Origin of the sequence: Paracoccus yeei ATCC BAA-599, assembly GCF_000622145.1 — a bacterium.
GTDB lineage: Bacteria > Pseudomonadota > Alphaproteobacteria > Rhodobacterales > Rhodobacteraceae > Paracoccus > Paracoccus yeei.
In genome coordinates this window covers 55,178-142,926 of the sequence record NZ_JHWH01000014.1, presented here as the reverse complement: position 1 = coordinate 142,926, position 87,749 = coordinate 55,178, and the positions used below count along the sequence as shown (strand labels likewise).

80 protein-coding genes (1 of these 80 cut by a window edge) are annotated in these 87,749 nt (G+C 69.5%); 41 read left to right on the top strand and 39 right to left on the bottom strand.

Going from position 1 to position 87,749, the window contains the following annotated elements; all coding sequences use genetic code 11:
* Window positions 1–222: 222 nt before the first annotated feature.
* The 8 genes from cas2 to BU28_RS0109420 all read right to left on the bottom strand — a co-directional run bounded on the left by cas2 (window position 223) and on the right by BU28_RS0109420 (window position 8,726).
* The gene (cas2, locus tag BU28_RS0109450) at window positions 223–513 is read right to left on the bottom strand and encodes a CRISPR-associated endonuclease Cas2 (RefSeq protein ID WP_028719262.1); all 291 of its coding nucleotides are present in this window, start codon (window positions 511–513) and stop codon (window positions 223–225) included.
* 1 nt (window position 514) lies between these two features.
* A complete protein-coding gene (gene cas1c, locus BU28_RS0109445) occupies window positions 515–1,549 on the bottom strand; it encodes a type I-C CRISPR-associated endonuclease Cas1c (protein ID WP_028719261.1) in 1,035 nt (344 codons plus the stop codon).
* Window positions 1,546–2,178, bottom strand: a complete 633-nt coding sequence (cas4, locus tag BU28_RS0109440) for a CRISPR-associated protein Cas4 (RefSeq protein ID WP_028719260.1) — start codon at window positions 2,176–2,178, stop codon at window positions 1,546–1,548. The genes cas1c and cas4 overlap by 4 nt, the downstream gene beginning before the upstream one ends.
* Before the next feature lie 240 nt (window positions 2,179–2,418).
* The gene (locus BU28_RS24595; protein ID WP_198944919.1) at window positions 2,419–2,586 is read right to left on the bottom strand and encodes a YegP family protein; all 168 of its coding nucleotides are present in this window, start codon (window positions 2,584–2,586) and stop codon (window positions 2,419–2,421) included.
* Window positions 2,587–2,811: 225 nt separating this feature from the next.
* Window positions 2,812–3,723 (bottom strand): type I-C CRISPR-associated protein Cas7/Csd2, encoded by a 912-nt coding sequence (gene cas7c / locus BU28_RS0109435; RefSeq protein ID WP_028719259.1) that lies wholly within the window; start codon window positions 3,721–3,723, stop codon window positions 2,812–2,814.
* A 6-nt stretch (window positions 3,724–3,729) separates the two neighbouring features.
* Window positions 3,730–5,592 (bottom strand): type I-C CRISPR-associated protein Cas8c/Csd1, encoded by a 1,863-nt coding sequence (gene cas8c / locus BU28_RS0109430; RefSeq protein ID WP_028719258.1) that lies wholly within the window; start codon window positions 5,590–5,592, stop codon window positions 3,730–3,732.
* Window positions 5,589–6,287: a type I-C CRISPR-associated protein Cas5c gene (gene cas5c, locus BU28_RS0109425; RefSeq protein WP_028719257.1), complete on the bottom strand. Its 699-nt coding sequence runs from the start codon at window positions 6,285–6,287 to the stop codon at window positions 5,589–5,591. Before cas5c ends, cas8c begins: the two co-directional genes overlap by 4 nt.
* Window positions 6,288–6,503: 216 nt before the next feature.
* A complete protein-coding gene (locus BU28_RS0109420; protein ID WP_028719256.1) occupies window positions 6,504–8,726 on the bottom strand; it encodes a CRISPR-associated endonuclease Cas3'' in 2,223 nt (740 codons plus the stop codon).
* A 198-nt stretch (window positions 8,727–8,924) separates the two neighbouring features.
* On the opposite strand from BU28_RS0109420, the gene BU28_RS22535 reads away from it, so the two are divergent.
* The 7 genes from BU28_RS22535 to BU28_RS25965 all read left to right on the top strand — a co-directional run bounded on the left by BU28_RS22535 (window position 8,925) and on the right by BU28_RS25965 (window position 18,468).
* Entirely contained in the window at window positions 8,925–10,079 is a 1,155-nt protein-coding gene (locus tag BU28_RS22535; protein WP_081791332.1) for a glycosyltransferase, read from the top strand.
* A complete protein-coding gene (gene glf, locus BU28_RS0109410; protein WP_028719255.1) occupies window positions 10,076–12,403 on the top strand; it encodes a UDP-galactopyranose mutase in 2,328 nt (775 codons plus the stop codon). The genes BU28_RS22535 and glf overlap by 4 nt, the downstream gene beginning before the upstream one ends.
* Window positions 12,404–12,412: 9 nt before the next feature.
* Window positions 12,413–14,500: a glycosyltransferase gene (locus BU28_RS22530; protein WP_198944920.1), complete on the top strand. Its 2,088-nt coding sequence runs from the start codon at window positions 12,413–12,415 to the stop codon at window positions 14,498–14,500.
* On the top strand, window positions 14,490–15,587 hold the full coding sequence (locus BU28_RS26045) for a zinc-dependent alcohol dehydrogenase (protein WP_198944921.1): 1,098 nt from the start codon (window positions 14,490–14,492) through the stop codon (window positions 15,585–15,587). Before BU28_RS22530 ends, BU28_RS26045 begins: the two co-directional genes overlap by 11 nt.
* A 72-nt stretch (window positions 15,588–15,659) precedes the next feature.
* Complete coding sequence (locus tag BU28_RS22525) at window positions 15,660–18,002, top strand: glycosyltransferase (protein ID WP_081791331.1); 2,343 nt, start codon at window positions 15,660–15,662, stop codon at window positions 18,000–18,002.
* The gene (locus tag BU28_RS22520; protein WP_036762500.1) at window positions 17,999–18,274 is read left to right on the top strand and encodes a hypothetical protein; all 276 of its coding nucleotides are present in this window, start codon (window positions 17,999–18,001) and stop codon (window positions 18,272–18,274) included. Before BU28_RS22525 ends, BU28_RS22520 begins: the two co-directional genes overlap by 4 nt.
* Window positions 18,275–18,291: 17 nt before the next feature.
* Window positions 18,292–18,468, top strand: a complete 177-nt coding sequence (locus tag BU28_RS25965; RefSeq protein ID WP_088239147.1) for a hypothetical protein — start codon at window positions 18,292–18,294, stop codon at window positions 18,466–18,468.
* A 69-nt stretch (window positions 18,469–18,537) separates the two neighbouring features.
* On the opposite strand, the gene BU28_RS0109385 is transcribed toward BU28_RS25965, so the two are convergent.
* From BU28_RS0109385 to BU28_RS0109375, 3 genes are all read right to left on the bottom strand, one after another.
* Window positions 18,538–18,834, bottom strand: a complete 297-nt coding sequence (locus BU28_RS0109385) for a PRC-barrel domain-containing protein (RefSeq protein ID WP_028719254.1) — start codon at window positions 18,832–18,834, stop codon at window positions 18,538–18,540.
* Window positions 18,835–18,859: 25 nt separating this feature from the next.
* Complete coding sequence (locus BU28_RS22515; protein ID WP_036762494.1) at window positions 18,860–19,066, bottom strand: hypothetical protein; 207 nt, start codon at window positions 19,064–19,066, stop codon at window positions 18,860–18,862.
* Between the two features lie 152 nt (window positions 19,067–19,218).
* On the bottom strand, window positions 19,219–19,731 hold the full coding sequence (locus tag BU28_RS0109375) for a YciE/YciF ferroxidase family protein (protein ID WP_028719253.1): 513 nt from the start codon (window positions 19,729–19,731) through the stop codon (window positions 19,219–19,221).
* A gap of 350 nt (window positions 19,732–20,081) precedes the next feature.
* Here BU28_RS0109375 and BU28_RS22510 point away from each other — a divergent pair, with 350 nt between their 5' ends.
* The 10 genes from BU28_RS22510 to BU28_RS0109330 all read left to right on the top strand — a co-directional run bounded on the left by BU28_RS22510 (window position 20,082) and on the right by BU28_RS0109330 (window position 30,686).
* Window positions 20,082–21,521 (top strand): sensor histidine kinase, encoded by a 1,440-nt coding sequence (locus tag BU28_RS22510; RefSeq protein ID WP_051578082.1) that lies wholly within the window; start codon window positions 20,082–20,084, stop codon window positions 21,519–21,521.
* 121 nt (window positions 21,522–21,642) lie between these two features.
* Window positions 21,643–22,275 (top strand): TetR/AcrR family transcriptional regulator, encoded by a 633-nt coding sequence (locus tag BU28_RS0109365; RefSeq protein WP_028719252.1) that lies wholly within the window; start codon window positions 21,643–21,645, stop codon window positions 22,273–22,275.
* Between the two features lie 103 nt (window positions 22,276–22,378).
* Complete coding sequence (locus tag BU28_RS0109360) at window positions 22,379–23,377, top strand: ABC transporter substrate-binding protein (protein ID WP_028719251.1); 999 nt, start codon at window positions 22,379–22,381, stop codon at window positions 23,375–23,377.
* 68 nt (window positions 23,378–23,445) lie between these two features.
* Window positions 23,446–24,333, top strand: coding sequence for an ABC transporter permease (locus BU28_RS0109355; RefSeq protein ID WP_028719250.1), 888 nt, complete (start codon window positions 23,446–23,448; stop codon window positions 24,331–24,333).
* Complete coding sequence (locus BU28_RS0109350; RefSeq protein ID WP_028719249.1) at window positions 24,326–25,351, top strand: quaternary amine ABC transporter ATP-binding protein; 1,026 nt, start codon at window positions 24,326–24,328, stop codon at window positions 25,349–25,351. The genes BU28_RS0109355 and BU28_RS0109350 overlap by 8 nt, the downstream gene beginning before the upstream one ends.
* Window positions 25,352–25,366: 15 nt before the next feature.
* On the top strand, window positions 25,367–25,954 hold the full coding sequence (locus BU28_RS22505) for a pyrroline-5-carboxylate reductase family protein (protein WP_233144945.1): 588 nt from the start codon (window positions 25,367–25,369) through the stop codon (window positions 25,952–25,954).
* Window positions 25,955–25,960: 6 nt separating this feature from the next.
* Window positions 25,961–26,149, top strand: coding sequence for a pyrroline-5-carboxylate reductase dimerization domain-containing protein (locus BU28_RS26270; protein ID WP_233144946.1), 189 nt, complete (start codon window positions 25,961–25,963; stop codon window positions 26,147–26,149).
* 50 nt (window positions 26,150–26,199) lie between these two features.
* Window positions 26,200–27,153: an ornithine cyclodeaminase family protein gene (locus BU28_RS0109340; protein ID WP_028719248.1), complete on the top strand. Its 954-nt coding sequence runs from the start codon at window positions 26,200–26,202 to the stop codon at window positions 27,151–27,153.
* Between the two features lie 144 nt (window positions 27,154–27,297).
* Window positions 27,298–28,389, top strand: coding sequence for a catalase family protein (locus BU28_RS0109335; protein ID WP_028719247.1), 1,092 nt, complete (start codon window positions 27,298–27,300; stop codon window positions 28,387–28,389).
* The gene (locus tag BU28_RS0109330; protein WP_028719246.1) at window positions 28,386–30,686 is read left to right on the top strand and encodes an FdhF/YdeP family oxidoreductase; all 2,301 of its coding nucleotides are present in this window, start codon (window positions 28,386–28,388) and stop codon (window positions 30,684–30,686) included. The genes BU28_RS0109335 and BU28_RS0109330 overlap by 4 nt, the downstream gene beginning before the upstream one ends.
* Here BU28_RS0109330 and BU28_RS25375 read toward each other — a convergent pair.
* Window positions 30,676–30,843 carry a hypothetical protein gene (locus tag BU28_RS25375; RefSeq protein ID WP_155992528.1) on the bottom strand — a complete coding sequence of 56 codons (168 nt, stop codon included), beginning with the start codon at window positions 30,841–30,843 and terminating at the stop codon, window positions 30,676–30,678. The two genes, BU28_RS0109330 and BU28_RS25375, sit on opposite strands and share 11 nt — an antisense overlap.
* A 53-nt stretch (window positions 30,844–30,896) precedes the next feature.
* Window positions 30,897–32,078, bottom strand: coding sequence for an acetyl-CoA C-acyltransferase family protein (locus BU28_RS0109320; RefSeq protein WP_028719245.1), 1,182 nt, complete (start codon window positions 32,076–32,078; stop codon window positions 30,897–30,899).
* A gap of 103 nt (window positions 32,079–32,181) precedes the next feature.
* Here BU28_RS0109320 and BU28_RS0109315 point away from each other — a divergent pair, with 103 nt between their 5' ends.
* From BU28_RS0109315 to BU28_RS0109290, 6 genes are all read left to right on the top strand, one after another.
* Window positions 32,182–32,523: a winged helix-turn-helix domain-containing protein gene (locus tag BU28_RS0109315; protein ID WP_028719244.1), complete on the top strand. Its 342-nt coding sequence runs from the start codon at window positions 32,182–32,184 to the stop codon at window positions 32,521–32,523.
* Between the two features lie 57 nt (window positions 32,524–32,580).
* Complete coding sequence (gene modA, locus BU28_RS0109310) at window positions 32,581–33,327, top strand: molybdate ABC transporter substrate-binding protein (RefSeq protein WP_051578081.1); 747 nt, start codon at window positions 32,581–32,583, stop codon at window positions 33,325–33,327.
* 5 nt (window positions 33,328–33,332) lie between these two features.
* Window positions 33,333–34,013 (top strand): molybdate ABC transporter permease subunit, encoded by a 681-nt coding sequence (gene modB / locus BU28_RS0109305; RefSeq protein WP_028719242.1) that lies wholly within the window; start codon window positions 33,333–33,335, stop codon window positions 34,011–34,013.
* Window positions 34,010–35,056: a molybdenum ABC transporter ATP-binding protein gene (gene modC / locus BU28_RS0109300; RefSeq protein ID WP_028719241.1), complete on the top strand. Its 1,047-nt coding sequence runs from the start codon at window positions 34,010–34,012 to the stop codon at window positions 35,054–35,056. The genes modB and modC overlap by 4 nt, the downstream gene beginning before the upstream one ends.
* A gap of 107 nt (window positions 35,057–35,163) precedes the next feature.
* Window positions 35,164–36,039, top strand: coding sequence for a hypothetical protein (locus BU28_RS25370; protein WP_143809685.1), 876 nt, complete (start codon window positions 35,164–35,166; stop codon window positions 36,037–36,039).
* A gap of 127 nt (window positions 36,040–36,166) precedes the next feature.
* Window positions 36,167–36,748, top strand: a complete 582-nt coding sequence (locus BU28_RS0109290) for a transglycosylase SLT domain-containing protein (protein WP_028719239.1) — start codon at window positions 36,167–36,169, stop codon at window positions 36,746–36,748.
* 3 nt (window positions 36,749–36,751) lie between these two features.
* Here BU28_RS0109290 and BU28_RS0109285 read toward each other — a convergent pair whose 3' ends face one another.
* Together BU28_RS0109285 and BU28_RS0109280 are read right to left on the bottom strand one after the other, a co-directional pair.
* Window positions 36,752–37,327, bottom strand: a complete 576-nt coding sequence (locus tag BU28_RS0109285) for a LolA family protein (RefSeq protein WP_028719238.1) — start codon at window positions 37,325–37,327, stop codon at window positions 36,752–36,754.
* Between the two features lie 107 nt (window positions 37,328–37,434).
* Entirely contained in the window at window positions 37,435–38,661 is a 1,227-nt protein-coding gene (locus BU28_RS0109280; protein ID WP_028719237.1) for an FAD-dependent monooxygenase, read from the bottom strand.
* A gap of 116 nt (window positions 38,662–38,777) precedes the next feature.
* Between BU28_RS0109280 and BU28_RS0109275 the strand changes: the two genes are divergently transcribed.
* From BU28_RS0109275 to BU28_RS0109265, 3 genes are all read left to right on the top strand, one after another.
* Entirely contained in the window at window positions 38,778–40,100 is a 1,323-nt protein-coding gene (locus tag BU28_RS0109275; protein ID WP_028719236.1) for an amidase, read from the top strand.
* A gap of 120 nt (window positions 40,101–40,220) precedes the next feature.
* A complete protein-coding gene (locus tag BU28_RS0109270; protein WP_028719235.1) occupies window positions 40,221–41,414 on the top strand; it encodes an aminotransferase class I/II-fold pyridoxal phosphate-dependent enzyme in 1,194 nt (397 codons plus the stop codon).
* 2 nt (window positions 41,415–41,416) lie between these two features.
* Window positions 41,417–44,041 (top strand): DNA translocase FtsK, encoded by a 2,625-nt coding sequence (locus BU28_RS0109265; protein ID WP_028719234.1) that lies wholly within the window; start codon window positions 41,417–41,419, stop codon window positions 44,039–44,041.
* Window positions 44,042–44,312: 271 nt separating this feature from the next.
* Here the strand turns inward: BU28_RS0109265 and BU28_RS0109260 are convergent, their stop codons facing one another.
* The 9 genes from BU28_RS0109260 to BU28_RS0109220 all read right to left on the bottom strand — a co-directional run bounded on the left by BU28_RS0109260 (window position 44,313) and on the right by BU28_RS0109220 (window position 57,135).
* Window positions 44,313–44,495: a CsbD family protein gene (locus tag BU28_RS0109260; RefSeq protein WP_028719233.1), complete on the bottom strand. Its 183-nt coding sequence runs from the start codon at window positions 44,493–44,495 to the stop codon at window positions 44,313–44,315.
* Window positions 44,496–44,639: 144 nt separating this feature from the next.
* Window positions 44,640–44,834: a hypothetical protein gene (locus tag BU28_RS0109255; RefSeq protein ID WP_028719232.1), complete on the bottom strand. Its 195-nt coding sequence runs from the start codon at window positions 44,832–44,834 to the stop codon at window positions 44,640–44,642.
* A 116-nt stretch (window positions 44,835–44,950) separates the two neighbouring features.
* Window positions 44,951–46,174, bottom strand: coding sequence for a chromate efflux transporter (gene chrA / locus BU28_RS0109250; protein WP_028719231.1), 1,224 nt, complete (start codon window positions 46,172–46,174; stop codon window positions 44,951–44,953).
* Between the two features lie 98 nt (window positions 46,175–46,272).
* Window positions 46,273–47,358: an HlyD family secretion protein gene (locus BU28_RS0109245; RefSeq protein WP_028719230.1), complete on the bottom strand. Its 1,086-nt coding sequence runs from the start codon at window positions 47,356–47,358 to the stop codon at window positions 46,273–46,275.
* The gene (locus tag BU28_RS22500) at window positions 47,355–48,938 is read right to left on the bottom strand and encodes an MFS transporter (RefSeq protein WP_233145043.1); all 1,584 of its coding nucleotides are present in this window, start codon (window positions 48,936–48,938) and stop codon (window positions 47,355–47,357) included. The genes BU28_RS0109245 and BU28_RS22500 overlap by 4 nt, the downstream gene beginning before the upstream one ends.
* A gap of 131 nt (window positions 48,939–49,069) precedes the next feature.
* The gene (locus BU28_RS0109235) at window positions 49,070–49,501 is read right to left on the bottom strand and encodes a MarR family winged helix-turn-helix transcriptional regulator (protein ID WP_028719229.1); all 432 of its coding nucleotides are present in this window, start codon (window positions 49,499–49,501) and stop codon (window positions 49,070–49,072) included.
* Window positions 49,502–49,677: 176 nt separating this feature from the next.
* On the bottom strand, window positions 49,678–54,222 hold the full coding sequence (locus tag BU28_RS0109230) for a translocation/assembly module TamB domain-containing protein (RefSeq protein WP_036762487.1): 4,545 nt from the start codon (window positions 54,220–54,222) through the stop codon (window positions 49,678–49,680).
* Entirely contained in the window at window positions 54,222–56,117 is a 1,896-nt protein-coding gene (locus BU28_RS0109225; protein WP_028719227.1) for an autotransporter assembly complex protein TamA, read from the bottom strand. Before BU28_RS0109225 ends, BU28_RS0109230 begins: the two co-directional genes overlap by 1 nt.
* Window positions 56,118–56,208: 91 nt before the next feature.
* Window positions 56,209–57,135: a glucokinase gene (locus BU28_RS0109220; RefSeq protein ID WP_028719226.1), complete on the bottom strand. Its 927-nt coding sequence runs from the start codon at window positions 57,133–57,135 to the stop codon at window positions 56,209–56,211.
* A 153-nt stretch (window positions 57,136–57,288) separates the two neighbouring features.
* On the opposite strand from BU28_RS0109220, the gene BU28_RS0109215 reads away from it, so the two are divergent.
* Together BU28_RS0109215 and ahcY are read left to right on the top strand one after the other, a co-directional pair.
* Window positions 57,289–57,726 (top strand): hypothetical protein, encoded by a 438-nt coding sequence (locus tag BU28_RS0109215; RefSeq protein ID WP_028719225.1) that lies wholly within the window; start codon window positions 57,289–57,291, stop codon window positions 57,724–57,726.
* 67 nt (window positions 57,727–57,793) lie between these two features.
* Window positions 57,794–59,185 (top strand): adenosylhomocysteinase, encoded by a 1,392-nt coding sequence (gene ahcY, locus BU28_RS0109210; RefSeq protein WP_028719224.1) that lies wholly within the window; start codon window positions 57,794–57,796, stop codon window positions 59,183–59,185.
* A 6-nt stretch (window positions 59,186–59,191) separates the two neighbouring features.
* Here the strand turns inward: ahcY and BU28_RS22495 are convergent, their stop codons facing one another.
* Window positions 59,192–59,878 carry an enoyl-CoA hydratase/isomerase family protein gene (locus tag BU28_RS22495; RefSeq protein ID WP_081791328.1) on the bottom strand — a complete coding sequence of 229 codons (687 nt, stop codon included), beginning with the start codon at window positions 59,876–59,878 and terminating at the stop codon, window positions 59,192–59,194.
* Between the two features lie 85 nt (window positions 59,879–59,963).
* On the opposite strand from BU28_RS22495, the gene BU28_RS0109200 reads away from it, so the two are divergent.
* From BU28_RS0109200 to ferA, 4 genes are all read left to right on the top strand, one after another.
* Window positions 59,964–61,577: a DUF2125 domain-containing protein gene (locus BU28_RS0109200; protein WP_028719223.1), complete on the top strand. Its 1,614-nt coding sequence runs from the start codon at window positions 59,964–59,966 to the stop codon at window positions 61,575–61,577.
* Between the two features lie 95 nt (window positions 61,578–61,672).
* Complete coding sequence (locus tag BU28_RS0109195) at window positions 61,673–63,025, top strand: TldD/PmbA family protein (protein WP_028719222.1); 1,353 nt, start codon at window positions 61,673–61,675, stop codon at window positions 63,023–63,025.
* Entirely contained in the window at window positions 63,012–63,797 is a 786-nt protein-coding gene (locus tag BU28_RS0109190; RefSeq protein ID WP_028719221.1) for a 3'(2'),5'-bisphosphate nucleotidase CysQ, read from the top strand. The genes BU28_RS0109195 and BU28_RS0109190 overlap by 14 nt, the downstream gene beginning before the upstream one ends.
* Before the next feature lie 70 nt (window positions 63,798–63,867).
* Window positions 63,868–64,413, top strand: a complete 546-nt coding sequence (gene ferA / locus BU28_RS0109185; protein WP_028719220.1) for a flavin reductase FerA — start codon at window positions 63,868–63,870, stop codon at window positions 64,411–64,413.
* Here the strand turns inward: ferA and BU28_RS22490 are convergent.
* From BU28_RS22490 to BU28_RS0109160, 5 genes are read right to left on the bottom strand one after another with little or no spacing between them, the layout of a single operon-like run.
* A complete protein-coding gene (locus tag BU28_RS22490) occupies window positions 64,410–64,703 on the bottom strand; it encodes a hypothetical protein (RefSeq protein WP_051578078.1) in 294 nt (97 codons plus the stop codon). The two genes, ferA and BU28_RS22490, sit on opposite strands and share 4 nt — an antisense overlap.
* Entirely contained in the window at window positions 64,703–65,356 is a 654-nt protein-coding gene (locus tag BU28_RS0109175) for a PqiC family protein (protein WP_028719219.1), read from the bottom strand. Before BU28_RS0109175 ends, BU28_RS22490 begins: the two co-directional genes overlap by 1 nt.
* Before the next feature lies 1 nt (window position 65,357).
* Window positions 65,358–67,436 carry a PqiB family protein gene (locus BU28_RS0109170; RefSeq protein ID WP_028719218.1) on the bottom strand — a complete coding sequence of 693 codons (2,079 nt, stop codon included), beginning with the start codon at window positions 67,434–67,436 and terminating at the stop codon, window positions 65,358–65,360.
* Between the two features lies 1 nt (window position 67,437).
* Window positions 67,438–68,091, bottom strand: a complete 654-nt coding sequence (locus BU28_RS0109165; protein ID WP_028719217.1) for a paraquat-inducible protein A — start codon at window positions 68,089–68,091, stop codon at window positions 67,438–67,440.
* Window positions 68,088–68,765 (bottom strand): paraquat-inducible protein A, encoded by a 678-nt coding sequence (locus BU28_RS0109160; protein WP_028719216.1) that lies wholly within the window; start codon window positions 68,763–68,765, stop codon window positions 68,088–68,090. Before BU28_RS0109160 ends, BU28_RS0109165 begins: the two co-directional genes overlap by 4 nt.
* 142 nt (window positions 68,766–68,907) lie before the next feature.
* Between BU28_RS0109160 and BU28_RS0109155 the strand changes: the two genes are divergently transcribed.
* The 5 genes from BU28_RS0109155 to BU28_RS0109135 all read left to right on the top strand — a co-directional run bounded on the left by BU28_RS0109155 (window position 68,908) and on the right by BU28_RS0109135 (window position 74,682).
* A complete protein-coding gene (locus BU28_RS0109155; RefSeq protein WP_028719215.1) occupies window positions 68,908–69,699 on the top strand; it encodes an OmpA/MotB family protein in 792 nt (263 codons plus the stop codon).
* A 77-nt stretch (window positions 69,700–69,776) separates the two neighbouring features.
* On the top strand, window positions 69,777–71,108 hold the full coding sequence (locus BU28_RS0109150) for a flagellar hook protein FlgE (protein ID WP_028719214.1): 1,332 nt from the start codon (window positions 69,777–69,779) through the stop codon (window positions 71,106–71,108).
* Window positions 71,109–71,135: 27 nt separating this feature from the next.
* Window positions 71,136–72,578 carry a flagellar hook-associated protein FlgK gene (gene flgK / locus BU28_RS0109145; RefSeq protein ID WP_028719213.1) on the top strand — a complete coding sequence of 481 codons (1,443 nt, stop codon included), beginning with the start codon at window positions 71,136–71,138 and terminating at the stop codon, window positions 72,576–72,578.
* The gene (locus tag BU28_RS0109140; RefSeq protein WP_028719212.1) at window positions 72,575–73,582 is read left to right on the top strand and encodes a flagellin; all 1,008 of its coding nucleotides are present in this window, start codon (window positions 72,575–72,577) and stop codon (window positions 73,580–73,582) included. The genes flgK and BU28_RS0109140 overlap by 4 nt, the downstream gene beginning before the upstream one ends.
* Entirely contained in the window at window positions 73,582–74,682 is a 1,101-nt protein-coding gene (locus tag BU28_RS0109135) for a flagellar basal body P-ring protein FlgI (RefSeq protein WP_028719211.1), read from the top strand. The genes BU28_RS0109140 and BU28_RS0109135 overlap by 1 nt, the downstream gene beginning before the upstream one ends.
* 312 nt (window positions 74,683–74,994) lie before the next feature.
* Here BU28_RS0109135 and BU28_RS0109130 read toward each other — a convergent pair whose 3' ends face one another.
* The 3 genes from BU28_RS0109130 to surE are packed head-to-tail and all read right to left on the bottom strand — an operon-like array spanning window position 74,995 to window position 77,643.
* Window positions 74,995–76,146, bottom strand: a complete 1,152-nt coding sequence (locus BU28_RS0109130) for a LysM peptidoglycan-binding domain-containing protein (RefSeq protein WP_028719210.1) — start codon at window positions 76,144–76,146, stop codon at window positions 74,995–74,997.
* Window positions 76,147–76,179: 33 nt separating this feature from the next.
* On the bottom strand, window positions 76,180–76,851 hold the full coding sequence (locus BU28_RS0109125) for a protein-L-isoaspartate(D-aspartate) O-methyltransferase (RefSeq protein WP_028719209.1): 672 nt from the start codon (window positions 76,849–76,851) through the stop codon (window positions 76,180–76,182).
* Complete coding sequence (gene surE, locus BU28_RS0109120; protein WP_028719208.1) at window positions 76,852–77,643, bottom strand: 5'/3'-nucleotidase SurE; 792 nt, start codon at window positions 77,641–77,643, stop codon at window positions 76,852–76,854.
* Window positions 77,644–77,869: 226 nt separating this feature from the next.
* Here surE and BU28_RS0109115 point away from each other — a divergent pair, with 226 nt between their 5' ends.
* Window positions 77,870–78,793 carry a sulfite exporter TauE/SafE family protein gene (locus BU28_RS0109115; protein WP_028719207.1) on the top strand — a complete coding sequence of 308 codons (924 nt, stop codon included), beginning with the start codon at window positions 77,870–77,872 and terminating at the stop codon, window positions 78,791–78,793.
* A complete protein-coding gene (locus tag BU28_RS0109110; protein WP_028719206.1) occupies window positions 78,790–79,581 on the top strand; it encodes a TIGR02186 family protein in 792 nt (263 codons plus the stop codon). Before BU28_RS0109115 ends, BU28_RS0109110 begins: the two co-directional genes overlap by 4 nt.
* Here the strand turns inward: BU28_RS0109110 and BU28_RS0109105 are convergent.
* The 6 genes from BU28_RS0109105 to BU28_RS0109080 are packed head-to-tail and all read right to left on the bottom strand — an operon-like array spanning window position 79,578 to window position 86,649.
* Complete coding sequence (locus tag BU28_RS0109105; RefSeq protein ID WP_028719205.1) at window positions 79,578–80,717, bottom strand: GNAT family N-acetyltransferase; 1,140 nt, start codon at window positions 80,715–80,717, stop codon at window positions 79,578–79,580. The two genes, BU28_RS0109110 and BU28_RS0109105, sit on opposite strands and share 4 nt — an antisense overlap.
* Before the next feature lie 31 nt (window positions 80,718–80,748).
* Window positions 80,749–81,516: an SDR family oxidoreductase gene (locus BU28_RS0109100; RefSeq protein WP_233145042.1), complete on the bottom strand. Its 768-nt coding sequence runs from the start codon at window positions 81,514–81,516 to the stop codon at window positions 80,749–80,751.
* Window positions 81,513–82,265, bottom strand: a complete 753-nt coding sequence (locus tag BU28_RS0109095) for a glycerophosphodiester phosphodiesterase family protein (RefSeq protein ID WP_028719203.1) — start codon at window positions 82,263–82,265, stop codon at window positions 81,513–81,515. Before BU28_RS0109095 ends, BU28_RS0109100 begins: the two co-directional genes overlap by 4 nt.
* The gene (locus BU28_RS0109090; RefSeq protein ID WP_028719202.1) at window positions 82,262–82,702 is read right to left on the bottom strand and encodes a RidA family protein; all 441 of its coding nucleotides are present in this window, start codon (window positions 82,700–82,702) and stop codon (window positions 82,262–82,264) included. Before BU28_RS0109090 ends, BU28_RS0109095 begins: the two co-directional genes overlap by 4 nt.
* Before the next feature lie 9 nt (window positions 82,703–82,711).
* Entirely contained in the window at window positions 82,712–83,170 is a 459-nt protein-coding gene (locus BU28_RS0109085) for a YbjN domain-containing protein (RefSeq protein ID WP_028719201.1), read from the bottom strand.
* Window positions 83,171–83,214: 44 nt separating this feature from the next.
* Window positions 83,215–86,649, bottom strand: a complete 3,435-nt coding sequence (locus BU28_RS0109080) for a chromosome segregation SMC family protein (protein WP_028719200.1) — start codon at window positions 86,647–86,649, stop codon at window positions 83,215–83,217.
* A 131-nt stretch (window positions 86,650–86,780) separates the two neighbouring features.
* Here BU28_RS0109080 and BU28_RS0109075 point away from each other — a divergent pair, with 131 nt between their 5' ends.
* Window positions 86,781–87,134, top strand: a complete 354-nt coding sequence (locus BU28_RS0109075) for a CidA/LrgA family protein (RefSeq protein WP_028719199.1) — start codon at window positions 86,781–86,783, stop codon at window positions 87,132–87,134.
* Window positions 87,131–87,749, top strand: partial view of an LrgB family protein gene (locus BU28_RS0109070; protein ID WP_028719198.1) — the 5' portion only. The gene runs 98 nt beyond the window's last position; the window shows 619 of its 717 coding nt (coding positions 1–619); it begins with the start codon at window positions 87,131–87,133; its stop codon lies beyond the right edge, outside the window. Before BU28_RS0109075 ends, BU28_RS0109070 begins: the two co-directional genes overlap by 4 nt.

Here is an 87,749-nt window from a genome sequence, read left to right as displayed (position 1 = left end):
GTTGTTTCGATCCGCGCCCCCGTGAGGGGGCGACCCCCCTCAGCTATACAATGCGGTTCTTGCTGCGCAATCTGTCTCGGAAGTGCGAAGGTTGCTCGGTTGCAAGGCAAAGACGGCGGGATGCTTGCACCGCTGGCCGGAAAGATGAACGATTTCAAACAGCAGAACCATGTGCGAACCTGGCGGGCCAAGGTGACACGCTTCGGGTTCGCAGTGCCGGCGCTAGAGGATCAGCGGTCCGTTCAGATCGGTTGCGGGCTTGGCGCCGACATGCTCGACACGGCGAGACCAGTTCGAGCCGAGATAGTAATAACGCAGGCTGTCGACCTCGGGGCGGATGATGCCTTCCAGCCGCGCCTTCAGCCGTGTCCATTGCGCCGGGTCGACCTCGATCTCGAAGACCGAGAACTGCACCCGCTGGCCGTAATCCTCGCAGGCGCGGGCGACCTGGCGCAAGCGTTTCTTGCCGCCCTCCTCCATCGTGTTCACGTCATAGGTCACCAGCACCAGCATCTCAGCTCCAGAACCAGGGCGGATAGGCGTCCAGATCGCCGCGCAGATGGCGCGCCAGCATCTGCGCCTGCAGATAGGGTACCAGGCCGAAAGGCGCCTTTTCCTGGAGGAAGGGATGCAGGCGCTCCTCCTTCTTGCGCTCCTGCCAGGCGGTCAGGACGGTGCGGCGGGCGTCGTCGGTCAGCAGCACCGCACCGCCATCCATGCGGCGGAAGTCGCCGGCGCGCAGCTGGCGACGGTTCACCAGAGACAGGGCCAGGCGGTCGGCCAGCGGGGCACGCAACTCCTCCATGAGGTCCAGCGCTAGGCTGGGCCGGCCGGGCCGGTCCCGATGCAGGAAGCCGACGGCGTGGTCCAGACCCACCGCCTCGCAGGCCGAGCGGCAATCATGCGTCAGCAGGGTGTAAAGAAAGGACAGCAACGCGTTCATCGCATCCAGCGGCGGTCGGCGCGACCGGCTGGTCCAGCGCAGCTCCGCATCAGGCGTGCGGATCAGGTGGTCGAAGATGCCGAAATACAATGTCGCCGCCTCGCCCTCGGAGCCGCGCAGCAGGTCGACGCTGTCGTCCGATAACTGCACCCGGCGCAGGATCATCGCCATTCGGTCCGTCGCGGTCTCCAGCGCGGCGCGGGCGGGCGGCACCATCTCGTCGCCGTAATCGCGCAGGGCGCGGCGAATGACGGCCCGCTGGTTGGCAATCTTGCCCATGACGATGCCGCGAACAACGTCAGTGGCGTCATCGGCAAGCCGGTATTGCGCGCGGCGCAGCAGGACGTTGCCGGAAACCGGCCCCTCGATACGGGCCTGGAAGCGGCCCGCCCGGTCCAGCAGCACGACCGAGATCCCGCGTTCGGCGCAGATGCCGATCAAGGCCGGCGACACCAGGATCGGCCCGAAGGCCACGACCGAGGCCAGCATGTGCAAGGGCACGCGGGCCTTCTGGGCGCCTTCGACCTCGGCCACCAGGTTCTCGCCGTCCTTCTTCAGGGCGGCGCCTTCGGTGGTGACATAGACGGTGTTGAGCAGCTTCTTCATTCCAGCGCCTTTGCCAGCATGCGGTCGCGCCATTGCCGTACGGGGCGAAGAACCGCATCCGGGCGGCAGAGATCCAGAAGCGAGCAGGCCCGGCAGCGGCTGCGATGCGGCGTCGGCGGCGGCGTGCGGCCGCTGGCGAGGATCGCGGCCAGTTCGGCGGCGGTGCTTTCGGTCAGCGCGCGCAGATCGGCATCGAAGGGTACGGTCACGCGGCGCTTGGTCTGGGCATAGAACAGCGCGCCTTGCGGCACCGCACGGCCGGTCATCTCCTCAAGGCAAAGCGCCTGGGCGCAAAGCTGCACCTCGTCGGCCCGGTGCAGCTTGGGCTTGCCGCGCTTGTATTCGATGGGAAAGGCGGTCTCAGCTTCGGGCCCCGGGATGAATTCGACCAGATCGGCAGTGCCGGCCAGGTTCAGACGATGGCAGGCCAGGGGAAGGGCCAGCACCCGCCGCACTCCGCGCCCCTTGCGGCTGCCGCCCTTGTCCGCGACGGCATGCAGCACGTCACCCTCGGCGGTGAAGCGGTTCTCGGCCCAGAGCCGTTCCAGATGGATCAGCGCCGCCTGGCGCAGGCAATAGACTGCATGTTGCAGCGCTGAGAGGGGGATGGGGTTGTCCAAGTCAGACATCATGGGGATGGCCGGGCTGACTTGTGGTCCGCCTAGCGACGGAACCACAAGCTGAGCACACAAAACGTCCTAGACCAAGTTTCGACCCACGCCCCTGCAGTGAAGGGCGACATGGGACACTACTATTTTGGATGTGCGGGACACAACTCTTGTCATCGGAAACAGAAAATACCCGTACGCCAAACGTACGGGTATCAATTATGTATTTGTTTTTAAACGCTTTCCGATTGCAACGGTAAGTCAGGTCAGATCCACGATGGAGGCTGTAGATGCAATCCGCTTGACCACTGCAATCCCGTCTAGAGCGGATTGCTTGGTGGAAAACATCTCGGAATGACAAAGGATTTCTCCATTGTTTCCTTTCAGACGCCACCAGTAACCGGAAGCTGCCTTGCGTACTTCGAACATGTTCATGTCTCCTAAAAGCTGGGAAATTCCCGTTGTGGTCAGAGACTGGTAGGATTACGTTGGACGTGTAGACGCGCGTAAACCAAGCCAGCCTTGGGCGTGTTAAGCCGGACGCATTCCAGTGCGTCCGGCTTTCACTTATGACCACAAAAGAATTAATGTCAACGATAAGTACCACAGATGGCACCTAAAACTCTCCTATACTAAGAATGGCACAATGCCGCTTTATAGTAGGGCTGTCATCTCTACCCCCTCCGGCATCCCCGCCTCGTCCACACGCACGATATAGTCCGAGAACTTGCGTGCCGGCGGCAGGTTGCCCAAGCCCCTGTCGTCCAAGGCTCGGAACGCGCCGTCCACATTGCGGCCGATCTGGACCAGATCGAACAGACGGTGCGCGGGCGCCTTCCCCAGGGCGCTGTCGTGCTTGAACACGATCAGCTTCTGCGCGTTCATCTCCATCCGGGCCGCCGAGCGGTCGTGTTCGAACATGTTCTGCAGCGCCTCGAACAGCAGGTCCAGATCTTCCTGCGAAAAGCCGGTGCCCTTGGTCGCATCCCCCGCCAGGCTGGCCGATACGAAGCCGTGGCAGCGATAAAGGCCGTAGGGCACGATATACTTGCGCCCCATGGTGCGTTCCTTGGCGGCGTCCTTTTCGTTCGTTACCGAGGACCGGGTGATCGTCACCTCCTGGGGCAAAATCGGCTCAAGCGATTCCGAAAAGGAAAGCTGCACCGGACCGCGGACCTGCCCGGCGTTCACCTCGGTGGTCATGACGGCGCCGAAGCTGCGAATGTCGAAGAAATTGTCGCACATCCAGCGGGTGATGCGGCGCCCCTCCTCCTCCTTGGGCAGCTTCTTGGTGTCGGGCTTGATACCCAGCGCAGCATAGGCCTCGCCATGCGTCTGGTTCAGGATCGCCTTTTCGCGCATGTAGATGCGGTAGGGCGGCGCGCCATCGTGCTTCAGTTCGACATAGTTGCGGATCTTGCGCTTGATCGCGACATCGGTGACCAGACCCTTTTGCGTGTCATTGTCGATGCGCGGCATGTTGCCGTTGTCGGGATCGCCGTTCGGATTGCCGTTCTTGATGTCGAAGAGAAAGACGAAGTCATAGCGGTTGGTAATCGGCGTCATCTGGCCTTACTCCTCGGGGTCATTGGCGGCGGGTCCGGGTTCGTCGTCAGCGGTGCTTTCGCCGCGCTTGGCATAGCGTTCCTGGTAATAGCCGACCAGGAACAGGCCCTGCTCCTCGGTCGAATGCTGAAGGGGGGCGCCTTCGGCGAGACTCGCCCAAAGCTGGCCGATGTCGCGGCCCAGCCCAGCAGCGACGCGCCGCGCATGGTCGGCGTCCTTGATCCAGTCGGCATCGGAATGTCCGTTGCGCAACCGCTTCAGATGATGGTTTTCGGCATTCATCAGCAGGTTCGGGAACACCCGCCCCGGCGTAGCGGCCGCGGCGCCCAGGAACTTGTCCTTGACGGTGGCATTGATGCCGTCGCCCAAGGCCGCCAGCTGCGCCCGTTCGATCAGGGCAAACAGGCGGCCGAGGCGGCGGGCGGGGTTCGGATCGTCGGGATCGGCACGCATCAGGTATTCCTTGTTCTCAGAACCATCGGCATTCTTCGGCAGCCTCCCCTCGAGCCGCATGTCGCGCAGGATCAGCCCCTTGATCAGTGCGATGCGGATGCGGTCCAGCACATGGTCGCTGCGCACCCGCAGGACCAGAAGGCCCAGCAATGCGCGTGGAAAGCGGCCGCCCGTGATGATCGCACGCAGAAGCTCGCCCGAAAGCAGCGGCGATATTCGGTCGCCGTCATATCGCAACTGGCCGTTGCGGGTTTCGGCCGGAGCGGTGCGCAGGGTGGCGGCGCGGATCGAAAAGACCGGACGTTGCGGGGCGGGCTCCATTGCCACGTCGCGCAGGAAATCGGCATAGTGGTCGGCCAGGGTGCCGAAGTCGCCCTCCCAGTAGAAGCGTACCGACAGCCGGGCTGCATTGGGCGAGAGGCCCAGGAGGTGGATGCGCACGCCTTCGGCTAGGTCGGGCTGCACCTCGCGCAGCGGCTTGCCGTCGCGCATGGCCAGCAGCTTGCCTTCGATGTCGCGCTCGACGATCATTTCATCCGCCCCGGACTTGCTGCGGTCGCCAAGCGCCTTGGCCGTCCACAACTCGGCCTCGGCCGCCAGGTCCATGTCGCTGCAATCGGCCCAGAACACCGTCGAGGCATCGCCGATCTGGATGCGGTGGCCGCTGTCCCTGTCCAGATAGCGGTTCAGCACCGCGCCATAGGCAAAGGCCACTGCCTCGGACACAGGGGCGTTGTCGCCCTGTTCGTGCCCGTACGAGGTAAAGGCGTCGAGGTTGAACGAAACCAGGCTCGCGCCCGAGGATTGCGCGCCCCACACCCCCTTGATCGAAGGATGCAGCCGCGCGACCGGGCCCGGATCGCCGGTCACAAGGCAGGTTTGCGGGGCCGATGCCGCCCCGGCCCCGATCCGCCGCCAGGCTTCGCGCGCGGCGGGACGCTCATGCAGGAACCCTTCGCGGTATTCGTCGGCCAAGGCAAAGACGATGTTCTGGTCGCGCAGCTCCTCTGGCCAGAACGGCGGGGCAAAGGCGTCGGGCGACCAGTCGCGCAGGAACTTCAACAGCGCCAGCAGGCCACGATCATCCGTCCCGGCCAGCCATTCGGCGTGGCGGGTACGAAAGGCGGCATGTTCCTCGGCCGTGCGCTTGCCGTCGCCCTCGGTCACGCCCAGCACATAGGCAGACTTGTCCCATAGAAAGTTCGGCGCAATCCCCGCCGTCCGCTTGACCGCCTGCGGCACCAGCATCATGCGCGGGCTGCGTTTCTTGTCAGACCCGCGCAGATCCTCGACCCGCGCCGCCGTACCGTCGGCGTTCAGAAGAATGCAAAAGCCGATCTTTTCGGATGAAAAACCGAAAGGCGGCGCGTCGGGCAGCCGGTCATAAGCGCGCAGCAGCGAAGAAAGCAGGCTCATCCCCGGATCTCCGCACTGCCGGGCCGGGGCACCTCCATCACGCCGTCGCGCAGGCTGGCGCGAAACAAAAGCGATGGACGGCCCGGCGCGGCGTGGTCGATGTCCCACAGCATATAGCCCAGATCACGGGGTGCACCAAAACCATGCTCGACGGTTTCGGCGGCCGGGTCGCGGGCAGGCAGGGGCGCGCCCGGCGCAATCAGGTCGAAATGCGCGACGAATTCGCGGGTCCCAAGACAGGGCTGGTGAAAGCACTGCCCCCGCGCCGCGCGGCGGTTGAAGATGTCCAGATGCTTGCCCTCGGTATCGTCGGCTCCGGCCTTGGCGGTGCGTTCGAAATGCGCCTCGATCACATAGCGGGGCGACACCAGCACGGTCGAGGCGCGCTGCTGCCGATCCTCGTCCACCAGAGTTTCCACACCCGCCAGATCTCCCCGGTTCATTGCCTGCCTGATCTTGCCGGCAGGCGCCTTGTGGCCGACCTCATTGCGGCGGATCGACTGAAAGCGGATCGGTTCCAGCACGTGGATCCTGTCGATGACCCAGCGGATCGCCGGCTTCCAGTGAATGGCTTCCAGAATCCCCCGGGCGGCCGAAGGCGTCATCACGTCATAGGACACCCGCTCGACCTTGAGTTCAGGCCTGGTGAACAGACCATGCTGTCCCCAGACGTGCAGGCGGATACCATAAGCCATCAAAACCTCCTCACGACATGGTGAGATTAGCGGCAAAGTAGAAATCGACAAGTGTCACATTGCCGCAGATTGCACAGGTTCCTTTGTTATCCATGGGTTGATGAACCGGCTGCCGGATCAACGCCCCCGCACCTGTTGAGACAGACCCGCAACAGGTGGGTGGAAACAACATGAGCCCGGATCTTGTCGCCATGCCGGACGGCGAAATGGCGCGGTTCATATCAGCCAGGACTCCTCGGCCAGATAGTCGGCCTGTTCCCACCAAAGCCCGCTGTCCTGATGGTAGAGATCTGCGCTTTCCAGCACGCAGAACTGATCGCCGCGCAGGTCGGGATTGTGAAAGCGCGCGTGGCCGTTCCTGATAAGCAAGTCGCGAGCCTTGGCCGGCACCTGAACGGTATAGACCTGCAACGCCCGCGCCAGCGCACCCGACGGGACGTTTTCGTATGCCAAGTCGTCGATCGCCTTCGCAGCCGTCGCGTCGCCGGGGACGATGACCGGAACCATGGTAGTCTCGATCATGCGGAACTCTGCGGCGGTGGTACGAAAAGGGAAATCCGAACCGAGGGGGGAAAACACCATCCGGTCAACCATCGGCTGGCCCAGAGCCTTCGGGCCGGCCTTCCAATAGACATCCTCGAACCAGTCGCGGATCGCGGCGGGCGACAGCAGGTCATCGTGCCGTTGGGCGACATCGCGCATGGCTTTCGCCCCCATTTCCACCTCGGGCGGGACCGGGCGGCCGGGGGCCGAGAACACCGTCAGGGTGCTTTCCTCGACGGGCCATTCCTTGTTTCTATTGATTCTGCCCGCAGCCTGTACACAACTATCCAAGCCCGCCTCGGCCCGCCAACCTTTTGGGAATGAAAGATCAACCCCCGCTTCGATCAGGCTGGTCGCGATCAGGCGGCAGGGGGCACCGGATTTCAGCCGGATGCGGATATCCTCCAGGATGGCACGGCGATGCACGGGGTAATGCCGTGTGGTCAGGTGAACCAACCCCTCCAATCCCTCTGCCTTGGCTGCGTTGAACAGTTCCAGCGCATGGGCGCGGCTGTTGACGATGACCATGCCCTGGGGCGTGTCGCGCAGGGCGGCGATCAGCGCCGCATCGTCCATCTCTGCCACCGGCGGGATATGGACGCGGCGCAGAGCGCGGGCCAGCCCTTCGGGATCGGGCGCCAGTTCGCGGCCTGCCAGTGCCAGACCCTGCTTCAGTTGCCGGCTGTCGAAGGCCGGCTGCGTCGCGGTGCACAGCACCACGGTGCAACCGAAATGCGCGCACAGCGTGTCGATCATGCGCAGGACGGGCATCAGCAGCTTGCGCGGCAGGGCCTGCGCCTCGTCCAGCACGATCACCGAGCCGGCGATGTTGTGCAGCTTGCGACAGCGCGACGGGCGGGACGCAAACAGGCTTTCGAACAGCTGCACATTCGTCGTGACGACCAGCGGTGCTGCCCAATCCTCCATCGCCAGGCGCAGCTTGTCCTTGCCTTTGAGGTTGGTCTTGGTATCGTCAATGGCCGAGTGATGTTCCAACACGCCATCGCCCAGCAAGTCGCGAAAGATGGCGGCCGACTGGTCGATGATGGAAGTATATGGAATTGCAAAGATTATCCGGCGTTTTCCATGCCGCGCCGCATGGTCCAGCGCGAAGCCCAGCGAGGCGAGGGTCTTGCCCCCTCCGGTCGGCACGGTCAGGGTGAACAGGCCCGGCTCCAGTGCGGCACCTTGGCGGACGTGCGTCAGCACCCGGGCGCGCAGCCCGTTGACCTCGCCCTCTGTCGAAAATGTCGCCATATGCGCGTCAAAGGCCGCGCGCCAAGCGGGCAGCAGCTCGGCCAGGGCGGGCCATTCGCGGTCCGGGCGGGCGCCGTCCAGCCGGGCGTAGAACGCCTCGGTGTCACGGAAATCGGCATCGACCAGGCAGGAAAACACCATCCGCGCGGCCACCGAAATGTCAAATCCCGGCGTCTTGCCGTCCCGAAACGCGACCAGCTCGCGCAGGACGGGGCCAAGGTCGGGCAGCGCTGCCGCAGTGATCGCGGGCGGGACGGGGTCGCGGAAACCGTCCAGCCGCCGCGCCATGCTGGCATCGGTGCGGTCCCGGTCGGGCAGGCCGGCATGGTGCCCCAGAATCGCATAGGCGACGATCTCGGCCACGCCGCGCAGTCCGGCGGGCGCACGGGAATACAGCAGCGCCGCCCCGGCGGTCGAATGATCCACCCGTTCGTTCCCACCCGACAGCACGCGGTCGAAGGCGGGGTCGTATTTGCCGAAGTCGTGGAACAGCCCCGCCATATGCGCCGTCGCCTGCAATTTCAGCGGCGCCGCCCGGTGCGCGGCCAGCGTTGCTGTGGCCTGCAGGTGATCGGGCAAAAGCTGCCAGTCGCTGCGGTCCGCGGCGCGCCCCGAATGGGCATAGTGTTTTCCGGACATCCTGCTGAATCGACCTTATCGCCAAGAAAATCGCCTTGCGTCCCTATCCTGATGGATCGGCCGCGACCCTGCCAGAGGGTTCGGCAGGACTGCGGCAGAAGGCCGCCGTGACTGCAGGCACCCCGCGCTTCACAATTATTAATGCAACTTCGCGGTAACGGCGGCGGTTTGGGCTTGGCATTTTCGTCGGGGGCTCGAATGGCAGGTTGGATCGTCGCGGTCTCGGACTATTGCACCCAGGTTCCCCCCGTCCAGCCCGCCTATCCGACAGCCGAAGCCCCGCCCCGCAGCCTGCCGCACAAGCGGCCCGACGCCATCCAGGTGACCGGCGGCTATCTGGAACGCCTGCCCCTGGCCGCCGTGGCCAGCGGCCTTGCCGATCATGCCGAGATCTGGAGCTTCGCCGGCCGCGACGGCGAGGCCGATCGCGAAACGGGCCGTTCCCAGGGCAGCCCCGATCCGCAGCGGCCGGGACTGGTCCGGCGGGTGTTTCGCGCGGACACGGGCCCGCCCTATGCCTCGCGCGATGCCCTGGACTTCATCGCCCAGGTCGGGCCTCCCGACATCCTGTGCATCTGGGGGCTGGGGGTCGATGTGGCGCTTCTGGATGCCTGCGCGGCATCGCTCAAGATCTACAACTCCATCGACGCGCCCGCGCTGCGGCTGGACGATGCGCTGGCCGCCCGCTTCGACCTGTTCCTGACCGGCGCCGAATGGCAATCGCGCGAGATCGAGGCGCGGCTGCCCGGCGCGCGCACGCTGGTCCTGCCGATCGGGCCGGCCTTCGCCTCGGGCGAGACGTTCTTTCCGACCGGCGCAGCCAAGGACCGCGACGTGGTCTATGTCGCCTGCGCCCAGCCCTACAAGCGCCACGACATCCTGTTCGACGCGCTGGAGCGCCGCCCTGGCACGACCGCGCTGCTGATCGTGGGGTACGGCCACCTGACCGAAGCCCTGCGCGACCGTGCCGCCCGCGCGGGCCTCGACGTCGAGATCATCGGCCCGCCCGGCGTCCCCCATGACGAGGTCAACCGCCAGATCAACCGCGCGCGCCTGGGCGTGGTCTGCGGCCAGGACGACGGGGCGCCCGCGATCCTGACGGAATACCAGCTGGCCGGGCTGCCGGTGCTGGCGAATGCGAACCTGTGCTGCGGGCTGCAGTTCATCACCCCCGAGACCGGGCTTGCCGCCCCCGAGGGCGAGGCCTTCGTCCGCGCGCTGGATGATCTTCTGGCACGACACGGCGATTACGACCCGCGTCCGGCGGCACTGGCGCGCTGGGGCTGGCAGGCCAGCATCCGCACGCTTTCGGACGAACTCGACACCATCAGAAAGGCAAGGACGCCGCAATGAACGATGTGAAACCCGTGCCGCTTGCCCTGTCCGCCCAACCGGCGCTGATCTGCTTTTCCCATCTGCGCTGGGATTTCGTGCTGCAGCGTCCCCAGCACCTGATGGCACGCTTTGCCCAGCAGTACCGGCTGTTTTTCTGGGAAGAAGCGATCCCGACGGACCATCACCTGCCCTACCTGGAGTTCCATGCCTTCGAGGGCACCGACATCCAGTCGATCCGTCCCCGCATTCCCGCCCGCTGGTCGCCCCAGGATCAGGCCCGCGCGCTGTCGGAGTTGCTGGACCAGATGATCGGGCTGACCGGGCTGCGCCGGCCGGTCCTGTGGTTCTATACGCCGATGATGTGGTCGATCGCCCGCCATGTCGATGCGGCGGCCGTGGTCTATGACTGCATGGACGAGCTGTCGGCCTTTCGCTTCGCCCCGCCGGAACTGGCCGATGCCGAAGCAGAACTGCTCGCGGCGGCGGACGTGGTCTTTACCGGCGGTCATGCCATCTGGGAGGCCAAGGCCCACCGGCACCGCAACATCCACCCCTTTCCGTCCTCGGTCGACGTGGCGCATTTCAGCACCGCCCGCGCGCCAGAGGTCGGGGCCCCGGCGGATCAGGCCGGCCTGCCCCGCCCCCGGCTGGGCTATTACGGGGTCATCGACGAACGGCTGGACCTGGGGCTGATCGCGGCGCTGGCGGCAGCGCATCCCGACTGGTCCATCGTCATGCTGGGGCCGGTCGCCAAGATCTCGGACCACGATCTGCCGCGCGCGCCGAACATCCACTGGCTGGGGCAGAAATCCTATGCCGAGTTGCCCCGCTATCTGGCGGGCTGGGACGTGGCGCTGATGCCCTTCGCGATGAACGAGGCGACGCGCTTCATCTCTCCCACCAAGACGCCGGAATATCTGGCGGGGGGCGTGCCGGTGGTCTCGACCCCGGTGCGCGACGTGGTCCGCCACTACGGCGAGCTTGCGGCGGTACATATCGCCGAAGGGCCGCAGGACTTCGTGCGGGCCTGCGAAACGGCGCTGGCCCAGGCCGGGGCGCCCGGCGCGTGGCGGGACCGGGCCGACGCGCTGCTGGCAGAACTCAGCTGGGACCGCACCTTCCAGCAGATGGGGGCGCATCTGGACAAGGCCGTCCGCGCCCGGCTGGCCCCCGCCGTGCCGGTGCGGGTGCCGGTGGTGCCGATCCTGCGCGGCGCGCGCCGCCATGACGTGACGATCTGCGGCGCAGGCTTTGCCGGCGCGGTGCTGGCCCGCCAGTTCGCCGAGCAATCGGGCCGCCGCGTCCTGCTGATGGACCGGCGCGACCATGTCGGGGGCAATGCCTATGACTGCCGCGACGCGGCGGGGCTGCTGATCCACCGCTATGGGCCCCACATCTTCCACACCAACAGCGACGAGGTATTCGCCTGGCTGGGCCGGTTCACCGAATGGCGGCCCTATGAACACCGCGTGCTGGCCCGGGTGCGCGACATGACCGTGCCCATGCCCATCAACCGCACCACGCTGAACCGGCTTTACGGTCTCGACATGCGGACGGATGCCGAGGCCGCCGCGCTGCTGGCCCGCCTGGCCGAGCCGGTCGCCGAGATCCGCAATTCGCGCGACGTGGTGGTCAATGCCGTGGGGCGCGAACTGTATGAGCTGTTCTTCCAGGGCTATACCCGCAAGCAATGGGGGCTGGACCCCAGTGAACTGGACAAGTCCGTGACCGCCCGCGTGCCGACGCGGACCAGTGACGACGACCGCTATTTCACCGACAAGCATCAGGCGATGCCCAAGGAAGGCTTCACCCGCATGTTCGAGCGCATGCTGGACCATCCGGGGATCGAACTGGCGCTGGGAACCGATTTCCACGACCTCGGCGCCGGCGAACGGGGCGAGACCGTGGTCTATACCGGCCCGATCGACGCTTATTTCGGGCATCGCTTCGGCGAGTTGCCCTATCGCAGCCTGACGTTCCGACATGAGACGCTGGACCGGCCCCAGTTCCAGCCGGTCGGCGTCGTGAACTACCCGGCCGAGGACGTGCCCCATACCCGGATCACCGAATACAAGCACCTGACCGGGCAAGTCCATGCCAAGACCTCGATCAGCTACGAATATCCCTCGGACCGGGGCGATCCCTATTACCCGATCCCGCGTCCCGAGAACCAGGCCCTGTTCCGCCGCTACGAGGCGCTGGCCGCGGCCGAGCCGGGCGTGATCTTTGCCGGCAGGCTGGGCAGCTATCGCTATTACAACATGGATCAGGTCGTCGGGCAGGCGCTGGCCATCCACCGCAGGCTGACCCAGCGCCGGTCGGTGCCGGCCGTCGGCGGCTGAGCGGGGGTCATGCGCAGCCTGCTGATAACGGACAGCCCCGACCCTTCGGGCGTGGGGGAACACATGCTGGCCCTGGCGGGCGCCCTGCCCCCCGGCATGGCGTCGCTGGCCTTTCCCGACCATCCGGCGGGCCGGGCCCTGGCCGGGCGGGCGCGGGCCATGGGCCTGGCCGCGCTGACCCATGATCCGGACGAGGTGGCCGCGGTCATCGCCGCATCGCCGGCCGAGATCGTCCATGTCCATGCCGGCATCGGATGGGAGGGGCTGGCCCTGGTCCATGCCGCCGCGGATGCCGGTCGCAGGGTTCTGCGCACCGAACACCTGCCCTGGCTGTTGACCGACCCCGGCCAGATCCGTGCCTATCGGCAGATGGCGGCGCGGCTCGACGGGGTGATCGCGGTGTCGCGGGCCGGCGCCGCGGGCTGGCGCCAGGCGCTGGCGCCCCTGGGCGATACCGCACCGCCGCTCCATGCCGTGCCGAACGGCATCGCCCCGCCGCCGGAACGCCATCAGGGCGGCGCGGGGCTGCTGTGCGTCGGCCGCCTGGCCCCGCAAAAGCGGCACCGGACCCTGCTGGCGGCGCTGGCCCGGCTGCGCCGCCAGGGGGTCGACGCACGGCTGCGGATCGTCGGCGACGGCCCGGGCGAGACACATGTGCGGCGCTGGCTGGACCGGCTGGGTCTGGACGGCGCCGTGACCCTGCTGGGCCGGCGCGACGACGTGCCCGCGCTGATGGCGCAAGCGGACCTGCTGGTCCTGCCCTCGGCCTTCGAGGGGCTGCCGCTGGTCCTGCTGGAAGCGATGGCCACCGGCCTGCCCGCCGTCGCGACGGCGATCCCCGGCTCGGCCGAGGCGCTGGGGCCGGACCATCCCTGGCAGGTGCCGCCGGGACGGTCGCGCCCGCTGGCCGGGGCCATTGCGCAGGCCCTGACCGATCCGGCCGGCCGCACCCGCGTCGCCGCCCGGGCACGCGCCCGCTGGCAGCATCACTTCACCGCCGGGGCGATGGCCGGGGCGGTTCTGGACATCTACCGCAGCACCCTGCGGCAGCAACACGAGGATGGCATGACCAAGACCAGACTGGGTTTCATCGGCGCGGGCGGCATTGCCCAGCGCCATTTCGGCGTGCTGCGCACGATGGAGGACGTCCGGATCGCCGCCGTCTGCGACCCCGACCGCGAGCGCGCCGCGCAGGCCGCGCGCGACACCGGCGCGGTGGCCTATGCCGACCACGACGCCATGCTGGCGGCCGAGGATCTGGATGCGGTCTATATCTGCGTGCCGCCCTTTGCCCATGGCGCGCCGGAACGGGCCTGCATCGCGCGCGGGCTGCCGTTTTTTGTCGAAAAGCCGGTCTCGCTTGATCTCGACACGGCCGAGGCCATCGCGGCCGAGGTCGAGGCGGCCGGACTGATCACCGCCGTCGGCTATCACTGGCGATACCTCGACACGATGGACGAGGCGCGGGCACATCTGGCGCAGAACCCGGCGCATCTGATGCAGGGCTTCTGGCTGGACCAGACGCCGCCGCCGCAATGGTGGTGGGACGAGGACCGCTGCGGCGGGCAGGTGATCGAGCAGGCGACCCATGTGATCGACGCCACGCGCTTTCTGGCCGGCGACGTGACCGAGGTGTTCGGCATGGCCGCGCGCCGCGACCGCGACGATTTCCAGGGCCTGACCGTGCCCACCGCAACGGCGGCGACGCTGCGCTTTGCCTCGGGCGCCATCGCCAACCTGGCCGCGACCTGCCTGCTGCGCTGGAACCATCGTGTCGGCCTGCATGTCTTCGCCGATGGCCTGGCGATGGAGATCAGCGACCACGACCTGATGGTGGACGTGGGCCGGGGTCGCCCCGTCCGCCCCGCCGGCGGCGATCCGGTCTGGCGCGAGGACCGCGACTTCATCGAGGCCGTGCAGGGCCACGAGAACCGCATCCGCTGCCCCTATGCCGAGGCGCTGGAGACCCACCGCGTCGCGCTGGCCGTCGCCCGTTCCGCCCGCGAGGGCGCGCTTGTGAAGATGGAGGGGCTGCGGGCTGACCCGCAGCCGATCTTTCGTCCGTCCGCTGCGCCGGGTCCCCACCATGCCGCATGAGCACCGCCATATCCGCTCGCTCGGGATCGAGCGGCAGGGCGAGCCTTATTTCTTCGGCTATGACGAAGGGCCCGCGGGGGACGGCCAGGTGCGGCTGGACCTGCTTTACACCGGCCTTTCCGCCGGGACCGAGCTGACCTTCCTCAAGGGCACCAACCCCTATCTGCACAGCCGCTGGGATGATGGCCAGGGGCTGTTCGTGCCGGGCGAGGCCTCTGCGCATTTTCCGGTCAACTTCCTGGGCTACATGGAGGTCGCCCGCGTCATCGACGCCCGCGCGCCGGGGTTTGCGAATGGCGACGTGGTTGCCACCACCTTCGGCCACAAGACCGGGCACACGGCGAACCCGGCGCATGACCTGCTGCTGAAGCTGCCCGCGGGGATGGACCCGATGCTGGGCATCTTTGTCGCGCAGATGGGGCCGATCGCCGCGAACGGCATCCTGCATGCCGACGCCGACCAGTTCGGCGCAAGCGTTCCGGCCCTTGGCGCCGGGGTAGAGGGGCGGCCGGTTCTGGTCTGGGGCGGCGGCACCGTGGGGCTGTTCTGCGCGCTGTTCGCCAAGGCGGGCGGGGCTTCGGAAATCGTCGTGGTGGATCCCTCGCCCTTCCGTCGGGACATCGCCCGGAAGATGGGCTTTCTGGCGCTGGACGAGGATCAGGCCGTGCGCCACGCCAAGGGCTGGCACCACAGGATCGGCGGGCGCGGCGCGGAATACGTGTTCCAGACCCGCGCCCGGTCCGACAGCCTGCACCGCTGCCTGCAGGCGCTTCGCCCGCAGGGGACAGTGATCGACCTGGCCTTTTACCAGGGCGGCATGGATGGTGCCCGGCTGGGCGAGGAATTCCACCACAACGGCCTGGCGATCCGCTGCGCCCAGATCAACCGGATGCCCCGGCAGGTCGCCCACGCCTGGGACCAGCGGCGGCTGGCGCAGGAAACCATCCGGCTTTTGCAGGCCGAGGGCGAGGCGATCCGCCAGCACATGATCACCCATGTCGTGCCCTATGGCGAGGCGCCGGATTTCCTGCGCCGGCTGGTCGCGGAGCGGCCGGAGTTCCTGCAGGTGGTGTTCGACGCCTCGTGAGTGGCGGGGGCAGCCCGGGGGCGCTTCGCCCCCCGGACCCCCCGAGGGTATTTTGGAAACGGAGAAAGACGGATGGATGGCGACGACCGGACGGTCTGGGGGGCGGTGCCGCCCCAGCATTTCCCGCAGCCGGCCGAGGACCCGGCCCGCATCCGCATCCTGTTCGTCATGGCCTGGCTGGTCGTCGGCGGCGAGGAGACCGAGATCCGGCTGCTGGCCCGGACCCTGCCGCGCGACCGCTATCGGATCGACGTGATCCCCTGTTTCCGCAAGGAAGGGATGCCCGATCAGACCCATGAGCAACTGGCCGAACTGGGCGTGCATGTCGACACCACCGCCTATGGGCTGGGGTTCGAGGAGACGATCGACTATCTGCGCCGCAGGCTGGCGGGGGCGGATGTGGTGGTTTCCTGCCAGAACGTCGCCGACATCTATCCGGCGTTGGAGCGGCTGGCCCTGCGCCCTCCGCTAATCGAGCATGGCGGGCTGGTCAGCGAGGCCCTGGCCGGCCCAAAGCATTTCACCGCGCGCTATGTCGGCGTCTGCGACAGCATCCGGGCGGCGGCGGCCGGCAAGATGCCGGACCGGCCGCAGCATGCGGTAGAGATCCCCTCGATGGTGGATCTGGACGAGTTCCACCCCGAGCGGCGCGCGGCCACGCGCGCGGCCCTGGGGGTCGCTCCGGACGAGGTGCTGGTGGGTTGGGTCGGCCGGCTGGACCGCAAGAAGCGGGTCGAGGATTTCATCGCGGCCGCGCTGCGCGTCGTGCCCGAGACCGCCATGATCCGGTTCCTGATCGTGGGCGGGCCCGACGCCTTCATGCCCGACTATGCCGAAGAGTTGCATCGCATGGCCTCGCCCCTGGGCGCGCGCGTGACCTTCACCGGCGACCGCAAGGACGTGCCCGACCTGCTGGCGGCGATGGACGTGTTCTGCTGGCTGTCGCGGGGTGAGGGGATGCCCCATGTCATCGCCGAGGCGGGCGCGGCCGGCCTGCCGGTCATCGCCACCCCCGACAATGGCGCGTTGCAGCAGATCCGCGACGGCGAAAGCGGGCTGTTCGTCCCGCACGAGGACCCCGGCGCCGTGGCCGCGGCGATCCTGCGGCTGGCGGGCGACCCCGGCCTGCGCCGCCGGCTGGGCGGCGCCCTGCAGGCCCATGTCCGCGCAACCTATTCGGCCGCGGTGGTGGTGCCGCAATGGCGGGCGCTGATCGACGCCGTCCTGGTCGAACGCACGCCCGCGCCGCCGCCCGAAATCTTCGCCAGCACGGTGCTTGGGGGGTGGGAGGCCTCGACCCACCGGCTGGGCAACGGGCGCAGGCTGGACGTGATCGCCGCCGTCGGGCACGACCGCCACGCCGCGCAGGATTACCGCCAGCTTGCCGGGTTGGGCATCCGCGCCTGCCGGGACGGCGCGCGCTGGCACCTGATCGAGACGGCGCCGGGGCGCTACGACTTCTCCAGCCTGACGCCGATGATGGCGGCGGCGCGCGACAGCGGAACGCAGGTCGTCTGGGACCTGCTGCACTATGGCTGGCCCGACGACCTGGACATCTGGACGCCCGCCTTCGTGAACCGCTTTGCCGCCTATGCGCGGGCAGTGGCGCTGCACCATCGCGACCTGACCGATGCCGTCCCGTTCTGGTGCCCGGTGAACGAGATCAGCTTTTTCGCTTGGGCGGGGGGCGATGCGCGCTATCTGAACCCGTTCTGCGCAGGCCGGGGTTACGAGCTGAAATGCCAGCTTGCCCGCGCCGCCATCGCAGCCATGACCGAGCTGCGGGCGGTCGATCCGCGGGCGCGCTTCGTCCACAGCGAGCCCTTGATCGCCATCCATCACGACCCCGCGACCGGCCGCCCTCTGTGGGAGGCGCAGGGCTGGCACGATGCGCAGTTCCAGGCCTTCGAGCTGGTCTCGGGCCGGATGTGGCCGCAACTGGGAGGCGATCCGTCCTTTCTAGATATCGTCGGTCTGAACTATTACTGGAACAACCAGTGGATCCACGGCGGCCCGCCCATCGACATGGACCACGGACTTTACCGCCCGCTGTCGGACCTTCTGGTCGAGGTCGCGGCCCGCTATGATCGCCCGCTGCTGATCGCCGAGACCGGGACCGAGGGGCCGCGCCGCGCATCCTGGTTCGCCTGGGTCATGGCCGAGGTCGACCGCGCCCGCGCGCGGGGCGCCCCGGTCGAAGGGGTCTGCCTGTATCCCATCGCCAACCACCCGGGCTGGGACGACGACCGTCTGTGCCCGAACGGGCTTCTGGGCGCCGATCCTTCGGGGGGCGCGCGTACGGTCGAGCCTGCCCTTGCGCACGCGATCGCACGCCTGTCGGGCCCGGCGGCGGGGAACATCTTCGGCGCCGGCGCGTTTTCCAAGATGCTGCATCCTGTCAGGAGTTCATCATGATCCCCTTTCTGCGCATGTTCCTGATCCACCTCTGGGTCGCCTGCATCGCGGGCGCGGTCGCCATCGCCGGACTGGCAATGGGTTACGTCTCTGTCTGGACCTTCGTCTGGGCGGCGGTGATCGGCGTCGTCCTGGGTGTGCCAGGCGGCCTGTTGAACTGGGCCTATCTGCGGCCGAACCGGTCGCGCCAGATCGGCTGGACCTGGAAGATCGCCGATCTGGTGCGCAGTGCGGGTCGCCCCCGCCGCGCCGACACCCAAGACCCAGCCTGAACTCAACGGAGACCGCCATGACCGACGATCCGCCGCATACTACCGATGACCTGCGCCACAAGGGCAATGTGATCGACCAGCGCCAGCAGCAGATCGATCCCGCCGGGCACCATCGGGAGGATTCGAACGACCGGCCCGACGCCAACCGCAAGCAGCCTGGCGGCACCGACCCCGACCGTTACCCGCCCGCCTGAAGCCAGACGAAAGCCCCCGCGCCATAATAGGCGCGGGGGCTTTTTCATGGCCATTACTCGCGATGGCCGTCAGTCCCGGTGCTCGGGCATGTCCTTCAGTTGGTCCTTGGTCCAGGTGCTGACCGCGTGGACGGTGCCGGCCTCGTCGCGCATGAAGTCGAGCTGGCCGGCGGGCACGGCAACCGGCTTGCTGCCGATCCCCAGAAAGCCCCCGACCTCGACCACCACGCGGGCCTCGCGGCCCGAACCGTGGACATGGGCGACATGGCCCAGGTTGTCGTCATCGGGACCGTAGACCGTCGCGCCCGTCAGCACGGCATCGGTCAGTTCGTCGTCCTGCAGGCGAACGTGGTTGGAATGATCCATCGGTTTGCTCCTTGGCTTGGGGGTCCTATTCGCCGCCGTTCGTGGCGCGGTCGTTCTGACGCGCCTTGCGGTCGCCCGCCTCGCGGTTCTGGCCGCCGGCATTGGGCTGGTTCGAGCCCTTCATCTGCTTGGGGTTCAGGACCGGATCGGCATTGCCCATCTTCAGGTCCTGGGCCTTCTGCTGGACATTGAACTTTTCGTTTTCCTCTTGCGGATCGAAGCTTTTGGCCATGAGGTCCTCCTTTTCTCCGACGTTCCGGGATCAACCCCCAGCGGGCGGGAATGTTCCGGGAAAGGGACCCGCAGCAGACGGTGTCACGGACAAGGAAAGGCCCCCGCTCCGCCTGGGAACGAGGCCCTCGACCGTTGGGGTTCCCGGCGGCTTCAGGCCACCTTCTGATCGCCTTCCTGGTTCGCGGCGGCGTTCACCACCGCCTCGGCCAGGGCGGTCAGCTTTTCGTCGGTCGCGCTCTCTTCCTGCAGGGTCTGGTCCAGAAGCGTCACGGCCTCGTCCAGGCCAAGCTGCTGGGCCCAGCTCTTCAGCGTGCCATAGCGGCTGATCTCGTAATGTTCGACGGCCTGCGCGGCGGCCAGCAGGCCCGCGTCATGCGCCGGGCTGCCCTTGAATTCCTCCATGACCTCCTGGCCTTCCGAGATGATGCCCTCGATCGCGTCGCAGGTCTTGCCGCGGGGACGCTTGCCGATCAGTTCGAACACCTGGGTCAGGCGTTCGACATGGCCTTGGGATTCCTCTTCGTGCGCCTCGAAGGCGGCCTTCAGGTCGGGGTTCTGCGCCGCCCGGGCCATCTTGCGCAGGGCCTGCACGATCTTGCGTTCGGCGTAATAGATGTCCTTCAGGGTTTCGTGGAACAGGGTGTCAAGGGTCTTGTCGGCCATGATGGTCCTCCATTTCTGCCTCGCGATCGGCGGGCTGGGCGGGCAGCCGCTGCCGATCCCTCAGCTAATGCCTGTCCCGAAGCCACGTTCCCGCCCGCCAGAAGGAATAAACATTAATTAGGCCGCTCCTCCCGGTCCGTCAGGCGCAGGGCAAAAGCACCGCAATCCGCCGCAAGCCATCGCTTTTCCGAAGGTATTCGCGGTTTCCGCCGATCGCAGCCAGTTGCCAGCCGCCTTGGCTTGTGAAACATAGGGACCGATGGCCAACACCGGCAAGTGCTTGTTCTGCAAGCCTCAGGAGTCCGCCCGTGCTTTACAGCAAAAGCGAATGTGGGACATTGATGCGGGGGATGGATTGGTCGGCCAACCCGCTGGGCCTGCCCGAACGCTGGCCCGCCGAATTGCGCACCGTGGTCAGCATCGCGCTTGGCTCGACCCAGCCCATGCTGATCGTCTGGGGACCCGAACAGACGGTGCTGTACAACGACGGCTATGCCAAGATGTGCGGGCTGCGCCATCCGGCGGCCCTGGGCGGATCGTTCCGGGACCTGTGGTTCGACATCTGGGACCAGGTCGAGCCGATCATCGACGCGGCCTATGCGGGCATCAGCACCGCGATGGACGACATCGGCTTCATCATGCACCGCAACGGCTATCCCGAGGAGACGCATTTCTCGTTTTCCTATACCCCGGTCCGCAATGCGGCGGGCGAGGTGCTGGGCATGTTCTGCGCCTGCAACGAGACCACGACCGAGGTCATGCAGCGCCGGCGCCTGCAGCGCGAACAGGACCGCCTGCGCCACATCTTCGAAAACGCCATCGGGGCGGTCGCCGTCACCAGCGGGCCGGACCACCGCTTCACCTTCGCCAATGCGGAATACGAGCTTCTGACCGGCAATCGCGGCGTCACCGGCAAGACGGTGGCCGAGGCCCTGCCCGAAGTGGTCGACCAGGGCATCATCCAGCTTCTGGACCAGGTCTATGCCAGCGGCAGGCCCTATCACGGCCGGTCCCATCAGATCGACCTGCAGCGCAGCCCGAACCAGCCGCTGGAGCACCGCATCCTGGATTTCGTCTATTACCCGATCCCGGGGGCCGAGGATGAGGTCAGCGGCATCTTTGTCCAGGCGCTGGACGTGACCGAACACCACCGGCTGCACCACGAACTGGCCCACCGGCTGAAGAACCAGCTGACCCTGGTCATGGCCATCGTGAACATGACCTTCCGCGCCGCCGAGGACCTGGACGATGCGCGCGAGGCGGTGATGAACCGCATTGCCGTCCTCAGCCGCGCGCATGACGCCATCATCTCGGGCGAGGTGCAGGGCACCACGGTGGACGAGCTGATGCGCAGCGTGACGGCCTTGCAGGCCGGGCAGTCGGACAAGCGGCTGACCTGCGACGGCCCGTCGGTGCATATCGCGCCCAAGCCCTCGCTGTCGCTGTCGCTGATCCTGCACGAACTGATGACCAATGCCGTGAAATACGGCGCGCTTTCGGTCCCCGAAGGGCGGGTGCTGGTCCAATGGCAGGTCGAGGGGAACCGCTTTCGGCTGGTCTGGCAGGAATCGGGCGGCCCGCCCGTCTCTCAACCCGAACGCACCGGCTCGGGCACCGCGCTGATCGAGGCCGGGCTGAACGGAACGCGGAACTGCGCCGTCACCCTGACCTATGCGCCCGAAGGACTGTGCTGCGACATCCGCGCCGAACTGGTCGGCGTCGTCATGCCCGGCGGGGAACCGGCGACCACGCCCCCGGTGCGGCGGGCGGCAGGCGGCGGCGGGCACTGACCGGCGGGCTGGTCGATCCAATGTTCATCGGTGTCGATCAGAAAACATGCCGATGAACATTCCTCGGTCAGAGACGCACATTTTTCTTGGCCTGCCCTGCCACCCGGGTTAACCTTGGCGCATGGTCAAGGGTGCATCAGTCGAAACCGGGTGGCGCGGATCGCGCGAAGGCTGGCTTCAGGCCGGCTATCAGGCGCTGATCGACAGCGGCATCGACGCGGTCCGGATCCAGCCGCTGGCCAAGCAGCTCGCGCTGTCGCGCACCAGCTTCTACTGGTTCTTCGAGGACCGCGAGGCGCTTTTGCAGGCCCTGATCGACGGCTGGGAGGAGCGGACCACCGGCCCCCTGGTCGCCGCGACGCAGGAATACGCCGATTCCCAGGCCGAATCGATGTTGAACGTGCTGGCCTGCTTTCTGGGCGACGCCTTCGATTCGCGCCTGGAATTCGCGGTGCGCAGCTGGGCCCTGCAGGATCAGGAGGTGGCTAGCCGGGTCGCCGCCGCCGACGAAACCCGGCTCGAGGCGCTGCGCCGGATGCTGGCGCGCTGGGGCCATGCCGCCGTTGATGCGGATGTGCGCGCCCGTACCATCTACTTGACGCAAATCGGCTATATCTCGATGCGCGCACAAGAGAACATGGAAACCCGGATCGCACGGATTCCCACCTATGTCGGGATCTATACCGGAGAAGACCCCGAGCCGCGCGAAATGGCGCGGTTCGCTGCCCGGCTGCGGGCCAACCCGCCGACCTAAGAGCGGATCGTTACCGATGCAGGGGCACGCGCCCCGGCCAGCCACCCGGGTCCCGCGACGACCGGGCAGCAAGAACATATGTCGCGTCAGGGAGAACGAAACCATGAAACGCCTAGCCCTTTCCGCCGCAGTCGTCATGCCGCTTGCCGTCCTGGCCGGGCCGGCGCTGGCCGATTGCAGCGACCTGACCATCGCCAGCATGAACTGGCAAAGCGCCGAGCTGATGGCGAACCTCGACCAGTTCATCCTGAACGAGGGTTATGGCTGCGACGCCGAGATCGTCGTGGGCGACACCGTGCCCAGCATCACCTCGCTGGTGGAAAAGGGCAAACCCGAGATCGTGCCCGAGGCCTGGGTGGACCTGATGCCCGAGATCGTCGCGGCGGGCATCAAGGACGGCAAGATCGTCGAAATGGCGCGCTCTCTGTCGGACGGCGGCCAGCAGGGCTGGTTCATCCCCCGCTACATGCTGGACGAACATCCGAACCTGAACAAGATCAGCGAGATCCTGGCCCATCCCGAACTGTTCCCCGCCCCCGAGGACGCCAGCAAGGGCGCGGTCTTCAACGGCCCCGCGGGCTGGGGCGGCACCATCGTCACCACCCAGCTGGCCAAGGCCTTCGACATCGAGGGGCACGGCTTTACCCTGGTCGATACCGGGTCGGCGGCCGGGCTCGACGGGTCCATGGCCAAGGCCTATGAACAAAAGGCGCCGTGGCTGGGCTTCTACTGGGCGCCGACCTCGATGCTGGGCAAGTACGACATGGTGCCGGTCGACTTCGGCATGGCCAACGACATGGCCGAATGGAAGCGCTGCACCTCGGTCGCGGACTGCCCCGACCCCAAGCCGAACGCCTTCCCGGTCGACAACGTGTTCACGCTGATCGCCAGCGACTTCGCCAAGGACGCCGATCAGGGCGTTCTGGACTATCTGAAGAAACGCAGCTGGGGCAACGACACCGTCAACAAGATGATGGCCTGGATGACCGACAACCAGGCCACGGGCGAGGAAGGCGCGCGCGAGTTCCTGCGCACGCATGAAGAAATGTGGACCCAGTGGGTCAGCCCCGAGGCGGCGGAAAAGATCAAGTCCGCGCTTTGATCGCGCCCGGGCGGCCGCGCGGCCGCCCGACCCCCTTCCCCACTCAGCCCACAGGCGGACGGCAAACCATGTCCTGGTTGACCTCATTTCCACAGCTTGACGACGGATTCCTGCGCGACCTCAAGAAGGTCATCGACGACGGCTTCCGCAGCTTTACCCGCAGTTACGGCGATGTGATCGAGGGGCTGTTCAGCCCGCTCCAGACGCTGCTCAGCTGGTCCGAACGGCTTCTGACACACACGCCCTGGCCGATCATCCTGGCGGTCGTCGCCGCCCTGGCCTGGGGCGCCAGCCGCAGCATTCGCGTGGTGATCGGCAGCGTCGTGACGCTGGTGCTGATCGGCATGTTCGGCATGTGGGAGGACACGATGAAGACCGTGTCCATGATCTTTGCCTCGACCCTGCTGTCGATCCTGATCGGTCTGCCGCTGGGCATCCTGATGTCGCGTTCGGCCCGGGTGCAATCGGTGCTGAACCCGGTGCTGGACGTGATGCAGACCATGCCGAGCTTCGTCTATCTGATCCCGGTGGTCATGCTGCTGGGCATCGGCCGGGTGCCGGGGCTGATCGCCGTGGTGATCTATGCGCTGCCGCCGATGATCCGGCTGACGAACCTGGGCATCCGCCAGGTGGACCGCGAGGTGCTCGAGGCCGCCGACGCCTTCGGCTCGTCCCGCTGGCAAAAGCTCATCAAGGCGGAGCTGCCGCTGGCCCTGCCCACCATCATGGCCGGCATCAACCAGACCATCATGATGGCGCTGGCGATGGTCGTCATCGCATCCATGATCGGCGTCCAGGGCCTGGGCCAGCCGGTGCTGAAGGCGATCTCGAACCAGTATTTCACGCTGGGGCTTTTCAACGGCTTCGCCATCGTCGGCATCGCCATCCTGTTCGACCGCATCAGCCAGGCCTGGGGCCAGCGCCTGCAGAAACACCGCGAGGCCAGCCATGTCTGAACCCATCGGGATCGAGATCCGCAACCTTTACAAGATCTTCGGCCCCCATGCCGCGGCCCATGTCGATGCCGTCCGCCGCGGCATGACCAAGGCCGAATTGCAGGCCCGCCATCACCACGTCCTGGGCCTGCGCGACATCAACATCTCGATCCCTGCAGGAAGCATCCAGGTCATCATGGGCCTGTCGGGTTCGGGCAAGTCGACGCTGATCCGCCACATCAACCGGCTGATCGAGCCCACCGCCGGCCAGATCGTCATCGAGGGCCAGGATGTCGTGACCATGGCGCCCGAGGCGCTGCGCGCCTTCCGCCGGCACAAGACCGCGATGGTGTTCCAGAAATTCGCCCTGCTGCCGCATCGCACGGTCCTGGACAATGCCGCCTATGGGCTTGAGGTCCAGGGCATTTCCGAGGCCGAGCGTTACCGCACCGCGATGCGCTGGATCGAGCGGGTCGGCCTGAAGGGGTTCGAGAAAAGCTATCCCAGCCAGCTGTCCGGCGGCATGCAGCAGCGGGTGGGCCTGGCCCGCGCGCTGGCCAACGACGCCCCGATCCTGCTGATGGACGAGGCCTATTCGGCGCTGGACCCCTTGATCCGCTACGACATGCAGACGGTCCTGCTGGACCTGCAAAAAGAAGTGCGCAAGACCATCGTCTTCATCACCCACGACCTTGACGAGGCGCTGCGCATCGGCGACCGCATCGCGCTTTTGCGCGACGGGAACGTGATCCAGCAGGGCACAGGTCAGGATATCGTTCTGAACCCCGCCGACGACTATGTGGCGAACTTCGTCCAGCATGTCGACCGCGGCAAGGTGCTTAGGGTCGAGGCGGTGATGGACGCCCCCGCCGGCAGTCCGATGGCCGGGATCACGATCCGCGCCGACGCCTCGCTGGCCGAGGCGCTGAAGCTGATGGCCGCGAACCAGACCCAGGGCCTGCTGGTCCAGGGCGGCGCGGGGCAGGTGGTGGGCTGGCTGCCCTTCCGCGCCGCGATCGAGGCCCAGGCTGGGCGCTAGGCACAGGGAGACGTGATGCGCATCGGAATCATCGGGGCGACCGGCTGGCTGGGCTCGGCCCTGGGCGGGCGGCTTCTGGCGCAGGGGATCGTGGCGCCGGAAAACCTGATCGCGCTGAACCGCACCGGGCCCCGGCCCGATTACCAGGGCCATCGCGGTGTGGTCTGGGCGCGCGACGTGGCCGATCTGGCGGGGCAAAGCGACGTGATCGTCGTCTCGGTGCGGCCGGGCGACTGGGCGGGCCTGGGCCTGCAGGCGCAGGGACGGCTGGTCGTGTCCTTCATGGCCGGGGTGCGGGGGGAACGGCTGGCCGCCTGCGGCGGGCGCATCGTCCGCGCCATGCCGAACGCGGCGGCGGAACTGGGGGCGTCCTATTCGCCGTTCTGGGCCGCGCCGGACGTCACCGCCGAGGATCGCGACACCGTCCGGCGGCTTCTCTCCGCCATCGGCACCACGGACGAACTGGCCGAGGAAGCCCAGATCGACCTGATGACCGCCCTGCCCGGCTCGGGCGCGGCCTATCCGGCGCTGATGGCGGTGGCGATGGCCGGCTTCATGCGCGACCAGGGGGTCGAGGACGCCGTCGCCTGGCGCGCGGCCTAGGCGGCCGTGGTCGGCGGCGCGCAGATGCTGGCCGGCCGCATCGCCGAGGCGCCGCAGTTCCTGGCCGCCTATCGCGATTACCGCGGCACCACCGCCGCCGGGCTGGACGCCGCCGAGGCCGCGGGCTTCGACGACGCCCTGCGCCGGGCACTGGCCGCCGCGACCGAGGCGTCGCGCCGGCTGGGCCAGGACTAGGGCCGCGCCCGGCGGAAGGCGGCAGGACTATCAGGCAAGGGGATCATTCGATGACGGACGCAACATCCAGGCCGCAGCTGGTGTTCTATGAGGAGGCGGCGCCGCGCCTGACCTGGCCCGATGCCGTCCAGGCGATCCGACAGGGCCATGCCATGGCCCCGGCCGAGATCCGCGACAGTTTCCTTGGCCCACCCGAAGGCACGATGATGAGCCGCTCGGCCTATATCCCGGGGCTGGGATACGGGGCGAAGTGCTTTACCGTGCTGGACGCCAATGCCGCGCGCGGCCTGCCCACCGTGCAGGGCGCGATGCTGGTCTTTGCGCCCGACACCGGCAGCCTTCAGGCCATCATCGACAGCCGCCTGGTGACCGAATTCAAGACGGCGGCAGATTCGGTTCTGGGCGCCAGCCTGCTGGCCCGCCCCGACAGTCGCCGCCTGCTGGTGGTGGGGGCGGGGACCGTGGCCGAAAGCCTGGTGCGCGCCTATACCGCCGCCCTGCCGGGGATCGACGAGGTGACCCTGTGGGCGCGCCGCCCGGAACAGGCCCAGGCGCTGGTCGCCCGGCTGGCGGATGTCCCGGCGCGGCTGGCCGTGGCCCAGGACCTGCCCGGTGCGCTGGCCCGGGCCGATATCGTCAGTTCGGCCACCATGGCGCGACAGCCGGTCATCCTGGGCCGGCATGTCCGGCCGGGGACGCATGTGGACCTGATCGGCGCCTACAAGGCCGACATGCGCGAGGCCGACGACGACCTGATCCGCAGGGGCGCGCTCTTCGTGGACAGCCGGGCCACCACTATCGGCCATATCGGCGAACTCGCCATCCCCATGGCGGCGGGTGTGATCGCGCCAGACCATGTCCTGGGCGATCTTTACGACCTGGTGAGGCCTGACGCGCGGCGCCGCGCAAGCCCTGACGAGATCACGATCTACAAGAACGGCGGCGGCGCCCATCTGGACCTGATGATCGCGGCCCATATCGCGCGGATCATGGCCTCTGCCTGACGGCCGCGCGGGCGGTTTTTGCCGCCTGCCGGAACATCTGCCCCGCCGCCGGGTTCACTCTGCGACCCAGTCATGCGGAGAGACCGATGTTCCGACCCCCGCTCGCCAGGCCGGGCACCCCTGTGACAGCCCCCGGGGTGCGCCATGTGTCCTGACCGTCCCCCGCTGCGGTACAGCGACGATCTGGAAACCGTCGACCCCGCCCGCGAGGCGGCGACGGTCGAGGATCTGATCCAGTCCTTTCGCCATATCCTGACCACGACCTTTCGCGACTATGGCCATGCCGTGCGCGGCGTCCATGCCAAGGCCCATGCCGTTCTGCAGGGCCGGCTGGTGGTCGACGCCACCCTGCCCCCGGAACTGGCGCAGGGGATTTTCGCCCAGCCCGGCGAATACCCGGCTTGGCTGCGCATCTCGACCAATCCCGGCGACCTGCTCAGCGACACGGTGGCGCTGCCGCGCGGTATCGCGCTCAAGGTCGAGAATGTCCCGGGACCGCGCCTTGATGTGGATTCGGACGGCGCGCAGGACTTTCTGATGATCAACGGCCCGGTCTTTGCCGTGCCCCGGGCGCAGGATTTCGCCGGGCAGTTGAAACTGCTGGCGGCGACGACCGACCGCGCCGAAGGGGCCAAGATCGCCCTGTCGAAGACGCTGCAGGCCGTGAATGCCGCCCTGGGCATGGTGGGGCTGGAAAGCACGGCCCTTGCGGGCATGGGCGGCGCCCCCCAGACCGACCCCCTGGGCGAGACCTATTTCAGCGCCACCCCGTTCCGCTATGGCGATCATGTCGCCAAGTTCCGCTTGCGGCCGCTGTCGCCGGCGCTGACGGCGCTGACCGGCAAGCCCGTCGACATGGGCGCCGCCGAAAACCCGATCCGCGCGCAGATCAGGCGCGAGATGGCGGGGATCGACGGCGAATGGGCCTTCGAGGTGCAGCTGGCCCGCGCCCCCGAGCGCCAGCCCATCGAGGATGCCTCGGCCCTGTGGGACGAGGCCGAGGCGCCCTTCGTCCAGGTGGCGACGCTGTATCTGCCCCGGCAGGACAGCTGGGACGCCGAGGCCGTCGAGCAGGCCGACGACCGGATGCGTTTCAGCCCCTGGAACGGCATCGTGGCGCATCGTCCTTTGGGCAGCGTCAACCGCGCGCGCCGGGAAACCTATCGCTACTCGGCCCATTTCCGGGCCGAGGCGAACGGCTGCCCGATCCACGGATTGCAGGAAGGCGACCGATGACCGAGCACGACCGTCCGCAGCGCGAACAGGACCCGACGACGCCGCATTACGATCATCCGACCGGCGGCTGGGGTTCGGTCCGCAGCGTCCTGCGCCACCTGGGGGGCAAGCGGGTGCCGCTGGGCGTGCTGGACACGCTGTGGCGCCAGAATAAGCCGCGCGGGCACATGTGCACCTCCTGCGCCTGGGCCAAGCCCGCCTCGCCGCATCTGGCCGAATTCTGCGAGAACGGCGCCAAGGCTACCATCTGGGACCTGACCAAGGACCGCTGCGGCCCGGATTTCTTTGCCGCGCATCCGCTGTCCGAACTGCGCGGCTGGTCCGATCACGCGCTTGAGGCGCAGGGCCGGCTGACCCATCCGATGCGCTATGACGCCGCCAGCGACCGCTATGTGGAAACCACCTGGGACGAGGCCTTCGCCGCCATCGGCGCGGCGCTGCGGCGCCTGCCGCCCAGGTCCACGGTCTTTTACGCCTCGGGCCGCGCCAGCCTTGAGACATCGTTCCTGTACGCGCTGTTCGCTCGGCTTTACGGGCACAACAACCTGCCCGACAGCTCCAACATGTGCCACGAGACCACCAGCGTCGGGCTGAAGAAGGTCATTGGCAGCCCGGTCGGCACCTGCATCCTGTCGGATTTCGACGAATGCGACATGCTGCTGTTCTTTGGCCAGAACACCGGCTCGAACAGCCCGCGGTTCCTGCATCCCTTGCAGGCGGCGGCCCGGCGGGGTTGTCGCATCGTCACCTTCAACCCGGTGCGGGAACGCGGGCTTCTGGAATTTGCCAACCCGCAGAACCCGGCCGAGCTGCTGAAGGGCTCGGGCACGCCGATTTCCGACATCTACCTGCAACTGCGGGCGGGCAGCGACATCGCGGCGATCGCGGGGATCTGTAAGCACCTGTTCGCGCTCGACGATGAAAACCCCTCGGACCAGGATCCGGTGATCGACCGCGCCTTCATCGCCCGGCACGGCCATGATTTCGCGGCCTTTGAATCCTGGGTCCGCGCGCTGGACTGGGCTGAGATCGAGGCCGCCTGCGGCCTGCCCCGCGCCGACCTGGCCGAGGTCGCCGCGCTTTACGCCCGGTCGCAATGCTGCATCGGCGTCTATGGCATGGGCCTGACCCAGCATGTGCACGGCAGCGACAGTATCGCCATGCTGGTGAACCTGCTGCTGATGCGCGGCAACATCGGCCGGCCCGGGGCGGGCATCTGCCCGGTGCGCGGCCATTCCAACGTGCAGGGCCAGCGCACCGTCGGCATTTCGGAAAAGCCGGACCTGGTGCCCCTGGACAAGCTGGCCGAGGAATTTGGCTTCGATCCGCCGCGCGACACCGGCCTGACCACGGTCGAGGTGGTGCAGGCGCTGCTGGACGGCGAGTTGCGCGGCTTTCTCAGCCTGGGGGGCAATTTCGCCCGGGCCATCCCCGACCAGGGCCGCGCCGACGACCTGTGGCAAAAACTTGAGCTGAACGTGCAGGTCGCCACCAAGCTGAACCGCAGCCATGTGCTGGTGGGCGAAGGTGCCTGGCTGCTGCCCTGTCTGGTGCGGGCCGAGCGCGACGTTCAGGCGAGCGGGCCTCAGGCCGTGACGATGGAGGACAGCCTGAGCCATATCCACGGCTCGCTGGGCCGTCGGAAACCCGCGTCCGAACACCTGCTTTCGGAACCGGCGATCATCGCCGGCATTGCCCAGGCCACGCTGGAGCCGAACCCCAAGGTGCGCTGGCAGGACTGGGTGGGCGACTATGGCCTGGTCCGGGATCTGATCGCGCGGATCTATCCCGACCAGTTCGCCGATTTCAACGACCGCCTGTTCACGCCCGGCGGGTTCTATCGCGGCAATGCGGCGCGCGAACGCGACTGGCAGACCGACAGCGGCAAGGCCGAGTTTACCGTGCCTCCGGCGCTGTCCGCCCTTGGGGACGAACCTGGGCCGGGCCACTTTACCCTGATCACGCTGCGGTCGAACGACCAGTTCAACACGACGGTCTATGCCGACCGCGACCGGCTGCGGGGGCTGGAAGGACGGCTGCGCCTGCTGATCGCCCCCGACCAGATGCGCGAGGCGGGGCTTGCCGAGGATCAGACCGTGGCCCTTGTGACCGTCAGCGACGACGGTATTTCCCGCCGGTTGGAAGGGCTGCGGGTCACGCCCTATGACCTGCCCGCCGGCTGCGTCGGGGCCTATTACCCCGAGGCGAACGTCCTGGTGCCGCTGGACCGGTACGATCTCGCCTCGAAAACCCCGGCCTACAAGGGCGCGACCGTGCGGATCGAGCCTATTCCGTAGGATCGCCGCTGGCCGGGGCGGGCGAATCCGTCCCGTCGTACAGCGGCTGGCGCGCCGTGCCGGACTCGGGGATCGGATCGCCGGGCTTGTGGTCCTTGCGCTGCGACGGCCGCGTGGTCTGGTCCTTGTCCCCGTCTGGGATGCTGTCCTCGGGCATGGCTGGTCCTTTCCTGAAAGAAAGGCAATGCCGCGCAGGCCGCGCGCGTTCCGTCAGATCCGCTCGATCGCCAGGGCGATGCCCTGCCCGCCGCCGATGCACATCGTCACCAGCGCCCGGCGCCCGCCCGTGCGGCGCAACTCCTCCATCGCCTTCAGGGTGATGATGGCGCCGGTCGCGCCGACCGGATGACCCAGCGCGATGGCGCCGCCGTTCGGGTTCACCCGCGCCGGGTCCAGGCCAAGTTCCTGGTTCACCGCCAGCGCCTGCGCCGCAAAGGCCTCGTTCGACTCGATCACGTCGAAATCGCCCGCCGCCAGCCCTGTGCGCGCCAGCAGCGCCTGCACCGCCGGGACCGGGCCGATGCCCATCACCTCGGGGCGCACGCCCGCGACGGCGTGGCCCAGCAGCCGGAACGCGGGTGTCAGCCCGGCCGCCCGTGCCGCATCGCCCCGCGCCAGCACCAGCGCCGCCGCGCCGTCGTTGATCCCCGAGGCATTGCCCGCCGTGACCGTGCCGTCGCGCTGGAACACCGCCTTCAGGCCCGCCAGCTTGTCCAGCGAGGTTTTCTTGGGGTGTTCGTCGGTGTCGAAGGCCACGACGCCCTTGCGGGTCTTGATCTCGATGGGAACGATCTGGTCGCGGAACCGCCCCTCGGCGATGGCGGCGGCGGCCCGGCGCTGCGATTCCAGCGCGAATTCGTCCTGCGCCTGACGCGAGATGCCATGTTCGCGGGCGACATTCTCTGCCGTCACCCCCATGTGGCCGGTGCCCATCGGGCAGGTCAGCGCGCCGGTCATCATGTCCAGCATCGGCGCGTCGCCCATCTTGACGCCAAAGCGCGCCGCCGGAATGGCATAGGGCGCGCGGCTCATGGATTCGGCGCCGCCCGCCACGGCGAAATCGGCGTCACCCAGCATCAGCGCCTGCGCGGCGGAAACGATGGCCTGCGCGCCCGATCCGCACAGCCGGTTGACGTTCATGGCGGGCGTGGTGTCGGGCACGCCCGCGTCCAGCATGGCGACGCGGGACAGGTACATGTCGCGCGGCTCGGTGTTCAGGACATGGCCAAAGACCACGGTGCCGACCTGCGCGGGCGCGATGCCGGCGCGTTCGATGGCGGCGCGGGTGACGGTCGCGGCCAGCTGGATCGGCGGGATCCCCGCCAGGCTGCCGCCAAAGGTGCCGATGGCGGTCCGCGCCCCGGACAGGATGACGATTTCGGTCTCAGGCATGGTTCCCCCCGTTTGGCTGTTTTCCAAGGCTAGCGCGCGGACCCAGCCCCGCAAAGCCCCCGAGGTGCTTGCCTACGCCGCGTCCTCGGCCAAGAATGGCGGCATGGAAAACGATCCCCGTCTCAGCCTGCGCCTGCATTTCGACAGCCTGACCTTTGGCCGGGGCAAGGCCGACCTGCTGCAGGCCATCGCCGAGGAGGGCTCGATTTCCGCCGCCGGGCGACGGCTGGGGATGAGCTATCGCCGCGCCTGGGCCCTGGTCGAGGAGATGAACCGCCATTTCCGCGCCCCCCTGGTCGAAAGCGCGCGCGGCGGCGCGGGCGGCGGCGGGGCGGGGCTGACCGACTTGGGGCGCGCCGTGCTGGGCGAATACCGCGCGCTGGAATCGCTGGTGCGCAGCGCGCCGCAGCTTGCGGCCCTGCGGGATATGCTGGCCCGGAAATAACGCTTGCCGCCCGCCGCCGCGGCTGGTTATGTCGGGCAAAACATAATGGAGCCCACCATGCGCCTGTTCCAATCCCTGATCGCCGCCGCCCTGGTCGCGCTGCCCCCCGCCGCCCAGGCCGACGAGATCACCGTCTTTGCCGCCGCCAGCCTTAAGGACGCCTTGGATCAGATCGCCGCCGACTGGCAGAAGTCGCACGCCGATACGGTGGTGATTTCCTATGCCGGCAGTTCGAAACTGGCCAAGCAGATACAGGAGGGCGCGCCGGCCGATCTGTTCATCTCGGCCTCGAGCCAGTGGATGGACGCGGTCGAGACATCGGGCGATATCGACGCCGCGACCCGGCTGGACCTTCTGGGCAATACGCTGGTCCTGGTCGGCACCGGCCAGCCGGCCGCCGCGCCGGTCGAAGACCTGCCGACCCTGCTGGGTAAGCGCAAGCTGGCCATGGCGATGGTCGATTCGGTGCCCGCCGGGCAATACGGTAAGCAGGCGCTGACCACACTGGGCCTTTGGGATAAGGTGCAGGGCCAGGTCGCCCAGGCCGACGACGTGCGCGCCGCGCTGAAGCTGGTCGCCACCGGCGAGGCGCCGCTGGGCATCGTCTATGGCAGCGACGCGGTGGCCGAAAAGGGCGTCGGCGTGGTCGCGACCTTCCCGGCCGACAGCCACGCGCCGATCACCTATCCCGCCGCCGTTACCAAGGCCGCCGACACGCCGCAGGCCAAGCTGTTCCTGGACAGCCTGAAGCAGGACCCGGCGCGGTCCATCTTTCAGGCGCAGGGCTTTACCGTCGCGGAATAAGGCCGGTGTGGGACTGGCTGGGACCGCAGGAATGGCAGGCCGTCGCGCTGTCCTTGCGGGTATCGCTGGTGGCGACGCTCGTCAGCCTGCCATTCGCCATCGCCATCGCCTGGCTGCTGGCGCGGCGCAGCTTTCCCGGCCATGACCTGCTCAGCGGGCTGGTGCATCTGCCCCTGATCCTGCCGCCGGTGGTCACCGGCTATCTGCTGCTGGTGAGCATGGGCACGCGCGGGCCCATCGGCAGCCAGCTGGAGCCCCTGGGCATCGTCTTTGCCTTTCGCTGGACCGGGGCGGCGCTGGCCGCCGCCATCATGGCCTTTCCGCTGATGGTGCGCTCGATCCGGCTGGGGTTCGAGGCGGTGGACCCGCGCCTGGAACAGGCCGCTGCCACCCTGGGGGCGCCGCGGCCCTGGATCTTTCTGACCGTGACCCTGCCCCTGATCCTGCCGGCGTTGCTGGCCGGGGTCACGCTGGGCTTTGCCAAGGCGATGGGCGAATTCGGCGCCACCATCACCTTCGTGTCGAACATCCCCGGCCAGACCCAGACCATGCCTTCGGCCATCTATGCGCTGCTTTCGACCCCCTCGGGCGAGGGGCCGGCGATGCGGCTGGTGCTGATCTCGGTCGCGATCGCGCTGGCGGCGGTGCTGGTGTCGGAATTCCTGGCACGGCGGATGGCGCGATGAGCCTGTCCGTCGCCTATCGCCACCGTTTTCCCGGCCTGTCGCTGGAGGTGGCGTTCCAGGCACCGCCCGGGGTGACGGCGCTGTTCGGCCCCTCGGGCTGCGGCAAGACCACCACGATCAACGCCATCCTGGGGCTTCTGCGCCCCGACCGTGGCCGCATCGCGCTGGGGGACCGGGTGCTGTTCGACGGCCAGACCGACCTGTCGCCGCAGGCGCGCCGCATCGGCTGCGTGTTCCAGGACGCGCGGCTGTTTCCGCACATGACGGTGACAGCGAACCTGCGCTATTCTGCGCGCTGGCGGCGCGACGCCGCGCGGGATTTCGACCGCGTCGTGCAGATGCTGGGCCTGGGCGCTCTGCTGAACCGCCGCCCCGCGACGCTGTCGGGGGGCGAGCGCCAGCGCGTCGCCATCGGCCGGGCGCTGCTGTCGGACCCGGCGCTTCTGGTGCTGGACGAGCCCCTTGCCGCGCTGGACGAGGACCGCAAGGCCGAAATCATGCCCTGGCTGGAACGCCTGCGCGACGATGTCCGCCTGCCGATCCTTTACGTCAGCCATTCCGTCCCCGAGGTGCTGCGGCTGGCCAATACGGTGGTGCTGATGCAGGCCGGCCGCACCGTCCACAGCGGGCCGCTGGCCGAACTGCTGGCCGACCCCGACCTGGCCCCCCGGCTGGGCGCGCGCGAGGCCGGGGCGCTGATCGCGGCGCGGGTCGAGGCGACCGAGCCCGACGGGCTGGTCCGCGTCGCCACCGCCGCCGGCCCGATGCTGCTGCCGGGGATCGAGGCGCGGCCCGGCCACGCGCTGCGGCTGCGCATCCTGGCGCATGAGGTGATCCTGTCGCGCGACCCGCCGCAGGGCCTGTCGGCGCTGAACACCCTGCCCGCCACCGTGACGCGCATCGACGGCGGGCTTGTGCAACTGTCCCTGGGCCCCGAGCGGATGCTGGCCCAGGTCACGCCCCGCTCGGTCCAGGCCCTGGGCCTGAAACCGGGAAGCCCCTGCCACGCCATCGTGAAGTCGGTCTCGGTCCTGCCGAGCTGACCCGCGCCGGCTTCCGCGCAATTTGAGGCACTATGCCTTTGGCGGCAGGGCGGTCTTACGTTACCACTGGTGGTTGTCCATAGTCTCCGCACAGCGTAGGTGTCCCGATGAATGTGTCCTCGGCCAACATTGCCCTGACGATCCTGAAGAATGACCAGGCCTCGCTTTCGACGCCGGCAAAGGCGGTGGACGATGCGGTCGCCGCATCGAAGGCTCAAGCAGCGCCCAGTTCGAATGACCGCTATGTGCCCGGCAGTGATGAGCCACCGGAGGTTGCGATGGCGGTTGCCCAGCTTGACCGTCTTTACGAGGTTCACGAAGGACTGCTGAACGGTTCGATCAGCCCTTTCGATCCGAAGGCGTCCGAGGCGACCGGCCATGAAAAAGTAATGAATCCTGCCAAGACGGACTCCCGTATGGTTTTCGAGGGCAACTTCATCAGTGCCGGAGACAGCGTTCCTCATGGCACTACGGCACCCCAGAGCGATGCGAACTTCCTCTCGCGTCGGGATGCGATGGCAAACGCCTATCACTACGCAACCGACTTGATGGCTAGGGCGGCACGGACGGCCGACACGGCCAAAAGTCACCCAGACGTCAACCTTGCTGGTAGCCAGGCGTCGATCAGTGCAAATACAGTCATTCCCCATACCTCCGAAGTCGATGTACTTAACATGGAACGCTCTGCCGTCACCCTGGCGGGCATGTTCAGCTTCGACTCGGCCTCGGTGACCGCCGCTGCTTACCAAGGCAAGTTCGAGGGCTTCAGCCTGACCCACGGCACGCTGGGCAAGATCATGGATGTCTCGGCCGAGGGCGAGATCACGCTGTATGGCTCGGACGGCACCGCCTATTCGGCGGACGAATACAACGCTGCCAATGTGGACGGGGGCATCCCTCAACTGCACAACGACATGATCCGAAAGGCGGATGCAGACGAGCGGCATGCGAAACTGCAAGCCCTGATCAACGCGTCGAAGTAGGCCAGCATGTCCCGATCCGCAACGGCCTGAGGCCCCGCGCCTTCCCGCGCAAAATCGAGCCTTTGTCATTTGCGCCACCCCCCTTTGCCGGGCTAACATCCCCGGAAAAAGACAATGAGGGGCAGTCATGAACAGGTTTCTCAAGCTCGCGATCGTCGGGCTGGTCGCCTCGTGCGGCGGCGGCGGCAGCTACAAGGCGCCGCGCAATCTGGAAAACGCCTGCGCCATCGCGGCCGAACGCCCGGCCTATATGCGTGCGATGCGGCAGACCGAGCAGCGCTGGGGCGTGCCGATCCACGTCCAGATGGCCACCATCCACCAGGAATCGAAATTCATCGGCGACGCCCGCACCCCGCACCGCTATGCGCTGGGGATCATCCCGATGGGACGGCAAAGCTCGGCCTATGGCTACAGCCAGGCCATCGACGGGACCTGGGACGACTATCGCCGTTCGACTGGCAATCGCGGCGCGCGGCGCGACAACATCCGCGACGCGACCGATTTCATGGGCTGGTACATGAACGATTCGACGCGCATCCTGGGCATTTCCAAGCGCGACGCCGCCTCGCAATACCTGGCCTATCACGAAGGCCGGGCGGGCTTTGCCAAGGGCTCGCATCGCGGCAAGCCCTGGCTGACGGATGTGGCCTACAAGGTCGGCGCCCGGGCCCAGCTTTACGAGATGCAGCTGGCGAGCTGCAGGCGCTGAGCCCTAGTTGATGACGAACTTCGAGGGCGGGATCGAAACCCCCGTCCGCATGTCGCCCAGGATCACGGTGGTGCGCTTGCCCGCGTCATCGGTCACCACCCATTGCCGCAGCTGGGTCGGGTTTGCGGTGAACACCATCTGGATATTGCCGTATTCCGGGTGCTGGGGGTCCTGGGCCGTGACCACGGTGGTGTTCTTTCTTTCGGCATAGCCGGTCACCATGCGCGCCTTGCCCAGGTTGATGTTCGGCGCCAGGATCAGCGACAGCGGCGTCTTGGACAGCGGATATTGCTGCGGCCCGCCGCGGGTCTTGCCGTCATAGACCGCGACCTGCCCGGCCGAGGCCAGGACCAGCGTCTTGCTGCCCTGGTATTCGAAGCGCACCCGGTTCGGCCGGTGGATGAACACCTGCCCGGTCGAAACGCTGCCGTCCGGGTTCACTTGGGTGAACGCCGCCTGCGCGGTCTTGAGGCTGTTGAGATAGCGCGAGATCTCGTTCAGGGGGATCTTCTCGGCCAGGGCGGGGAAGGCCAGGGCCAGGCACAGGACGGGCGCAAGGGCGAGCGATTTCAGGTTCATGTCCCGGATCATAGCGGTTCGCGAAGGGCTTGCACATCACGTTCGCTTGGACGCGCGCAGCCCGAACGCTCGCGGCGGCGTGAACGTTCCGCCAGGGCGGGCGGGCGTCAAAGCGGGCGGCCGGCCAGCAGGCGCGGCATCGGCTGCAGCGACAGCCCGGCCGCCTGCCGCATGAAGCGGCGGCGTAGGGGCGGCAGGCTGTCCACCATGCCCAGGCCCAAGCCACGGGCTGCGCGCAGCAGCGGGTTTGCGTTGGAAAACAGCGCGTTCACCCCGTCCATCCCCAAAGCCAGCAGGGTGGCGTCGGGCCGGCGCCACGCCTGATAGCGCGCCAGCACCGGGTCCGTGCCGATGTCCTCGCCCCGCCGACGCGCCAGGGTCAGCACCTCGGCCAGGGCCGCGACATCGCGCAGGCCCAGGTTCAGCCCCTGCCCCGCGATGGGGTGGACGCCATGCGCGGCATCGCCCACCAGTGCGACGCGCGGCGCGACATAGGTTTCGGCCAGGCTGAGGCTGAGCGGATAGGAAAAGCGCGGGCCGGCCAGGCGGATGTCGCCCAGGAAATCGCCGAACCGGGGCCGCAGCACCTCGAGAAACGCGTCCTCGGGCAGGGCCAGGATCGCCTGGGCGGCGGCCTTCTGCTCGGACCAGACGATGGAGCTGCGGTTGCCCGGCAGCGGCAGGATCGCCAGCGGCCCGCCCGGCATGAACAGCTGATGCGCCGTGCCCTGATGGGGCAGGTCGTGATCGACCGCCGCGACCAGCGCAAGCTGGCCGTAGTCATGGCCCAGCCGCCGGATGCCCGCGCGCGCCGCGACCCCCGACTGCCGGCCGTCGGCGCCGACCAGCAGGCGCGCGCGCAGGGCCCGCCCGTCCGACAGCGCCACCGTCACCCCTGCGGGCCCCGGGTCCTGCCCGGTGACCATCAGCCCGGGCAGGTGCGCGATCCCCCGGTCCCGCATGGCGCCGACCAGGGCGCGATACAGATGCCGGTCCTCGAGCATGTAGCCCAGGCGGCCTTCCTCGATCTCGGCGCCATCGAAATGCAGGCCGAAGGGGTCGGCCCCCTCGCCCGGCGCGCCCTGCACCGCCTGCACTTTCAGGATGGGTTGGGCGCTGCCGGCAAGTTCGCTCCACAGCCCCAGCGCGGCCAGCAGCCGCTGCGAGGCCAGCGCCAGCGCATAAGCGCGGCCGTCGAAGCCCGCGGTGCCCCGCGCATCGGCCGGGCGTGCGTCCACCACGGCCACGCGCATCCCGCAGCCCTGCAATGCCAGCGCCAGGGCGGGGCCGTTCAGCCCGCCGCCCGCGACGACGATGTCATGATCCATGTCCATGCGCGCACTATGCCGCCGCCGCCGGCAATGTCCATGCGGCATCTGGGGCCTGCGCCATTGCAGCGCACCGGCCCAGGGGCTAGCCTTGGGCCGGGCAGGTTATCGAAAGGCGCGGCATGGACTGGCTCAAGGCATCGGCGGCAGAGCAGGGCCGCGCAATCCTGGCCGGCCTGGCCAGCCCGGTCGAGCAGACCGAGGCCTATCTGGACGCCATCGCCCGCCACCCCTACGGCCGGCGCATCTATGCCCGCACCACCGCCGACCGCGCCCGGGCCGAGGCGATCGCCGCCCATGACCGGGCCCGCGCCGGGCTGCGCCGCGGCCTGCTGGACGGGGTGGCGATCAACTGGAAGGACAATTTCGACATGGCCCGCCAGCCGACCGAGGCGGGCTCGCGCCTGCTGACGGGGCGCATCCCCGGGCGCGACGCGCAGATCCTGGCGGCGGCGACCCTGCAGGGCCTGGTCTGCCTGGGCAAGACCCACATGACCGAACTGGCCTTTTCCGGGCTGGGGGTGAACCCGATGACGGCGACGCCGCCGAACAGCATCGACCCTGCGCTGGCGCCCGGCGGGTCCAGTTCGGGCGCTGCGGTGTCGGTCGCGTTGGGGTTGGCGGCGGCCGCGATGGGGTCGGACACCGGCGGCTCGATCCGGGTGCCCGCGGCATGGAACGGGCTGGTGGGCTTCAAGCCCTCGATGGGCGCGCTCAGCGCCGAGGGCATGGTGCCGCTGTGCCGCCGCTTCGACGTGGCCGGACCCATCGCCCGCACGGTCGAGGACTGCGCCGAGCTTTTCGCTACCCTGCGCGGCGAGCCGGCCCCCGACCTGTCCGGCCCGCCCCGCCACCTGCGGCTTCTGGTGATCGACGGCGCGCCCTTCGACCAGGCGCGCGAGGGACCGGTCGCGGCCTTCGAGGATGCGGTGGCGCGGCTGGCGCGCGCGGGCGCGCGCATCACCCATGCCCAGCCCCCTTGTGTGGCCGAGGCGCTGGCGCTGTCGCCCACCCTGTTCGCCCCCGAGGCCTATGGCCTCTGGCGCGACCAGATCGAGGACGCGCCGGAACTGATGTATCCCGCGATCCTGGAACGCTTCCGGGGCGGGCGGGACGTGACGGCGGCGGATTACGTCGCCGCCTGGGACCGGCTGGGGCGGCTGCGCGCGGACTGGGCCCGGGTCGCGGCGGGTTTCGACGCGGCGATCCTGCCGACCGCCCCCATCCTGCCGCCCGACACCGAAAGGCTGCTGACGGATGGCGCCTATTTCGCGACCGAGAACCTGCTGACCCTGCGCAACACGCGCATCGCGAACCTTCTGGGCCTGCCCGCCGTCACCCTGCCGACCGGACAGCCGGCCTGCGGCATCATGCTGATGGGCGCGCCGCGTGCCGACCGCGCGCTGCTGGTCGCCGCCGCCGCGGCCGAGGCCGCGCTGCGCTGAAACCGCGGCCTTCGGGGCCGGGCCGGGGGTTTTCGGTCCGTGAATCTCTGGACGCATGGGGGGTTTGCCGGTATCTTTGCCCGGAAAACGGGGCGCTACGACCCCGTTCGAGAGGCAGTCATGGCAATACCCGAGCGGTTCTCGAACCTGCCGGAATATGCGTTCCCGCGCTTGCGAACGCTTCTTTCGGGCCTGTCCCCCGCCGCCGATCCGGTCGTCATGACCATCGGCGAGCCGCGCCATGCGGTGCCGGAATTCACCGCCCGCATCATGGCCGACAGCATCGCCGAATTCGGCAAGTACCCCCCGAACGAAGGCACGCCCGACCTGCTGGCCGCGATTTCGGGCTGGATCCGGCGCCGCCACGGCATCGAGGTCGAGCCCGCCCGCATCACCGCGCTGAACGGCACGCGCGAAGGGCTGTTCAACGCGGCCCTGGCCCTTTGCCCCGAGACGAAGGCCGGCCAGCGCCCCGCCATCCTGATTCCGAACCCGTTCTATCAGGTCTATGCCGTGGCCGCCGCCGCCGTGGGGGCCGAGCCGGTCTTTGTCCCCGCAACCGAAGCGACGGGGTTCCTGCCCCGCTACGGCGATCTGGACCCGGCCGTGCTGGACCGGGTCGCCATCGCCTATCTGTGCTCGCCCGCCAACCCGCAGGGCTCGGTCGCCGACGACGCCTATCTCGAGGACCTGATCGCCCTGGCGGATCGCCATGATTTCCTGGTCTTTTCGGACGAATGCTATTCCGAGATCTGGCGCGACGCCCCGCCGCCCGGGGCGCTGGCCGTGGCCACCCGCATGGGGCTGCCCGACCGGGTGGTGATGTTCAATTCGCTGTCCAAACGCTCGAACCTGCCGGGGCTGCGGTCGGGCTTCGCGGCGGGCGGGCCGGCCCAGATCGGCCAGCTGCGGCGCCTGCGCAGCTATTCCGGCGCGCCCCTGCCGCTGCCTGTGCAGCGCGTCAGCGCGGCCGCCTGGAACGACGAGGCGCATGTCGAGGAAAACCGCGCGCTTTATCATGCCAAATATGCCGTGGCCGACCGGGTGCTGGGCAATGTCCCCGGCTATCGGCCGCCGCAGGGGGGCTTCTTCCTGTGGCTGCGCGTGCCCGAATCGGTCGGCACCGGCGAGGATGCGGCGAAGACGCTGTGGACCCAGGCCGGCATCCAGGTCCTGCCCGGGGCCTATCTGTCGCGCGACACCGACCAGGGCAACCCGGGGCAGAATTACATCCGCGTCGCGCTGGTCGATCCGGCCGGCCCGACCGAGGCGGCGCTGAACCGCCTGAAAACCTGTTTGTATCAAGGGGATTAATCATGGCGAGCTGGCAGGCCAAACACCGCGATCCGCTGTTCGATCAATCCACCCAGGCGGCGCTGGAACGGCGCGGCAAGGAACTGCTGGGTGCCGGGCTGATCGTGCTGGGCCTGCTGATCGCGGCGATGCTGGTCAGCTATACGCCCGACGACCCCAGCTTCATGTCGGCGACCGACCAGCCGGCGCAGAACTATCTGGGCCGGCCGGGCGCCTATGTCGCCTCGGCGCTGTTCATGATCACCGGCTATGGCACCTGGGTGCTGGTCGTGGGCGCCGTCGCCTGGGGCCTGCGCTTCATGCTGCACCGGGGCGAGGAACGCATCATGCGGGGCATCTTCCTGCCCATCGGAATGGTGCTGGTCTCGGTCTATGCGACCTCGATGGCGCCGCCACCGGGCTGGACGCAAAGCTTTGGCCTGGGCGGGCACCTGGGCGACATGCTGATGGGCGCCATGCTGTCGGTGATGCCGGTCAAGGCCTCGATCGCGATCAAGGTGCTGGCGCTGCTGACGGCCGCCGCCGCCGCAGGCTTCATGGCCTTCGTGCTGGGCTTCGACAAGCGCGAGCTGGGCGCCATCGGCCGCTTCCTGCGGGAGGGGCTCGCGACCGCGCGGCTGCTGGCGCTGCATGGCGTGGACCGGGGCGCGCGGCTGTCCTCGGGCGCGGCGCAGCGCATCAGGACCAAGGCCGAGGCGCGGCGCGACCGCACGGCCCGCGCCGGCGACGCCGTCCTGCCCGACGAGGCGGCCCGGCCCGCCCGCCGCGTTGTGCCGCCGCCCCGCTCGCCCGTGATCCGGCCCCAGTCCGAACTGGTCGAGCCCGAGCCGCATTACCCCGACGACGACGAGGCCCCCTCGGACGAGGCGATATCGAGCCGGATCGACGAGGCGATCCGCCACCGGACCGAGCCGGCCGCGCCCAAGCCTTCGGTCCTGTCGGCGGTGACGGCGCGGCTGACGGGCGGACAGGCCCAGCCCCTGCCCCGCCACGACGAGGATGAGGACGAGGACGAGGACGGCGACGGGCATGACCCCCATGCCGCGCCCGTGGCGCCGCCCGCCGCCCGCCGCGCGCCGCCCCGGCCGCAGGCCTCGCCCGCGCGCGAGGCCCTGGGCCATTACGAACACCCGCCCCTGTCGCTGCTGACCGCCCCCACCACCGTCGAGCGCCACCAGCTGTCCGAGGAGGCGCTGATGGACAATGCCCGCATGCTCGAGGCGGTGCTGGACGACTATGGCGTCAAGGGCCAGATCACCGAGGTCCGGCCCGGCCCCGTGGTCACGCTCTACGAACTCGAGCCTGCGCCGGGGCTCAAGGCCAGCCGGGTGATCGGGCTGGCCGACGACATCGCGCGGTCGATGTCGGCGCTGTCGGCGCGGGTCTCGACCGTGCCGGGGCGCAGCGTCATCGGGATCGAACTGCCGAACGCGCGACGCGAAAAGGTCGTGCTGCGCGAGATCCTGGCCGCGCCCTCCTATGCCGACGGAACCCAGCCCTTGCCGCTGGCGCTTGGCAAGGACATCGGCGGCGGGCCGGTCGTGGCGAACCTGGCCAAGATGCCCCACCTGCTGATCGCGGGGACCACCGGCTCGGGCAAGTCGGTCGCCATCAACACCATGATCCTGAGCCTGCTCTACAAGCTGACGCCCGAGCAGTGCCGGCTGATCATGATCGACCCCAAGATGCTGGAACTGTCTGTTTACGATGGGATTCCGCATCTTCTGTCGCCGGTCGTCACCGACCCGAAGAAGGCGGTCGTGGCGCTGAAATGGGTCGTCGGAGAGATGGAGGAGCGCTATCGCCGGATGTCCAAGATGGGCGTCAGGAACATCGAGGGCTACAACAGCCGCGTCCGCGAGGCGCTGTCCAAGGACGAGATGTTCAAGCGCACCGTGCAGACCGGCTTCGACGAGGACACCGGCGAGCCGATCTTCGAGACCGAGGAGTTCCAGCCCGAGACCTTCCCCTATATCGTCGTCATCGTCGACGAGATGGCCGACCTGATGATGGTCGCGGGCAAGGAAATCGAGGCGTGCATTCAACGGCTTGCGCAGATGGCGCGGGCCAGCGGCATCCACCTCATCATGGCGACGCAGCGGCCTTCGGTCGATGTCATCACCGGCACGATCAAGGCGAACTTCCCGACCCGGATCAGCTTTCAGGTCACCTCCAAGATCGACAGCCGCACCATCCTGGGCGAGCAGGGCGCCGAGCAACTGCTGGGCCAAGGCGACATGCTGTACATGGCGGGCGGGTCGCGCATCACCCGCGTCCACGGTCCCTTCGTCAGCGACGAGGAGGTCGAGGAGATCGTCAACCATCTGAAATCCTTCGGTCCTCCCAGCTATATGGCCGGCGTGGTCGAAGGCCCGGACGAGGAAAAGGCCGACAGCATCGACATGGTGCTGGGCCTGTCCAGCGGCGAAGGCGGGGATGCCGAGCTTTACGACATGGCCGTCGCCATCGTCGCCAAGGACCGCAAATGCTCGACCAGCTATATCCAGCGCAAGCTGGCGATCGGCTACAACAAGGCTGCGCGGCTGGTCGAGCAGATGGAGGAGCAGGGCGTGGTCAGCCCGGCGAACCACGTCGGCAAGCGCGAGGTTCTGGTCCCCGAGGTCTGATCCCGCGCCAGCGCCGTTTCCGGGGCCGGGCCGTTGCGCCCGGCCTTTTGCGTTGCGCGGTGCACCGCGCGGTGGACATCCACGAAATCCCGGCAAATGCCGGGGTTTTCGCCGTGACAGCCGTACACCGCGCGTACACCGGGCGTACACCGCCCGCCGTCCCCGTTGCGCGGCCCATGCGCAGCAAAAGGCCCCGCCACGGAGGGCGGGGCCTGGGGCCGGGTCCGGTCGGAGGGGAGAGGGAGGCCGGGGACCGGAGCCGGCGAAGCCCTTAGATCGTGTCGCCGAGCTTGCCCTTGACGGTGCCGGCCACATCCTGGGCCGTGCCCTTGGCCTGCTGGGCCTTGCCCTCGGCGGTGAGGCCGGGGTTGTCGGTCGCCTTGCCGACGGCTTCCTTGACATTGCCCGCAACCTTGTTGCCGGCAGCCTTGATCTTGTCAGTTGCTTCACCCATGGATTGATCCTCCGTGGCTTGGTTGACTATGCAAGAAGAACCCGCCAGGGGGGCGCCCGGTTCCGCAGCGCAGCGATCACGGTTTTGCGGGGTCGGGCGATGGTCCCGGGCCGACCCCGAACCCGCCGGCGCCGGGTTCACGGGTCAGGGCCTGAACAGCCGCCGGGGAAGCCGCAGCAGGGGCGTGTGGCCGTAGCCTGCGACGCTGAAACAGGCCAGGGCGATCACCAGAAGCAGGACGGCGACCACCAGGCCGTTGCGCGCCACGACCTTGCCGCGATCCGACAGCCGGCCGCGCAGCCACAGCAGCAGCGAAACGCCAGAACCGCCGAGAGGCACAGGCCGAAGGCCGCGATCAGGACGGTGGTCAGGGCATTGCTGTCCATGAAGGTCTGGTCCGGGGTGCCTTGGGGCCCGCCGAGCCGCGCGGGGGATGCGGCACAATGGGGCGGGCTTCAGCCGGCCAGTGCCAGCCCCACGCCGCCGAGCGCCGCCAGGATCACCACCAGCCAGGGCGGCGCTCTCCATGCGGTAAGGAGGACGAAGCAGGCCAGCGCCAGCGCGAGGTCGCGCAGGTCCCCGACCGCGCCGGTCAGGACCGGGGTGTAAAGCGCCGCCCCGAGGATGCCCACCACCGCGGCATTCGCCCCCTGCATCACGGATTGCGCCCGGGCCATGCCGCGGAAGCGGTCCCAGAACGGCAGGGCCGCGACCAGGATCAGGAAGCCCGGCAGGAAGATCGCGCCCAGCGCCAGGGCCGCGCCGGCGATGCCGTTCGGCGCCGGGCCCAGCACCGCGCCCAGATAGGCGGCAAAGGTGAAAAGCGGCCCCGGCACCGCCTGGGCCGCGCCGTAGCCGGCCAGGAAGGCGTCCGGCGCGACCCAGCCCGGCGCCACGGTCGCCGCCTGCAGCAGCGGCAGGACGACATGGCCGCCGCCAAAGACCAGCGCTCCGGCGCGGTAAAGGCCGTCCGCCACCGCCCAGCCCTGGCCGAGTCCCGCCGCCAGCGGCAGCAGGACCAGAAGTCCCAGGAAGGCGGCCAGCGCCCCCAGCGCGACCCAGCGCGGGATCGGCACGGCCAGCGCGGCGCCGGTTCCCGGACCCGGCACCGCAGCCGGGCCCAGCGCCAGGCCCAGGGCCGCGCCCGTCAGGATCGCCCCGACCATGCCGAAGGCGCCGGGGACGAAGGCCAGCACCGCTACGGCCGCCACCGCGATCGCGGCGCGCTGCCGGTCGGGGCAAAGCGTCCGGGCCATGCCCCAGACGGCCTGGGCGACGATGGCCACCGCCACGAGCTTGAGCCCGTGAAGCGCCCCGTCGCCAAGCGGCCCGCTCAGCCGCGCCGCCGTCAGGGCAAAGACCACCAGCGCCACGGCCGAGGGCAGCGTGAAGCCGGCAAAGGCCGCCAGCGCCCCCGGCCAGCCCGCCCGCATCATGCCCAAGGCAAAGCCCACCTGGCTGGAGGCGGGGCCGGGCAGGAACTGGCAAAGCGCCACCAGATCGGCATAGGCCGCGTCGTCAAGCCAGCGGCGGCGGGTCACCAGCTCGTCCCGGAAATAGCCCAGATGCGCGATGGGGCCGCCGAAGCTGGTCAGGCCCAGGCGGAGAAAGACCGCAAGGACCTCGGCCGGGGTTCCCTGCGCGGGCCGCGCCGCGGCGTCCTGCCGAAGATCCGTCATTCCTGCCCCCCTGGTGCCTGTCCCTGCGATCCCCCGCAAGGGCCGCGTTCCCGTCCCTTACTAGGGGATCTTGACGGCTGTGCGAATGGGGCGGGGCCCTAGACCGCGCCCATCACGGCGCGGCCCGCGTCGGCCGAGCGTTCGCGCGCGCCCGAGCCCTCGTCCACCGTCACCACGACCGAAAGGCCGGGGGTCAGGTATTCGGCCATCTCCTGCCCCGGGTCTATGCTGATGCGCAGCGGCAGGCGCTGGGCGATCTTGGTGAAGTTCCCGGTCGTGTTCGACGAGGCCAGGATGCTGAATTCGGACGCCGTGGCCGGAGAGAACGCCTCGACCCGGCCGGTGAAGGCGCGGTGCTGCATCGCGTCCACGGTGAAGGTGGCGCGGTCGCCGACGCGGATGCCGTGAAGTTCCGTTTCGCGGAAGTTGGCGATCACCCAGACCTCGGGCGAGACATGGCTGACCAGCGCGGTGCCGGCGGTGACGTATTGGCCCAGCCGCACGCCGACCTGGCCCAGCCGGCCGGCGGCGGGGGCGCGGATCACCGTGTTCGACAGGTCGATCTGCGCCAGTTCCACCGCGGCCTCGGCCGAGGCGATCTCGGCCTTGCGGGCGCCAAGGCCGACCTGGGCGCCGGCGACATCCTCGCGCGCGACGGCGATGGCGCTTTCGGCCTGGGTCACGGCGGCCTCGGCCTGGCGCAGGGCCAGTTCGCTTTCGTCGGTGGTGCTTTGCGCCGTCACGCCGCGCTGGCGCAGGGCGCTGGCGCGGTCCCAGTTGGCGCGGGCGGTGTCGCGGGCGGCCTCGGCCGAGCGCAGCGCGGCCTCGGCCGACTGCACGCCTGCCTGGGCGGAATGGACCGACTGTTCCTGGATCTTGAGCGCGGCGCGCGCGCCTTCCAGCGCGGCCTGGGCCTGCGCGAGCTTCTGGCGGTACTGGCGGTCGTCGATGCGGGCGATGACCTGGCCCCGGGTCACGGCCTGGAAGTCCTGCACCTCGACCGCCGAGACATAGCCCGACAACTGCGGCGCCAGCGTCGTGACCTGGCCGCGGACATAGGCGTTCTCGGTCTGCGGATGGGGTGTGCCGAAGGGCGGCAGGTGCCAGGCGTAAAGCACCGCCAGCAGCCCCGCGAGGCCCGCGGCGACGGCGATCAGGGTGGGAAGGATATGGGTCTTGGTCATGCTTGGGACTCGGGTATGGGGGCTTTTGGGGCGCGGCGCAGGCGGCGGGCCACCATCGCGTCGCGCCAGATGTGCAGGGTCAGCGCCACCAGCGCCGCCAGCGCGACGGCGGCGGTCAGGCGATAGGCGTCGTTATAGGCCATGACATAGGCCTGGTTCGCGGCCTCTTGCGCCAAGGCCGCGACGCCTTGGGCCTTGCGCAGCGCCGGGTCGGCGATCTGCGCGGCCAGCGCGGCGGCGCGCGCGGCGACGGCCTGCGTCACCAGCGGGTCGGCGGTGGTCATGGTTTCGCGCAGGGTCTGCAGGTGCAGGGCCTGGCGGTGGTTGATGAAGGTCGAGAACAGCCCCGACCCCGCCGCGCCGCCCAGGCTTTGCGTCGACAGGAACACGATGATGAAGCTGAGCAGATAGGTCGGGCCGCGCGCCAGCGCCGAGAGCAGGCCGCGCATCATCGCCGGCGCCATGAAGAAGGACCCGGCAAAGCCGATCAGCGCCTGGCTGAGCATCATCTGCGCGGGCCGGGTGTCGATGGTGGCGTGGCTGTCCATGAAGGCGCCGGCGGCGATCAGCGCCAGCGCGATCAGGTGGAACAGGGGCACGCGCTCGGGCTTCATGAAGGGGATGAGGGCGAGCCCGCCCAGGATCGTCGCCGCCGAGATCACCGCGAACAGCGGCACCAGCTGGCCCTGGGTGATGCCCAGCACCTGGAACATGCGCGGCGCGCCGGCGCCCTGTTCCGACAGCACCAGCCGGAACAGCAGCAGCGTCACCGTCAGGTGCAGCATGGCGGGGCTGGCGAGCCAGCGGATGTCCAGAAGCGGCGCCTTGCGGTGCAGCTCGATCACCACGGCGAGCGTCAGCGCCACCACGGACAGCGCCAGCACCCAGCCCAGCCAGGGCGCGTCGGTCCACCAGCGGATCGGGCCCATGACGAAGCCCACCGTCATGCCGGCAAAGCCCAGCGCGATCAGCAGCCAGCTGACCAGGTCGAGGGGCGCGATGGACTTGACGCGGGGCGGCGATTTCAGCGGCAGGCAATAGACCAGCCCCAAGGACACTGCGGCCATTCCCAGCGTCATCACATGCAGCCCCTGCCAGCCCTGGTCGCCCATCAGCGAAGGCGAGATCACCCGCGCCAGATGCGGCCCCACCCCCGTCATCGCCAGGACGATCGGCAGGCCCATCCGCATCTTCCACGCCGGCGGCAGCGGTTCGAGCATGTAAAGGAAGGCCAGCGTCGACAGCGGCGCCGAGGCGACGCCCGCGCAGAACTGCACCATGATCGCCGAGCGCAGGTCGAGGATGGCGAAGGACAGCACCGCCACGGCCAGATAGACCACGACCGCCACCTCGGCGAAGCGGCGCAGGCCGTATTGGGCGCGGATCTTGATGAGCAGCAGCGGCATCGAGGCGCGCGGCGCCAGAAAGGCCGCCATCAGCCAGCTGGCCTGCGTCTGGGTTGCGCCCAGGTCGCCCGCGATCTGGGGGATGTTGGTCGAGACGAACCCCTGCGCCAGCCCCTGGGTCAGCGAGATCATGATCGAGGCCGCGACATAGGCCAGCGCGCGCGGCAGCGGCATCGGCTGGTGCGGCGGCGGCGCCGGCACGGAGGCAGAGGCGGCGGTGGGCGCGGAGGCGGGCGCGGGTGGCGCCGCCCCCGGTCCGCGAGCGGTCTGGGGGGAGGCCCCGGGCGCGGCTGCGTCGGCGGCGGTCATGGCTGGCGCAGGCGGTCGGCGTTGCGGGTCATGGTGGCCAGCACGCGGCGGGTGGCGGCCAGGTCCTCGGGGTCCACGCCTTCGATCAGGCTGGCCTCGGCCTCGGCGCGAAAGCGCAGCAGGGGCTCGATCCGGCTGGTGTCGGTCAGAAACACCGCATGCTTGCGCGCGTCGCCCTCCAGGGGGCGGCGCTCGGCCAGGCCCTGCGCCTCGAGCGCGTCGAGCAGCCGCTTGAGGGTCGGGGTCTCGATTCCCATCTCGGCGGCCAGTTCGGCCTGGCTGGCGCCGGGGCTGCGGCCGATGGCGGTCAGCAGCCGGGCGCGGGCATAGGTCAGGTCCAGGCGACGGACCCGCGTCTCGAAGGCGGCGCGGATCGAGCGGGTCAGGCTGATGATTTCTTCGAACAGGGTCATCGGACGGTGGGTCATGGAATACGTTAGCGCGCTAATGGTCTTGTTAGCGAGCTAACGATCGTGCCCGCCGGTTTCAAGTCCCTCCGCCGAAACGGCGAAGGGTGCATTCGGTTGCGTCGAAGGCCGTTTTCTGTCCCGGGCGGCCGGGCAGGCATCGGGGCGCGGCCCCGATGGGCCCGCCGCCCGCCCGGTCAGTAGTCGCGTTCGTAGAACAGGCCGATGCCGCTGTCGCCTTCGCTGTCGACCGAGCCGCGGGCGGTCAGGCTTTTCGAGACGTCGAGGTTCAGGTTCAGCCGCGTCTTGCCGTCTCCGCCCACCTGCACGTCGGTGTACAGGTTCTCGGACAGGTATTTGCCGGCCCGGACCGAGACATTGCCGCGGTCGTCCGTGGTCAGGTCCAGATCGTCGAGGCCGGTCGAGGCGCGCAGCCGGCCGATGATGCCCTCGCCGCCCCGGCCCGCCAGGGTGGCGATGGCGCTGGCCAGCTGGGCGGCCTGAAGCGCGCTGATGTTGTCGATGCCGCGCCCGAACAGCAGCTGGGACAGCACCTCCTCCTCGGGCATCTCGGGCGAGGATTCGAAGGTGATTTCCGGGTCGCGGGCGTCGCCGTCGATGATGATGCTGGTGGTGATGCCGTCCTGTTCGGTCTGGGCGACCAGGCGCAGCACCGGGACCATGCTGCCCTGCAGTTCGATCAGCCCCTCGGTCAGGTCGAAGCGCTTGCCCAGCAGGTCCACCCGGCCCCGGATCAGTTCGAACTGGCCGACGGGGATGGGCTGGCGGGCGTTGCCGGTCAGGCGGATTTCGCCGCCGAGTTCCGCATCGACGCCGCGGCCCCGGACGAACACTTGGTCGGGCGCCGCGATCACCAGGTCGAAGCGCGCCGGATTGGCCGGGGGCGTGGCCGGCGGCGCGGTCATCCCGGCCTGGCGCGAGGCGTCGCTGGGAAACTCGATCAGCCCCGCCTTGGCGCGGGTCTGGCGCTGGGGCGGGCGTTCGGACAGGTGCCGGATGTCGGGAATCGCGCGGGCGCTGCCCAGGGCCGAGGGGATGCGGATTTCCGTGCGGCCGAGGTCGATGCGGCCCGAGACCAGGGGCCCCCCGGCCTGCGAGCCCGAGACCGAGATCGCGCCGTTGACGCGGGTTTCGTAAAGGTTCGGGTCGCGCAGGACCACATCGGCCAGCCGCACGCTGAGGTCCATGGGCCGCTGCCCGGTCAGGGTGATCGGCCCGGTGACGGAAATCCGCCCGCCGTTTTCCACCGCCCCCTGGATGTCCAGCGTCAGCCGCCCGTCGGCGATGTCCGCACGCGCGTTGAGCGAGCCCACGGCCAGGCCGAAGCGCGGCTCGGCCAGGCGCCCGTTGGTCAGCGCGACGCGGCCCGACAGCGCCTGGAGCGACGGCCGCCCGTTCAGGCGCAGGTCGAAGGACAGCGGCCCTTCGACCGAGCGGGTGCGCAGGAAGGGGTTGGCGGCGGCGGCGTTGCTGGTGCCCTGGACGCGGATGTCCATGCTTTGCAGGTTGGCGGCGGCGGTGCCGGTGATGCGGGCATCGGTGTCGCCGGGGGCGGTCGCGGTCAGGTCCACCTGATAGGCCGGGCCGGTGTTCTGGATGCGGCCCCGCACCCCGGCCGGTCCCGGAAAGCCCGGGACCAGCAGGCCCAGGTCGTTGAGCCGCGCGTCGAGGTTCAGCCCGGTGGCGGGGCTGCCGTCGCCGGTCACGCGGAACTGGCCGTTGCCGGCCTGCAGCCGGCTGACCGTCAGCCCGCCGTTCGCCTGCTGGGCGGCGTCGAGTTCGAAGGTGGTCTCGCCGGCCAGCACCGCGTCGGCCTGCGGGTTGCCCACCGCCAGGCCCCGCGCGGTGCCGCGCGCGGTGATCGCGCGGGCGCCGTCCGGCCGGTCGGCGACCCGCGCCGTGGCCTGAAGCGCGCCGCGAAAGCCCTGGCCCAGAAAGCGCAGGTCGTCGGCGCGCAGTTCTGCGTTCAGGTCGGTCGCGCCCTGGCCCAGCTTGCCCTGCGCCGTGACGTTCAGGCGCGGGTTCTGGACCTGCGCCGTTTCGATGGTGAACACGCCGTCGCGTTCGGTCCCGCGCAGCGCCAGCTGCGTCTCTCCGGTCAGGGCGCCGTCGACCTGGGTCTGGCCGAAGCTGAGGTCGCGCCCGGTGCCGGTCACGTCGAGCCTGCGCGCGCCGGTGCCGTCGTCCTTGAAGCTGCCTCGCGCCGACAGCGCGCCCCGCCAGCCGCGCCCGAAGCTGGCGAGCGAGCGGATGTCCAGCTGCCCGGTCATGTCGGTCGTCTCGCCGATGCTGCCCTGGGCGGTGGCTTGCATCTGCTGGTTCTTCAGCTCGAAGGCCTGGATGGTGAAATCGCCCTGCGCGTCCTGGCTGGCCTGCAGCCGCAGGTCGGTCACGCCGGTCAGCGCCCCGTCCACGTCCGACTGGCCAAAGCGCAGGTCGGTGCCGCGCCCGGTCAGCGCGATCCGGCGGGCGTTGCCCTGTTTCGTGGCGGTGCCGTCCAAGGTGATGCCGCCGGAAAAGCCGCGGCCCAGCACGGCCAGGTCGGGCATGGTCAGCGACAGCTTGCCTTCCAGCGCGTCGGGCGCGAACTGGCCCGCGCCCTCGGCCTGCAGCTGCGGGTTCGTCAGGCGGAACTGCTGGAGTTCGTAGCTGCCGTTCTGTTCCTGCAGCTGCACCACCAGATCGGTGCGGCCCTTGAAGGCGCCGTCGATCTCGGGCCGGCCCAGCGCCAGGTCCTGGGCGTGGCCGTCGAGGTCCAGCTTGCGCGCGTTCAGCGGGCCGGACAGCCGGGCCTGCGTCTCCAGCGCGCCGCCATAGGCGGGATCGGCCACCGACAGATCGGGCATGGAGATCGTCGCCGTCACGTCGCTGGCGCCCGAATTCAGATAGCCCTGGGCCTGCGCGGTCAGGTTCTGCGCGTTCACGGTCAGCCGGCGCAGGCGGATGCCGTCGGTGTCGCGCCGCATGGCCAGGTCGATGCGCGAGGCGCCGGCCAGCATCCGGTCGGCCTGGTCCTGGCCGATGCGGATGTCGCGGCCCTCGATCTGGGTATCGACGTCGAAGGCGCCGCCCAGCACCCGGTAGAAGCCCTTGACGGCGGCATCGGCCTGCCCGCCCAGGTCGCGCCCCGCCAGGCGCGACAGGCGCGAGAGGTCGCTGTGCCGGGCGGTGACGTTCCCGGACAGCACGATGCCGCTTTTCAGGCCCGAGGCCTGCATGTCGCCCGTGAAGCCGAAGGCGTCGGAGTTGACGTTCATCCCCCACAGCCGCAGCGCGTTGCCGGGCGTGAACGCCAGGTTCAGGCCGCCGTTCAGCGTGCGGCCCAGCGCATCGGCCAGCCCGGGGTCGGTCGGCGCCAGGTCGTCCATGCCGAAGGCGAGCCAGCCCCGGATCTCGGACAGGGCCTGCTGCTCGGTCAGAACGACCCGGCCGCGGCCGTCCAGGCGCAGTTCGGACAGGCTGATGTCGGGGCGGGTGATGTCGCCCACCTTGCCGGTCAGCACCCAGCCCGAGCCCTGGGCCGCGTCATAGTCCAGCCGCAGGTTGCCCGAATTGACCGTCATCGGCTGGTCGCCGAAGGGCAGCGCCACGGGCAGCTGGGTCGCCCCCGCGTCGCGGCCAAGAAGCAGCGTCAGATGCGCGCTTTCCGGCGCGCCCTGCGCCGTCGTCGCGACCGATCCCGCAAGGTCCAGCGCGCCGGTGGTGATCTTCAGTTCCGGGATCAGCAGCCGGCCGTCCTGGCCGCGCCAGCCGTCCGCCCGGACCTGCGAGGTGCCGGCAAAGAACTGCTGGTTGCCGGGCGCGGTAAGGCTGGCGATGTCGCCGTCCAGCCGGGCGTGGAAGGCGGTGCCGGGGGCGCCCTCGCGCTCCTCGGCCTTGATCTGGACGGTGCCCGTCACGCGGGGCTGGCCGTCGGTTTCCAGCTTGATGCCGGCGGTGAAGTCCGACAGCGGGCCGTTGCCCGCGATCTCGGCCCGGACGGCGGGGCGGCCGTTCATGCGCACGGCGTTGGAAAACAGCCCGTTGCGATCCTCGTCCAGCTTGAGGTCCAGCGCCAGCACCCGGGTTTCGTTGGAAAAGCCCGCGACCAGCGCGAATTCGCCGCGTGGCCCGTCCACCCGGTCGATCGCCAGCTTGGTGCCGCCTTCGCCATTGGCGAGGTTCATCGAGCCGTCGATGGCCAGCACCGCCTGCTGGCCCATCACCGCCTGGCCAAGCTCGACGCGCCCCACGGCGATGCGGTCGATGTTGACCGAGACCGGCAGCTGCGGCAGCGAAAATTCGCGCGCCTCGGGCTGGGGGGCGCTGCGGTCGGTCGCGCCGGCGCCCGGCAGGCGCGGCAGGATGATGCGTTCGGCCGACAGTTCGTTGATCTGGATGCGGCGCGACAGCAGCGCCGAGCGGCTCCAGCTGAGGGCGCCGTTTTCCAGCGTGATCCAGACGCCCTGGTCGTCGGCGATGGTCATGCGGGTGAAGGTCGCGCGCGAGGAGAGCGCGCCCTGGAACCCCTCGATGTTCACCTGCCGGCCGGCGCCGGACAGCTTTTCCTGAAGGAAGCGGGTGATGAAGCCCTTGTCGTCCTCGACCTCCTGGGAAATCTCGGCGGCGCTGTCCTGGGCCTGGGCGGGCGTCTGCCCCTGAAGCGCCAGCGGCAGCCACAGGCCGACCAGGGCAATCCAGAGCGCGGCGGCGAAACGGGTCTTGCGGGACGGATGTGCCATCAGAACGCCTGCCCCAGACCGATATAGACCTGCACGCCGGAATCGTCGCTGTCATCGCCCCCGCCGACGGGGGCGGCGATGTCGAAGCGCAGCGGCCCGATGGGCGTGCGATAGCGCACCCCCGCGCCCGCGCCCGCCTGCCAGCCGCTGCCGCCGGAAAAGCCCTCTTCCTCCCACACCCGGCCGGCATCGGCGAACAGCGCCAGGCCGATGCGTTCGCGGACCTGGATGCGGGCCTCGGCGGTCACGGTGGCGATGGACATGCCGCCGGTCTTGACCGGGCCGTCGGGGCCGGGGATCACCTCGACGCCCAGCGATTCGAAGGAATGGCCGCGCACGGTGCCGCCGCCGCCCGAATAGAACAGGTAGTCGCGCGGCGTTTCGTCGATATCGGGGCCGACGACGGTGCCCAGACGGGCGCGGCCCGCCAGCGTGAAGCGGTCGTCGCGTCCGAAGCTGGCATAGCGCCGCCCCTCGGCCACGATCTGCGCGCCCGAGCCGGTTTCGTCCTGCAGCCCGACAAAGGGCGTCACCTGCCCCGACAGCCAGTAGCCGTGCTTGGCGTCCGTCTTGTCGTCGCGCTGGTCCCAGGTGATCGAGGCGGGCAGCGCGAACAGGCGGAAGTCGGTCTGCCCGGCGTCGTCCTCCACCCGCAGCGCGCGGTATTGCAGCGCGATGTCGGCGGTCAGTTCGTCGCTGGGCAGCCAGGTGAAGCCCAGGCCGAAGGTCCCGGACTTGAGGTCGTAGTCCTCTTCCTGCTCGCTTTTCACCTCGGCCAGCAGATAGCCGGTGGTGTCGGCGGTGATGGTGGCCGGGCGGTCCAGCCGGACGCCCAGGTTGTAGTCGCGCCCGGTGTCGCCGCCGATGTCGGACACGCCCGCGTCGACGCGCAGCCGTTCGCCGCCGCGCAGCAGGTTGCGGTGTATCCAGTAGCCGGTCAGCCCCAGCCCGTCGGTGGTGGAATATTCAAAGCCGCCACCGATCCGGCGCAGCTTTTGTTCGGCGACCAGCAGGTCCACGTCCAGCGTGTTGTCCGGGCCGATGGCATCCGCTTCGGTCAGCGTGATGGCCGAGAAAACGCCCGAGCGGCGCAGGCGCTTGCGCACGTCCTCGAGCTTTTCGGGGTCGAACCGCTCGCCCTCGGGGAAGCCCGCGATCTTGCGCAGCCGGCGCGGGTCCATGCGCTGATAGCCGCGGATGGTCAGTTCGCCGAAGCGCAGCGTGGGGCCGGGGGCCAGCAGGATGCGGCTGTCGATCAGGTTCGTGGCGTGGTCGGCCTCGATGTCGGTGCGGGCGACCTCGGCCTTGGCATGGCCCACGTCGCGCCAGCCCTCGACCGCCGAGGTCGCGGCCGAGCGCATCTCGCCCGTCCGCGCGATGGCGCCGCGGTGATAGTCGGCCGGCAGTTCGGTCCCCGGTGCCACCGGCGCGATGTCGGCCCGGCTGTAACGGAATCGGGGCCCCGGCTGGACCGCGACCGCGACGCGGCGCACCACCTGCGGCGCGTCCAGGGGCGCGATCTGGGCGGCCTCGACCCCGTCGAGCGTGATGTTGATGACGACCGAGTAATAGCCGTTGTCATAGAGCACGCCCAGGATGCGGGCGTAATCGCCCCGCGCCGCCGCCAGCAGGTCCTGGCCGGTCACCCGCCCCTCGTCCTGGGCGCTGGCCAGAAGCGAGGTGGCCCGGATCTGGGACATAAGAGAATCGTCGCCGCCCGCGATGGCGAAATCCAGGTCTATGGGCGAGCCTTCGTTCCCCTTCGCGCCCCCGAACAGGCCCGAAAACGGCGAGGAGGCCGACGAGCCCGACCCCGAGGATTGCGCCAGGACCACCCCGGCACCCGTCCCCAGGATGAAAGCGGCGGCGGCGCCCGCCTTCATGATCGTTCTCATGCCTGCTCCTGCCCTGTTCTGGCGGTTTTGATGGCAGTCTTGCAGGTGGGCGGGGCAAAATCCAGCGCCCGGGCGTGTCCGCGGGGATTTTTCACGCGATCGCGGCCAGGCAGCCATGCAGCGCCGCCATGTCGTCGCGGATCACCCCCACCGGCACCGCCGCCACGATCTGCGCCATCAGCGGATCGGACCGGAAGGCCGCCTGAAAGATATCAAGGCGCTGGGTCGCGCTGCGGGCGACGCTGCCGGCCAGGAACATCCCGTCAAGCGGCATGAAGCGCAGCGCGAGTTCGCGGCAGATCAGCCCGAACAGCCGCGCATAAAGATCGAGCGTCGCGCCCGCCGCCGCATCGCCCCGGCCCGCCGCCTCGACCACGGCCTCGGCCGGCTCTATGGCCGTATCGGCCAGAAGGGCGTGCAGTCGGGCAAGGCCGCGACCCGCGAACAGCTCTTCGACCGAATCAAGGGGGGCGGCGCGCGCGCCCAGCGCCTGCGCCAGCGGAGCCGCGACCGAGACCGGCAGCCGGGTGTGGCCCTCCTCTGCCTCGAGGCAGGCGATGCCGCCGCCGGGCAGGACCTTGACCGCGCAGACGTTGAAGCCGGTGCCCGCGTTCACCACCAGCCGCTGGCCGTTGCGCCCGCCCGCCGGGGGCGGATCGGTCAGGAAACCCGCCGCCTCGCCCGAGAGCGCCGGCGTCGCATAGCCCAGCGCGATCAGGTCGTTGATCAGCCGCGCCCGGCCGGCGCCGGTCAGGTCGCGCAGCCGCTGTTCGGAAAAGGACCAGTCGCGGTTCGTCAGCCGGGCCTGGCCCCCGGTCACGGGCCCGGCGACGGCGACGCAGACCGCCTCGATCCGGGGGTTGCCCGCGCGTTCCAGGAACAGGCGCACCACGCTGTCGAAATCGGCATGCGCCTCGCCGCGGAACCGAGCGATGCTGCCGGGGTCGATGCCGGTGTCCACCCGGGCCAGCGCCAGCCGCGCATTGGTCCCGCCCACGTCCGCCAGCATGATCGCCATCACCCACTCCTCTGCCGTCCCGGCCTCTGTCTAGGCCATCCTCGCGCCCTGTGCCAGCGCGCCCCTCCGGCGCCCCCGGGGAGGTTTCGCGGAACCCGCCCTGTCGCCCGGGGGTTCCCCTGACGACTTGAGCGAAAGCGAAAGGTTGCAAAGATGTTGCACCACACCCTCCGCGCGGCCCTTGCCGCCACCGCCCTGATCGCCGCACAGGCGGCCCCCGCCGGCGCCACGATCACCTCGCGCGACGAAAACGCTGCGAACCCGCGCGGCTGGTCCGCCGTCCAGGGCATGGACCCCCGCGCCGTCCGCGACATGGCGCGCGATCTGCCCACCTCGGACCAGGCGGCCGCCGACCAGCCCTGGTGCGCCCCCGATGCCGAGATCGAGACCAGCCTGCGCCATGACTTCGAGGAAGAGCGCGTCGCCTCGAACGGGCGTGACACGGCGCTTTGGGGTTCGGTGCTGATGGGCACCTGGACCGTGGTGCTGGAACGGCCCGACGCCACCAGCTGCGTCATCGCCTCGGGGATCGGGTTTCGCGACGGCACCAGCCCGGACGCTTATTTCACCCGCGTGGGCCTGCTGCGCTGACCGGCGCCGATTTGCGCCGCAGGGCCGCAGGTGATATGGCGCCCGCAACTTTCCCCTTGAGGCCGCCATGACCGACCACATCATCAAAGACATCTCGCTGGCCGATTACGGCCGCAAGGAACTCGACATCGCCGAAACCGAAATGCCCGGGCTGATGGCGCTGCGGGCGGAATACGGCGAAGCCAAGCCCCTGGCCGGCGCGCGTATCGCCGGCTCGCTGCACATGACGATCCAGACCGCCGTGCTGATCGAGACCCTGGTGGCGCTGGGCGCCGAGGTGCGCTGGGCATCGTGCAACATCTTCTCGACCCAGGACCACGCGGCGGCGGCGATCGCGGCGGCCGGCATCCCGGTCTTTGCCATCAAGGGCGAGACGCTGCCCGAATACTGGTCCTATACCGACCGGATCTTCCAGTTCGACGGCGGGCCCGCGAACATGATCCTGGACGACGGCGGCGACGCCACCATGTATGTCCTGCTGGGCGCGCGCGTCGAGGCGGGCGAGACCGGGCTGATCGAGGTTCCGACCAGCGAGGAGGAGGAGGCGCTGTTCGCGCAGATCAGGCGCCGCCTGGCCGCCTCGCCGGGCTGGTTCACCGCCCAGCGCGACGCGATCCGCGGCGTCAGCGAGGAAACCACCACCGGGGTCCACCGGCTTTACGACCTGCACAAGCGCGGCCTGCTGCCCTTCCCGGCGATCAACGTGAACGACAGCGTCACCAAGTCGAAGTTCGACAACAAGTACGGCTGCAAGGAATCGCTGGTGGACGGCATCCGCCGCGCCACCGACACGATGATGGCGGGCAAGGTCGCGGTCGTCTGCGGCTATGGCGACGTGGGCAAGGGCTCGGCCGCCAGCCTGCGCGGCGCCGGCGCCCGGGTGAAGGTCACCGAGGTCGACCCGATCTGCGCGCTGCAGGCCGCGATGGACGGGTTCGAGGTCGTGCTGCTTGAGGATGTCGTCTCGACCGCCGACATCTTCGTGACCACCACCGGGAACCGCGACGTGATCCGCATCGAGCACATGCGCGAGATGAAGGACATGGCCATCGTCGGCAACATCGGCCATTTCGACAATGAAATCCAGGTCGCGGCGCTGAAGAACCACAAGTGGACCAACGTCAAGGACCAGGTGGACCTGATCGAGATGCCCTCGGGCAACCGCATCATCCTGCTTTCGGAAGGGCGGCTCTTGAACCTCGGCAACGCCACCGGCCATCCCAGCTTCGTGATGTCGGCCAGCTTCACCAACCAGGTGCTGGCGCAGATCGAGCTGTGGGTGCGCGGCGACGACTATCAGCCCGGCGTCTACATCCTGCCCAAGCACCTGGACGAAAAGGTCGCCCGCCTGCACCTGGACCGGATCGGCGTCAAGCTGACCCGGCTTTCGGCCGAACAGGCCGCCTATATCGGCGTGACCCCCGAAGGCCCCTTCAAGCCCGAACATTACCGCTACTGACGGCTCTCACCGTTTTCCAAATACCCTGGGGGGAACGCCGCACCGGGGGGGGGGGGGGCCAACGCCCCCCGCCCCCTGCGCCAGCATCGCCTTGATCGCGCTGGCATGGCCCGGCGCCGCCGCCAGGGCATCGGCACACAGCGCCTCGGCCGCGGCCAGCAGCGCGTCGGCCGGGACCAGCCGGTCCACGAGGCCCCAGGCCAAGGCCTCCTCGGCCGCGATCTTCTGCCCGGCCATCAGGATCATGGCGGCCCGGGCCGGGCCGACCAGCGCCGCCAGGCGGCCCGGGTCGCTTGGCTGCGGCAGATAGCCAAGCCGCATCACCGGGTAGAACACCCGCGCCCCCGGCACCGCCAGCCGGATGTCGCAGGCCAGCACCATGCCCATCGCCCCGCCGGCCACGGTGCCGTTCAGCGCCGCGACCGTCAGGCAGGGCATCGCGGCCAGGCGCGCGGACAGCCGCTCCCATTCCGGGGCGGTGGCAAGCCCGGCGCGCGCCTCGTCAAGGTCCGCGCCGGCCGAGAACACCGACCCCGCCCCGGTCAGGATCAGCCCGCGCAGGCCGGGGTCCGCCGCCATCGCCTCCAGCGCAGCCAGCAGGTCCCGCAGCATGGCGCGGGTCAGGGCATTGGCCTTTTCCGGCCGTGCCAGGGTGATTTTTCCCAGGCCGCCGGTCATTTCGTTCAGGATCATGTCATCTCTCCTTTCGGCGGGAACGGGGCTGTGGCAAAACGCCTTACCATTGGCCCAAAGGCGCGTTTCCAGGAAAGGTAATGACATGACCCTCCGACTGACAAGCTCTGCACTGGCGCTGGCGGCGATGACCGCGCCGGCGCTTGCCGACGTGACACCGGAACAGGTCATGCAGTCCTGGATCGACTACTACCAGACCATGGGCTATTCGGTGACCGAAGGCGGGCGCAGCAAGGACGGCTCGACCCTGACGCTGACCGACGTGGTCTTTGCCGGCGGCACGCCCGAAGGACGCATGACCATGTCGGTGCCCAGCATCGCCCTGACCGACCAGGGCGACGGCACCGTTAAGACGGTGTTTTCCGACCAGATGCAGCTGATCGTCAGCGGCACCGAGCCCGAATCCGGCCCCTATGAGGTGCCCGCGACCATCGCCATGCCCGGCAACAGCATCGTCACCTCGGGCGCGCCCGAGGACATGACCCACCAGTTCGACTATCCGACGATCCGCATCGAGACGGAAAGGATGACCTCGGACGGGGTCGAAACGCCGCTGCCGATCACCGTGGGCATCGCCGACAGCAAGGGCCGGTTCCACGCGGCCCAGGGCGCGCCGCGCAAGTACGACTACGACATGACCACCGGCGCCATCGACTACAAGGCGCAGATGACGGGCGAGAACGGCGACCAGTTCAGCCTGTCGGGCAAGCTCGACGCGCTCGAGACGCGGGGCACCCTGTCGGGCGCGGGCTCCGCCGCCGATCTGGAAAGCCAGATGGCCGCCGCGCTCGAGGCGGGGCTGGCCATGGACGGGATGCTCAAGGGCGGGCCGATCAGCGGCGAATTCGCCTTTGCCGGGACCGAGGAAGGCCAGCCGACCAGCGGCTCGGGCAAGTATCAGGGCCGGGGGTTCGACGTGGGCTTCAGTCTGTCGCGCGACGGCCTGGGCTATCAGGTGGCCTCGGACGGGGTCTCGGTCGACGTCGTCTCGCCGCAGATGCCGATGCCGGTGCGCTACGGCTTCGACAGCACCAGCTTTGACATGCAGCTGCCGGTCAGCAAGGCCGATGCGCCCCAGCCCTTCAAGCTGGCCTATACCCTGGCCGGGCTGACCATCGGCGACGAGCTATGGGCCATGTTCGACCCGCAGTCGAAGCTGCCGCGCACGCCCGCCTCGCTCGACATCGACCTGACCGGGCTGATGACGGTGACGGAGAACCTGTTCGACGCCGCCAAGGCCACGGCCGAGCCTCCGCCCGCCGACGACACCGACGGCGCCACGGCCGAGGGCGTGTCCCCCGACGCCCCGGCCGACGACGCCGAGGCGCAGGCCGAGGCCGAGACGGGCCCCGAGGCCGACGCGCCGTCGCCCTTCGAGCCGGTCGAGCTGTCGATCAACCAGATCGCGCTGGACCTGCTGGGCGCCAAGCTGAACGCCAGCGGCGCCCTGAAGGCCCCGGCGGGCGGCAGCATGGAGACGGCCCCGGTCGGCACCATCCACGCCGAATACCAGGGCGTGAACACGCTGGTCGACAGCCTGGGCGAAATGGGCCTGATCCCGCAGGACCAGTTGGGCATGGTGCGCATGATGCTGGCGATGTTCGCCAAGCCCGTCGCGGGCGAGCCCGACCGCATGACCACCGACCTTGAGTTCCGCGAGGGCGGCGCCGTCTTTGCCAACGGCCAGCAGATCAAGTAAGCCCGGCCGGGCGCGCCGCCGCGCGCGCCCCGCAGGGGCGGGTCTTGCGCGCCTTGCGCCGCCCGTCCCGCGCCTTTTCCGTTGAAGGTTCCGCCATGTCCGACTTCGCCCGCCTGCAATCCCTGACCCAGCAGCTTCTGGACGCCGCCCGCCGTGCCGGCGCCGACCAGGCCGATGCCGTCGCCGTCGAGGCGGCCGCCGTGTCCGTCGATGTGCGGGCGGGCAAGCTGGAACATGCCGAGCGGGCCGAGGGCGTGGAAATCGGCCTGCGCGTGCTGGTCGCGGGGCGGCAGGCCTGCGTCTCGGCCTCGGACCACGCGGGGCGCACGATTGCCGACATGGCCGCCCGCGCCGTCGCCATGGCGCGCGAGGCGCCGGTCGACGACACGCTGGGGCTGGCCGACCCGGCGCAGCTGACCGACCGGACCGACAGCAGCGCGCTGGATCTTTACGACGGCTCGCCCGAGCCCCGGCCCGAGGCCCTGCAGGACGCCGCCCTGCGCGCCGAGGCCGCCGCGCTGGCGGTCGAGGGCATCTCGAAGGTGGAATCCGCCTCGGCCGCGCATTCGGCGCGGCGCATGTGGCTGGCGGCCTCGAACGGGTTTGAGGCCGGCTACGGGCGCACCGGCCACAGCCTGTCCACCGTCGCGATCACCGGCGAAGGCACCGGGATGGAGCGCGACTGGGCGGGCGAGACCCGCGTCCACCTGTCCGACATGCCGGACCCCGAATCCATCGGCCGGCTGGCGGGCGAACGCACCGTGGCGCGGCGCGGCGCGCGCAAGCCCCCGACCGGCGCTTTTCCCATCCTTTACGACGAACGCGTGGCGGCCGGGCTGATCGGCCATCTGGTGGGCGCGGTGAACGGCGCGGCGGTCGCGCGGGGCGCAAGCTGGCTGCGCGACGCCCTGGGCCAGCCGGTGCTGCCGCCTGGCTTCGACCTGGTGGAACTGCCGCACCTGCCGCGCATGGGCGGATCGCGCCTGTTCGACGCCGAGGGGCTGGCGACCCGCGACCGCGCGCTGGTCCGGGACGGCGTCCTGCAGGGCTGGACGCTGGATCTGGCCACGGGCCGCAAGCTGGGCCTGCCCTCGACCGCGAACGCGGTGCGCGGGGTCGGCAGCGCGCCGGTCCCCGGGGTGACGAACCTGGACCTGACCCAGGGGACGCAAACGCGCGAGGCGCTGATCCGCGACATGGGGCGCGGGCTGGTCGTGACCTCGATGCTGGGGGCCTCGATCAATGCGACGACGGGGGATTATTCGCGCGGCGCCGGCGGCTTCTGGGTCGAGAACGGCGAGATCACCCATGCCGTCAACGAATGTACCATCGCCGGGAACCTGCGCGACATGCTGATGCGCCTGACCGCCGCGAACGACGCCCGCGACTGGCGCGGGACCAGGGTTCCCAGCCTGCTGGTCGAGGGCATGACCGTTGCCGGCGCCTGACCTGAGCCTGCTGGACCAGGCCGCCCGCGAGGCGGGCGAGATCGCCCTGCGCTATTGGCGGCAATCGCCCGAGGCCTGGGACAAGGGCGGCGGCGCGGGTCCCGTCAGCGAGGCGGACCTGGCCGTCAACGCGCATCTGGAAAGCCTGCTGCGCGGCGCCCGGCCCGATTACGGCTGGCTGTCCGAGGAATCCGCCGACGAACCAGCGCGGCAGGATGCGCGCCACTGCTTCATTGTCGATCCGATCGACGGCACCCGCGCCTTTCTGGAAGGGCAGGAGGGGTTTTCCCATTCGCTCGCCATCGCGACCGATGGCCGGATCACCGCCGCCGTCGTGCACCTGCCCGCCCGGGGCCTGACCTATCTCGCGGCCGAGGAAGGCCCGGCGACGCTGAACGGCGCGCCGCTGGTGCCGGCCGATCACGACCTGGACGGCGCGCGCGTGCTGACGGCCAAGGTCGGGCTCGACCCGATGCACTGGCGCGGGGCCGCCCCGCCCCTGCGGCGCGAATTCCGCCCCTCGCTTGCCTGGCGGCTGTGCCTGGTGGCCGAGGGTCGGTTCAACGCGGCGCTGTCGGTGCGCGGCGTCTGGGAATGGGATATCGCCGCCGGCAGCCTGATCGCCCAGTGCGCGGGCTGCCGTGCGACCGAGCTTTCGGGCCAGCCGCTGCGCTTCAACGCCGCCCGGCCAATGGCCGAAGGGATGGTCGTCGCACCGCCCCGGCTGCACGGCCAGATGATCGCGGGGCTTGGCCCGGCGGGGTCGCCGTGACGGCCGGGCCGCGCTTGCTGGTCCCCGCCCCCGCCGCTACAGTCGGACCGAACCAGAAGAGGCCCCGCGCATGAGCCGGATTCCCCCCGCGACCCGTGACCGGCTCGCCGACGAGATCACCTTTCACCCCGCCACGGCCGAGGCCCGCCTGCTGCGCGAGGCCCTGGGCCGGTTCGCGACCGGGGTGACGGTGGTGACCACCCAGGGGCCGGACGGGCCGCTGGGCATGACCGCGAACAGCTTTTCCAGCGTCTCGCTGGAGCCGCCGCTGGTCATGTGGTGCCCGGCGCGGGCCTCGTCGCGCCATGCGATCTTTGCGGGCGCGGGCCATTGGGCGGTGCATGTGCTGGGCGCCGAGCAGCTGGAAACCTGCCTGCGCTTCACCCGCGGCGGGGCACAGTTCGCCGGTCTCGACCGGGTTCTGTCCGCCGAGGGCGTGCCGGTCCTGCCCGGCGTCGCCGCGCGGTTCGACTGCGAGACCCATGCCGCGCACGAGGCGGGCGACCACACGGTGATGATCGGCCGGGTGCTGCGCGTCACCGTGGCGGGACCGGGCGACCACCCGCTGGTCTTTGCCGCAGGCCGCTTCGGCCAGTTCGCGCCCGACGAGGGCTAGGCGCGCCGCAATAAATGGCGGCGCGTCAGCCAAAGCTGCAAAAGCTGGCCCAAGAGCAGCGAGGCTGCCGAGATGGGCAAAGCCAGCCACTCGCCCGGCAGCAGGCTCACCGGAACAAGGATCAGCGCGGCCAGAAATGGCATGAATCCCAGAGCTACGCGGCGTGGCGCGGTCCAGTTGATCCGGCCGTCCCAACCCCATTGCATCGGCAGTTCCGAAGCTTTGGGCAAATGGCGGTCGGCCAGGATGGCCAGCCCTACCATAATGGCCAGCGTCAGGGCCGCCAGCATCAGCTTCCCTCAAGCGGCGGCAGCGGCTGCGAAAAGATGTCGTCGAACCGGGGCGTCGCGGGGGCCGAGGTGCGGATCGCATTGCCGGGACCGCCCAGCACGGCAATCTGGCGGGCCAGCTGGGCGATGGCCAGCGATTGCGCGCGGGCGACGGCGGCGGGCGTCGCCTCGGCCCCCAGCGGAACGGCGATATCGAAGCCCCGCGCCTGGTTCGCCCCGCCCGCCCCGGCATCGGCGACGTAATAGCGCCCCGTCAGGCGATAGCGGCCATCGGCCTGGGCCAGCGCCTTTTCGACCCGCACCTCCAGCGTGCGGCGGGCGGGCTCGGCCAGGGGCCAGGGCTCGGCGATGACCGTCGCGCCCGACAGGTCCGAGATGCTGCGCGCCAGCGTCAGAGTAAAGGCGCGTTCCGGGTTGTCGGCCCAAAGCTGCTTGGTGTTCGACCGCACCGCCCCGTCCGCGCTTTGCCAGCTGACCTCGTCGCCCGAGGCATAGTCGGGCAGCGACACCTCCTTCAGTTCGGTGGTGCCCAGCCGGTTCGGCAGCCGCTCGCCCGTCATGGGCGGGTCGATCAGGAAACGGGCGGTCTTTTCCCCGTTGGAGCAGCCCGCCATCAGGGTGGCGATTGCGGCGGCGATCAGGATATGGCGCATCTTACCGTCCCAGGATGAAGGCTTGCGGATTGCGCTCGATGGTCCGCGCCAGGCTGCCGAAGGCGCTGGCTGCGCGGCGCATGTCCCGCATCAGGTTGATGGTTTCGGTGTTGAAGGCCGACCGGTCGCCATAGGCCGCGATCACCGTCTCGGCCCGGGCGGCCAGCGCCTCGAGCCGGGCCGACAGCTGCGGCAGCCGCTGCACCGAGGTCGAGATCTGGTCGGCCGCCGCCCGCGCCGACTTCAGCGCGTCGTTCAGGCTGCCCGCCGCATTGCCGTCCCGTAGGTCGTTGAGCAGGCCCGAAGCGGCTTCCAGCGTGTTCGACAGGTTGCGCGGCAGCTGTTCGGCGTCCTCGCTGCCCAGCATGGCGCGAATGTCGGTCAGAATGCCCTGCGCCTCGGCCGAGATGGCGGCGAAATCGACCTCGGCCACCTTGGCCGCGGTCTGGTCGATCTGCTCGACCATGGCCGGCACGTCGGCGGCGGCCAGCCGCACCGCCTCGGCCGCGCCGGCGGCCTCGTCCACCATGCGGCGGACTTGGCCCGCCGCGCCCGATTCGCGCAACTCGGTCGCGACCTGGCGCACCTCTCCGGCGGCGGCCTGCGCATCCTCCAGCGTGCCGCGCAGGGCGCCCGGAATGGCGCGGGTGTCTTCGCTGCTGGCCAGCGCCGTGACCGAGTTCAGCATGTCGGTGGCCGATTTCAGCGCCTCCTCGATCGGCAGGTTGCCGACGCGGGCCAGGAAGCCCTGGGCCGAGCCCGTGAAATCCGAGATGTCGCCCGGGGCCGAGGGGATGACCGGGTGCGGCCGGGCCGCGCGGTCGATGGCGGCATCGGGCTGACCGGGCAGCTCGACCAGTTCGACCTGCAGCGAGGTGCCGAAAAAGCCTGCGCTGGCAATGCGCGCGCGCAAGCCCCGCCGGACCAGCCCATCGACGAAATCCAGCGCCTGCTCGGGCGTCGGATCGCCGGTCATGCCCAGCCGGTCGGGGCTGACGGCCAGCGTCACCTCTTGCTCGACATGGTCGGCGCCGTCGCGGGTCACCACGCGCGAGGCCAGGCTGGTGACGCGCCCGACGGTCAGGCCCATGAACTGGACGTCCGCCCCCGTCTCCAGCCCCTTGACCGATTCGTCGATCAGCATGGTCAGCCGCAGCGCCTTGGATTCGTCGGAAAACAGGTTCGCCTCGGCCGTCGTCTGATCGGGCTGCAGGGCAAAGACATGGCCGTTCTGGATCGGCGCCCCGCCCGACCGCACGGTCGCGAATTCGGCCCCGCCCTGCAGCACCGAGGCCAGCGAATTGACGTTCAGCGACAGGCCCTGCGCGCCCAGCGACACCGAAAAGCCCGAGGTGTCCCAGAAGACGGTGTTGCTGGTCAGCAGCTGGTCATAAGGCGCGGCGACAAAGACATCCGCCAGTACCCCCGCGTTGTCGGGTGCCAGGCGCATGTTCTGCATCTGCCCGACCGCCAGGCCGCGATACAGCACCGGCGCCCCTTCGGTCATCCCGCGCGAACGTTCGGCCGACAGCACGATCCAGGTGCCCTTCTGGCCGAAGCTCGTCAGCGGCGGCTTGTCCAGGCCCTGAAAGACCGAGGTTGCCTCGCCCTCCTGATCGTCCCAGTAGCCTTCGACGAAGGCGCCGGTCAGCACCGTGTCCAGCCGCGAGATGCCCTGGGCCGAGACCTGCGGCCGCACGATCCAGAACTGCGCATCCGCGTCGATGAAGGGCGCAAGGTCCTTGTCCACGCGCATGTTCACCTCGACCTGCTGCAGGTCGCTGGTGAAGCGCACCGATTCGACCTTGCCCACGGTGATTTCGCGGAACTTCAGGGCGGTTTCGCCCGGGGTGATGCCGGTCGCGTCGCGGAACTTGACGGAAATCAGCGTGCCGCGGCTGGCGATGGCGTTCCAGCCCACGCCCAGCGTGACCACCAAGGCCAGGATCGGCACCAGCCAGATCAGCGAAAACCCCGCGCGGGCGGCAGTCCTGCGCTGCGGTTCGGCGGGCTTCATCTCGGCCGGTTTCGTCTCGGGGGGCCGGGAGGCATTGCCGCCGGGCGGGGTCGTGTCGGTCATGTCATTCCTTGCGGCGTCGCAGAGGCAGCCCCCGCCAGATCAGCCTTGGATCGAAACTTTGTGCAGAAAGCATCGTGAAGGCAACCGACAACGCAAAGGAAACCGCCGCGGGTCCCGGATGGATCGAGGCGACGAAGCCCAGCTGCACCAGCGCCGACAGGATGGCGACGATGAAGACGTCGATCATCGACCAGCGGCCGATGAATTCGACCAGCTCATAGACCCGCAGCCGGCGGTGGGCGTCGTTGACCGTGGCCGGGCGGCCGGCGACCGTGGCCAGCCAGCCGATGGCCAGGAACTTGCCGATCGGCACCACGATCGAGGCCAGGAAGACCACCGCCGCGACGCCCCAGTTGCCATAGTGGATCAGCTCGATCACGCCACCGAAGATGGTCGATTCGCTGTTGCCCGCCAGCCCGCCAAAGGTCGAGGTCCGCAGCATCGGGAACAGGTTCGCCGGGACATAGAAGATCAGCCCCGCCGCCAGCCAGGCCCAGACCGCGTTCAGCGACCGCCGGTCGGGCGGCGACAGGTCCGAGCCGCAGCGGGTGCAGACCGCCTGCGCCTCGGGCCAGACGCGGCCGCAGGCGCGGCACCCCACCAGACCGGCGCGGTGGGCGGTCAGCACCGGCGCGTCGTCATGCGGGCCGTTCATCCCGCAGGGTCCACCATTTCGCGCCCGTCGGTGGCCAGGCCCGCATCCTCGATCGCGTCCCAGATCGTGGTCGCGCTGGTGAACGCATTGCTGGCCGCGTTGACCAGGATCAGCCCGCAGAACGCCCAGAAGGCCGGGCCGAAGCTGATCGTGGCAAGCCCGCCCACCTTGACCAGCGCTATGGCCGTGCCGATCACGAAGATCTCGGCCATGGACCAGGGCCGCAGCCGTTCCGACAGCCGGAACGCCGGCACCGCATGGGCATGGGGCGGGCGTCCGCGCGACAGCGGCATCAGCGTATAGACCAGCAGCAGCGCGCGCAGCACCGGCAGGCCCACGATGGTCGCCAGCAACGCCACGGTCAGCGGCATCAGGGCCCCGCTGGAAAAGGCCATCGCCACCCCGAACAGCGAGGTTTCGTTGCCGAACCCCATGCGCGAGATTTCCAGGAACGGAAAGAACACCGCCCCCACCATCAGCACCAGCGAGGCAAAGCTCAGCGCGATGATCCGGGTGAAGGCCCCCGCGCGCGGGCTGGCCAGCACGCCGCCGCAGCGGACGCAGCGCGCGGTTTCGCCGGGCTCCAGTTCCCGTTCGACATGCAGCGCATCGCAGCGCGGACAGGCGATCAGCCCCGCGCCGGTGGACAGGTCGTATGTGCCAGCCGTCTGCATCCCCCGACAATAGGCGCGCGGTGCCGGCTTTCAAGGCAAAGCCATGCGGGCAGGACCGGAAATCCCGGGCATTTTAGACGTTAACTGGATATTAGGCCCGTTGTCCTAACCCTTGGTGCGAACCGCAGCAAAGGGGCGACTCATGGCCACGAACGGGGGCGGCGCCCCGATCATCATCAAGAAGGTGCAGGGCGGCGGCGGTGGCGGCCACCACGGCGGCGCCTGGAAGGTCGCCTATGCCGACTTCGTCACCGCCATGATGGCCTTCTTTCTGCTGATGTGGCTCTTGAACGCCACCACGGAAAAGCAGCGCCAAGGGCTGGCGGATTACTTCAACCCCACCATCGTGCAGTCGAAATCCGGCGGCGCACAGGGCCCCTTCGGGGGCGAGGTGCAGGATGCCCAGACGAACTCGGGCAAGGGGGCGGGCGCCTCGCGCGATACCCGCGCCGGCCAGGCCGAGGCCGCCGCATTCGAGGCGATGGCCCGGCATGTCCAGGACGAGCTGACCGGCTCGGGCGCCGAATCGATGCAGCGGGTGAACCTGCTCAAGCATGTCATCACGCGCATGACCGACGAAGGGCTGGTGATCGAGCTTTCGGACCTGCTGGACGAGCCGCTGTTCGTCGGCGACAGCGCCCAGCCCACCCCCGCGATGCAGGAACTGGCCGGAATCCTCGCCGGGGTGCTGGGCCGGGTCAGGAACGAACTCGCCATCTCGGGCCATGTCCGGTCCTATCCCGAAATGCTGATCCATTCCCCGGTCTGGGCGCTGTCGGACGCCCGCGCCCATGCGGTGCGCAACCTGCTGGAATCGCGCGACCTGCCGGGGCGGCGCATCCAGCGCGTGACCGGCTATGCCGACCGGCGCAACCGCTCCGTCAATCCGATGGATCCCAACAACAACCGGGTCGAAGTGATCCTCTTGCGATGACTCGCGCCCGTTAGAGCAATCTTAACCCCTCGGCCGCCAAGCTGCTGCCAGCAACGACTCAGTCAGGATGACCGTCCATGTCGATTTCCTCTGCACTTTCCGCCGGCGTGTCCGGGCTTGCCGCGAACGCCTCGCGCCTGGCGGGCATCTCGGACAACATCGCCAATTCGGGCACCTATGGCTATCGCCGGATGGAAACCGATTTCGAAAGCGTCGTGATCGGCGATTCCCGGGGCGGGCGGTACACGGCGGGCGGGGTGCGCACCAGTTCGTCGCGGGTGATCGACGAAACCGGCGGGGTGGTGTCGACCGGCAACGCGCTCGACATCGCGGTGTCGGGCCGGGGCATGCTGCCGGTGATGGACGCGGCGCAAATGGGCAACGGCGATACCGCGGGATCGCTTCTGCTGACGCGCACCGGATCCTTCCGCACCGATGACGAAGGGGTGCTGCGCACCGGCTCGGGGCTGGTGCTGATGGGATGGCCGGCCAATGCCGATGGCACCATCCCGACCAACGCACGCGATTCGGCGTCGGGGCTGCAGCCGATCGTGCTGAACATGAATGCGACCTATGCCGCTCCCACCACCCGGATCGGCCTGGCGTCCTTCAACCTGCCGGCCCAGGCCACGGTGGGCGGCAGCGCGGGCGCCGCCTCGTCGACTACGATCCAGTATTACGACAACCTGGGCGCGCCCCAGACCCTGACGATGACCTTCGTTCCGACGGTCGGGGCGGCGGGAACGGGCCGCTCGAACAGCTGGACGCTGGAAATCCGCGATTCGGCGGTCAGCGACGACACGGCGACCGCGGCCGACGAATCGATGATTGCCGCGTTCGCGCTGGACTTCGACGACAGTGCCGGCGGGCCGCTGGACAGCGTCACCGCAGTTTCGGGGGGCAGCTATGACGCCGCCACCGGCGAGGTGACGATCAACGCCGCCCACGGTCCCATGACCATCAGCCTGGGTACGCCCGGCAGCACCTCGGGGCTGACCCAGATCGCGGCCGAATTCACCCCCACGAACGTGACCCGCAACGGCACCCCGGCCGGCGCCATCGCCGGCGTGGAAATCGACGAAAAGGGCTATCTGGTCGCCACCTACGACAACGGCGCCTCGCGCACGCTGTTCCAGGTGCCGCTGGCCGACGTTCCGAACCTGAACGGACTCGTGTCGATGGACAGCCAGACCTTCCGGGTCTCGGGCCAATCGGGGGCGCTTTACCTGTGGAATGCAGGGGACGGACCGACGGGCGCGGTGACGGGCTATGCCTTGGAAAGCTCGACCACCGACGTGGCGGCGGAACTGACCGACCTGATCCAGACCCAGCGCGCCTATTCCTCGAACGCCAAGATCATCCAGACGGTGGACGAGATGCTGCAGGAAACCACCAACATCAAGCGGTAACGGCCCGCCAGCACAGGACCCAGCGCCATGAGCCTATCCATCGCAATATCCAATGCCATGAGCGGTCTTGGCGCCAGTTCCCGCGGGACCGAGGTCGTCTCGACCAACATCGCCAACAAGTCCGTCGCCGGCTATGCGCGACGGGAACTGGCGGTATCATCCAGCGCCCTCGGCGGGGTCACGGTCGACGGGGTCCGGCGCATGGTCAGCGCGGGCCTGCTTGCGGACGACCGGCTGGCGCAGGCCGCGTCAGCCCATTCCGGCGCCATAGCCTCGTTCCACGGGGCGATCGAAACCGCCCTGCAGACCGAGGACGAGGCCGGTTCCATCGGCAGCCTGGTCGCCGGCCTGGGCACAGCGCTGGCGGCGGCCACCAGCGACCCGGCCAGCGACACCCGCCTGGCGCAGGTGGCCGATGCCGCCGGCACGCTCGCCAAGCGGGTCAATGACGTCGCGCAGGTGATCCAGGATGCCCGCACCGGCGCAGACAAGGCCATCGCCGGCGATGTCGAAACCCTGAACACGACGCTGGAGCGGGTAGCGGCGCTGAACCGCCAGATCACCGTCGTCACCGCGCGCGGCGAAGACGCCTCGGCCCTGATGGACAGCCGCCAGGCCGCGATCGACCAGATCGCCAAGATCGTCCCGTTGCAAGAGGTCGCGCGCGAAAACGGCAGGGTCGCGCTTTTCACGACGGGCGGCACGACGCTTCTGGATGGTTCGACATCCGCGCGGATCGGTTTCTCGGCCGCGTCAATCGTGACCCCGGACACGACGCTGGCCAATGGCGCGCTGTCGGGCCTTTCGATCGACGGCCGCAGCCTGGGTGCGGCGGACATGGGCCAATTCGCCGGCGGCTCGCTGGCGGCGCAGTTCCAGGTCCGCGATGAACTCGCCCCCGCCTATCAGGCCCAGGTCGATGCCTTCGCGGCGGATCTTTACGCCCGCTTTGCCGATCCCGCGGTCGACCCGACGCTGGCCGTCGGCGAGGCGGGGCTTTTCACCGATGGTCAAGGCAGCCTGCAGGGCACCCTGGGACTGGCCAATCGCCTGTCGCTGAACCGGCTGGCCGACCCGTCGGCGGGGGGCGAGGCCTGGCGGCTGCGGGCGGGGCTGAACGCGACCGCGGCCGGCAGCGCGGGCGACAGCAGCCTGCTGCTCCGGCTGGGGACGTCGCTTTCGGAAAACCGCGCGCCGGCCTCGGCGGTCCTGTCGGGCAGTGCGGGAAACGTCCTGAACTTTGCGGCAAACCTCGCTTCGGCCGCCGCCTCGCAGCGGGACCGGGCCGAGACCGTTTCGTTCCAGGACCAGAGCCACGCCGAGGGCATCCGCACCGCGCTTCTGGCGCAAGGCGTCGACGAAGACACCGAGATGAGCACCCTGCTCGCGCTGGAAAAGGCCTATGGCGCCAATGCCAAGGTCTTTCAGATCGCCAATGACATGCTTGACCAGATCCTGGGGCTGAGATGACCGGTTTCAATTCCATAAGCGACCTCGCGCGGTCCTATCAGCTTCGGGTTTCGCAATCCTCGCTGAAGGCCAAGCTCGCCACCCTGACCGAGGAGAACACCACCGGGGTCAAGGCCGACCTCCCTCGGGCGCTGAATGGCGACCTGCAGGCCATCACCCAGATCGAGGCGCGGATATCCCAGCTTGCGACCTATGCCACCAACATCACCCAGGCCGAGACCCGGCTGACGGGAATGCAGTCCGCGCTGGAAAGCATCCGAAGCCAGGCGGCCGATGGCGTGACCCTGATGTCCGAGGCGCTGGTTTCCTCGGATGCGGCGCTCCGGCTTCAGATCGACAAGGCGCCCGAGCAGTTGCGGTCCGTGATCGGCGCGCTGAACACCAGCGTCGGCGGGCGCCAGGTGTTTTCGGGCACCCGCACGGACCGTCCCGCCGTCGTCGGTTACGACACGATGATGGGCCAGATCACGGCCGCAGTCGGTGGGGCAACGGCAGCCGATACCATCCTGGCCCGGATCGACGCCTATTTCGACGGGGCGGCGGGGGATGGCGGCTACCTCGACGCCGCCTTCCAGGGCGACACGGGAGCCACCCTGGTCGCAGTCGATGCGCAAAAGACCCTGCGCAGCGACGTGACCGCGGGTTCAGCGGAAATCCGTGCGGCCCTGAAGGGCTTTGCCGTCATGGCCTATCTGGCCGAACAGGACGGGCTTGACAGCCAGACGGCGCGGGCCCTGACCGAAGCCGCCGGCAAGCGGATGACCACGGCCGAAGGCGGCTTGATCTCGGCGGCCGCGACCCTGGGCGTGCAGGAGGAACACGCGGCCAAGCTGAGGACCGCGAACAGCGCGGAATCCTCGGCCCTGTCCACGGCACGCAACACTCTGGTCCTGGTCGACCCCTACGAAGCCGCCACCGCCCTGAAAGAGGTCGAGGCCAATCTCGAGACGCTTTACACCGTCACCTCGCGCCTCTCCAAGCTTAGCCTGATGAGTTACCTGTGATGCGGTTCATCGGGCTTTTGCTGGGCATCCTGCTGTGGGTCGGCGCCGCCCAGGCTGCGCCCGTCAGGATCAAGGATCTTTCAAATGTCGACGGGGTGCGCGGAAACGACCTGGTCGGCTATGGCCTTGTCGTGGGCCTGAACGGCTCGGGCGACAGCCTGCGCAACACCCCCTTTACCGAAGAGATCATGGCCGGGCTGCTGGAGCGGCTGGGCGTCAACGTGACGGACGAAGCCTTTCGGCCCAAGAACGTCGCGGCTGTGATCGTGACGGCGACCCTGCCGCCCTTTGCCCGGGCGGGGTCGCAGATCGACATCAGCGTGTCGGCCATCGGGGACGCCAAAAGCCTGCTGGGCGGCACGCTGGTGATGACGCCGCTGAACGCCGCCGACGGGGAAATCTATGCCGTGGCGCAAGGCGCCGTCCTGGCCGGAGGGGTCGAGGCCAGCGGCGACGCGGCCTCGGTCGTCCAGGGGGTGCCGACCACCGGCACGATCCCCTCGGGCGGGCGGATCGAGCGCGAGGTGCAGTTCGACTTTTCCCAGATGACCAACATCCGGCTGGCGCTGCGCAACCCAGACTTCACCACCGCCGCCCGGGTCGAGGCGGCGATCAACAGGAAATTGGGCCGGGGATTGGCGAACCTGGTCGATTCCGGGACAATCACCATCGATTCGAACGTGCTGGGCAACGTGAACCCGGCGCGGCTGATCGGCCAGATCGAGAATATCACCGTCGAGCCCGAAACCGCCGCGCGCGTGGTGATCGACCAGAAATCCGGCACCATCGTGATGGGAGAGGACGTGCGCATTTCCCGCGTCGCCGTCTCGCAAGGGAACCTGACGCTGCGGGTCCGCGAGGCGCCGATGGTATCGCAGCCCAACCCCTTCTCGCCCGGCGATACGGTCGTCGTGCCGCGCACCCAGGCCGAGATCACCCAGGAGCCGGGAATCGGCTTTGCCGAGGTCTCCGGGGAATCCTCGCTGTCCGAGGTCGTGGCGGGGCTGAATGCGCTGGGCATCCGGCCGCGCGACATGATCGACATTCTCAAGGCGATCCACTTTGCCGGCGCGCTTCATGCGGAACTCGTGATCCGCTAGCGGGCTGTGCGGATGCAGGCGAGAGGATGTTTGGCGGTTGACGGGCAGATCCTGATGGATGAGGGCCCTGCCCATCCGGAGCCGTGAGCCGTGGGCCGTGAGCCGTGATGCCGGGCGCTCACGGGCCGGCCAAGCCTCCCTTCGCCGGCCTGAACAAGCCGGCGGTAACTCGCGCGGTACGCTCCGTCCGGGACCGCTGCCGGTCGTCGTCCCCCACGTCAAACGGGTTCGCTCGCCAAACAGGGCGGCCCTGCCCAACCCAGACAGCGGCGCCCCCAGGCACGGCCCAACGCCCGCGCCCGCCTCAGCCCCTCAGTTCAGGTATTTCTCCGGGTCCACGCTGTCGAAACCGTTGCGGACCTCGAAATGGACGACGCCCGAATTGCGGGCCTTGCCCAGGGCGGTGCCCGCGCTGACGCTTTGCCCCTTGCTGACGGCGACGTCATCAAGCCCGGCATAGACGGTCATCAGGTTGTTGTCGTGGCGCACCACGATGATCGGCACCTGGTCCACGTCGCGCGTGATGGCCGCGACCGTGCCCTTGCCAGCCGCCGACACCGCGCTGCCGGGCGCAGCCGATATGTCGATGCCGTCGTTCTTGCCCTTTTGATAAGGGCGGATGATCGCGCCGTTCGCGGGCATGCGGAACGTGCCGCTGCCCGAAGCCGCGGTGCGCTGCTTGCCCAGGTCGGGGCTGGCGGGCTTGGCGACGGCGGCGTTGACCGGCGCGGTCTTTTCCCGGGGCAGCGGTTCGGCGGCCGAGGGCGGGCGCGGCGTCGGGCTGCCGGTGCCCGGCGCGGTGACGGTGGCCAGCGCGTCGGGCCTGCGGCCCGCGACCGGGATCAGCAGCCGCTGCCCAACGCGCAGCGCCATGTTGCCGGCAAGCCCGTTCCAGGACGCCAGGTCGTTCACGGAAACGCCGTATTTGCGGGCCACCGACCAAGCCGTCTCGCCGGCCACGACGACATGCTGGCGCGGCTGGCTGGCTGCGGGCTGGGTCGCCGCCGGGGCCGGGCCGCCCGGGATGTTCGGCTGCTTCATCCCCTGGCCCGCAAAGGGATCGGTCACCGCCCCGCTGCCCGGGGGGGCGGGCACGGCCGTGCCCGGCGCGACGCGCCCCGGCAGCGCCACGACCGCGCCCGCGTTCAGCGGCGCGGCGGCGTCGATCGCGTTGTAGCTGGCCAGCTGCGCCGCGTTCAGCCCAAGCCGCGCGGCGATGGTCGCCACGGTGTCGCCCTGCCGGGCGATGGCGACCTGATAGCCGGGATAGGTGATGATGCCGCGGCTGTCGGGGGCCGGGCGGGGCGCCGCCGCTGCCGCCGCCGGCGCGGTATCCAGCCCGCCGCCGCCCCAGCCGCGCAGGTCGGGGTCCAGGTTGTTCAGATTCAGCCCGCCTTCGGGGCTGCAGGCCCCCAGCAAAGCCGCCACCGCGACGGCCGCCGCCGCCTGCCAGAAATTCGCCATCTCTGCCCGTTCCTCATCATGGATGGCCGGGGGTCATGTCTGTCCCAACCCCTCGACCAGCGGCACGAAACGCACCTGCCGCAATTCGTCGTATTCAAAGCCCGCTTCGCCACGGCGCACCCGGATCAGCGTCTGGACCGCGTCCGACTGCCCGACGGGCACGACCATGATACCGCCGATCTTCAACTGCGCCAAGAGCGGGCCGGGCGGGTCCTCGGCAGCGGCGGTCACCATGATGCGATCAAAGGGCGCCTGCTCGGGCAACCCGCGCGAGCCGTCGGCCGTGATCGCGGTGATGTTGGACAGGCCGAAATGGCGAAAGATCGCCTCGGCCTCGGCCACCAGGCGGCGGTGGCGGTCCAGCGTATAGACCCGGCGGCACAGCAGCGACAGGATCGCCGCCTGATAGCCCGAGCCGGTCCCGATCTCCAGCACCTTGTCGCGCGGCCCGACCTGCAGCGCCTGGGTCATCAGCCCGACGACCGAAGGCTGGCTGATGGTCTGGCCGCAGGGAATGGGCAGCGGCGTGTCGTCATAGGCGCGGTCCTGGAACAGCCCGCGGACGAAGGCGCCCCGGTCGATCCGCTCCATGGCCTCCAGCACGCGCGGCTCGGTCACGCCGCGCTGGCGCAGCGCGAACAGAAAGCGCATCTTGCGCTCGGGCTCGGGCTCGGGGTCCGTCTCGGGGCCGGGTTCGTCGCTCATTCAGCCTTCCTCAAGGACGCGCAGGGCCTCGAGGCTGGCATGGCAGGTCAGGTCCGGCCGCATCGGCGTCAACGAGATATAGTCCTGCATATTGGCATCCACGTCGCTGCCGGGCGTGGCGGGCGCGGTCTGCGACCCGCCCAGAACCCACAGGAAGCGCCGCCCGTTCGGGGCGTGATAAGGCTCGACCTCGAAGCGCACGCCCTGGCGGCGGCCCTGCGGCGCGACCCGCACCCCCTTGACCGCAGCCGCGTCGCAGGCCGGGAAGTTGATGTTGTAGAACAGCCGGAAATCGGTGTCCGAGGTCCAGTCGCCGTGGTCCAGCAGCTGCCGGATCAGGCGCGGGGCATGAACCCGCGCGGCCTGGAACGGGTCGTCCAGGGTGGCGGTGCGCTTGCCCATGTATTGCGACAGGGCGATGGCGGGCAGGCCCTGCAACGCCGCCTCCATGGCGCCGCCGACGGTGCCCGAATACATCACGTTCTCGCCCGAGTTGTTGCCCCGGTTCACCCCGGACAGCACCAGGTCGGGCGGATTGCCCTTCATCGCATCGGCGATGGCGGCCAGCACGCAGTCGGCCGGAGAGCCCTCGGCGGCAAAGCGGCGCGGGCCCAGCTCCGCGATCAGCGTCGGATGGACATAGCTGATGCAATGCGCGACGCCCGACTGCTCGAAGGCGGGCGCGACGGTCCAGACCTCGCCCGAGGGGCCGGCGATCTCGGCCGCGATCTCGGCCAGGGTGACCAGGCCCGGGGCGTTGATGCCGTCGTCGTTGGTGATAAGGATCCGCATTCAGCCCCCGTTCGTCCGTGCCCGCCGTCTATGCCGCCGTCTGTGCCTGCCGTCCGTGCCCGCGCCGGGCGCCCTGCCCGCAGGGGCGACAGCGCCATCACAACCGCGTCAGGATCATGCTTATCCGCGCCACAGTCCTGCGACAACCCGCAGCAAGGCGCGACCAGCGTTTGACGCGCGCGCGCCCAGCGGGCAGGATCGCGGCAGGGCCAAAGCCGGGCAGGACATGCAGATCTATCTTCCCATTGCCGAGGTGGTGGTGAATGCCTTCACCCTGATCAGTCTCGGCACCATCGTGGGGCTGATGTCGGGCCTGTTCGGCGTGGGCGGCGGCTTTCTGATCACCCCGCTGTTGTTCTTCATCGGCATCCCGCCGGCCATCGCGGTGGCGACCGGGGCGAACCAGGTGGTCGCCAGCTCGTTTTCCGGGGTGCTTGCGCATGTCAAGCGCAAGACCGTCGATTTCCGCATGGGCTGGGTCCTGCTGGCGGGGGGGCTGGTCGGCTCGTCCCTGGGGGTGATCCTGTTCAACATGCTGCAACGGCTGGGCCAGGTCGATCTGGTGGTGCAGCTGTGCTATGTCGTGTTCCTGGGCCTGATCGGGGCCATGATGCTGCAGGAAAGCCTGGGCGCCCTGCGCCGGGCGCGCAAAAGCGGGCCGATGCAGCCGATGCGGCGCAACCAGCACGGCTGGGTGCATCGCTGGCCGCTGAAGATGAAGTTCCGCGCCTCGGGGCTTTACATCAGCGCGGTCCCGGTCCTGCTGGTCGGGGCCTGCGTGGGCGTGCTGGGCGCGCTGATGGGGGTCGGCGGCGGCTTCATCATGGTGCCGGCGATGATCTATCTGCTGGGGATGCCGACCAAGGTCGTGATCGGCACCTCGCTCTTTCAGATCACCTTCCTGTCGGCCTATACCACCCTGATGCACGCCGTGTCGTCGAACACCGTCGACGTGATGCTGGCGGTCCTGCTGATCGTGGGCGGCGTCATCGGCGCGCAGATCGGCACCCAGCTGGGCGCCAAGCTGCGGGCGGAACAGCTGCGCATCCTGCTGGCGCTTCTGGTGCTGGCGGTCTGCGGCAAGCTGGCGCTGGATCTGTTCCTGCGCCCCGACGATCTCTACTCCCTGACGCCGGGGATCCTGCGATGATCCGCGCGCTGCTTTTCTTGCTGCTGTCGGCCTTGCCCGCCCTGGCGCAACCCCTGCCCGAGCCGCCGCGCGCGCCCCCCGAACGGATCGTCGCGGGCCTGTCGCGTGACGACGTGGACATCACCACCAGCTTCGACGGCTCGGACATCATCATCTATGGCGCGATCAAGCGCGAGACGCCGATCCCGGACACCGGGCCCCTGGACGTGATCGTCACCGTCGAGGGGCCGGCCCGCGCCGTCACCGTCCGCCACAAGGAACGCCGCTTCGGCATCTGGGTGAACACCGGCCGGGTCAGCGTCGCCTCGGCCCCGAACTTCTATGTGGTGGCGACGACCCGGCCGCTGGACCGGATCCTCGAACCCGAACAGGACAGCCGGTTCCGCATCTCGGTCCCGCTGGCGATCCGCGCGCTCGCCGGCGCGCCCGAGGTCGAGGACGTGGTCCCCTATACCGAGGCGCTGGTCCGCCTGCGCGAGGCGAACGATCTGTATCGTCTGGACGACGGCGCGGTGCTTCTGGCGGAACAGACCCTGTTTCGCGCCGACGTGCGCCTGCCCGCGAACCTGATCGAGGGCTTTTACGCCACCCGCATCTTCCTGGTGCGCGACGGCAAGGTGATCGACACCTTCCGCGCCCCCATCGAGGTGCGCAAGGTGGGGCTGGAGCGCTGGCTTTATCGCCTGGCGCTGCACCAGCCCTTCGTCTACGGCTTCATGTCGCTGGCGATCGCAGTCTTTGCCGGCTGGGGCGCCTCGGCCGCGTTCCGGCAGTTGCGGCGGACCTAGGCGGGCTCGCCCCGGCGGAACGGGCCGAGTTCCGCCAGAAACTCCATCTCCTGCGCGACCGCGCGGCGCTCGCGGTCCAGGAAATCGGCGATGGCGTCGTGAAACCCTTGGTCGCGGACCCAGTGCAGCGAATGGGTCTGGACCGGCAGATAGCCGCGCGCCAGCTTGTGTTCGCCCTGCGCCCCGGCCTCGACGCGGCTCAGGCCATGCGCGATGGCCCAGTCGATGGCCTGGTGATAGCACAGTTCGAAATGCAGGAACGGGTGATCCTCGGTGCAGCCCCAGTAGCGGCCGTAAAGCGCATCCGGCCCGATCAGGTTCAGCGCGCCCGCGACGGGGATGCCGTCGCGCTCAGCCAGGACCAGCAGGCAGTCGTCGCGCATGGTGTCGTGCAGCCGGTCGAAGAAATCCCGCGTCAGATAGGGCCGCCCCCATTTGCGCCCGCCGGTGTCCTGGTAGAAGGTCCAGAACGCATCCCAGTGCTCGGGCCGGATGGCGTCGCCGGTCAGGCTGCGGATGGTGCCGCCGAACCCTTGCGCGCGCTCGCGTTCCTTGCGCAGCGCCTTGCGCTTGCGCGAGGACAGCTCGGCCAGGAAATCGTCGTAGCTGCCGTAGCCCCGGTTCAGCCAGTGGAACTGCTCGCTGGCGCGGCTCAGGAAGCCGGCGCCCTCGGCCAGCGCCGCCTCGGCCGCGGTGCAGAAGGTCACATGCGCGCCCGACAGGCCCGACTGCCGCGCGACCTGGGCCAAGGCGCGCAGCAGCGCACCCTGCACCGCCGGGTCGGGGGCGATCAGGCGCGGCCCGGTGACGGGGGTAAAGGGCACCGCGCATTGCAGCTTGGGGTAATAGCGCCCGCCCGCGCGTGCGTAAGCCTCGGCCCAGGCGTGGTCAAAGATGTATTCGCCCTGGCTGTGGGTCTTGAGATAGCAGGGCGCGACCCCCGCGACGGCGCCGTCGATCCGCGCCACCAGATGCGAGGGATGCCAGCCCGTCCCCTCGCCGACCGAGCCCGAATCCTCCAGCGCGGCCAGAAACCGATGGGTGGTGAAGGGGTTGGTCCCGGCGCCGCAGCCATCCCACAGGGCGGCCTCGATGCCCGAAATCGCGGGCAGGATGGAAACGGTCAGTTCGCTCATGCAGCGAAGATAGGGGCGCGGGCGGGCTTTGTCAGCGCCCGCCGGCGATATCCAGGATCGCGCCGGTGACATAGCCGGCCTGCGGCGAGGCCAGCCACACCACCCCCTCGGCCACTTCCTCGGCGCTGCCGGGGCGGCCCATCGGCACGGACCGCGCCAGCTTGCGCGGCCGGTCGGGGTCGCCGATCTCGGCATGGATGTCGGTCTCGATCAGGCCCGGGCGGATCAGGTTGACGCGGATGCCGTCGCCTGCCAGTTCCTTCGACAGGCCGTTCGTCAGCGCCTCGACCGCGGCCTTGGACGCGGCGTAATCCACATATTGCCCGCCGCCCCCCAGCCGCGACGCGGCCGAGCCGATGATGGTGATGCTGGCCGTGGGCTCGCCCGTGCGGCCCATGCGCCGCGCCGCCTCGCGGCAGGTCAGCAGCGCGCCGGTGACGTTCACGCGGATCACCCGCTCGATCCGGTCCAGCTCCATCTCGGCCAGCCGCATGGCGGGGGCGGCGATGCCGGCGTTGACGACCACCGCGTCCAGCCGCCCGAAGGCCGCCTCGGCCTCGTCGAAGACGCGGATCACGTCGGCCTCGACCGACACGTCGCCTTGTGACACGACAACCCGGCGGCCCAGGTCGCGGATGCGGGCGGCGGTCTCCTCGGCGGCGGCGCGGTCGCCGCGCCAGCTCAGCGCGATGTCCCAGCCGCGCTCGGCCGCCATCAGCGCCACCGCGCGCCCGATCCCGCGCGAGCCGCCGGTCACAAGCATGGTTCCGGGCTTGGTTCCCGTCATGGTTCCGGTCATGGCAGATACCCCTCGAAGGTGATGTTCCGGGCAAGGCGCCGCGCCTCGGCCTCATCGGCGGGCGAACGGATGGTCCAGCACAGGACCGGCACGCCGCGCGCCGCCAGGGCCGCCACCGCCGGGTTGGCAAGGTCCGTGTGGTCGTGCGAGACGAACCCCGCCCCCACCCGGTCGAAATCGGCGATGGCCGCCAGATGCGCGCGGGTGTCCGCGTCCAGCATCGGCCAGTCCGCCGCGTCATAGGCGCAGGTGGTCAGCCCGACCGCGACCTCCGGCGCGGCCTCGTGAAAGGCGGCGATGACATGCGGGTTGAAGGACATGACCGCCACGGGCCCGTCATAGCCCCGCAACGCCTCGGCCACCCTGCCGGGCAGGGCGCCCACATCCGGGCCCGAGGCGATGGTCGGGTCCTTGATCTCGATCAGCAGGGGCACCCGGCCCGCGACCGCGTCAAGCATCTCGCGCAGCGTCGGGATGGTCTCCTGCGTCTCAAGCAGGTGCAGCCTGGCCAGCTGCGCCGGCGTGCTCGCGGCGACGGTGCCGTTCTCGATATCGGTCAGCCGGGCCAGTTCGTAGTCGTGAAACACCATGGGCGTATCGTCAATGGCGCGCTGGATGTCGCATTCGATGCCGTAGCCGGCGGCGATGGCGGCGCGGAACGCCGCCATGCTGTTTTCCGGCACGCCCGGCCCATGCAGCCCGCGATGGGCGATGGGCCGGTCCAGGAAACCCCGATGCAGGCCCATCATGCGATCTCGAAGATGGCCTCGATCTCGACCGCGACGCCCCGCGGCAGCGAGGGGGCCGAGACGGCGGCGCGGGCATGGCGGCCCTTGTCGCCGAACACCTCGACCATCAGGTTCGAGCAGCCGTTGATCACCTCGGGCTGGTCGGTGAAGGTCGCGGTCGAATTGACGAAGCCGCCCAGCTTGACCACGCGCGCCACCCGGTCCAGCGACCCCAGCGCCGCCCGCGCCTGCGCCAGCAGCGACAGCCCGCAGCCGCGCGCGGCCTCGGCGCCCTGCTCGACCGCCAGGTCGTCGCCCAGCCGGCCCTTCAGCGCCGAGATCTGCCCCGAGACGAACAGCAGGTTCCCCGAAATCACCCAAGGCACATAGTTCGCCGCCGGCGCCGGCGCCTCGGGCAGGGTGATGCCCAGTTCGGTCAGTTTGCTTTCGATGCTCATGAAGTCCCTCTAGTTGCTGATGGCGGCGCGGAAATCGCGCAGGGTGTCGCGCCAGGTGGCCAGCGCGTCCTCGAAATTCTTGCGCCCCAGGCCGTCCTCTGCAAGCCCGATATCCATTTCCAGATAGGGCTGGCCCTCGTCCGTCAGCACGACCTTGCCGAAGGGATGGTCGCGGTTCCAGCCGTTCGCGTCCTCGGGCGTCATCGGGCTGGTCAGGGTAAAGCCGGTGACGAACTGCATGCGCCGGCACAGGGGCGCGCAATCGTAGAAATAGACGTTGAACAGCGTGCCGTCGATCTCGCTTTCCAGGGCGGCCAGGCCCTGCACGTCCCGTCCCCAGGTGACGGGCAGGCCAAGCTGGGACAGGATGGCGCCGATCTGGGCGGGATCGCCCAGCACCTGCCCCGGCATGGGGGCGGGCGCCGTCTGCAGGACGGCGGCGAACAGCAGGGCGGGCAGGACGAGCATGGACGGCTCCGCAAGGGGTTGGGCGGCCTATAGCCGCTTGCCCTTCAGGCGACCAGAGCCTCTGCGCGGGTCAGGTCCACGCTGACCAGCTGGCTGACGCCCTGTTCCACCATCGTCACCCCGAACAGGCGGTCCATCCGCGCCATCGTCACCGCATGGTGGGTGATGACCAGAAAGCGCGTCCGGGTGCGGCGGGTCATTTCGTCCATCAGGTCGCAGAACCGGGTGACGTTGGCGTCGTCCAGCGGCGCGTCGACCTCATCCAGAACGCAGATCGGCGCGGGATTGGCCAGAAAGACGGCAAAGATCAGCGCCAGCGCGGTCAGCGTCTGTTCGCCCCCCGACAAAAGGCTCAGCGTGCTCAGCTTCTTTCCCGGCGGCTGGCACAGGATTTCCAGCCCCGCCTCAAGCGGATCGTCGGATTCGACCAGCACCAGCCGCGCCTCGCCGCCGCCGAACAGATGGGTGAACAGCGTGGTGAAATTGCGGTTCACCGTGTCGAAGGCCGCCAGCAGCCGGTCGCGCCCCTCACGGTTCAGGCTGGCGATGCCCTGGCGCAGCTTGCGGATCGCCTCGGCCAGGTCGTCCTTTTCGGCGGCCAGCCGGTCGCGCTCGGTTTCCAGCTCCGCCTTGTCGTCGTCGGCGCGCAGGTTGACCGCGCCCAAGCCGTCGCGCTGCTGGCGCAGGCGCAGGATCTGCGCCTCGAGCGCGTCGAGGGCCGTCGCGTCGACCGAGCCCAGGCTTTCCAGCAGCGCCTGCGGCGTGGTCTCGGCATCCTCCAGGATGCGGGCGCGGGCCTGCGCCTCGGCCTCGGCCGCCGCCTCGGCGCGCGCCTCGCGGGCGGCGCGGGCCTCGCGCGCGTCCGATGCGGCGCGCTCGGCCTCGCGCTCGGCCTCGGCGGCAAGGCGCTGGGCCTGTTCGGCGGCGGACAGGGCGGCGCGGGCGCGGGTCAGGCGGGCGCTCGCCTGCGCCTCGGCCTCGGTCAGGACCGCGCGGCGCTCGGCCAGGACCTCGGGCTGGGCCTCGGCCTCCTCCAGCTCCAGGGCGCTGTCCTCGCGCCGGGCGGCCAGTTCGGCGGCGCGGGTGCCGGCCTGGTCCAGCCGCTGGCGCCAGCCGGCCACCTCGCGCGCGATCTCGGCCAGGCGCCGGGCACGGGCCTCGGCCTCGCGCCGGATCTCGTCCAGCGCGCCGCGCCGGGTCAGCGTGGCGATGCGCGCGGCCTCGACCCCCATGCGGGCATGGTCCAGCGCCTGGGCGGCGGCGGCGCGGTCGGGCAGATCGGCCAGCGCGCGCTCGGCCTCGGCCAGGCGGGCGCCGGCATCGTCCGCGTCGGCGCGGTGGCGCGCCAGTTCCGCGCGCGCCGCCTCGGCCCGGCCTTGCGCCAGAGACAGGTCGGATTCGGCGCGGGTCGCGGCACGGGCGGCGTCCGACAGGCCGCGCTCGGCCTCGCGCCGCAGGTCGCGGGCGCGCTTCTCGGCCTCGGTCGCGGCGGCGTGCCGTTCGGTGCACGCCCGGTGTACGGCCTGTGTACGCTCGGCACGGGTCCGGGCGGCCTCGGCCTGGGCCGACAGCTCGGCCAGCTGGTTCACCTTCTGCAGATGCAGCGCCGCGGCCGAGACGGACTCCCCCGCCATCACCCGCATCCCATCCCAGCGGAACAGATCGCCCGCCAGCGTCACCAGCCTTTGCCCCGGCGCAAGGCCGGGTTGCAGCGCGGCGCCGGTTTCCGCGTCGGGCACAAGCCCGACCTGCGCCAGACGCCGGGCCAGCGCGGCCGGCGCCTCGACATGCGGCGCCAGGGCCGGGACGGGCAGCGCCGGGCCGTCGCAGGGCGGCAGCGCGTGCCAACCCGACCCCTCGTTGACCAGCGCGGCCTGCAGATCGTCGCCCAGTGCCGCGCCGAAGGCCGTCTCGTGGCCGCGCGCCACCCGCACCAGGTCCAGGACCGAGCCGGTGCCCTGGCCGCGTTCGACCAGCCGGCGCAGCGCCGCCATCTCGGCCGCCAGCGCCGAAAGCTCGCCCTCGGCCTCGGCGCGGGCGGCGCGGGCCTCGGCCTCGGCGTCCTCCAGGGCGCTGCGCTCCTCCTCGGCGGCGGCCAAGGCCTCCTCGGCCAGTTCGGCGCGGGCGCGGGCCGCCTCCATCGCCGCCTCGGCGGCCTCCCGTGCGGCCTCGGCGCCGGTCCCGGCCCTGGACGCGGCGGCAAGCTTTTCCTCGGCCGCGACCGCCGCGCGGTCGGCGCGGGCCTGCATCTGGCGCAGGTCATGGACCAGCCGTTCGGCGGATTGATGGCGGGCGGCCAGCCGGGCGGCTTCGTCGGTCAGCTCGGCCAGCCGCGTCTCCACCAGGCGCAGCGCCTCGGCGGCCTCGTCGGCGGCCTCGCCGGCGGCAGCCAGACGGTCGTCGTGGCCCCGGCCGGCCTGCTCCAGATCCTGCCGTTCGGCCTCCAGCCGGGCGATGACCTCGCCCGCGTCGCGGTTCAGCCCCGCCTCGCGCTCGAGGTCGCGGTCAAGCTGGGCGATGCGCGCGACCAGCGTGCGGATCGCCTGGGCGGCGCGGGCCTCGGCCTCGTCCAGGGCCTCGCGCTCGACGGTGGCGCGCGACAGGATGGCGGCGGCGACCTGCTCCTCGTCCCGCAGCGGCGGCAGGGCGGCATCGGCGGTCTCGCGCGCGGCGATGGCGCGGCGGGCCTGCGCCTCGGCCCCGGCGGCGGCGCGCAGGGCATCCTGCAGCGCCTCGGCCGCGGCGGCGCGGGCCTGGTCGGCCTCGGCCCAACGGCGATACAGCAGCATCCCTTCGGTCCGGCGCAGGGCGGCGCCGATCTCGCGATAGCGGGCGGCGGCGCGGGCCTGCCGGGCTAGCGAGGCGGCCTGCGCCGACAGCTGATCCAGCGTGTCGTCCAGCCGCGCCAGGTTCGCCTCGGCGGCGTTCAGCTTCAGCTCGGCCTCGTGCCGGCGCTGGTAAAGGCCGGAAATGCCGGCCGCTTCCTCAAGGATGCGGCGGCGGGCCTTGGGCTTGGCGTTGATCAGTTCCGAGATCTGGCCCTGCCGCACCAGCGCGGGCGAATGGGCCCCGGTCGAGGCGTCGGCGAACAGCATCTGCACGTCGCGCGCCCGCACCTCGCGCCCGTTGATGCGATAGGCGGAACCCGCGTCGCGCGTGATCCGGCGCGAGATTTCCAGCGTGTCGCTGTCGTTCATCCCCGCCGGGGCCAGCCGCTCGGCATTGTCGATCAGCAGCGTCACCTCGGCATGGGCGCGGGCGGACCGGCGGGCGGTGCCGGCAAAGATCACGTCCTCCATCCCCTCGCCGCGCATGGCGGTGGGGCGGTTCTCGCCCATGACCCAGCGCAGCGCCTCGAGCAGGTTCGACTTGCCGCAGCCGTTCGGACCGACGACTCCGGTCAGCCCGTCGTGGATGACCAGGTCGGTCGGGTCCACGAAGCTCTTGAAGCCGTTCAGGCGCAGCCGGTCGAAACGCAAGGGGTCATCCCGATTGGATCCATGGGGGATTTTTCGCGGTTTCGGCCTCCTTAGTCAACCGCGCCCCCTAGATATCGGGTCCGCCGCGGTGTTATCCACAAGATTTGAGGATATTTTGACCGGAATCCCCCATGATCCCCGCGCTTGTCATCCTGCTTTCGTTCCAGCTTGCGGGCGAGATCGCCGCCCGCGGGCTGGGCCTGCCCGTCCCCGGCCCCGTGATCGGCCTGCTGCTGCTGGTCGCCAGCTGCAGCCTGCGCCCCCGCCTGGCCGAGATGCTGCGCCCCGTCACGCTGGGCCTTCTGGGCAACCTGTCGCTGTTCTTCGTGCCGGCGGGCGTCGGCGTCGTGGCGCATCTGGGCGAATTCCGCAGCGACGGGCTGGCCATCGCGCTTGCGCTGACCGTCTCGACCGCACTGGCCATCGCGGTGGCGGCGCTGGTCTTTGTCTGGGTCGTGCGCGCCACCGGAGGCCAAGGCGAATGACCGACGCGGGGATGATCTGGTCCTATCTGTCGCGCGGGCCGCTGCTGTGGCTGACGGCGACGCTGGTGGCCTACTGGCTGGGGGACCGCTTTTTCCGGGCGATGGGGCGGCAAAGCTGGGCCAACCCGGTGCTGGTCGCGGTGATCCTGCTGGCGCTGGTGCTGGGGGTGACGGGCACCGATTACCAGACCTATTTCGAGGGCGCGCAATTCGTCCATTTCATGCTGGGTCCGGCCACGGTCGCGCTGGGGATGCCGCTTTACGAAAACCTGCATCGGGTGCGCCGGGCGGCGCTGCCCTTGGCGGCGGCGCTGGTCGCGGGCTCGGTCACGGCCATCGCCTCGGTCCTGGCGATCGGGCATGCCTTCGGCCTGTCGCCGGTGATGATGGCCAGCCTTGCGCCGAAATCGACCACCGCCCCCGTCGCCATCGGCATCGCCGAGGGGCTGGGGGGTGAGCCGACGATCACCGCCGTCCTGGTGCTGCTGACCGGGATCTTCGGCGCGGTGATCGTGACGCCCCTGCTGAACGGGCTGGGCGTGCGCGACTGGCGCGCGCGCGGCTTTGCGGTGGGCGTGGCTGCGCATGGCATCGGCACCGCCCGCGCCTTCCAGG

Bases quoted from the DNA above. Each gene is read 5' to 3' on its own strand.
- cas2 (WP_028719262.1), bottom strand. From the start codon at position 513: ATGCTGGTGCTGGTGACCTATGACGTGAACACGATGGAGGAGGGCGGC.
- cas1c (WP_028719261.1), bottom strand. From the start codon at position 1,549: ATGAAGAAGCTGCTCAACACCGTCTATGTCACCACCGAAGGCGCCGCC.
- cas4 (WP_028719260.1), bottom strand. From the start codon at position 2,178: ATGTCTGACTTGGACAACCCCATCCCCCTCTCAGCGCTGCAACATGCA.
- BU28_RS24595 (WP_198944919.1), bottom strand. From the start codon at position 2,586: ATGTTCGAAGTACGCAAGGCAGCTTCCGGTTACTGGTGGCGTCTGAAA.
- cas7c (WP_028719259.1), bottom strand. From the start codon at position 3,723: ATGACGCCGATTACCAACCGCTATGACTTCGTCTTTCTCTTCGACATC.
- cas8c (WP_028719258.1), bottom strand. From the start codon at position 5,592: ATGAGCCTGCTTTCTTCGCTGCTGCGCGCTTATGACCGGCTGCCCGAC.
- cas5c (WP_028719257.1), bottom strand. From the start codon at position 6,287: ATGGCTTATGGTATCCGCCTGCACGTCTGGGGACAGCATGGTCTGTTC.
- BU28_RS0109420 (WP_028719256.1), bottom strand. From the start codon at position 8,726: ATGTCCGGAAAACACTATGCCCATTCGGGGCGCGCCGCGGACCGCAGC.
- BU28_RS22535 (WP_081791332.1), top strand. From the start codon at position 8,925: ATGGCAGGTTGGATCGTCGCGGTCTCGGACTATTGCACCCAGGTTCCC.
- glf (WP_028719255.1), top strand. From the start codon at position 10,076: ATGAACGATGTGAAACCCGTGCCGCTTGCCCTGTCCGCCCAACCGGCG.
- BU28_RS22530 (WP_198944920.1), top strand. From the start codon at position 12,413: ATGCGCAGCCTGCTGATAACGGACAGCCCCGACCCTTCGGGCGTGGGG.
- BU28_RS26045 (WP_198944921.1), top strand. From the start codon at position 14,490: ATGCCGCATGAGCACCGCCATATCCGCTCGCTCGGGATCGAGCGGCAG.
- BU28_RS22525 (WP_081791331.1), top strand. From the start codon at position 15,660: ATGGATGGCGACGACCGGACGGTCTGGGGGGCGGTGCCGCCCCAGCAT.
- BU28_RS22520 (WP_036762500.1), top strand. From the start codon at position 17,999: ATGATCCCCTTTCTGCGCATGTTCCTGATCCACCTCTGGGTCGCCTGC.
- BU28_RS25965 (WP_088239147.1), top strand. From the start codon at position 18,292: ATGACCGACGATCCGCCGCATACTACCGATGACCTGCGCCACAAGGGC.
- BU28_RS0109385 (WP_028719254.1), bottom strand. From the start codon at position 18,834: ATGGATCATTCCAACCACGTTCGCCTGCAGGACGACGAACTGACCGAT.
- BU28_RS22515 (WP_036762494.1), bottom strand. From the start codon at position 19,066: ATGGCCAAAAGCTTCGATCCGCAAGAGGAAAACGAAAAGTTCAATGTC.
- BU28_RS0109375 (WP_028719253.1), bottom strand. From the start codon at position 19,731: ATGGCCGACAAGACCCTTGACACCCTGTTCCACGAAACCCTGAAGGAC.
- BU28_RS22510 (WP_051578082.1), top strand. From the start codon at position 20,082: ATGGATTGGTCGGCCAACCCGCTGGGCCTGCCCGAACGCTGGCCCGCC.
- BU28_RS0109365 (WP_028719252.1), top strand. From the start codon at position 21,643: ATGGTCAAGGGTGCATCAGTCGAAACCGGGTGGCGCGGATCGCGCGAA.
- BU28_RS0109360 (WP_028719251.1), top strand. From the start codon at position 22,379: ATGAAACGCCTAGCCCTTTCCGCCGCAGTCGTCATGCCGCTTGCCGTC.
- BU28_RS0109355 (WP_028719250.1), top strand. From the start codon at position 23,446: ATGTCCTGGTTGACCTCATTTCCACAGCTTGACGACGGATTCCTGCGC.
- BU28_RS0109350 (WP_028719249.1), top strand. From the start codon at position 24,326: ATGTCTGAACCCATCGGGATCGAGATCCGCAACCTTTACAAGATCTTC.
- BU28_RS22505 (WP_233144945.1), top strand. From the start codon at position 25,367: ATGCGCATCGGAATCATCGGGGCGACCGGCTGGCTGGGCTCGGCCCTG.
- BU28_RS0109340 (WP_028719248.1), top strand. From the start codon at position 26,200: ATGACGGACGCAACATCCAGGCCGCAGCTGGTGTTCTATGAGGAGGCG.
- BU28_RS0109335 (WP_028719247.1), top strand. From the start codon at position 27,298: ATGTGTCCTGACCGTCCCCCGCTGCGGTACAGCGACGATCTGGAAACC.
- BU28_RS0109330 (WP_028719246.1), top strand. From the start codon at position 28,386: ATGACCGAGCACGACCGTCCGCAGCGCGAACAGGACCCGACGACGCCG.
- BU28_RS25375 (WP_155992528.1), bottom strand. From the start codon at position 30,843: ATGCCCGAGGACAGCATCCCAGACGGGGACAAGGACCAGACCACGCGG.
- BU28_RS0109320 (WP_028719245.1), bottom strand. From the start codon at position 32,078: ATGCCTGAGACCGAAATCGTCATCCTGTCCGGGGCGCGGACCGCCATC.
- BU28_RS0109315 (WP_028719244.1), top strand. From the start codon at position 32,182: ATGGAAAACGATCCCCGTCTCAGCCTGCGCCTGCATTTCGACAGCCTG.
- modA (WP_051578081.1), top strand. From the start codon at position 32,581: ATGCGCCTGTTCCAATCCCTGATCGCCGCCGCCCTGGTCGCGCTGCCC.
- modC (WP_028719241.1), top strand. From the start codon at position 34,010: ATGAGCCTGTCCGTCGCCTATCGCCACCGTTTTCCCGGCCTGTCGCTG.
- BU28_RS25370 (WP_143809685.1), top strand. From the start codon at position 35,164: ATGAATGTGTCCTCGGCCAACATTGCCCTGACGATCCTGAAGAATGAC.
- BU28_RS0109290 (WP_028719239.1), top strand. From the start codon at position 36,167: ATGAACAGGTTTCTCAAGCTCGCGATCGTCGGGCTGGTCGCCTCGTGC.
- BU28_RS0109285 (WP_028719238.1), bottom strand. From the start codon at position 37,327: ATGAACCTGAAATCGCTCGCCCTTGCGCCCGTCCTGTGCCTGGCCCTG.
- BU28_RS0109280 (WP_028719237.1), bottom strand. From the start codon at position 38,661: ATGGACATGGATCATGACATCGTCGTCGCGGGCGGCGGGCTGAACGGC.
- BU28_RS0109275 (WP_028719236.1), top strand. From the start codon at position 38,778: ATGGACTGGCTCAAGGCATCGGCGGCAGAGCAGGGCCGCGCAATCCTG.
- BU28_RS0109270 (WP_028719235.1), top strand. From the start codon at position 40,221: ATGGCAATACCCGAGCGGTTCTCGAACCTGCCGGAATATGCGTTCCCG.
- BU28_RS0109265 (WP_028719234.1), top strand. From the start codon at position 41,417: ATGGCGAGCTGGCAGGCCAAACACCGCGATCCGCTGTTCGATCAATCC.
- BU28_RS0109260 (WP_028719233.1), bottom strand. From the start codon at position 44,495: ATGGGTGAAGCAACTGACAAGATCAAGGCTGCCGGCAACAAGGTTGCG.
- chrA (WP_028719231.1), bottom strand. From the start codon at position 46,174: ATGACGGATCTTCGGCAGGACGCCGCGGCGCGGCCCGCGCAGGGAACC.
- BU28_RS0109245 (WP_028719230.1), bottom strand. From the start codon at position 47,358: ATGACCAAGACCCATATCCTTCCCACCCTGATCGCCGTCGCCGCGGGC.
- BU28_RS22500 (WP_233145043.1), bottom strand. From the start codon at position 48,938: ATGCCGCTGCCGCGCGCGCTGGCCTATGTCGCGGCCTCGATCATGATC.
- BU28_RS0109235 (WP_028719229.1), bottom strand. From the start codon at position 49,501: ATGACCCACCGTCCGATGACCCTGTTCGAAGAAATCATCAGCCTGACC.
- BU28_RS0109230 (WP_036762487.1), bottom strand. From the start codon at position 54,222: ATGGCACATCCGTCCCGCAAGACCCGTTTCGCCGCCGCGCTCTGGATT.
- BU28_RS0109225 (WP_028719227.1), bottom strand. From the start codon at position 56,117: ATGAGAACGATCATGAAGGCGGGCGCCGCCGCCGCTTTCATCCTGGGG.
- BU28_RS0109220 (WP_028719226.1), bottom strand. From the start codon at position 57,135: ATGGCGATCATGCTGGCGGACGTGGGCGGGACCAATGCGCGGCTGGCG.
- BU28_RS0109215 (WP_028719225.1), top strand. From the start codon at position 57,289: ATGTTGCACCACACCCTCCGCGCGGCCCTTGCCGCCACCGCCCTGATC.
- ahcY (WP_028719224.1), top strand. From the start codon at position 57,794: ATGACCGACCACATCATCAAAGACATCTCGCTGGCCGATTACGGCCGC.
- BU28_RS22495 (WP_081791328.1), bottom strand. From the start codon at position 59,878: ATGATCCTGAACGAAATGACCGGCGGCCTGGGAAAAATCACCCTGGCA.
- BU28_RS0109200 (WP_028719223.1), top strand. From the start codon at position 59,964: ATGACCCTCCGACTGACAAGCTCTGCACTGGCGCTGGCGGCGATGACC.
- BU28_RS0109195 (WP_028719222.1), top strand. From the start codon at position 61,673: ATGTCCGACTTCGCCCGCCTGCAATCCCTGACCCAGCAGCTTCTGGAC.
- ferA (WP_028719220.1), top strand. From the start codon at position 63,868: ATGAGCCGGATTCCCCCCGCGACCCGTGACCGGCTCGCCGACGAGATC.
- BU28_RS22490 (WP_051578078.1), bottom strand. From the start codon at position 64,703: ATGCTGGCGGCCCTGACGCTGGCCATTATGGTAGGGCTGGCCATCCTG.
- BU28_RS0109175 (WP_028719219.1), bottom strand. From the start codon at position 65,356: ATGCGCCATATCCTGATCGCCGCCGCAATCGCCACCCTGATGGCGGGC.
- BU28_RS0109170 (WP_028719218.1), bottom strand. From the start codon at position 67,436: ATGACCGACACGACCCCGCCCGGCGGCAATGCCTCCCGGCCCCCCGAG.
- BU28_RS0109165 (WP_028719217.1), bottom strand. From the start codon at position 68,091: ATGAACGGCCCGCATGACGACGCGCCGGTGCTGACCGCCCACCGCGCC.
- BU28_RS0109160 (WP_028719216.1), bottom strand. From the start codon at position 68,765: ATGCAGACGGCTGGCACATACGACCTGTCCACCGGCGCGGGGCTGATC.
- BU28_RS0109155 (WP_028719215.1), top strand. From the start codon at position 68,908: ATGGCCACGAACGGGGGCGGCGCCCCGATCATCATCAAGAAGGTGCAG.
- BU28_RS0109150 (WP_028719214.1), top strand. From the start codon at position 69,777: ATGTCGATTTCCTCTGCACTTTCCGCCGGCGTGTCCGGGCTTGCCGCG.
- flgK (WP_028719213.1), top strand. From the start codon at position 71,136: ATGAGCCTATCCATCGCAATATCCAATGCCATGAGCGGTCTTGGCGCC.
- BU28_RS0109140 (WP_028719212.1), top strand. From the start codon at position 72,575: ATGACCGGTTTCAATTCCATAAGCGACCTCGCGCGGTCCTATCAGCTT.
- BU28_RS0109135 (WP_028719211.1), top strand. From the start codon at position 73,582: ATGCGGTTCATCGGGCTTTTGCTGGGCATCCTGCTGTGGGTCGGCGCC.
- BU28_RS0109130 (WP_028719210.1), bottom strand. From the start codon at position 76,146: ATGGCGAATTTCTGGCAGGCGGCGGCGGCCGTCGCGGTGGCGGCTTTG.
- BU28_RS0109125 (WP_028719209.1), bottom strand. From the start codon at position 76,851: ATGAGCGACGAACCCGGCCCCGAGACGGACCCCGAGCCCGAGCCCGAG.
- surE (WP_028719208.1), bottom strand. From the start codon at position 77,643: ATGCGGATCCTTATCACCAACGACGACGGCATCAACGCCCCGGGCCTG.
- BU28_RS0109115 (WP_028719207.1), top strand. From the start codon at position 77,870: ATGCAGATCTATCTTCCCATTGCCGAGGTGGTGGTGAATGCCTTCACC.
- BU28_RS0109110 (WP_028719206.1), top strand. From the start codon at position 78,790: ATGATCCGCGCGCTGCTTTTCTTGCTGCTGTCGGCCTTGCCCGCCCTG.
- BU28_RS0109105 (WP_028719205.1), bottom strand. From the start codon at position 80,717: ATGAGCGAACTGACCGTTTCCATCCTGCCCGCGATTTCGGGCATCGAG.
- BU28_RS0109100 (WP_233145042.1), bottom strand. From the start codon at position 81,516: ATGACCGGAACCATGACGGGAACCAAGCCCGGAACCATGCTTGTGACC.
- BU28_RS0109095 (WP_028719203.1), bottom strand. From the start codon at position 82,265: ATGATGGGCCTGCATCGGGGTTTCCTGGACCGGCCCATCGCCCATCGC.
- BU28_RS0109090 (WP_028719202.1), bottom strand. From the start codon at position 82,702: ATGAGCATCGAAAGCAAACTGACCGAACTGGGCATCACCCTGCCCGAG.
- BU28_RS0109085 (WP_028719201.1), bottom strand. From the start codon at position 83,170: ATGCTCGTCCTGCCCGCCCTGCTGTTCGCCGCCGTCCTGCAGACGGCG.
- BU28_RS0109075 (WP_028719199.1), top strand. From the start codon at position 86,781: ATGATCCCCGCGCTTGTCATCCTGCTTTCGTTCCAGCTTGCGGGCGAG.